General features: G+C 33.3%; 100 protein-coding genes, 2 tRNA genes and 2 pseudogenes. 61 read left to right on the plus strand and 43 right to left on the minus strand.

Annotated features, from left to right (window positions below; genetic code table 11):
• Both CL818_RS03770 and CL818_RS03775 read right to left on the minus strand, forming a co-directional pair.
• A pseudogene (locus CL818_RS03770) lies at window positions 1-209 on the minus strand (UDP-2,3-diacylglucosamine diphosphatase); the annotation flags it as partial.
• A gap of 2 nt (window positions 210-211) precedes the next feature.
• Entirely contained in the window at window positions 212-664 is a 453-nt protein-coding gene (locus CL818_RS03775) for a 6-pyruvoyl trahydropterin synthase family protein (RefSeq protein WP_013186334.1), read from the minus strand.
• A 96-nt stretch (window positions 665-760) separates the two neighbouring features.
• Between CL818_RS03775 and CL818_RS03780 the strand changes: the two genes are divergently transcribed.
• Window positions 761-1,399, plus strand: a complete 639-nt coding sequence (locus CL818_RS03780; RefSeq protein ID WP_272972915.1) for a 2OG-Fe(II) oxygenase — start codon at window positions 761-763, stop codon at window positions 1,397-1,399.
• 142 nt (window positions 1,400-1,541) lie between these two features.
• Here the strand turns inward: CL818_RS03780 and CL818_RS03785 are convergent, their stop codons facing one another.
• Window positions 1,542-2,879: an MATE family efflux transporter gene (locus CL818_RS03785; RefSeq protein ID WP_272972914.1), complete on the minus strand. Its 1,338-nt coding sequence runs from the start codon at window positions 2,877-2,879 to the stop codon at window positions 1,542-1,544.
• 24 nt (window positions 2,880-2,903) lie between these two features.
• Window positions 2,904-3,551 (minus strand): class I SAM-dependent methyltransferase, encoded by a 648-nt coding sequence (locus tag CL818_RS03790; protein ID WP_272972913.1) that lies wholly within the window; start codon window positions 3,549-3,551, stop codon window positions 2,904-2,906.
• A 145-nt stretch (window positions 3,552-3,696) separates the two neighbouring features.
• Between CL818_RS03790 and CL818_RS03795 the strand changes: the two genes are divergently transcribed.
• The 5 genes from CL818_RS03795 (at window position 3,697) to CL818_RS03815 (ending at window position 7,375) form a co-directional block, all read left to right on the plus strand.
• Entirely contained in the window at window positions 3,697-4,503 is an 807-nt protein-coding gene (locus CL818_RS03795; protein ID WP_013186339.1) for a glycosyltransferase family 2 protein, read from the plus strand.
• On the plus strand, window positions 4,504-5,433 hold the full coding sequence (locus CL818_RS03800; RefSeq protein ID WP_286971678.1) for a glycosyltransferase family 2 protein: 930 nt from the start codon (window positions 4,504-4,506) through the stop codon (window positions 5,431-5,433).
• A 4-nt stretch (window positions 5,434-5,437) separates the two neighbouring features.
• Window positions 5,438-6,424, plus strand: coding sequence for a glycosyltransferase (locus tag CL818_RS03805; RefSeq protein ID WP_272972911.1), 987 nt, complete (start codon window positions 5,438-5,440; stop codon window positions 6,422-6,424).
• Between the two features lie 67 nt (window positions 6,425-6,491).
• Window positions 6,492-7,286, plus strand: coding sequence for a universal stress protein (locus CL818_RS03810; protein ID WP_013186342.1), 795 nt, complete (start codon window positions 6,492-6,494; stop codon window positions 7,284-7,286).
• A gap of 15 nt (window positions 7,287-7,301) precedes the next feature.
• Window positions 7,302-7,375, plus strand: a tRNA-Ala gene (locus CL818_RS03815).
• 56 nt (window positions 7,376-7,431) lie between these two features.
• On the opposite strand, the gene tatA is transcribed toward CL818_RS03815, so the two are convergent.
• Window positions 7,432-7,620 carry a twin-arginine translocase TatA/TatE family subunit gene (gene tatA, locus CL818_RS03820; RefSeq protein WP_041240875.1) on the minus strand — a complete coding sequence of 63 codons (189 nt, stop codon included), beginning with the start codon at window positions 7,618-7,620 and terminating at the stop codon, window positions 7,432-7,434.
• 134 nt (window positions 7,621-7,754) lie between these two features.
• Between tatA and CL818_RS03825 the strand changes: the two genes are divergently transcribed.
• From CL818_RS03825 to CL818_RS03895, 15 genes are all read left to right on the plus strand, one after another.
• A complete protein-coding gene (locus CL818_RS03825) occupies window positions 7,755-8,621 on the plus strand; it encodes a M23 family metallopeptidase (RefSeq protein ID WP_041240876.1) in 867 nt (288 codons plus the stop codon).
• 3 nt (window positions 8,622-8,624) lie between these two features.
• Window positions 8,625-10,118 carry a GH3 auxin-responsive promoter family protein gene (locus CL818_RS03830; RefSeq protein ID WP_272972910.1) on the plus strand — a complete coding sequence of 498 codons (1,494 nt, stop codon included), beginning with the start codon at window positions 8,625-8,627 and terminating at the stop codon, window positions 10,116-10,118.
• A 23-nt stretch (window positions 10,119-10,141) separates the two neighbouring features.
• A complete protein-coding gene (locus tag CL818_RS03835; protein ID WP_013186346.1) occupies window positions 10,142-11,803 on the plus strand; it encodes a DUF6909 family protein in 1,662 nt (553 codons plus the stop codon).
• Between the two features lie 6 nt (window positions 11,804-11,809).
• The gene (locus CL818_RS03840) at window positions 11,810-12,877 is read left to right on the plus strand and encodes a hypothetical protein (protein ID WP_272972909.1); all 1,068 of its coding nucleotides are present in this window, start codon (window positions 11,810-11,812) and stop codon (window positions 12,875-12,877) included.
• A gap of 43 nt (window positions 12,878-12,920) precedes the next feature.
• A complete protein-coding gene (gene gmd / locus CL818_RS03845; protein WP_272972908.1) occupies window positions 12,921-14,039 on the plus strand; it encodes a GDP-mannose 4,6-dehydratase in 1,119 nt (372 codons plus the stop codon).
• Window positions 14,040-14,041: 2 nt separating this feature from the next.
• On the plus strand, window positions 14,042-15,130 hold the full coding sequence (locus tag CL818_RS03850) for a GDP-L-fucose synthase family protein (RefSeq protein WP_272972907.1): 1,089 nt from the start codon (window positions 14,042-14,044) through the stop codon (window positions 15,128-15,130).
• Window positions 15,131-15,145: 15 nt separating this feature from the next.
• A complete protein-coding gene (locus CL818_RS03855; RefSeq protein WP_272972906.1) occupies window positions 15,146-16,396 on the plus strand; it encodes an oligosaccharide flippase family protein in 1,251 nt (416 codons plus the stop codon).
• Entirely contained in the window at window positions 16,393-17,469 is a 1,077-nt protein-coding gene (locus CL818_RS03860; RefSeq protein WP_272972905.1) for a glycosyltransferase, read from the plus strand. The genes CL818_RS03855 and CL818_RS03860 overlap by 4 nt, the downstream gene beginning before the upstream one ends.
• Window positions 17,470-17,475: 6 nt before the next feature.
• Window positions 17,476-18,894 (plus strand): O-antigen polymerase, encoded by a 1,419-nt coding sequence (locus tag CL818_RS03865; protein WP_272972904.1) that lies wholly within the window; start codon window positions 17,476-17,478, stop codon window positions 18,892-18,894.
• Window positions 18,891-20,117, plus strand: coding sequence for an O-antigen ligase family protein (locus CL818_RS03870; RefSeq protein ID WP_272972903.1), 1,227 nt, complete (start codon window positions 18,891-18,893; stop codon window positions 20,115-20,117). The genes CL818_RS03865 and CL818_RS03870 overlap by 4 nt, the downstream gene beginning before the upstream one ends.
• A complete protein-coding gene (locus CL818_RS03875) occupies window positions 20,096-21,190 on the plus strand; it encodes a glycosyltransferase family 4 protein (RefSeq protein WP_272972902.1) in 1,095 nt (364 codons plus the stop codon). The genes CL818_RS03870 and CL818_RS03875 overlap by 22 nt, the downstream gene beginning before the upstream one ends.
• Window positions 21,183-21,743 carry a putative colanic acid biosynthesis acetyltransferase gene (locus CL818_RS03880; RefSeq protein WP_013186355.1) on the plus strand — a complete coding sequence of 187 codons (561 nt, stop codon included), beginning with the start codon at window positions 21,183-21,185 and terminating at the stop codon, window positions 21,741-21,743. Before CL818_RS03875 ends, CL818_RS03880 begins: the two co-directional genes overlap by 8 nt.
• Before the next feature lie 13 nt (window positions 21,744-21,756).
• Window positions 21,757-22,968 (plus strand): WcaI family glycosyltransferase, encoded by a 1,212-nt coding sequence (locus CL818_RS03885; RefSeq protein WP_272973103.1) that lies wholly within the window; start codon window positions 21,757-21,759, stop codon window positions 22,966-22,968.
• A 171-nt stretch (window positions 22,969-23,139) separates the two neighbouring features.
• Window positions 23,140-24,129, plus strand: coding sequence for a UDP-glucuronic acid decarboxylase family protein (locus CL818_RS03890; RefSeq protein ID WP_041241094.1), 990 nt, complete (start codon window positions 23,140-23,142; stop codon window positions 24,127-24,129).
• Window positions 24,129-25,484, plus strand: a complete 1,356-nt coding sequence (locus tag CL818_RS03895; protein ID WP_041240880.1) for an undecaprenyl-phosphate glucose phosphotransferase — start codon at window positions 24,129-24,131, stop codon at window positions 25,482-25,484. The genes CL818_RS03890 and CL818_RS03895 overlap by 1 nt, the downstream gene beginning before the upstream one ends.
• Here the strand turns inward: CL818_RS03895 and CL818_RS03900 are convergent.
• Both CL818_RS03900 and CL818_RS03905 read right to left on the minus strand, forming a co-directional pair.
• Window positions 25,481-26,647 (minus strand): glycosyltransferase family 4 protein, encoded by a 1,167-nt coding sequence (locus tag CL818_RS03900; RefSeq protein WP_286971702.1) that lies wholly within the window; start codon window positions 26,645-26,647, stop codon window positions 25,481-25,483. The genes CL818_RS03895 and CL818_RS03900 overlap by 4 nt on opposite strands.
• Window positions 26,644-27,951 carry a phenylacetate--CoA ligase family protein gene (locus tag CL818_RS03905; RefSeq protein WP_272972900.1) on the minus strand — a complete coding sequence of 436 codons (1,308 nt, stop codon included), beginning with the start codon at window positions 27,949-27,951 and terminating at the stop codon, window positions 26,644-26,646. The genes CL818_RS03900 and CL818_RS03905 overlap by 4 nt, the downstream gene beginning before the upstream one ends.
• Before the next feature lie 162 nt (window positions 27,952-28,113).
• Between CL818_RS03905 and purD the strand changes: the two genes are divergently transcribed.
• Window positions 28,114-29,397, plus strand: coding sequence for a phosphoribosylamine--glycine ligase (gene purD / locus CL818_RS03910; RefSeq protein ID WP_272972899.1), 1,284 nt, complete (start codon window positions 28,114-28,116; stop codon window positions 29,395-29,397).
• On the opposite strand, the gene CL818_RS03915 is transcribed toward purD, so the two are convergent.
• On the minus strand, window positions 29,392-29,619 hold the full coding sequence (locus CL818_RS03915) for a DUF6341 family protein (protein ID WP_013186362.1): 228 nt from the start codon (window positions 29,617-29,619) through the stop codon (window positions 29,392-29,394). The two genes, purD and CL818_RS03915, sit on opposite strands and share 6 nt — an antisense overlap.
• A 46-nt stretch (window positions 29,620-29,665) precedes the next feature.
• Here CL818_RS03915 and CL818_RS03920 point away from each other — a divergent pair, with 46 nt between their 5' ends.
• Genes CL818_RS03920 through CL818_RS03935 form a run of 4 tightly spaced genes read left to right on the plus strand, consistent with a single transcriptional unit; the run spans window position 29,666 to window position 32,939 of the window.
• Window positions 29,666-30,592, plus strand: coding sequence for a DUF6427 family protein (locus CL818_RS03920; protein WP_272972898.1), 927 nt, complete (start codon window positions 29,666-29,668; stop codon window positions 30,590-30,592).
• Window positions 30,592-31,233, plus strand: a complete 642-nt coding sequence (locus tag CL818_RS03925) for a hypothetical protein (RefSeq protein ID WP_272972897.1) — start codon at window positions 30,592-30,594, stop codon at window positions 31,231-31,233. The genes CL818_RS03920 and CL818_RS03925 overlap by 1 nt, the downstream gene beginning before the upstream one ends.
• Window positions 31,234-31,280: 47 nt before the next feature.
• Window positions 31,281-31,889: a DUF4254 domain-containing protein gene (locus tag CL818_RS03930; RefSeq protein WP_272972896.1), complete on the plus strand. Its 609-nt coding sequence runs from the start codon at window positions 31,281-31,283 to the stop codon at window positions 31,887-31,889.
• Between the two features lie 9 nt (window positions 31,890-31,898).
• Window positions 31,899-32,939 (plus strand): glycosyltransferase family 9 protein, encoded by a 1,041-nt coding sequence (locus tag CL818_RS03935; RefSeq protein ID WP_336380105.1) that lies wholly within the window; start codon window positions 31,899-31,901, stop codon window positions 32,937-32,939.
• Here the strand turns inward: CL818_RS03935 and CL818_RS03940 are convergent.
• A complete protein-coding gene (locus CL818_RS03940) occupies window positions 32,936-33,985 on the minus strand; it encodes a ferredoxin--NADP reductase (protein WP_272972895.1) in 1,050 nt (349 codons plus the stop codon). The two genes, CL818_RS03935 and CL818_RS03940, sit on opposite strands and share 4 nt — an antisense overlap.
• A gap of 86 nt (window positions 33,986-34,071) precedes the next feature.
• On the opposite strand from CL818_RS03940, the gene CL818_RS03945 reads away from it, so the two are divergent.
• From CL818_RS03945 to atpG, 11 genes and pseudogenes are all read left to right on the plus strand, one after another.
• Window positions 34,072-35,544 carry a DUF5687 family protein gene (locus CL818_RS03945; protein ID WP_272972894.1) on the plus strand — a complete coding sequence of 491 codons (1,473 nt, stop codon included), beginning with the start codon at window positions 34,072-34,074 and terminating at the stop codon, window positions 35,542-35,544.
• A gap of 20 nt (window positions 35,545-35,564) precedes the next feature.
• Window positions 35,565-36,260: an ABC transporter ATP-binding protein gene (locus tag CL818_RS03950; protein WP_013186369.1), complete on the plus strand. Its 696-nt coding sequence runs from the start codon at window positions 35,565-35,567 to the stop codon at window positions 36,258-36,260.
• A gap of 154 nt (window positions 36,261-36,414) precedes the next feature.
• Window positions 36,415-38,976 (plus strand): type IX secretion system periplasmic lipoprotein PorW/SprE, encoded by a 2,562-nt coding sequence (gene porW, locus CL818_RS03955; RefSeq protein ID WP_336380104.1) that lies wholly within the window; start codon window positions 36,415-36,417, stop codon window positions 38,974-38,976.
• A gap of 29 nt (window positions 38,977-39,005) precedes the next feature.
• On the plus strand, window positions 39,006-39,425 hold the full coding sequence (locus CL818_RS03960; RefSeq protein ID WP_013186371.1) for a bactofilin family protein: 420 nt from the start codon (window positions 39,006-39,008) through the stop codon (window positions 39,423-39,425).
• A complete protein-coding gene (locus tag CL818_RS03965) occupies window positions 39,397-39,633 on the plus strand; it encodes an AtpZ/AtpI family protein (RefSeq protein ID WP_286971716.1) in 237 nt (78 codons plus the stop codon). The genes CL818_RS03960 and CL818_RS03965 overlap by 29 nt, the downstream gene beginning before the upstream one ends.
• Before the next feature lie 656 nt (window positions 39,634-40,289).
• Window positions 40,290-41,252: a F0F1 ATP synthase subunit A gene (gene atpB, locus CL818_RS03975; protein ID WP_502692211.1), complete on the plus strand. Its 963-nt coding sequence runs from the start codon at window positions 40,290-40,292 to the stop codon at window positions 41,250-41,252.
• Between the two features lie 36 nt (window positions 41,253-41,288).
• Window positions 41,289-41,492, plus strand: a complete 204-nt coding sequence (atpE, locus tag CL818_RS03980; protein ID WP_286971725.1) for an ATP synthase F0 subunit C — start codon at window positions 41,289-41,291, stop codon at window positions 41,490-41,492.
• An 83-nt stretch (window positions 41,493-41,575) separates the two neighbouring features.
• Window positions 41,576-42,070 (plus strand): F0F1 ATP synthase subunit B, encoded by a 495-nt coding sequence (locus CL818_RS03985; protein ID WP_013186376.1) that lies wholly within the window; start codon window positions 41,576-41,578, stop codon window positions 42,068-42,070.
• A gap of 6 nt (window positions 42,071-42,076) precedes the next feature.
• Window positions 42,077-42,631 carry an ATP synthase F1 subunit delta gene (gene atpH / locus CL818_RS03990; protein ID WP_286971730.1) on the plus strand — a complete coding sequence of 185 codons (555 nt, stop codon included), beginning with the start codon at window positions 42,077-42,079 and terminating at the stop codon, window positions 42,629-42,631.
• Between the two features lie 21 nt (window positions 42,632-42,652).
• Window positions 42,653-44,228, plus strand: a pseudogene (gene atpA, locus CL818_RS03995) (F0F1 ATP synthase subunit alpha).
• Window positions 44,229-44,315: 87 nt separating this feature from the next.
• Window positions 44,316-45,185, plus strand: a complete 870-nt coding sequence (gene atpG / locus CL818_RS04000; RefSeq protein ID WP_272972891.1) for an ATP synthase F1 subunit gamma — start codon at window positions 44,316-44,318, stop codon at window positions 45,183-45,185.
• Window positions 45,186-45,234: 49 nt separating this feature from the next.
• Here the strand turns inward: atpG and CL818_RS04005 are convergent, their stop codons facing one another.
• The 4 genes from CL818_RS04005 to CL818_RS04020 all read right to left on the minus strand — a co-directional run bounded on the left by CL818_RS04005 (window position 45,235) and on the right by CL818_RS04020 (window position 50,586).
• The gene (locus CL818_RS04005; protein WP_272972890.1) at window positions 45,235-46,065 is read right to left on the minus strand and encodes a hypothetical protein; all 831 of its coding nucleotides are present in this window, start codon (window positions 46,063-46,065) and stop codon (window positions 45,235-45,237) included.
• Window positions 46,065-46,811 carry a hypothetical protein gene (locus CL818_RS04010; RefSeq protein ID WP_272972889.1) on the minus strand — a complete coding sequence of 249 codons (747 nt, stop codon included), beginning with the start codon at window positions 46,809-46,811 and terminating at the stop codon, window positions 46,065-46,067. Before CL818_RS04010 ends, CL818_RS04005 begins: the two co-directional genes overlap by 1 nt.
• 1 nt (window position 46,812) lies before the next feature.
• Complete coding sequence (locus CL818_RS04015) at window positions 46,813-47,538, minus strand: hypothetical protein (protein ID WP_272972888.1); 726 nt, start codon at window positions 47,536-47,538, stop codon at window positions 46,813-46,815.
• A 273-nt stretch (window positions 47,539-47,811) separates the two neighbouring features.
• A complete protein-coding gene (locus CL818_RS04020; protein WP_272972887.1) occupies window positions 47,812-50,586 on the minus strand; it encodes an outer membrane beta-barrel protein in 2,775 nt (924 codons plus the stop codon).
• Window positions 50,587-50,774: 188 nt separating this feature from the next.
• On the opposite strand from CL818_RS04020, the gene CL818_RS04025 reads away from it, so the two are divergent.
• Window positions 50,775-51,272, plus strand: coding sequence for a hypothetical protein (locus CL818_RS04025; RefSeq protein WP_272972886.1), 498 nt, complete (start codon window positions 50,775-50,777; stop codon window positions 51,270-51,272).
• Here CL818_RS04025 and CL818_RS04030 read toward each other — a convergent pair whose 3' ends face one another.
• From CL818_RS04030 to CL818_RS04080, 11 genes are all read right to left on the minus strand, one after another.
• Window positions 51,273-52,412: a pentapeptide repeat-containing protein gene (locus tag CL818_RS04030; RefSeq protein ID WP_272972885.1), complete on the minus strand. Its 1,140-nt coding sequence runs from the start codon at window positions 52,410-52,412 to the stop codon at window positions 51,273-51,275.
• A gap of 34 nt (window positions 52,413-52,446) precedes the next feature.
• The gene (locus tag CL818_RS04035) at window positions 52,447-53,100 is read right to left on the minus strand and encodes a 3-oxoacid CoA-transferase subunit B (RefSeq protein ID WP_272972884.1); all 654 of its coding nucleotides are present in this window, start codon (window positions 53,098-53,100) and stop codon (window positions 52,447-52,449) included.
• Window positions 53,101-53,129: 29 nt separating this feature from the next.
• Window positions 53,130-53,831, minus strand: coding sequence for a CoA transferase subunit A (locus tag CL818_RS04040; RefSeq protein WP_013186387.1), 702 nt, complete (start codon window positions 53,829-53,831; stop codon window positions 53,130-53,132).
• 77 nt (window positions 53,832-53,908) lie between these two features.
• The gene (locus CL818_RS04045) at window positions 53,909-55,531 is read right to left on the minus strand and encodes a S41 family peptidase (RefSeq protein WP_272972883.1); all 1,623 of its coding nucleotides are present in this window, start codon (window positions 55,529-55,531) and stop codon (window positions 53,909-53,911) included.
• On the minus strand, window positions 55,531-56,364 hold the full coding sequence (locus CL818_RS04050; protein ID WP_286971739.1) for a DUF4349 domain-containing protein: 834 nt from the start codon (window positions 56,362-56,364) through the stop codon (window positions 55,531-55,533). The genes CL818_RS04045 and CL818_RS04050 overlap by 1 nt, the downstream gene beginning before the upstream one ends.
• Window positions 56,336-56,707 (minus strand): ribonuclease P protein component, encoded by a 372-nt coding sequence (gene rnpA / locus CL818_RS04055; protein ID WP_013186390.1) that lies wholly within the window; start codon window positions 56,705-56,707, stop codon window positions 56,336-56,338. Before rnpA ends, CL818_RS04050 begins: the two co-directional genes overlap by 29 nt.
• A gap of 113 nt (window positions 56,708-56,820) precedes the next feature.
• A complete protein-coding gene (gene pyk, locus CL818_RS04060) occupies window positions 56,821-58,251 on the minus strand; it encodes a pyruvate kinase (protein ID WP_013186391.1) in 1,431 nt (476 codons plus the stop codon).
• 27 nt (window positions 58,252-58,278) lie between these two features.
• Window positions 58,279-58,764, minus strand: coding sequence for an IPExxxVDY family protein (locus CL818_RS04065; protein WP_272972881.1), 486 nt, complete (start codon window positions 58,762-58,764; stop codon window positions 58,279-58,281).
• Between the two features lie 107 nt (window positions 58,765-58,871).
• Window positions 58,872-59,615 (minus strand): ribonuclease III, encoded by a 744-nt coding sequence (gene rnc, locus CL818_RS04070; protein ID WP_272972880.1) that lies wholly within the window; start codon window positions 59,613-59,615, stop codon window positions 58,872-58,874.
• A 5-nt stretch (window positions 59,616-59,620) separates the two neighbouring features.
• The gene (gene fabF, locus CL818_RS04075) at window positions 59,621-60,874 is read right to left on the minus strand and encodes a beta-ketoacyl-ACP synthase II (protein WP_013186394.1); all 1,254 of its coding nucleotides are present in this window, start codon (window positions 60,872-60,874) and stop codon (window positions 59,621-59,623) included.
• 10 nt (window positions 60,875-60,884) lie between these two features.
• On the minus strand, window positions 60,885-61,118 hold the full coding sequence (locus CL818_RS04080) for an acyl carrier protein (RefSeq protein ID WP_013186395.1): 234 nt from the start codon (window positions 61,116-61,118) through the stop codon (window positions 60,885-60,887).
• Between the two features lie 150 nt (window positions 61,119-61,268).
• On the opposite strand from CL818_RS04080, the gene purN reads away from it, so the two are divergent.
• The 4 genes from purN to CL818_RS04100 all read left to right on the plus strand — a co-directional run bounded on the left by purN (window position 61,269) and on the right by CL818_RS04100 (window position 65,468).
• A complete protein-coding gene (purN, locus tag CL818_RS04085; protein WP_272972879.1) occupies window positions 61,269-61,877 on the plus strand; it encodes a phosphoribosylglycinamide formyltransferase in 609 nt (202 codons plus the stop codon).
• Window positions 61,867-62,505, plus strand: coding sequence for a ribonuclease H1 domain-containing protein (locus CL818_RS04090; RefSeq protein ID WP_272972878.1), 639 nt, complete (start codon window positions 61,867-61,869; stop codon window positions 62,503-62,505). Before purN ends, CL818_RS04090 begins: the two co-directional genes overlap by 11 nt.
• An 86-nt stretch (window positions 62,506-62,591) precedes the next feature.
• Window positions 62,592-63,515, plus strand: coding sequence for a PfkB family carbohydrate kinase (locus CL818_RS04095; RefSeq protein WP_013186398.1), 924 nt, complete (start codon window positions 62,592-62,594; stop codon window positions 63,513-63,515).
• Between the two features lie 54 nt (window positions 63,516-63,569).
• Complete coding sequence (locus tag CL818_RS04100; protein WP_013186399.1) at window positions 63,570-65,468, plus strand: amidophosphoribosyltransferase; 1,899 nt, start codon at window positions 63,570-63,572, stop codon at window positions 65,466-65,468.
• Between the two features lie 230 nt (window positions 65,469-65,698).
• On the opposite strand, the gene CL818_RS04105 is transcribed toward CL818_RS04100, so the two are convergent.
• The gene (locus tag CL818_RS04105) at window positions 65,699-66,307 is read right to left on the minus strand and encodes a superoxide dismutase (RefSeq protein WP_013186400.1); all 609 of its coding nucleotides are present in this window, start codon (window positions 66,305-66,307) and stop codon (window positions 65,699-65,701) included.
• A 111-nt stretch (window positions 66,308-66,418) separates the two neighbouring features.
• On the opposite strand from CL818_RS04105, the gene CL818_RS04110 reads away from it, so the two are divergent.
• The 5 genes from CL818_RS04110 to CL818_RS04130 all read left to right on the plus strand — a co-directional run bounded on the left by CL818_RS04110 (window position 66,419) and on the right by CL818_RS04130 (window position 76,007).
• A complete protein-coding gene (locus CL818_RS04110; RefSeq protein WP_272972877.1) occupies window positions 66,419-69,583 on the plus strand; it encodes a UvrD-helicase domain-containing protein in 3,165 nt (1,054 codons plus the stop codon).
• A gap of 27 nt (window positions 69,584-69,610) precedes the next feature.
• Window positions 69,611-70,804: a glycine C-acetyltransferase gene (gene kbl, locus CL818_RS04115; protein WP_013186402.1), complete on the plus strand. Its 1,194-nt coding sequence runs from the start codon at window positions 69,611-69,613 to the stop codon at window positions 70,802-70,804.
• Between the two features lie 124 nt (window positions 70,805-70,928).
• Window positions 70,929-72,365 (plus strand): OmpA family protein, encoded by a 1,437-nt coding sequence (locus tag CL818_RS04120; RefSeq protein WP_013186404.1) that lies wholly within the window; start codon window positions 70,929-70,931, stop codon window positions 72,363-72,365.
• Between the two features lie 178 nt (window positions 72,366-72,543).
• The gene (locus tag CL818_RS04125; protein ID WP_286971779.1) at window positions 72,544-75,165 is read left to right on the plus strand and encodes a PD-(D/E)XK nuclease family protein; all 2,622 of its coding nucleotides are present in this window, start codon (window positions 72,544-72,546) and stop codon (window positions 75,163-75,165) included.
• Window positions 75,162-76,007: an alpha/beta hydrolase family protein gene (locus CL818_RS04130; RefSeq protein WP_272972874.1), complete on the plus strand. Its 846-nt coding sequence runs from the start codon at window positions 75,162-75,164 to the stop codon at window positions 76,005-76,007. Before CL818_RS04125 ends, CL818_RS04130 begins: the two co-directional genes overlap by 4 nt.
• Here CL818_RS04130 and CL818_RS04135 read toward each other — a convergent pair.
• Together CL818_RS04135 and dusB are read right to left on the minus strand one after the other, a co-directional pair.
• Window positions 76,004-76,432: a copper resistance protein NlpE gene (locus tag CL818_RS04135; RefSeq protein ID WP_272972873.1), complete on the minus strand. Its 429-nt coding sequence runs from the start codon at window positions 76,430-76,432 to the stop codon at window positions 76,004-76,006. The two genes, CL818_RS04130 and CL818_RS04135, sit on opposite strands and share 4 nt — an antisense overlap.
• Before the next feature lie 9 nt (window positions 76,433-76,441).
• A complete protein-coding gene (gene dusB / locus CL818_RS04140) occupies window positions 76,442-77,434 on the minus strand; it encodes a tRNA dihydrouridine synthase DusB (RefSeq protein ID WP_283642690.1) in 993 nt (330 codons plus the stop codon).
• A 141-nt stretch (window positions 77,435-77,575) separates the two neighbouring features.
• Between dusB and lepA the strand changes: the two genes are divergently transcribed.
• Complete coding sequence (lepA, locus tag CL818_RS04145; RefSeq protein ID WP_041240890.1) at window positions 77,576-79,372, plus strand: translation elongation factor 4; 1,797 nt, start codon at window positions 77,576-77,578, stop codon at window positions 79,370-79,372.
• A gap of 122 nt (window positions 79,373-79,494) precedes the next feature.
• On the opposite strand, the gene CL818_RS04150 is transcribed toward lepA, so the two are convergent.
• Window positions 79,495-81,372: a cation:proton antiporter gene (locus tag CL818_RS04150; protein ID WP_013186410.1), complete on the minus strand. Its 1,878-nt coding sequence runs from the start codon at window positions 81,370-81,372 to the stop codon at window positions 79,495-79,497.
• Window positions 81,373-81,516: 144 nt separating this feature from the next.
• Here CL818_RS04150 and CL818_RS04155 point away from each other — a divergent pair, with 144 nt between their 5' ends.
• The 3 genes from CL818_RS04155 to CL818_RS04165 are packed head-to-tail and all read left to right on the plus strand — an operon-like array spanning window position 81,517 to window position 85,940.
• Entirely contained in the window at window positions 81,517-82,380 is an 864-nt protein-coding gene (locus tag CL818_RS04155; protein ID WP_272972870.1) for an MBL fold metallo-hydrolase, read from the plus strand.
• Window positions 82,381-82,389: 9 nt separating this feature from the next.
• On the plus strand, window positions 82,390-84,072 hold the full coding sequence (locus tag CL818_RS04160) for a S8 family peptidase (RefSeq protein ID WP_272972869.1): 1,683 nt from the start codon (window positions 82,390-82,392) through the stop codon (window positions 84,070-84,072).
• Window positions 84,073-84,128: 56 nt separating this feature from the next.
• Window positions 84,129-85,940, plus strand: coding sequence for a M1 family metallopeptidase (locus tag CL818_RS04165; protein ID WP_272972868.1), 1,812 nt, complete (start codon window positions 84,129-84,131; stop codon window positions 85,938-85,940).
• A 94-nt stretch (window positions 85,941-86,034) separates the two neighbouring features.
• On the opposite strand, the gene CL818_RS04170 is transcribed toward CL818_RS04165, so the two are convergent.
• Both CL818_RS04170 and CL818_RS04175 read right to left on the minus strand, forming a co-directional pair.
• Entirely contained in the window at window positions 86,035-87,255 is a 1,221-nt protein-coding gene (locus CL818_RS04170; protein WP_272972867.1) for an FIDD domain-containing protein, read from the minus strand.
• 40 nt (window positions 87,256-87,295) lie between these two features.
• Entirely contained in the window at window positions 87,296-87,862 is a 567-nt protein-coding gene (locus tag CL818_RS04175) for a uracil-DNA glycosylase family protein (protein ID WP_272972866.1), read from the minus strand.
• A gap of 79 nt (window positions 87,863-87,941) precedes the next feature.
• Here CL818_RS04175 and acs point away from each other — a divergent pair, with 79 nt between their 5' ends.
• A complete protein-coding gene (acs, locus tag CL818_RS04180; protein ID WP_272972865.1) occupies window positions 87,942-89,849 on the plus strand; it encodes an acetate--CoA ligase in 1,908 nt (635 codons plus the stop codon).
• A gap of 13 nt (window positions 89,850-89,862) precedes the next feature.
• Window positions 89,863-91,293, plus strand: coding sequence for a phytoene desaturase family protein (locus CL818_RS04185; RefSeq protein ID WP_272972864.1), 1,431 nt, complete (start codon window positions 89,863-89,865; stop codon window positions 91,291-91,293).
• A 35-nt stretch (window positions 91,294-91,328) separates the two neighbouring features.
• On the opposite strand, the gene CL818_RS04190 is transcribed toward CL818_RS04185, so the two are convergent.
• Window positions 91,329-92,915 carry a T9SS type A sorting domain-containing protein gene (locus CL818_RS04190; protein WP_272972863.1) on the minus strand — a complete coding sequence of 529 codons (1,587 nt, stop codon included), beginning with the start codon at window positions 92,913-92,915 and terminating at the stop codon, window positions 91,329-91,331.
• 165 nt (window positions 92,916-93,080) lie between these two features.
• Between CL818_RS04190 and CL818_RS04195 the strand changes: the two genes are divergently transcribed.
• Window positions 93,081-96,293: a T9SS-dependent choice-of-anchor J family protein gene (locus CL818_RS04195; protein WP_272972862.1), complete on the plus strand. Its 3,213-nt coding sequence runs from the start codon at window positions 93,081-93,083 to the stop codon at window positions 96,291-96,293.
• A gap of 55 nt (window positions 96,294-96,348) precedes the next feature.
• Here the strand turns inward: CL818_RS04195 and CL818_RS04200 are convergent, their stop codons facing one another.
• The 4 genes from CL818_RS04200 to mce all read right to left on the minus strand — a co-directional run bounded on the left by CL818_RS04200 (window position 96,349) and on the right by mce (window position 99,109).
• Entirely contained in the window at window positions 96,349-97,053 is a 705-nt protein-coding gene (locus CL818_RS04200; protein WP_272972861.1) for a response regulator transcription factor, read from the minus strand.
• On the minus strand, window positions 97,025-98,428 hold the full coding sequence (locus tag CL818_RS04205) for a sensor histidine kinase (protein ID WP_272972860.1): 1,404 nt from the start codon (window positions 98,426-98,428) through the stop codon (window positions 97,025-97,027). The genes CL818_RS04200 and CL818_RS04205 overlap by 29 nt, the downstream gene beginning before the upstream one ends.
• A gap of 129 nt (window positions 98,429-98,557) precedes the next feature.
• Window positions 98,558-98,631: transfer RNA gene (locus CL818_RS04210), tRNA-Ile, on the minus strand.
• 70 nt (window positions 98,632-98,701) lie between these two features.
• The gene (gene mce / locus CL818_RS04215) at window positions 98,702-99,109 is read right to left on the minus strand and encodes a methylmalonyl-CoA epimerase (RefSeq protein WP_013186422.1); all 408 of its coding nucleotides are present in this window, start codon (window positions 99,107-99,109) and stop codon (window positions 98,702-98,704) included.
• A gap of 74 nt (window positions 99,110-99,183) precedes the next feature.
• Between mce and CL818_RS04220 the strand changes: the two genes are divergently transcribed.
• Window positions 99,184-99,582 (plus strand): ribosome-binding factor A, encoded by a 399-nt coding sequence (locus CL818_RS04220; RefSeq protein ID WP_013186423.1) that lies wholly within the window; start codon window positions 99,184-99,186, stop codon window positions 99,580-99,582.
• Window positions 99,579-100,775, plus strand: a complete 1,197-nt coding sequence (locus CL818_RS04225) for an ABC transporter permease (protein ID WP_272972859.1) — start codon at window positions 99,579-99,581, stop codon at window positions 100,773-100,775. The genes CL818_RS04220 and CL818_RS04225 overlap by 4 nt, the downstream gene beginning before the upstream one ends.
• Here CL818_RS04225 and CL818_RS04230 read toward each other — a convergent pair.
• From CL818_RS04230 to CL818_RS04245, 4 genes are read right to left on the minus strand one after another with little or no spacing between them, the layout of a single operon-like run.
• A complete protein-coding gene (locus tag CL818_RS04230; protein WP_272972858.1) occupies window positions 100,772-101,146 on the minus strand; it encodes a lysozyme inhibitor LprI family protein in 375 nt (124 codons plus the stop codon). The genes CL818_RS04225 and CL818_RS04230 overlap by 4 nt on opposite strands.
• A gap of 15 nt (window positions 101,147-101,161) precedes the next feature.
• The gene (locus CL818_RS04235) at window positions 101,162-102,133 is read right to left on the minus strand and encodes a DUF4837 family protein (protein ID WP_219359818.1); all 972 of its coding nucleotides are present in this window, start codon (window positions 102,131-102,133) and stop codon (window positions 101,162-101,164) included.
• 22 nt (window positions 102,134-102,155) lie between these two features.
• Window positions 102,156-103,727: a LysM peptidoglycan-binding domain-containing protein gene (locus CL818_RS04240; RefSeq protein ID WP_013186427.1), complete on the minus strand. Its 1,572-nt coding sequence runs from the start codon at window positions 103,725-103,727 to the stop codon at window positions 102,156-102,158.
• Window positions 103,728-103,770: 43 nt separating this feature from the next.
• Window positions 103,771-104,955, minus strand: coding sequence for a phosphoglycerate kinase (locus tag CL818_RS04245; RefSeq protein WP_272973100.1), 1,185 nt, complete (start codon window positions 104,953-104,955; stop codon window positions 103,771-103,773).
• A 132-nt stretch (window positions 104,956-105,087) separates the two neighbouring features.
• On the opposite strand from CL818_RS04245, the gene CL818_RS04250 reads away from it, so the two are divergent.
• Genes CL818_RS04250 through CL818_RS04270 form a run of 5 tightly spaced genes read left to right on the plus strand, consistent with a single transcriptional unit; the run spans window position 105,088 to window position 109,739 of the window.
• Complete coding sequence (locus tag CL818_RS04250; RefSeq protein ID WP_272972857.1) at window positions 105,088-106,239, plus strand: DNA polymerase III subunit; 1,152 nt, start codon at window positions 105,088-105,090, stop codon at window positions 106,237-106,239.
• Window positions 106,240-106,255: 16 nt separating this feature from the next.
• A complete protein-coding gene (locus CL818_RS04255; protein ID WP_272972856.1) occupies window positions 106,256-107,122 on the plus strand; it encodes a decaprenyl-phosphate phosphoribosyltransferase in 867 nt (288 codons plus the stop codon).
• Window positions 107,123-108,433 (plus strand): FAD-binding oxidoreductase, encoded by a 1,311-nt coding sequence (locus CL818_RS04260; protein ID WP_272972855.1) that lies wholly within the window; start codon window positions 107,123-107,125, stop codon window positions 108,431-108,433.
• Window positions 108,430-109,152: an SDR family NAD(P)-dependent oxidoreductase gene (locus CL818_RS04265; RefSeq protein ID WP_286971797.1), complete on the plus strand. Its 723-nt coding sequence runs from the start codon at window positions 108,430-108,432 to the stop codon at window positions 109,150-109,152. The genes CL818_RS04260 and CL818_RS04265 overlap by 4 nt, the downstream gene beginning before the upstream one ends.
• Window positions 109,149-109,739, plus strand: a complete 591-nt coding sequence (locus CL818_RS04270) for an HAD family hydrolase (protein ID WP_272972853.1) — start codon at window positions 109,149-109,151, stop codon at window positions 109,737-109,739. Before CL818_RS04265 ends, CL818_RS04270 begins: the two co-directional genes overlap by 4 nt.
• 59 nt (window positions 109,740-109,798) lie before the next feature.
• Here CL818_RS04270 and CL818_RS04275 read toward each other — a convergent pair whose 3' ends face one another.
• The 4 genes from CL818_RS04275 to ybeY form a co-directional block, all read right to left on the minus strand.
• A complete protein-coding gene (locus CL818_RS04275) occupies window positions 109,799-110,308 on the minus strand; it encodes an OmpH/Skp family outer membrane protein (protein ID WP_219359814.1) in 510 nt (169 codons plus the stop codon).
• Window positions 110,309-110,529: 221 nt separating this feature from the next.
• Window positions 110,530-111,387 (minus strand): class I SAM-dependent methyltransferase, encoded by an 858-nt coding sequence (locus CL818_RS04280; RefSeq protein ID WP_286971802.1) that lies wholly within the window; start codon window positions 111,385-111,387, stop codon window positions 110,530-110,532.
• Between the two features lie 39 nt (window positions 111,388-111,426).
• Window positions 111,427-113,298 (minus strand): tRNA uridine-5-carboxymethylaminomethyl(34) synthesis enzyme MnmG, encoded by a 1,872-nt coding sequence (gene mnmG, locus CL818_RS04285; protein WP_272972851.1) that lies wholly within the window; start codon window positions 113,296-113,298, stop codon window positions 111,427-111,429.
• 2 nt (window positions 113,299-113,300) lie between these two features.
• Window positions 113,301-113,717 carry an rRNA maturation RNase YbeY gene (gene ybeY, locus CL818_RS04290; RefSeq protein WP_272972850.1) on the minus strand — a complete coding sequence of 139 codons (417 nt, stop codon included), beginning with the start codon at window positions 113,715-113,717 and terminating at the stop codon, window positions 113,301-113,303.
• Between the last annotated feature and the right edge of the window lie 1,626 nt (window positions 113,718-115,343).

Raw genomic sequence — 115,343 nt, forward strand, 5'->3', positions numbered from 1 at the left:
ACACGTACAAATCCCTTAGGCACGGCATGTTTATACTCAAACCAAAAATCGAATAAATCTCCTAATAGGAAAATAGCTTCGGCATCTTTCTTAACCTCATCTAACCACGCAACAAATTTTAACTCTCTAGGTTTAGAAAGCTCATCTGTAGGCGCACCCAAATGGTTATCGCTAGAAAAATAGATGTATTTATCTTTAGGAAGCTTCATTCTTACATATTATCGCTTGCATACCACTCTGCAAAACTCGTTTCGGTTTCCTGAAGCTTTAGGGAATGTAGAGAAATATGCTCTGGTAATCTGGTTTTAATTTTTTCAGCAAAATCTGTTACCATCATTTCACTAGTAGGTTGATAATCTACTAAAAGTACATTGTGTCCTCTGTTGCTAAGTTCTTTTGCAAGATCCACGTGTGGTGTATTTTTGTTAAATACAGTAGCGTGATCATAAACATCTACAATTTCTTCTTTTACAATCTTTTTAAGGTCTCCAAAATCTATCACCATACCAAATTTTACGTGTGAGGTATCGCTTATAGGTGTTCCGATAACTGTAACGCTTAACTTATAGCTATGGCCATGCACATTTTTGCATTTACCATCGTAACCATAAAGTGCGTGACCGGTTTCAAAAGAGAATTGTTTTGTTATTCTTATGTGACTCATGACATTATTATAGGCTTCAAAGATACATATTTTAGAGCTCGTCATTTTTTTCAAATCATATGAAATCAAAATTTATATTTGCGCAAATTTTAAAGCGTGAGCACAACACAACTTTTTGAAGATATTACGTTTACAGAAAACGAAAGTTACGAGCGTATTATAAGTGACCTCATCACTAAAAAATACAGCATAGTAGATGATTTCTTTACTCCTGAAGAGGTTTCGACCTTAAGAGAATCTTTATTAATAAAGTATGAAGAAGATTCTTTTAAAAAATCTGCTATTGGCAATTATACCAATCAAGAAATAGACAAAACCATTAGAGGTGATTTTATTTTATGGATCGATGAGAAAAAGGAAGAGCCAACAGAGCAGTTGTTTTTTGCTAAAGTGGATAGCTTGGTATCTTATTTAAACAAAACTTGCTTCTTAGGAATACTAACAAAGGAGTTTCATTACGCTGTTTACCCTACTGGAACATTTTATAAAAGGCATTTAGATACTTTTCAAAATGATGATAGGAGAAAACTTTCTATGGTGTTTTATTTAAATGAAGATGGTTGGTTGCCAGAATTTGGTGGAGAACTCACACTGTATTTAGATGGAGGCGACAAAACTATATTACCGTTACCAGGACGCGTGGTTATTTTTGAAAGCCAAGTCATAGAACATGAGGTAAAACGTGTCATGGCTAATGAACGTTTGAGCATAACAGGTTGGCTTAAAACAAGATAAAAGCTTATCTGTTTTTTATTTTTTTATAAATAAATACGCCTACTAAAACTAGTCCTAATATTAAAAATAAACCTGCGCCACTTAAGAACTGTAAAATTTCCATTGTTTCTTTTTTTAGCAAATATACATGATAAAGCTGTGATTATTGAACTGCTGCTTTTGGTGCATATTGTTTTCTAAAGGCTATTATTAAGGCTCCAGCTCTAAACAACATCCACACTACAAAAGCTACCCAAATACTGTAGAGCTTATAGTCAAAATAATCTAATATAAATAAGGTTGGCACAAACCCTACAAAGGTAGAAATGAGTAAGACATTTCTTAGATATTTCATTTTACCTAATCCCTTAAAAATTCCATCGAAAATAAATGCGACGGCATTTAAAGGCTGCATAAGTGCTACTATCCAAAAAACTTCTTTGTAACGTTGTATAACCATAGGTTCTTTACTAAACAACAAACCTAGTGGTGTGTATAAAAGAAAGCCTATAACCACTAAAAATAGACCTACGGCCATACCATATGAAGAAACTTTTTTAGCTAGTTTTAGTAAGCCTTCATAATCTTTTGCACCAAGTAACCTTCCAGATAATATATTTCCCGCTGCCGCGTAACCATCAATAAAAAAAGCAGAGAAGAGCCAGATGTTTATGAGAATTGTTTGAGCTGCAATATAGTTTTTACCATAATCTGTAGCAAAAGCATTGGCTAAATATAAGGCAACGTTTAGCGCAATAGTTCTTACAAATAAGTTTAAAGCCATTCCTATTAGAGTATACAACTCTTTATGAATAGGGAATTTTAATCTAAGACTAATATTTGTTTTCTTTAGTAAAAGAAGTAATGCTAAAATGGCCATTACCGCTTGAGCTATAAGACTCGCATAAGCAGCTCCTTTTAAACCAAATTCTGCTATATAGCCATCAATACCATACACTAATATAAAATCTAAGCCTATGTTTAATACTGCTCCTATAATAGCAACTACCATTGGCCAGAAGGTGTTTTGTAATCCTCTAAAAATGCCAAACACAGCAAACGTAAAAAGTGTTAGGGGAAATCCCCAAACACGTATCTCATAATAGTCTACACAATACTTTAAAATAAGACCGTCTGCATTATAAAGACTAAATATATCTTGGATAAAGAAAACTGTGCTCCCTAATATAACAATGCTTAATAAGACATTAAAATATATAGCTTGTGCTGGTAACGTTGAAACCTCATCAAGTTTATTAGCGCCATAATATTGGGATATAATGGCTTGCAGAGCACTTCGTGTTTGCCCTAAAATCCATATTAAAGCGGATAAAAAAGAACCTACAATCCCAACTGCAGCTAAGGCTTCTGTAGCGTTAACATCAATATTTCCTACTACTGCCGCATCTGTTGCAGAAAGAATTGGTTCTGCAATACCTGTTAGCAATGCTGGTATTGCCAACTTGTTTATGTGCTTAAAAGAAATATTGAGTTTAGACATGGTTAAAAACTCTTACCAAATTTATTATCTATCAAATTTGGCAACTGTTGCGTACTGTAAATTTAGCATATCCATTTGTGTAAACAATAATGGAATGTTAAACAGCAATGGTCTTATAGATTTTGTTTTGTTTATACCTTCATGTGTGGTGATTGTATAACCAGCATCTTTATACATGGTTTTAATGCTCTTATTAGTAAAGAACCTTAAATGTGTTTTATCCATAATACCATGACCTTCGTACTGCCAATCTTTTTTTACAAGTAGTTTTATAAAAGCATTGTAATACCTCATATTGGGAATTGAGCTTATAACAACACCATTTGGTGCTAACTTGTGTTTTATTTGGTCTAAAACATCATAAGGATCTACAAGATGCTCAAGAACATCATTAAAATATATTACATCAAAGAAATTGTCTGGTAAATCTTTTATAAAAGATTCACAAGGTCCTGAAAATACGTTGTCTAAAACCTGTTCTGCTTGTTTAGCTTCTTCATCCATGTATTCAATACCCCAAACTTCAGCAGAATTTTTAGTTTTTATTGTTGCTGCAAAAGCACCGTTACCACAACCAACGTCTAATACTTTTTTAGCATTAGCTGGAAGATAGACCAGCATTTCTTGTCTCACATTATTATAATAGCCGTCTGGTTTATTGTTGTAATCCATATTTGTTTTTAGAGATGTTATTTTGAAGGGCACGAATTTAGACAAAAAAAGAGCATTACCACTAAAAGTATAGGAATGTACAAGTGAAAGGCAATAACTAAAGATGTTTTTTAGAAAATGTGTTACTTTGTACTAAATCCTAACAATGGTCTCTAATCTTAAATGTTCACTTATAACACCAACCTATAATTGGCCTGAAGCCTTAGAGCTTCTGTTGTTAAGTATTAAAAATCAAACACATTTACCTAATGAAGTAATCATAGGAGATGATGGCTCTACTCAAGACACCAAAAATCTTATAGAACGCATGCAGGCAGATTTTCCTGTGCCATTACACCATATTTGGCATGAGGATCTTAAAAACAGAAAGCCTGCAATTATGAACAAAGCTATTGCTAGCGCTAAATATGATTATATTATAGAAATAGATGGCGATATTATTATGCATAAAGATTTTGTGAAAGACCACTTATCTCTAGCTGAAAAAGGTCAGTTTTTATATGGCAGTAGAGTTAATATACAAGAAGACTATTTGCAGACTCTTTTCAAAGAGAAAAAAATAACATTTAATTATTTTTCGAAAGGCATAAAAAAAAGAGGCAGAACTTTAAGAATTCCTTTTTTAGCAAATTCTTATAAAAAAGAAGACTCGCGTTCTTCTAAATTAAGAGGTTGTAACATGTCTTTTTGGAGAGATGATTTTATTAAGGTTAATGGGTTTAATGAAGGTTTAACCGGTTGGGGAATAGATGATAGTGAAATGATACAACGCCTTATTAATATAGGTGTAAAAGGCAAGCGTCTTAAGTTTAAAGGTATTGTGTATCATATTTATCATAAGGAACAAGACAAAAGCCATATTGAGATTAATGAAATTATAGAACGCGAAACCACAGAAAAAAACCTAACCTATATTGAAAAAGGTGTAGACCAGTATCTTAAAAACGAATAAATGGTCGATATATCTATCATCATCATAAACTACAATTCTGAAGATTATACGGTTAACTGTATAAAATCATTGTTTGAGCATACCTCAACTACTTTAAAATGCCAATACATAATTGTAGATAACGGCTCTACTAAAAAAAGTTACCTACACGTTAAAAATTATATTGACTCTATTGCTAAAGAGCACCCTATAACATTAGTAAGAAGTAACATAAATACAGGTTTTGGTGGCGGAAATATGCTAGGTGTACAACACGCTAAAGGGCAATATTTAGCATTTGTAAATAATGATACTGTCTTAGAGAGTGATTGTCTAGTTGTGTTAAAGAAATTTATGGACATGCGTCCAGATGTTGGTGTTTGTGGTCCACAAGCTTTTACAGATGACAAAAAAATATTGCCTACTATAGATCATTTTGCATCTCCAGTAAGAGAAATATTTGGAAGAAGTTTCTTGGAAACCATACAGCCTAAAAAGTTCCCTAAACGAAAGCGTTTGTACAGCACTCCGCAACAAGGACAGTTTATAGCTGGAAGTTTTATGTTTTTTAGGGCGTCAGACTTTAATACAATTGGTGGTTTCGACACTAATATTTTCCTTTATTATGAAGAAACAGACACTTGTAGAAGACTAGCTAAATTAAATAAAAGCGCATACTTAGTTCCGGAAGCTTCTTTTATACATTATCACGGTGCAAGCACCGAAAAATCTGTGGCCATTAAAACCGAATTAAAGATTTCCCTATTATATGTGGTAAGAAAGCATCAAGGCTTAATTCCTTTTTATATTCTACTTACGTTTCTTCAAGTAAGGTACTTTATAAGTAGCCTTGTAAAACCTAAATATTGGAGTTTATTTTATACGTTGTTTTTACAAGCACCATTAACAAGGTCTCTTAAGCACAAACAACAAATTACACCTATCTATTAAACCTATGAATATTTTAATAGAATGCAGGTACGCAATTATCCCAACCAAAACTTATGGTGGCATAGAGCGTGTTATTTGGTGTTTAGGAAAAGAGTTGAGTAATTTAGGGCACCAAGTCTATTTCTTGGTTGATAAAACGTCTGCCTGTAACTTTGCTACAGTAATACCTTATGATGCATCTAAATCCATAGAAAGTCATATCCCAGAATTCATAGATGTTATTCACTTTAATAGAACACCAACATTTAAAGTTAAGAAACCCTATGTGGTCACTATACACACAAATCCTCCAGAAAGTGAGAATCTAAGTAAAAACACCATTTTTATATCTAAAAACCATGCGAAACGTTATGGCTCTGAAGCATTTGTATACAATGGGATAGACTGGAGTGACTATCCTAAGCCTAACTTAGAGAGTACTAGAAACGGATTTCATTTCTTAGGCAAAGCAGCTTGGAAGTTAAAAAATGTCTTTGGTGCTGCAAAGATTGCACTAGCAGCTAATGAAAAATTACATGTGCTTGGCGGAAAACGATTTACATTTAGAAACTTTAAAAGAGGTTTGGTATATATGTTAAGCCCTAAAGTGATATTTCACGGCATGGTTAATAACCAAAAGAAAATTGAAGTTGCAGAACGCTCTAAAGCCCTAGTTTTTCCTGTTATATGGAATGAACCTTTTGGCTTGGCAATTATTGAAAGCCTTTATGCTGGCTGTGCTGTGTTTGGTACTAAAGTAGGTGCATTAGAGGAATTAATCTCACCAGAAGTAGGTGTAACAAGCAACTCATATGAAGATTTAATTGCTGCTGCAAAATCCTTTAATTACAATCCTAAAGCTTGTCATGACTATGCTGTAAAAAACTTTAATGCCAAGGTAATGGCTCTTGGTTATATCGCTTATTACAATACAGTTTTAGCTGGAGACACTGTTAATCCTGAGCCACCAAAATTTGTTTCAGAATATAATACTGTTCCAAAAATTGTATAAAGACAAGTTTAAAACACTTAAAAAATACTCGTACTTTTACTTATATTTCTTTCAATAAAACATAATTATGAAAAACATACTCGTACCTATTGGCTCTTCAAAAAATGCAATTAGTAATTTACAATATGCTATAGATTTGGCGTCATTTATAGGTGATGTAAATGTGTATGTTATTTCTGTTTTTAAAGAATTTTCTAAAGCTGGAACAGGAACAAGGCTTAATAGGGTTATAGAAGACGACACCAAGAATAATCTTGAAGATGTTATAAATGCTGTGGACAAAAAAGACATTTCTGTTGTAGCGCATCCTTTAAAGGGCAATGTCGTTGAAGGTGTAGAGCGTTTTAACAAGCATATTCCTGTAGATTTAATGGTTATTGGCCCAAGAAGTAATTCTGTTAAAGAAGAAGTTTATTTAGGAAACACTTCTGGTAAACTTGTAAAACAAACCAACATACCAATTTTAGTAGTACCAGAAGGTTACACGTTTAAAAATGTAGACAGTATCTTAATGGCCTTTAAAAGCGGTACAATTAGTAAGAAAAAGGTCTTAAACCCATTAATGGAGCTTATTGAAGGTTTTGATGCTGAATTAAACTTATTACGAGTAATTACACCAGACGCTACAGAGGAAGATGCGAAGATTAATGACCGTCTTACAAAAATTAAGAACAGTATAGTTGAGACAGAAAATGCCACTACATTTCAAGGAGTACTAGAACACTTTCAAAGTCATAATCCAGATATGCTTTGTGTAGTGAGACGTAAACGCGGATTTTTCAAAAAGCTTTGGGAAAAGAACATTATCCTTAAAAAAGAGTTTTACTGCAATATCCCATTGTTAGTATTAAGCGGAAAATAAAATTTCAACATTTTTGGGGGATTAGCTCAGTTGGCTAGAGCGCTACGCTGGCAGCGTAGAGGCCATCGGTTCGAATCCGATATTCTCCACAAAAAAAAGCCGAAACTAATAATTTCGGCTTTTTTTGTATTCTTAAAGTAACTAACTATTTGTTATCTACTTTTTTTGTGTCTTCATCGTCGTCTTTGCTGGCATCTTTAAATTCTTTAATACCACTTCCTAAACCACGCATTAATTCTGGAATTTTACGACCTCCAAATAATAAAAGTACAACCACTACGATTAGTATAATCTGTGGTGCTCCAATTGCTAAAGATATAGATGCTAAAATCATTGTCATTATATTTATAGACTGCAAATTTACTAAGAAATTTGTTATCTCTTCTATTAATAGAATATAATTCAATAACCAAACGTTTTCTTAGTGGTAATATCGAAAATAGTATCTTTGTGAACCAGCAAAACGCTATGGCCAAGAAAGAAAAAAAACAACTTAAGAAAAGACTGCTTCATAAATACCGAATGGTTATTTTAAATGAAGACACTTTTGAAGAGCGCGTCTCTTTAAAGTTAACGCGTTTAAACGTGTTTATATTAGTTACACTAACATCTTTATTGCTTATTGCAGGTACAACAGTACTTATTGCTTTTACTCCTTTAAAAGAATATATTCCTGGTTATTCTTCTACAAGTTTAAAGCTAAAAGCTACAGAGCTTACTTATAAAACAGACTCGCTAGAAACAGCACTTGCCATTAATAATCAATATTACGAAAGCATTAAAAAGGTGCTTAGTGGCGATGTTAAGTCTACAGATATTGATAAAGATTCAATTTTAGAAGCAGCAAGAATAAGTATAGACTCTATTAACCTATCACCTTCTGAAGAAGATTTAAAGCTAAGAGAAAAGGTAGCTTTAGAAGACAAGTATAATGTCTTTGAAGAAACAAACCCTTCAAATTTAAATGTTACACTGTTTCCTCCAGTAAACGGTAGCATTTCCGAAGGTTATAATTTTAAAGAAAAACATTACGCTGTAGATGTTGTTGTTGCTAAAGATGCACCAATTAAAGCTGCAGCAGACGGTACCGTGATATTTGCAGAATGGACAGCAGAAACCGGCTATGTTATTATAATTGAACACGGCAATAGTTTAATAACCGTATACAAACACAACTCTGCATTACAAAAAGAACAAGGCTCTTTAGTAAGTACTGGCGAAGTTATAGCCACAGCAGGATCTACTGGAGAGTACACTACAGGACCACATTTACATTTTGAGATTTGGAGTAATGGATACCCATTAAATCCTTCAGATCTTATAGATTTCGAATAACCTATGTCATTAAAATCTTTTGCAGCAAAAGTCTTTGCTCATTATCACAGGAGAAAAATAGATCGTTGGGCAGCTAATCCTATTAAAACACAAGAGCGTGTTTTAAGGGAATTAATTAATGGTGCCAAAGACACCAAATTTGGTAAGGATCATAATTTTGTAATTATTAAAGACCATACAGATTTTGCTAAATATGTACCCGTAAGAGATTATGAAGATCTTAAGCCTTATGTAGAAGAAGCTGTAGCTGGAAAAGAGGATATCTTATGGAAAGGTAAACCTCTTTATTTTGCAAAAACCTCTGGTACCACAAGTGGATCAAAATATATTCCTTTAACCAAGGAGTCTATGCCTGGTCATATAAACGCTGCAAGAAATGCCATACTTTGTTATATAGCTGAAACAAACAATGCAGATTTTGTCGATGGAAAAATGATTTTTCTGCAAGGAAGTCCCGAGCTAAATGAGCAAAACGGTATTAAGTTGGGACGCCTATCTGGTATTGTAGCCCATTTTGTACCAAACTACCTTCAAAAAAACAGAATGCCAAGTTGGGAAACCAACTGTATAGAAGATTGGGAAACAAAGGTAGATGCTGTTGTAGAGGAAACCATTAATGAAGACATGACTGTTATTAGTGGTATTCCGCCTTGGGTGCAAATGTATTTTGAACGTTTAAAGGAAAAAAGCGGTAAGGATATAAAAGACCTTTTTAAAAACTTTAATCTTTTTATTTATGGCGGCGTTAACTATGAGCCATATAAACCCATTTTTGAAAAGTTAATTGGGAAGAAAGTAGATAGTATTGAACTTTATCCAGCATCTGAAGGCTTTTTTGCATTTCAGGACAAACAAGATGATAATGGCATGTTGCTTCAGCTAGATTCTGGCATATTCTATGAATTTATTGAAGCAGATAAATTTTTCGACAAAAACCCTAAACGCCTTACATTAAAAGACATTAAGTTAAATGTAAACTATGTTATGCTAATCTCTAGCAATGCAGGATTATGGGCTTATAATGTTGGAGATACTGTTCAGTTTACTTCACTTAAACCATTTAAAGTAATAGTCTCCGGACGCATAAAACATTTTATTTCTGCGTTTGGCGAACATGTGATTGCCAAAGAGGTTGAGGAAGCAATGAAAGACGCTTGTAGTTCTTACCAAGTCTCTATAAGTGAGTTTACTGTAGCACCTCAAATAGAACCAAAACAAGGACTACCCTATCACGAATGGTTTGTAGAGTTTGAAACAGAGCCAAAAGATATAGCTGCATTTTCAAGCAGAATAGACCAGGCTTTACAACAGCAAAATTCTTATTACAAAGATTTAATAGATGGAAAAATTCTTAAACCACTAGAGGTTTTTAAAGTAAAAAAGAATGGCTTTAAGGAATATATGAAAACTCAGGGCAAACTAGGCGGTCAAAACAAACTGCCAAGACTGTCTAACGACCGTAAAATAGCAAATAGCCTTTACGAATTGCAATCTTAAAAAAACTATCTTAGCATTATATAATGAGTAAGGAAACACAAAATAACAGAAGCAGAGCACAAGAAAGTACAAATGCTATAGAGCGAATGTATATAACGATGAGACATTTGTTTAATCGTGGATTTTATAAGCCTATGGGCGTTTCTGGAGAAACACTAAGAGAATCTCTACTAACATTACGACCAGAAATATATGGTACAATAGCAGAAGAAAAAGTGGAGCTCCAAGGTTTGCTTTATGTTATAGACAGGCTTCCTTTTGGTATTGAAGAATGTAGTTTTATAAACTTAACGAGTGATGAGGGTTACGGTGACTCTCACTTTAAGCCTATTATTCCTCCTAAAAGAAGACGTAACTGCTATCGTATAGATGATGAGCAGATGAATATTGAAATTACTAGAGGTCGCTCAGAAATTTACGATATCCTAACGCATCTTACTTTTTTATTTATGGAGTCTCATAAAATTATGCGTCGTGTTATAATAAATGAGAATGGTGATGTAACTAGAGATTGGAAAAAATTAGAAAAGGCTGTCCTTCAAAAAGAAGATCTTTCACAAGCAGAACGCGAGATAGCATTAACTCACACTGCTAATATTATAGGTAGGACATTTAAGGAGGTTTCAACAGTATATCCACAGTTTAACACTTCAGACTCTAACGACCGTTTTTTACATGTTATTTATTGGTTAGGAAAACTGGCTATTGAAGAGGTTATACACAATAACAAACGCCTAGTAACCTTTACACCAGTACTAAGAGAGCGTTTAGGACACCATATTCATGGAGAAATTTGGGCTACAAAAATAAAGGAAACGCTTTTAGAGCTAGGTTTACTTGAAAGACCACTACATATTATTAGCGCCAATATGCATAGTGTTATGAATACACTATACGCACCCACATCTTTAACTACAGAGCTTAAAAAAAAGAACATAGATGCTATTTATGAAGACTTAAGTAACTCTGCAAGTGGCAAGTTGCGTACTAAAGTTATGAAAACAGCGTTAGCAAATGGCATGACTTATTTAGAGGATAAAAGTGGTGCCAATATAAATGTTCAAATTTTTGATATTGCTAAATTAGATAAAAGTCTTGAGGCTAAAACAGCACCTGTAATTATGGTTATGGATTATGCCTTTGGTGAGCAAGCCTATGAGACTATGGATGAGCTTTTAAAACCCTACACTACAGAAAGTGGCACAACACTTATGAATGTGAAAAGTGTTTCAATAATGGGTAAAGCTGGGATTTTGCAAGGTGGCAAAGGAGACATTATGATTCCTAATGCACACTTGTTTGAAGGAACAGCAGATAATTATCCATTTGTAAACGAATTAAAAGTAGAAGATTTAGAAAATCAAGGCTTAGATGTATATGATGGTAGTATGATTACCGTTATGGGTACTTCATTGCAGAACAAGGATATTTTACGTTTCTTTCACCATTCTACCTGGAATGTTATAGGACTAGAAATGGAAGGTGCGCACTATCAAAAAGCAATACAAGCAGCATCAAGAATAAGAGGTAGCATTAAAGACGATGTAAAAGTAAGATACGCTTATTACGCAAGTGACAATCCTTTAGAAACAGGAAGCACGCTTGCTTCTGGAGGTTTAGGAACCACTGGTGTTAAACCAACATACCTGATAACTAAAAAAATATTAGAACAAATACTTAATTAAAGCACTATGAGTGAAGAGACTACTCAAAAAAAAGATAGCCAAGAAGAAATAAATATTATTGAGCTTTTTAAAGTTATCGGAAACGGATTTGGCAACCTTTTTAGATGGATAGGACGGTTAATTCATAACGTTTTTGTTCTATTTATTCTTATTCTAAGCTTTTTAAAAAAATATTTGATTTTTATAATTATTGCAGCCATCCTTGGATTTGTTGCAGAGCGTATTGCATCAAAGTATAAGTCTGAGGTTTATGAAGCTACTGCAGTTGTACAAACTAATTATGAAATCGAATTTCAATTAAGAGCAAGAATACAAGAATTTAATGAGCTAATAATCAATCAAGACTCCATTAAATTAGGCCGACTTTTAGAAATAGAACCATCTAAAGCTGCTAAATTAATTTCTTTTGAAATAGAGCCAATATATAGTATTAATAAATTAAGATTTGATTATTACGATTATATCTATGAGCAAGATTCTACTCTTCAAAAAAACTTCAGCTTCAATATGTATGAAGAAGAAATGCGATTTGAAGATTATGATAATTTTGAAATAAAAGCGCACTCTTCGGAAAACGAAAGTTTTAGCTTATTAAATAGTAAGCTTTGGGATTTTTCAGACTCACCTAACATAACAGATCGTAGAGATAGAGAGATGGATGTTCTTTTAAATAAAAAGAAACTATTAGAAAATTCTTTAAAGAGTATTGATTCAACTAGATCTGTATTAAGGCAAGTCTTAATTACAGAAGCAAATAAACCGCAAAATGGCGCCGGCACCAATATAGACCTAGGAGCTAAAGAAGCTTATAAAGAAACTCCTGAATTGTATTCATATGAAAAGGATTTAAGCTTAGAATTGGTGAGTACAATTCAAGATATTAATAAATCTAAAAATTTTGTAAATGTCATTAAGCGATTTCCGGAGTATGGTAGTCCATTTAGGATAATTAAAAGTTATTACCTCAGCATAGCTTTTATCCTATTAGCCATTCTTATAATATTAGGTATAAAATTATTTAAATATTTAGGAAGTGTAGAACAGAATGAAACTTGGAAATTCAAAAAGCTTTAATAGATAGTTATTTGAACAAGATGTTAATTTAAAATTTGAAATTTTGAGCCAAAAAATTGCTTTAATAACTGGAGTTACCGGACAAGATGGTGCCTATTTAAGTGAATTTCTTTTAAAAAAAGGTTATATAGTACACGGCATAAAACGAAGATCTTCATTATTTAATACAGATAGAATAGATCACTTATATCAAGATCCACACGTAGAAAATCAAAATTTCTTTTTACACTATGGTGATTTAACAGACAGCACAAATCTCATTAGGATTATACAAGAAGTAAAGCCGGATGAAATATACAATTTGGCGGCTATGAGCCATGTGCAGGTGTCTTTTGAGATGCCAGAATATACAGCTAATACAGACGGTTTAGGTGCGTTACGTCTCTTAGAAGCTATACGCATATTAGGAATGGAAAATAACGTTAAACTTTATCAAGCCTCAACATCTGAGCTTTATGGTAAAGTTCAAGAAGTTCCTCAATCCGAAAACACTCCTTTTTATCCTAGAAGTCCTTATGCTGTTGCAAAACTCTATGCATATTGGGCAACAGTAAATTATCGTGAAGCTTATAACATGTTTGCTTGTAATGGTATTTTATTTAATCACGAATCCCCTATAAGAGGCGAAACATTTGTTACAAGAAAAATAACTAGAGCTGCGTCTAAAATTGCACTTGGATTACAAGATAAAATGTATTTAGGAAATTTAGATGCTAAAAGAGATTGGGGGCACGCTAAGGATTATGTAAAAATGATGTGGATGATTTTACAAGCTGAAGAGCCCGAAGATTGGGTGATTGCTACTGGTAAAACTACATCTGTTCGTGATTTTGTTACAATGGCTTTTGATTATCTTGGAGTTACATTAAAGTTTGAAGGAAAAGGCATTAATGAAAAAGGTATTGTAACAGCTGTTTCAAAATCAGAATACAACATTTCTTTAGGACAAGAAGTAATTGGAATAGATGAAAAATATTTTAGGCCAACTGAAGTTGAGCTACTTATAGGCGATGCTTCTAAAGCATTTAAAAAACTAGGTTGGAAACCCGATCATAAATTAGAAGACCTTGTGTATGATATGATGAAAAGTGACCTAAACCTTATGAAAAAGGAAAGCTATCTTAAGAAAGGCGGTTATACAATTATGAATTATTTTGAATAAATATGTTGAAAGATGCTTTAATATTTGTTGCAGGACATAGAGGTTTAGTTGGCTCAGCTATTGTTAACGAGCTTAAGTCTAAAGGCTATCATAATATTATAACCAGAACACATAAAGAGTTAGACCTTACCAATCAAGTTGAAACAGAACATTTTTTTTCAGAGCATAAACCCGATTATGTTTTTTTAGCAGCAGCTAAAGTTGGTGGTATAGTAGCTAACAATACGTATAGAGGATCATTTATTTATGAAAACTTAATGATTCAAAATAATGTTATTCACCATAGTTATTTAAATAACGTTAAGAAGCTTCTATTTTTAGGAAGTACTTGCATTTACCCAAAAGAAAGCCAACAACCTATTAAAGAAAATTATCTTTTAAACTCACCTTTAGAGTACACAAATGAACCATATGCTATAGCTAAGATTGCAGGAATTAAGCTTTGTGAGAGTTATAATATTCAATATAATACAAACTATATATCTGTAATGCCTACAAATCTTTATGGGTATAACGATAATTTTGATTTAGAAAAATCTCACGTACTACCAGCATTACTTAGAAAAATACATTTAGGTAAAGCCTTAGAATTAGATGATTGGGAAATTATTAAAGAAGATTTAAATAAATTGCCTATTGGTGCTATTTCTGGCAAATCACCAAAGGAGGACATTCTTAAAGTATTAACCAGCTTTGGAATTACAAAAAAAGATAATGTTGTCTCTGTTGAAATTTGGGGAAGTGGTACACCTAGGAGAGAGTTTTTATGGAGTGAGGATATGGCTAAAGCTTGTGTCTTTATTATGCAGCAAGTTAATTTTAATGATTTAATAAAAGACAAAGGCTCTTTTATTAGAAATACCCACATTAATATTGGTACAGGAAAAGACATTTCTATTAAAGAATTAGCGTTTAGCATAAAAAAGCATTTAGGATTTAGAGGAGAATTTACCTTTAATACATCAAAACCAGACGGAACATTAAAAAAATTAACAGATGTTTCTAAACTTAATAAATTAGGTTGGTCTCACGACATTGAAACAGAAGAGGGTATTCAAAAATTATACAATTGGTATAAAGCTTCAAAGTAATTTAACTAATTGTATATGTTTAAAAACTACCTAAAAGCCAAGGAGAATAGAACAATAGCTTCTAATTACGTTTCGCTTTTAGTGCTTCAAGCCGCTAATTATATTTTACCGCTTCTTGTTTTACCTTATTTGGTAAGGGTACTAGGTACAGATAAGTTTGGTTTAATAATGTTAGCACAATCTTTAACTATCTTCTTTAATGTGTTTGTAGATTATGGTTTTAATTTAAGTGGTACTAGAGAAGTATCTTTAGCAAGAGATGACAAGAAAAAGCTTTCGGAGATCTTCTCTGCTATTTTCGTTATAAAGGCTTTCCTTTTATTAATTGCCTTTTCAATCTTTTATTTTATAATTAGTGTATTTACAAGGTTTAGCGTAGATATTAGTGTTTACCTTTATAGCTTTGGTTTAGTTATAGGGCAAGCTTTGTTTCCTGTTTGGTTTTTTCAGGGAATCGAAAAAATGAAATTTGTAACGCTAATAAATATTTTAGCTAAATCAATTTTTACTGCACTTGTTTTTATTCTAATTACAAAAGAACAGGATTATATTTATGTCCCTATATATAATTCTTTAGGCTTTATAATTGCTGGGTTACTTGGTGTGGGTTTATGTTTTAAGTACGTACATATTACGCGTCCAAAAATTGACTTAATTAAACAATTGCTATCAGATAGTACAAGTTTATTTGTATCTAACTTTGCAATAAGCCTTTATACAAGTAGTAATGTATTTATTCTTGGTATGTTTACTTCAAATACAACTGCTGGGATTTACTCTAGTATTGAAAAATTAATTTTAGCTATTAAAAATGTATATACGCCTCTTTATCAAGCATTTTATCCTTGGCTTTCTAAGCAAGGTGATTTAAAGAAAATCAATACTATTAAAAAGTTATTGCCTTATATACTTTTAGTAAGTACTATCATTTCGATCATTATTATAGTACTCGGTAAAACATTATTAGATATAATTTATGACGACAATTTAATTTCTAATTATGCAATTGTTTTTAAAGCATTAAGTTTAATCTCTATATTTTCAGGTTTAAACATGCTTTTTAACGCATTGTTTTTGCCTGCAATAAAGAAGTACAAGACACGAATGAATATTATGATTTGTGCTGGCCTGTTTAATTTAACCGTAAGTCTTGTCCTTGTAAACTATTATGGTATTTATGGGACAACAATTAGTGTTGTATTGACTGAATTTTTATTATTAATTCTCGGATATATTTATTTTAAAAAATATGCTACAGTTTCATGAGTAAACTTATTATCATACAAACTGTCATTCCAGATTATAGGGTAAAATTCTTTACCTACTTAAAAATAAAATTAGAAGATAATTTTATTTTATTTGGAGGCGAAAGATTTTTTAAAGAAACTATTACAACAGACAAAACCATTAGCTTCCACAGAGCTGTTAAAAACATCTTTTTCTTTAATAGAAACTTTTTATTCCAGACAGGGCCTTTTTGGAAATATGTTTTAAAACCAAATACCACATTTGTAATTAGCCTGAATCCTAGAAATATATCTAATTGGCTAATATTAATTTTAAGGAAAATTCTAAATAGAAAAACTATTGTTTGGGGACACGCTTGGCCAAGGTCTGGTCCTAATAGCAAAAGTGATTTGCTTAGACATTTTATGAGGTTATTAGCAAATGAAATAATTGTATATACAAAAACTCAAGAGGAAGAGTTATCATTAAAGATGCCGTCTAAACCTATCTATACAGCTAGTAATGCTTTAATTTTCAAAAAAGAAATGGTGGCTTCTACTCAAGACCTTAATGACAAGAATAATATTTTATATGTAGGCAGGTTAACAAAAGGCAAAAAACCACTTTTTTTAATAAAAGCATTTCTTACTTTACACTTATCTTTGCCAAAAAATAGCCAATTAATAATTATTGGCGATGGAGAAGAAAAAAAGGCTCTTGAGAACTACATTATAAAAAACAACATTGCTCATAAAGTTAAATTATTAGGTCATATCTCAAATTATTCTGAGCTAAAAACTCAATACGACAATGCATTGTTTAGTGTTTCTCCTGGATACGTAGGGCTTTCAGTAACTCAAAGTTTTGGGTTTGGGGTACCTATGCTTGTTTCTGAAAATGAAAATCACTCTCCAGAGATTGAAGCTGTACATCCAAATGAGAATGCGTTGTATTTTAAAACTGATGACATTGAAGACTTTAAAAATAAAAGCCTTTTATTTTTTGATAATAAAGACTTCTGGATTAATAAACGTTCGGTAATTTGTAACTTTTGCCAAAACAAGTACTCTATTGAAGCTATGGCAGAACCCTTTTTAATGAACTTAGATTAAAGTTACATGAATTTAAGGACCTTTTTAATATTTGTGTATTTAGTAACTAGTATTCCGCTATTTCTGTTTTTTTATACAGATATAAGTGTATGGTTATCCTTCTTTGTTAATTATTTATTTATTACAGCTATTACATACTATCATTTAGAGGTTGAAAAAACATATTCTCCATTTTTATCTGCATATATAGTTTTTAATTTTTTGTTTTTTATTGTAGCTCCTATCATTCAGATTAATGCAATTGACCCAGAAGTAAATACTTTTATAAATTTTTTCCCTTACAGTTCTAATGTTGTTATTTATACTAATGCAATAATATTATTCTTTAATATAATATTCTTTCTTAGTTATGTTCATTTTAAGAGTAAAAGAGTATTTATAAAAGCCCTCCCAAAATCTCCATCTCCATTTACACCTATTATTGCAATAACTTTAGTAATAATATGTGCAGTTATTTTGATTACAAATTTTGGCTTTCTAATAAATGAAATAGAGCGAGCCAACTGGATGAAACCAGACACTTCTGTAGGGAGTTTACTTATACGTAAAAAAGTACTTTTCTTGGTCCCATTGGGTGGTGTAGCTATTTGCTTTAGCTATTTAAGAAGTAAAGTTAAATTAAGCAGAAATAGTATTATAATTTTTGGTGTAATGCTAATAATGCTATTTATACTGTTAGTGCTTAAAAATCCATTGACCGAAAAAAGAAATGCATTAGGACCTATTTACATTTCCCTAATCTATCTTTTCTTTCCGAAGATTATAAATAAAAATGCAAAGTCATTTCTGTTTTTATTTATCTCGATGATTATAGCATTTCCTCTAATCTCAGCACTTACACACTTAAGGATTACATTTCAGGAAATGATTGAACATCCTGAAGAAATTGTAGAATATCTGCAAAAAGAAGGAATATTAAGAGCTTTTAGCACCTTGCATTATGATGCTTACGCTAATATTATAGCAACTGTAGACTATGTTAAATTAAATGGTCTAGAATATGGACATCAACTTTTAAGTTCCTTATTGTTTTTTATACCTAGAGGTATTTGGGAAGGAAAACCTTACTCAACTGGCCAGGTTGTTGGCGATCATTTAATTGAAGAATATGGGTTTAGATTTAATAACATATCTAACCCTATTGTTTCAGAAGGATATATAAATTTTGGTTGGGTTGGTGTTTTTTTAATGGCCATTGCGCTATCCTTTGCTATCATAAAACTTATGCAATGGTTAAACTCAGGCGATGCACTAAAAGAAATTATTTCATTTTATTTTGCAATACACCTATTATTCTTGCTTAGAGGAGATTTCACAAATGGTTATGCATACTTTATAGGAACACTTATAGGCGTTGTTGTTATACCTAAAATAATTGAGAAGTGTATAACATTTAGTTTTTCTAAAAGTAAAACAAGCTCATGATGCAATTTTCTTCTAAAAACTGGTTTTATTTGGGTTGTCTAGTTATGATGTGCTCTATTTTATTGCCTTTTGACAAAAAGCCATTAGCCATTGGTGTTTTTGCTCTTTTTGCTCTCATTACTATAATAAAGAATAAATTAAAATTTAATCTCAAGTTTTTTTTAATAAATGCTTGTGTCTCAATACTTTTTTTAATTAGCCTCTTATATACTGAAAACCTTGACACCGGATTTAAAAAAATTGAGCAAACAGCATCACTATTAGTCTTTCCTTGGTATTTTGCTTTTTTAGTAAACTCTAAATACAAACTTTACGGTAACTCTAAAGTCCTTTATAAGTTATTATACGCATTTATCCTAAGTGCTATTTTACTTAACCTGTATTATTTCTTATACTTTTATTTTACAGAGTTTACGTTTGCTGACGTTTTATATCATTATTCTCATTTAATAGATGATAAGATTGAGGGTTATATGATTCATCCCATATACCTATCTATGCACTTGTGTCTTTCGCTTATATTTTTAATGTTTATACCTCTTAAACGAAATATTTTAAACTTTACAATAAGAGGTTTACTTGTGTTTCTTATAGTATTTTTTATGTTTTTAATGAGCAAGAAAGGACCAATGATAGCCATAGGTCTAATAGCTCTCTTTTATTTTTTTAAACACAACAAATCCTCATTAATTAGAGGTTTAGGAGTATCTATAATATGCCTTTGCGTATGCTTTCTTTTTATTAATGATAGAGCTAACAGAAACTTTAAAGAACTTTTCTCTATAGATACTATTGAGAACAATGTGACCTCAACTAACATTAGGTACTCTATCTATAAAAATGCTATAGAAATTTTTAAAGAAGAGCCATTAATTGGTTATGGTATTGGAGACTCTAAGAATACACTATTCGAAAAGAACAAAGAAACATCAGACCTATTATTTGCTGGGCAATATAATACTCACAATCAATATTTAAGTTTTCTACTAGCATTAGGTATAATAGGCACGACAATTATTATTATCTGTTACATAATAGTATTCAAAAATCAAAAATTAAAAAATAATTATTTGGCTATATATACTATTGCATTTTATGCTTTAGTAATGCTAACTGAAAATATTTTAGAACGCCAAGATGGTGTTATCTATTTCAGTTATTTTAGTTGTTTCTTACAAACAATATCAACACAAGAGTTACCTTGGAGAAAAAACAACGTATAATAATTATTGGGCCATTTCCTAACCCTATTACCGGCCTTTCTGTTGCCAACCTTACCTTATATGAGGGTTTGCTAAACAAGAAATATATGGTTTCTAAATTAGATACATCCTACTCTAAATTTGAAGATAAAACAGGTAGTTTTAGTTTTGATAAATTATTCTTTTTCATTACAAAAAGTTTCAATATAAAATGTGTTTTAAACAATGATGTTATATATATAACCATTGGTCAAAGTTTCTTCGGAGTATTAAAGTATAGCTTTTATATTTTAATAGGTAAATTATTGTCTAAAGAAGTAATTATTCACTTACACGGTAACTACCTGGGTGATATGTACCACAACCTTGGTGGTTTAAAAAAACAATTAGTAAAATTTATCTTATCTAAGATAGACAAAGCTATTGTGCTTTCTAAGTCTTTAAAAAGTAATTTCACTCCTTTTATTGATGTTTCAAATATATATGTATTAACTAATTTTGTATCTAAAGATATTCTACTCACTAATACTGAAAAGGAGAAACTAGAAACAATAAACGAACCTCGAATAGTTTTTTTAGGTAACTTGATGACAGGTAAGGGAATTCAGTATTTTTTTGAATCTCTAGAGAGTTTAGAGTTAGAAGGTTTTAAGTTTACCGCTAAGTGTGCTGGTACAATGGACTCAAAGAAAATTGTAGAATACAACAAAAAAATAGATAGCATTAATAGCCTTGAGTATCTTGGTATTGTTAGAGGAGAAAAGAAAAAACAGCTTTTAAAATGGAGTAATATATTAATATGTCCATCTGTAATGGTTGAAGGCTTACCATTATCTATTTTAGAAGCAATGGCTACTGGCAACAAAATAATTGCAACAAAGCAACCAGCGCTACAAGATATGTTTAATAACACTCAAATTACATTTATTAAAAAAGAATCGTCGTTTGAAATTTCAGAAGCTATAAAAAAAGTTTCTAAGCATTCTAGAGCACAAGAGGATATTATTAAATTTAATATGAATTATATAGAAAAACTTACAACTCTAAAGTTTATTGAGGGTTTTATAAGTATTATGAATATTGAAAATGAATGAATTTCAAAAATTAGATGATTATAGTACTCCAAATGGTTTTAGAGGTAAATCAAAAGTTTACGTCCAGTTTTGGTGGATAGCACAATCGTTATTATTTAAACCATCTCCTCAATTATTTTATGGTTGGAGAAGATTTATTTTAAGATGCTTTGGCGCAAAAATTGGTAAAGGCGTTTTAATAAGATCAAGCGTTAGTATTGTATACCCATGGAAAGTTAAAATTGGCGATTACAGCTGGATAGGAGATGATGTTGTTTTATACTCTTTAGGAAAAATCAATATTGGAAAACACGCTGTCATTTCTCAAAGATCATATCTTTGCACAGGTTCTCATGACTATTTAAAAAGAGACTTTGCTATTTTTGCAAAACCTATACACATTAAAGATGAATGCTGGCTCGCAACAGATGTATATGTCGCACCAAATGTTACAATTGGAAAGGGTACCGTTGTTGGAGCAAGAAGCTCAGTATTTAAGGATTTGCCAAAAGGAAAAGTATGTTTAGGCAGTCCTGCAAAAGTTATAAAAAATAGAAGCACAGCAACATCATAAAACAATAACTCTCATTGGGATAAATTTTTATCCTGAAGACACTGCTATAGGTCTTTACTCTACACAACTCATAAATTACCTAGTTAACAAAGGGTATGCGGTAAATGTAATTACAGGTTTTCCATATTATCCACAATGGGAAGTTTGGAAATCTTATAAAAACAACCCTAATTTCATAAAAGAAGATATAAATAACATTACTGTATATCGTTATAAACAGTATGTGCCTAATTCTCCGTCATTTATTAAACGTATCTTACATATATTAGATTTTAGCTTCGGCAGTTTAATCAATTCATTTAAAATAAAATCGACAGACCTTGTAATTTCAATAATACCTGTAACGCCATCAGCAGGTATAGGTTGGTTATTAAAAAAGAGATTAAATGCTAAATTATGGGTTCACATTCAAGATTTTGAATTTGATGCTGCTTTACAGTCTGGTTTAACTACAAAAAAGAAATTTAGCTTAAAAACGCCACTCTTTGGTTTGCTTTTTAAAGTTGAATCTTGGTTGCTTAACAAAGCAGATATTACCAGCACTATTAGCAATACGATGTTAGAAAAACTAAGTGCTAAAACAAAATCACCAACATATTTCTTACCTAATTGGGTAGACAATGAAAAGATAGACAAGACTTATAAAAAGCCTCATAAATATTTTTCATCTAATAAGTTTAAAATTTTATATTCTGGCAATATAGGAGACAAACAAGATTGGGATACTTTTGTACAATATGCTTCAAAGTTAGATAAGCAAAGGTATGAACTCATTGTCATTGGAGACGGCTCAAAAAAAGCATGGCTAAAAGAAAACACGAAAACATTACCACAGGTTTCTCACTATGAACCTGTTCCCTATGAGGATTTAGGACATGTTCTTTCAAGTGCTCAATTGCATATTTTGTTTCAAAAAACAGAAATTGTTGATACAGTAATGCCCTCTAAAATATTAGGGATGATGGGTAGCTCTGTTCCATCTTTAGTAACTGGTAGCAGTTTATCTGAAGTTAAAAAAACAATTCAAGAGAGTGAAGGTGGTAAATACGTTGATGAAGCTGAGTTCAGTATTAATGCTCTTTTAACTTATACAGAATGTCTTTTTAATGATGAAACCTATTCACAAAAGATTGGTGAAAATGCAAAGTGCTATATCATTAGTAAATTCTCAAAAAATGTTATTTTAAAAGAAATGGAAAGTAGGATAGCAACTCTTTTAAAATAGTATACCTTAAAAAGAGTTTTGGAGTACTATATTTAATATCTTAACTTTAGTAAGACAAACATCAGCTAAACTCTTACCTATAAAAAAACATTACTTTACATTTGCTACGATTTAAAAACTACCAGGTTTAGTACTGCAAATATGCTATGCCTTAATGTAAAACAAGTTTCTATGCCAAAAAGAGTATTAATAACTGGTGCTGCCGGTTTTGTAGGATCACATCTTTGCGATAAATTTATAAACGAAGGTTGTCACGTTATTGGTATGGATAATCTCATAACTGGAGATTTAAAAAACATAGAACATCTATTTGCCTTAGAAAATTTTGAATTTTACCACCACGATGTTTCAAAATTTGTACACGTTGCAGGAAGTTTAGATTACATCATGCACTTTGCTTCTCCTGCAAGCCCTATAGATTATCTTAAAATTCCTATTCAAACATTAAAAGTAGGCTCTTTAGGAACCCACAATTTACTTGGCTTAGCTAAAGAAAAAGGTGCTCGCATATTAATTGCCTCAACTTCTGAGGTTTATGGAGACCCTAAAGTTCATCCTCAGGCAGAAACGTATTACGGTAACGTTAATACTATTGGACCAAGAGGCGTTTATGACGAAGCAAAACGCTTTCAAGAATCTATAACTATGGCCTATCACAGGTTTCATGGCTTAGAAACAAGAATTGCAAGGATTTTTAATACCTATGGCCCAAGAATGCGACTTAATGATGGTCGAGTAATACCTGCATTTATAGGACAGGCGTTAAGAGGTGAAAACCTCACAGTATTTGGCGATGGTTTACAAACACGTTCATTTTGTTACATAGATGATCAAGTTGAAGGCTTGTATAGTTTATTAATGAGTGATTATACAGATCCTGTAAATATTGGTAATCCAGAAGAAATTACAATCTTAGATTTTGCTGAAGAAATTATTAAGCTAACAAACAGCGACCAGAAAATCATATTTAAGCCTTTACCAACAGACGATCCCTTACAAAGAAAACCAGATATTACCGTTGCTAAACGAGAGTTGTCTTGGTCTCCTAAAGTGTCTAGAGAAGATGGTATGCAAAAAACCTATGCGTATTTTAAAGGGTTAAGTGAAGAAGAGCTTTATAGAAGCGAACACAAAGACTTCTCTAAGCATATTGTAAAATAATGATTTACAGAAGAGGACGATATTCAGGATATATAAGACCATTTAATTATTTGGTCGACTTGTGTATTGTAAATTTCTTGGCTTCTCAATTTATATTGATGCCTTTAGAGTACCTCAACTACATTATTTTTGTAACTATTGGCTGGTTAATTTTATCTTTAAAACTTAGGTTTTATGATGTGTATAGGTTTACTAGAGCCACTAAAATTGCAGCTTTAGTTTTACAGCAAGCCTTTTTCTTTACCCTTATTGTTTTTTCCTTCTTTGGGTTTTATAATGAACTTAATAGGAGCGCTACAGAAATTGTAATCTATATAGCAGAAGTCATTGGGCTTATAACCCTAATTAAGTTCACCATTTTTTATTTTCTTAAGAAATATAGAGTAATTCTTGGAGGAAATTATAGGCAAACCGTAATTGTAGGTGTAAATGAAAAAACCCTTAAGCTTAAAGAGTTTTTTACCAGCAACCCAGAATACGGCTACCATTTAAAGCATATGTTCGAGGTAAATGATACCAACGAGCTAGCATTACAAGACTGTTATGAATTTATTTTAACTAACTCCATAGATGAAATTTACTGTTCTATCTCTGAGCTAAATGATGAGCAGATGAAAAGCCTTATAGATTTTGCAGACAACAATCTTAAGGTCCTCAAATTCTTGCCGGACAACAAGGAGATTTATACTAAAAAAATGAATTATGACTATTATGGGTACTTACCCATTTTATCATTACGAAGTATTCCTATAGATGATCCTATAAATCAAATAATAAAACGTGTTTTTGATATTGCATTATCCATATTTGTACTTGTCTTTATTCTTACTTGGCTCACACCTATTCTTGCCATCTTAATACAATTAGAATCTAAAGGACCTGTATTCTTTAAACAAAAACGAAACGGTTTAGACTATAAAGAATTTAGTTGCTATAAATTTAGGTCTATGAAACCTAATCCTACGGCACATATACATCAAGTTACTCGTGGTGATACACGCATTACAAAAGTTGGAAAGTTTATAAGGAAAACAAGTATAGATGAGCTTCCGCAGTTTATAAATGTATTGTTTGGAGACATGTCTGTAGTAGGTCCTAGACCTCATATGGTTAGTCATACAGAAATGTATGCAGAGCGTATAGACAAGTTTATGGTACGCCACTTTGTAAAACCTGGCATTACAGGATTAGCTCAAGTAAGTGGCTTTAGAGGTGAAGTTGAAACAGACGACGATATTATTAACCGCGTAAAATATGATATTTTTTATGTTGAAAATTGGTCGCTTCTGTTAGATATTAAAATCCTACTGCTCACAATTAAAAACACTGCTAAAGGTGAAGATAAGGCCTACTAAGCTTCAATAGCATTTAATAGCTGCTGTAACTGTTTTTCAATCACAAAATGCTTTTTAGCTATAGCTTTTATTTCATTTCTATTATCTAATAAATCTTTAACTTTTAAAGTGCAGAGAGTTTCATTAAGCTCCTTATAATCCTGTGTATTAATAACATAACCCAAAGCATGTTCTTTTACAATATGCTCTCCTTCGCCACCGGCCATATAAAGTACTGGTAGCCCAAAATGAGCTATTTCAAATATTTTTGATGGTACTGAACCTAAAATAGGTCTTACTAAAGGAACTAATGCAATATGATGATTTTCATATAATGTTTGTAACTCAGACTTTGAAACTTCGCCATGACATATAATATTATTCTTGTTAGCACTATCTAAATATTGAAGTAGCGCTTGCTTTTCAGGTCCGTCACCATATATATGAAGCTCAACATTTTCCGGAAGCTTAATATGTTTACATAACTCCAAAATACCTTGTGCAACTCCTAATAAGCCAGCATATATGATTTTTACAGTAGCATTTATTGAAATTGTAGAGTCAGTATTAAATTTAATATCTGGAAAATTCCTGTATAACACCATTTCCTTTTGTGGATGTATGCTACGCACGTGATCTAATATTTCTTGAGATTGCCCCATAACCATATCAGCTTTTGTATAATTATAGGCTTCAATAGTTTTTAGATAGTTGTAAAATTTTCCTTTTTTTAATGCACCAAGATCCAATCCTGCTTGTGGCCATAAATCTGAAACATTTAAAATAACTTTTCTCTTGTTTGAGGCATAAAGGCTTATTGCAGAATATGCAATTAGTAAAGGTGGCGATTGTATTATTACTACTTCTGCAGGCTTTTTAAAACATCTATAAAACAATAAACTCACAGAAAATGATAGCATAGAAAATAACCGTTTCCATTTATTTTTTGAGTTTGTAGCATAAAGCCATAATCTATGAACGCTAATATTAGCTTGTGCTTCTTTCCTAAAAAATGAACGCCTATAACCCTTGAAAATTTGTCCTTTTGGGTAGTTTGGCAAAGGACAAAGAACCGTTACCTTATATCCTTTTTTAGATAGCAATGTAGCTAAGAAGCTAATTCTATTTGAAGCTGCTCCTGTTTCCGGAGGAAAATAATTAGTTACAATACAGATCTCTTTCATAATAAAGATTCAAACTGTTTTAATTTTCCGCTTTTGCTTCGTTTTAATTGCTCTACTCTAATAAGTTCTAAATGTAAACCTGGTTCTAAATAATTGCTCAAAGCTTCCTTTACCCTAGTTTTAAATGCTTGAGTTAGCTCTTCTTTAGAGACATATTCAATTTTAAACGAATCCAGCTTTGTTTGTTTTACAACAAATTCCTTTACACTGCCTTGATCCTCTATGACATTTTTAGTCACGTAATAAAAGGTTAAGCCTGGAACAATTTTACCGCTTGGTGTTTTAGCAATATCATTTGATCTACCAATAAGAGATTTTAAAAATGTATGTTTTGCAGTACTATCTTCTCTCAAGATGCCTAAATCACCAATTTCATAACGTATAAACGGGTGTGCAGTATTGTAAAGACTCGTTATAACCAGTTTTCCAGGTTCACCAAGAGATACTGGTTTGTTTTGTTCATTTAACACCTCAACAAACAACGTTTCTGTGTTAATACGCCAATTGCCATTTACATCCTGAAATGCAATAATATCTAGCTCACTAGCGCCGTATTCATTTACTATAGGAATTCCTAAATATTGCTCTAAAAGTAATTTGTCTTCCTCAAAAAGCATTTCACTTGTAACAATGCAAACTTTAAGGCTAGGGCAAATATCTTTAAGTATGATGTTTTTTTGCTTTAAATATTTAGCAAATAATACAATTACGCTCGTATAACCATTTATGTAATCAAATTGTTTAGCTGTAAATGTTTTAATATAAAACTCATGTGTTTCTTCATTTATATTAAATATTGGAAACCTATACCGTTTAGCAAAAGTGTCTTTTACACGTTCCTTATAATACCCTAATTTATCTAAAGGAATACCATAAAACCTGGCTTGGTAGGATGTATTGAAGTCTAAGCCTAAGCCACCAAAATTCTTAATAATATTAGCCCAAGTTAAAGCATGACAAGCTTTGTCTTTAGCAAAAATGAATGGGTGACCACTTGATCCAGATGTTTTGTTTACATATGTGTTTTTAGCTGTAAAGCCTGCACTCAAACGATCCTGAAGCGGAACCTGGAAATTACCTTTGGTTACTATTGGCACATCTACCCAATGCTTAGGCAGTTTGCCATTACATAAAGATTTATAATACACGTTGGTATTAAAGTGATGTTCTACGATGTAAAGCTTTCTCTCATCTATATAGCTTTGGTAGTCTTTCTCAGGTATATTAACAATTTCACTTAATCTACGTTTTGCAGAATTAAGTGGATAACTATTAAGTTTTAATGAGAGGTTAAACCAGTTCACGTATAGTATTTCAGAAAAATCGAAATTACAAACATAATTTTACTTGGTATATAAATACTCTAGTAATTCAGTATTAAAAATATGTATACAATTAATCTAAATTGCATAGCATTAGCTTTCTCCCTACATCATTAATTCTCTATTTTTGCAAAAAACAACAGTATGAATATTCTTTTATTAGGCTCTGGAGGAAGAGAGCACGCTTTTGCTCATAAACTTATTCAAAGTCCGCAGTGCGATAACCTTTTTGTTGCTCCAGGAAATGCAGGAACAGCAGCTATCGCTAAAAATTTAGACATAAGTGTTACTAATTTTCAGGCTATAAAAGATACTGTGTTAACACACCAAATTAATATGGTTGTTGTTGGTCCAGAAGATCCTTTAGTAAATGGTATTTATGATTATTTTTTAAAAGATGACTTACTTAAAGATATTCCTGTTATAGGACCATCTAAAGAAGGTGCCCAATTAGAAGGTAGTAAAGATTATGCAAAACAATTTATGTTTAGACATAACATACCTACTGCAGCTTATGAGAGTTTTACCGCAGCTACTGTTGAAAAAGGACACGAGTTTTTAGAAACATTAAATCCTCCATACGTATTAAAAGCAGATGGTTTGGCTGCAGGAAAAGGTGTTTTAATTATAAACGACCTAACGGAAGCAAAAGAAGAGCTTACCAATATGCTTACCAACAAAAAGTTTGGTGAGGCAAGTACAACTGTTGTTATTGAAGAATTTTTAGATGGTATTGAGCTAAGTGTTTTTGTGCTTACAGATGGTAAAAATTACATTACATTACCTACAGCTAAAGATTACAAACGTATAGGTGAAGGAGATACTGGTTTAAATACTGGTGGTATGGGTGCTGTTTCTCCTGTTCCCTTTGCAGATGAAGCATTTATGCTAAAAATTGAAAATGAAATTGTTAAGCCAACTGTTAACGGTCTTCATAAAGAAGATATTGATTATAAAGGTTTCATTTTTATAGGATTAATTAATGTAGATGGCCAACCTAAAGTTATAGAGTATAATGTAAGAATGGGAGATCCTGAAACAGAAGTTGTACTTCCTAGAATTGAGTCTGATTTGCTTGAAGCTTTTGTGAAACTTTCTCAAGGCAAATTAAACGACATTACACTTACTATTAACCCAGATACAGCTGCAACTGTTATGGCTGTTTCTGGAGGATATCCAGAAGCTTACAATAAAGGCTTAGCAATTTCTGGCCTTGCAGATATTAAAGATAGTATTGTATTTCAAGCTGGAACTGCACAAGACAGTAACGGAATTGTTACAAGTGGTGGTCGTGTTCTTGCTGTTACTTCTTTTGGTAAAAACCACAAAGAGGCATTAAAAAAATCCTACCAAAACATTGAAAATATCAAGTTTGATAGGATGTATTATCGTAAAGATTTAGGTTTAGACCTAGATAAGTATTTATAAGAATGAATGAGCAGAAACATCTGTTCTGTCTTCATTGTTGTCTTTAAAGATACGTAGTTGCTTTAACCAGTAAAAGAAAGCCACAAAAGTAATTAAGATAAAAATCCAAGACATAAAGTTTGCTAACCACCAGCTTTCTAGCTCTAGGTTTGCTAATGCGTTATAAGGAGCTAAAAGAATAGTTTCAAAAAACCATTGTATGCCTGTAAAAAAATCTTCCATGATATCAATGTATTATATTTACAATGCAAAAATAGCAAAATAACGTATGCTCACAAGGTTTTTTGGGCAATCTAAGCCTATAAATTTTTTATTTGTAGCCATCTATATGATGGTCTTCTATATCGTTGCTAACCGATTAGTGTTTTTTGGAGGGTCATCTTTTATAACAATCCTTAAAGAAGTTGCCTTACTTCTACTCTACGTTGTTGGTATGGTCATTTTAAATTTTATTGCAAAGAAAAACGACCTAAACAAGGTAAATACCTATAAAATAATACTTTACGCTTGCTTTACTGTGTTGTTTATTAATTTATTACAAAACAATAGTGTCATTAGCGCCAATATTTTTGTCATCTTAGCCTTGCGAAGAATTATAAGCTTAAGGACAAATAAAGATATTAAGAAAAAGATTTTTGATGCAGCTTTCTGGATTTGCATTGCTTCTTTATTTCAATTCTGGACAATCTTATTTTTAATCATTGTGTATTTTGGAATACTATTTCATTCTAACAGAAGTTGGAAAAACTTTGCAATCCCTATTACCTCTGTAAGTTGTGTCGCTATTTTAGCTACAACGTATATGTTACTAACTCAAGACAGGTTTTTCTTGTTTTCAGATTGGTTTCAGTTTTCAAACTTCGACTTTACCAAACTTAATACAATTACTATTTTACTACCTATTAGTGTAGTGCTTGCTATGGTTGTGTGGGTGTCTGGTTCTTATTTAAAGGCAATTCAAAATGCTTCTATTTCACAAAAACCATCTATGTATTTAATACTCATGACATTATTTGCATCTATGGCAATTGCTATCTTTTCTCCTTTTAAAAATGGAAGTGAGCTTTTATTTATGTTTGCGCCACTTTCTGTAATGACTGCAAAATATTTTGAAAGAGAAAAAGAATTTTGGTTTAAAGAGGTTCTTCTTTGGCTACTTATTTTAATGCCTATACTTATTCCCATAATCTTTTAATGGCGTATAACATAAACCATATAGAAGCTGAGCTAAAACACCGTTGGAACTACAAATATCAATGGTTTAGAAAACAGGAAGACATATGGGACAAACGGTCAAGATTTATTTACAACACTAAATCTTGGGAGGCGCTAGTTCTTAAAATGAAACATGCTGTTGAAACCTATGGCTTCGAAAAAAGACCTTTCTTTTATTATACCATAAACAGGTGGTATAATTTCTGGAGTGCCAAAGCTATTGAACAATTATTTTGTAATCATACCGCTGTAACACCAGAAGCAAACAAAAAGCACAAACACATAGATTTTTATATAAATAAAACGCCTTTTGATCATAAAACGACAGTGTTTCCAAAGGGTTTTGGGCACACGTTAGATTATGCTATAAATCACGAAGAGGAACTAATTTCTTGGCTATACGAACACCAATCTAGAGAAGGTAGGCTGCACTATAAAAATAGATTATTTGTTATAATGTATGCTAAGGATAATGCACATTGGAAATTAAAAGCAAATTTAAATTGGCTTAAGCCTAAAATTACTGAGTTTTTAAATCAAATAAGTGAATCAAGCCTTTATGAGTTTCAATTTGAGGACAATTATAAAACCAAATCTAGAATACTTTGGGCTATAGAATAAGACATAAATAGATTTATAATACCTTTACAAAAATTAATACCAGTTCTATGTTTTCAGAAAAAGCAAATAAAATATTTAAGCAAGTTATAGATAAATACCACGTTGTAAATACGGTTGACCAACCTTTTGAAAACCCATACAGCAACGAAGATGAACTTTTAGAGCATTTGCTATATAGAAAATGTTGGATAGACACTGTACAATGGCATTACGAAGACATAATTCGTGACCCACAAATAGATCCAGTAGCTGCACTTAAACTTAAAAGACAGATTGATGCTTCTAACCAAGATCGTACAGATATGGTAGAGTACATAGATAGCTATTTTTTAGAAAAGTATAAAGATGTAACTCCTAAAAAAGATGCTACCATTAATACAGAAAGTCCTGCTTGGGGTGTAGATAGATTATCTATCCTTGCCTTAAAGGTGTATCATATGAATGAAGAAAGCGTTCGTGAAGATGCTACTGAAAAGCACCGCATGCAATGTCAACAAAAATTAAATGTTCTTTTAGAGCAACGCACAGATTTATCTTCTGCTATCGATCAATTACTTACAGACATTGAAAATGGAGATAAGTACATGAAAGTGTATAAGCAAATGAAGATGTATAACGATGATGATCTTAATCCTGTATTAAGAAACCAAAAGTAAAATCCTTTTTTGGAGCCTTTACCAAAACATATACTAGTCATTAGGTTTTCTGCAATGGGAGATGTGGCTATGACAGTTCCTGTATTAAAACAATTTGTAAATACATATCCTAACGTAAAGGTAACAGTTGTAACAAAGCCTTTTTTTGCAACTCTTTTTAAGGACATTCCAAATACAGAAGTTTTTAAAGCAGATGTTAATCAAAAGTATAAAGGTGTTTTTGGGCTTTTTAAATTATACAAGCAATTAAAATCTCTACAAATAGATGCAGTCGCAGATTTGCACAATGTTTTACGCAGTAAAATATTAAGAGCTTTTTTTAAGCTTGGAGGTATTTCCACATTTAAAATTGACAAAGGTAGAGCCGATAAAAAAGCACTTACTCAAGATAAAAACAAAGTCTTTAAACCACTTAAGTCTACTCACGAAAGGTATGCTGATGTGTTAAGGGCAATTGGCTTTCAGATAAATTTGAAACCGACACCAAAGAACACCACAATGCTTAATCCTGAGTTAGTACATCTTTTGCAGCCTTCTCTACATAAGCTTATTGGTATTGCTCCCTTTGCTGCACACCAAGGTAAACAATACCCTTTAGATAAGATGGTTGCTGTAATTGAAACCCTTTCGAAAAAAGACCACACTAAAGTTTTGTTATTTGGAGGTGGTTTGGCAGAAGTTGAAGTTCTTACAAAGATTGCCTCTCAATATGACGATGTAATCTGTTTAGCAGGAACACTTGAGTTTAAAGAAGAGCTACAAGTAATCTCTAACCTAAACCTAATGATAGGAATGGATAGTGGTAATGGGCATTTAGCAGCAATGTTTGGAGTGCCCGTACTAACAATTTGGGGTGTTACACATCCTTATGCTGGTTTTGTGCCATTTGGACAACCTGAAGCAAATCAACTTATTCCAGACTTAGAGAAATTTCCTAAAATACCAACTTCCATTTATGGTAACAAAGTCCCTAATGGTTATGAGGATGCCATGTTAAGTATTCCTGTAGAAAAAATAACAAAAAGGGCTATTCAAATTATTGAAGCCTAAACCTCATCAAAGTCTACAACTACTTTTGAGGTAGTTGGATGCGCTTGACAGGTTAAGATTAAACCTTCTGCAACCTCATCATCTGTAAGAATTTGGTTTTTGCGCATTTCCGCTTTCCCTTCGGTTAAACGAGCAATACAAGAACTACAAATACCTCCTTGACAAGAATAAGGCGGATCTAAGTCTTGATTTAGAACAGCATCTAATATAGATTCGCTCTTTTTCATAGTAAATATTGTTTCCTCATCATCTAACATTACTACAACTTCTGTATTTCCTTCTAAATCTGCTTCAATAGAACCTTCTGTGTTAGAGGTAAACAATTCAAAATGAATGTTTTCTTCAGAAATATTATTTTCTTTTAAAACATCTGTTACATTTTCAATCATTTTTTCAGGACCACATAAGAACACATCTTTAAATGTATAATCCTTGTATCTGTTTTTTACTATAAAGTTAACAGTGCTTTTTTCTATTCTTCCAAAGTGGGAAGCATCCTCTTGAGACTGGCTGTATACAAACTCTATAAAAAGTCTGCTTGCATAATTGGCTTGTAACTCTAACAACTCTTTATAAAAAATTGTTTCTTGAGGTGTCCTGTTTCCATATACCAAAACAAACTTAGATGTTGGTTCTTCCTCTAAAGCAGTTTTTAATATAGATAGTATAGGCGTAATACCACTACCAGCAGCAAAAGCCGCATAGTTATGCTGAGATGTGTTATTTGGCTCGTAAATAAATTTACCTTCTGGAGTGTGCACCTCTAAACTATCTCCAACTTTTAGTTTATTATTCGCATAGGTAGAAAATGTACCATCTTCAACTTCCTTTACTGTTACCTTTAACTCGCCACTCTTAGGTGTAGAGCAAAGCGAATAAGACCTTCTAATCTCTTCGCCATTAAGCATCATTTTAAATGTAAGATATTGTCCTGCCTTAAACTTATAATTGTCTTTTAGTACACTAGGAACTTCAAAAACTAAACTTACCGCTTGTGGTGTTTCTCGAATGATATCTTTAATTCTAAGAAATTGAAATGCGTCCATATTAAAAAATTAGAGTGCAAAAATACAAAGTCATTGTAACATATTTGATAAATTCGACACTTGTATAGTGAAAAAACTCTCAAAACATGATCAAACGGTTCATCTCATTAGAATGGAAACAGTTTAAAAGATCCTCTTATTTTCAAAAAGGATTAGCAATAAAAATCCTTTTAATTTTTGGAGCACTCTATTTTATGACTGCTGCCTTTTTTCTTGGTATTGGCGCCTTTTTTATGGCAGAAGAGTTTGTAAAGGATGTTGATCCTTTTGTGACCATAAACAACTATGTTATTTATTGGTTTTTATTCGACTTGGTGTTTCGATTTTTTATGCATCAACTTCCTGTAATGAATATAAAGCCTTATATGATTATCCCTATTAAACGAGAAACTGTTATACACTACCTTTTAGGGAAAACTACAATTTCGTTTTTTAATCTTTTACCGTTATTCTTATTTGTACCAATAACTGGTGTGTTACTGTTTAAAGGTTATGCTGCGCTTTCTGCATTAGCTTGGTTGGTAAGCATGTTAGGAATAACATTATGCAATAACTTCTTAAACTTTTTAATTAATAAGAACAACGTTTTCTTTTACAGTCTACTATCGGCATTGGCTATTTTTATAGGGTTGGAATTTTATGATATTTATAAAGTATCCAAGCCATTAGGTGTTGCATTTTATAGTCTTTACACGCAACCTTATTTAGTTATCATTCCTTTAATCGCTGCATTTGGACTTTACAAGGCTAATTATAGTCTTGTAAGAAGTGGTTTTTACCTAGATGGTGCAATTTCTAAAAAAACAAAAGCAGTAACCACCGAAAACTTATCATGGTTAGACCGTTTTGGAAGCATAGCTGTCTTTCTTAAAAATGATATTAAACTTATTAAGAGAAACGCAAGGCCTAAGCAAGTCCTAATGATGTCTTTTATCTTTTTATTTTATGGGCTTATATTTTATACTCAAGAAACTTATAGAGAGATGCCAGTATTCTTAGCGTTTGCTTCAATATTTGTCACAGGTGGTTTCCTTCTTTCTTTCGGGCAATTAGTACCATCTTGGGATAGCGAATATTATAAGTTGCTTATGAGCCAAAACATACCTTACAGAAAGTACTTAGAATCTAAATGGTATTTAATGGTTGTAGCTGTTGCAATTTCTTTCATTTTAAGCACACCATATATTTATTTTGGTTGGGATATTTATGGAATGATAGCTGCAGGCGCACTTTTTAATATTGGATTAAACAGCTTTATAACCTTATTTGGTGGCGCCTTAAATAGAGTTCCTGTGGAGTTAAATGTTAAGGCAAAAGCATTTAGCAATACACAAGGATTTAACCCTACACAATTATTAATAGCCTTACCAAAAATGATTGGTCCTATGCTTATTTTTTATGTGCCCTACAAGCTTATAGATTTTAATGCAGGCATAATAGCACTAGCCATTAGTGGTATTTTAGGCATAGCGCTAAAAGGCATTTTTCTTAATAAGATAGAAGCCGTTTACCAAAAAGGAAAGTATAAAACTATTGCAGCTTTCAACGAAAAAAAATAACCTAACAAGAATTGGATATTATGATCACCACAACAAACTTATCAAAATCATATAACGGCGCAACTGTTTTAAATGTTGAGCATTTAGAGATTCCTAAAGGCGAAAGCTTTGGTCTTGTAGGTAATAATGGCGCAGGAAAAACCACATATTTCAGTTTACTTTTAGACTTAATAAGACCTACTACAGGACATATAGAAAACAATGCTATAATAGTAAATGAAAGCGAAGACTGGAAACCGTTTACATCATCATTTATAGATGAAAGTTTTTTAATAGGTTATCTAACTGCTGAAGAATACTTTTATTTTATTGGCGATTTAAGGGGCCAAAACAAAGCCACAGTTGATGCCTTTTTAGCAGATTTTGAAGATTTTTTTAATGGAGAAATTTTAGGGCAGAAAAAATACTTGAGAGACCTTTCTAAAGGAAATCAGAAAAAAGCAGGCATAATTGCAGCACTTATAGGTAACCCACAAGTTATTATTTTAGATGAACCTTTTGCCAATTTAGATCCTACAACTCAAATTAGACTAAAAAGGTTAATGAAAGAGCTTACTGAAAACAGAGAAGTAACGTTATTGGTTTCCTCTCATGACTTGCTTCATGTTACAGAAGTGTGTGAACGTATTGTGGTGTTAGAAAAAGGAGAAGTTGTTAAAGACTTAGCTAAATCTCCCGAAACACTAAAAGAATTAGAAGAGCATTTTAACAGATAGCATCTTAAAACACACTCTATAATTCAGTACAATTCTATGTTTTAAATTGTAAAATCTGCTTATTTCAAAAAAAGTACCTTATTTTTACGACCCGTGATACTAAAGTAGGCGGTTTTCAGTTAGTTATAGTACACAAAATAAGCGCTTTTTGATTTTGAAATCTACGCATAAATACATCATACTTTCCTTAACACTTTTACTTCTTGTAGGGTGTTCTAGAAAAAAGGACAAATTTATAAACCGTGGTTGGCACGCTATGACAGCCTACTACAACACTATGTTTAATGGCAAACAAGCTATTATACAAGGTGAAGCAGAGCTTGAGGCCTCTTTTAGAGATAACTATTGGGCAATACTGCCTGTAGAGCGGTTACAAATAGAAGAGCAAGCCTTATTACAAGGAGAAACCAAGAATGCAAATTTTGAACGTGCTGAAGAAAAAGCAACTAAAGCCATTCAAAAACACAGCATGTACATTGATGGCGAGGAAAATAACCCTCAAATGGATGAAGCTTTTATAATGCTAGGTAAAGCGCGTTATTTTGATGGTCGTTTTATACCGGCACAAGAAGCCTTTAACTATGTGCTTAGACGCTATCCTACTAGTAACACAATTACAGAAGCTCGTGTTTGGAAAGAAAAAGTAAATATTAGACTAGACAACAACGAGCTAGCTATTGAAAATTTAAAAGAAATTCTTGAAGAAGCTGAAGAAGAAGATCTAAACAAACAAGCTGTTGCAGAAGCAGCTGCAATGCTTTCTCAAGCCTATATAAACCTTCAACAATTAGATAGTGCTATAATGCCAATTAAATTGGCTTCAGAAACTATAGATGATAAAGAAAAACAAGCACGATATACGTTTATAAAGGGACAACTTTATAATAATATTGGTAAAATAGACAGTGCCAATATTGCATTTGATGAAGTTATAAAGCTTAACCGAAGCATTCCTCGCAGATATCTAATTAATGCTTATGTTGAAAAAGCAAAGAACTTTGATTTAGATAAAGGCGATAAAGCTGAATTTGAAGAATTACTTACACGCCTTGAAACATATTATGAAAACAGACCATATCTAGATAGAATATATTTGGTGATGGCAGACTACTATCAAAAACTAGACTCTACAGATCTTGCTGTTACTTATTACAATAAATCTCTAAGAACACAATCTGCAGATAATTATTTAGTTTCAAGAAACTATTTAAGGCTGGCCGAAATAAATTTTGACAATGCAGAATATAAAGAAGCTGGTAATTATTTTGACAGTACACTAACCAACCTAGATAATACCACAAGAGAATTTAGGACCATTACAAAACGTCGTGTTAATCTAGACGATGTGATTCTTTATGAAGGCATTGCAAGAGCAAACGATAGTATATTAAATGTTGCTAATTTATCTGCAGAAGATCAATATTCATATTACCAAACCTATGCAGATGGTCTTAAAGCTACTGCCATAGCACAAGCAAGAGCAGAAGAGTTACCAGTTACTGGTGCAACAAACTCCTTTTACAATAAGCAAACCAACTCTCGAGAGTTAAAAGGAATAGGTGGCCCTAAAGTAAAAGGCGATTTTTACTTTTACAACCCTACAACAGTAGCTTACGGAAAACAGGAGTTTGAAAAAGTTTGGGGCAATCGTAAACTAGAAGACAATTGGAGAACTGGCGGTTCTGTTTTTTCTAATACAGAAACAGAAGAAGAAGATATAGATCCTATTGCAGCTTTAGAGGAAGATCCGAGATTTGACCCTCAAACCTATGTAGATTTAATACCTAAAGACCAAAAAGTACTTGATAGTTTATCTACAGAGCGTAATTTTGCCTATTACCAATTAGGTCTTATTTATAAAGAAAAGTTTAAGGAATACGGTTTAGCTTCAGAAAAGCTTGAAGGCTTATTAAACAACAATCCAGAAGAACGCTTAATATTACCTTCTAAGTACAATCTGTATAAAGTTTACGAAACCACTGGAGATACTGCCAATGCAGATCGTGTAAAGAACGATATTTTAAATAATCATCCAGAGTCCAGGTATGCTTCAATTTTAAGAAACCCAGAATCCTTAAAGAATGATGAAAATAGTCCAGAAGCTATTTACGCCTCGTTATACAAACAGTTTCAAGAGCAAAATTATGCTTTAGTATTAGAAAAATCTGAAGAGTATATTCAACAATTTACAGGAGATGATATTGTTCCTAAATTTGAGTTATTAAAAGCATATGCTGAAGGCCGTTATTTAGGATTTGAAGCTTACAAAGAAGGTTTAAACTTTGTAGCCCTTAACTATCCACAAAGTGATGAAGGTAAACAGGCTGCCAAAATTTACAAACAATCTATTCCATCGTTAGAATTTAAGGAATTTGAAAAAGATGGTGAAGAAGGTGAGTTTAAATTAATTTATCCAATAGACAAAAACGACACTACAGTTGATGCAAAAGCACTTAGGGAAAAAGTAGATAAAGCTATTGAAGATTTAGGATACACTAACCTGTATACATCTTATGATGTTTATAATCCTTTCCAAAACTTCCTAGTAATACATGGTTTAAACAGCAGCCTTGGTGCAGAAGGATTTGGCGAGCTTTTAAAAGACAACAAGAACTATAAAATTACAAATGAGTTTTTTGGTATTTCTTCAGAAAACTATACTATTGTACAGATTCATAAAAATATTGATGCTTACAGAGAGTTTTCAACTCAATAAATAGGCCTTAACTCTAAAACAATCACACTATGTTTTCAGACAATAATTCAGGTAAAAAATCTCGAAATAATGAACAGGTTTCGAGAGAACAAAATAAAATTTCACAAGGCACAAAAATAGTAGGTGATATTGTTGCCAAAGGAGCTTTTAGGATAGAGGGCACTGTAGAAGGTACTGTTACAACTCCTGGAAAAGTAGTTGTGGGCAAAAGTGGCTTTATTAGTGGTACACTTACTTGTGAAAATGCAGATTTTGAAGGAAAATTTTCTGGGAAATTAGATATTGCAGATACATTAACACTTAGGTCTTCTTCTCACATAGAAGGTGAAGTTTTAGTAGGTAAGCTTGCTGTTGAACCAGGTGCGACGTTTAACGCGTCATGTGCAATGAAAGGCAATGTAAAATCGTTAAAAAACGACGATGACAAACGAAAAGAAAAGTCCGCTTAATTCTTCTTACGCTAAATATTCAGGCATAGCCTTTCAAATGTTTGCCATAATTGCAATTGGTGCTTTTGGAGGTGTAAAGCTAGATGANTATCTAAATAACCAAAACAACCTTTACACTATAATTTTTAGCTTAGTNGCTGTACTTGCAGCTATATTTTTTGTCATTAGGCAAATTTTAAAAATGAGCAAAGATGATAATGCGTCTTAAAACGCACTGTTCTTAAAACCAACTTTATGAATTCTATTCAAGAAAAAGAATTTAGAAGACGCCAAATAAGTTTTGTAGGCCTTCTTAGCGCCATTACTGTTATTTTACTTGGGCTTCATTATTATATATACTACTACTTTGCAGCTTCTGTTGATCTCAAGATACCACTATGGACAGTTTATGCATTTCACTTTATAGTTGTATTNCTTATTTATAGCTTTATAAACTACAGGCATACTTCNGGNAAGACAGATGTGTTTAATGTTTTTATGATACTTACATTTTTAAAGATGATCNTGGCTGTGGTATTTTTATTACCCGTATTACTTTCATCCTTAGAAAACAAGGTGCCAGACGTGCTTAACTTCTTCTTTCCGTATTTCATTTATTTAGGGTTAGAAGTGTGGACCGTCACCAATTTTTTAAAGGAAAAAACAAACTAAAAACTTTGACTAATTTTTTTGTTTGCCAATTCATTTAATGTGCGTACTTTTGCACCAAATTTAAACAGGTTATTTTAACGCAATTTTGCAATGAATATTACTCTTAGACAATTTATTTTAGGCCTTGCATTAGTAACTACCGTACTTAGCGGTTTTGCAAAAGACGCAAATACAGAAGAACCTGAGGAAGGCTTTAACGTGAAAGAAATGATAATGCACCACGTTAAAGATGCGTACGGTATGCATATTATAGACTATAACGGTCACGCAATCTCCATTCCTCTTCCTGTTATTTTATGGACAGACAATGGTCTTACTACATTTATGTCTTCAGAGTTTCATCACGATTATCACGGTGAAGTTGTTGTAGAAAAAAATGGAGGGAAGTTTATTAACCTTCATGAAAAAGTGTATCAGTTAGACGCTGGTGCAGATTCTGTACAGTTAGACGAAGAAGGTCATGCTACAAATGCACAAATACCAATTGATATTTCTATAACACGAAATGTGTTTATGATGTTTATTTCGGTTATTGTTCTTCTCCTTATATTTATTACAGCAGCAAGAAAATACAGAAANTCTGATACTAATGTNCCNAGTGGTATTGCAAGTTTTGTAGAGCCATTAATCATTTTTGTACGNGATGAGATTGGTATCCCAATGATTGGTGAGCACAAGTACAAAAAATACATGCCTTTCTTATTAACGGTATTCTTCTTTATATGGATTAACAACATTTTTGGATTAATCCCTATTGCAAATGGAGCAAACCTTTCCGGTAACATTGCATTTACAGCTGTATTAGCAGGATTTACATTTATTATTACAACATTTAGTGGTAACAAAAATTACTGGCAACACATTTTCTGGATGCCAGGTGTACCAGTACCAATTAAAATATTCTTAATCCCTATTGAATTAATCGGGATGATTGTTAAGCCAGTTTCATTAGCTATACGTTTGTTTGCTAACATTACTGCAGGACACATTATTATCTTAAGTTTAATTTCTTTAATATTTATTTTCAACTCATTAGCTGTGGCACCAGTATCTGTAGCATTTGCATTGTTTATTAGTATTATCGAGATAATTGTAACAGCAATACAAGCTTACATATTTACAGTATTATCTGCGCTTTACTTTGGTATGGCTGTAGAGGATCACGATCACCATTAANAACGGAGTAACTTAATTAATTTTAAACTATATATTATGACTATTACAGGAATTGCAGCAATTGGAGCTGGTTTAGCAGCTATCGCAGCGGGAATCGGTATTGGTAAAATCGGTTCTTCAGCAATGGAGGCAATGGCTCGTCAGCCAGAGATGCACGGTAAGATTCAGTCTTCTGCACTTATCTTAGCAGCATTCGTTGAGGCGGTAGCACTATTNGGTGTTGTTGCATCACTTATCTAATTAAGGATTACAAAACTTCAACAGTAACGGTTGGTTGCTGTTGAAGTTAATTTTAGTTGAATTAATTATCTAATTATTATAAAATGGAATTATTAACACCTGGATTTGGACTTGTGGTTTGGACGGTTATTACCTTCCTTATCTTATTTTTCCTTTTAAAGAAATTTGCTTGGAAACCTATTTTAGGAGCAGTTCACGATAGAGAAACTTCTATTAAAAGTGCTTTAGACTCTGCAGAGGCTGCACGTCGTGAAATGGAAAACCTACAAGCAGACAATGAGCGTATTCTTCAAGAAGCACGTACAGAGCGTGACTCAATTATTAAAGAAGCACGTTCTATGAAAGATAAAATGATTGCAGACGCCTCTGATGAAGCTCAAGCTAAAGCAGATCAAATTATCAAGCAAGCACAAGCTGCTATCCTTTCAGAAAAACAAGCTGCTATTGCAGATATTAAAAACCAAGTTGCTAACTTGTCTATTGATATTGCAGAAAAAGTAGTTCGTGAAGAATTATCTAACAAAGAAAAACAAGCTAAGCTTGTTGAAGATATGTTAGGTGACGTTACTTTAAACTAATATAACATGGCAGCACCAAGAGCAGCACAACGTTACGCAAAAGCCATCTTAGATTTGGCTATTGACCAAAACAACGCAAAGGAAACTAACGAGAACATGAAGCTTGTTAGCAANACCATTGCTGCAAGTGATGACTTACAGCTTATGCTTACAAGTCCTGTAGTAAAATCTGCAGATAAGAAAGCAGTTTTAAGACAGGTTTTTAAAGACGGNAACGCTATCACTATTGGTCTTTTCGATATTCTTATTGAAAACAAGCGCGTAGACATATTACAAGATGTTGCAAAAAAATATACGTTTTTGTTCGACCAAATGAACAAAACAGAAGTTGCAACCGTTACTACTGCAGTACCTTTAACNAAAGAGCTAGAAGCAAAAGTTTTAGCAAAAGTTAAAGAGCTTACAGGAAATGACGTTTCTTTAGAAAATAAAATTGATGAAAGCATAATTGGTGGTTTCATCCTTCGTGTTGGAGATTTACAGTACAACGCGAGTATTGCAAACAAATTGAATACACTTAAACGTGAGTTTACAAACAACACTTACGTTTCAAAACTATAATTGATTTAAAGATTAAACAAAATGGCAGAAGTTAATCCAGCTGAAGTATCAGCAATACTTAAACAACAGCTTTCAGGTTTTGAAAACAAAGCCTCATTAGACGAAGTTGGTACCGTTTTAACCGTAGGTGATGGTATTGCTCGTGTATATGGTCTAAGCAACGCACAATATGGTGAATTGGTAGAGTTTGAAACTGGCCTTGAAGCTATCGTTTTAAACTTGGAGGAAGACAACGTTGGTGTGGTACTTTTAGGACCATCTGTTGGTATTTCTGAAGGNTCTACAGTAAAACGTACACAACGTATTGCATCTATTAAAGTAGGTGAAGGTATTGTTGGTCGTGTTGTAGATACTCTTGGTAATCCTATAGACGGTAAAGGCCCTATNGAAGGTGAAACTTTCGAAATGCCATTAGAGCGTAAAGCGCCAGGTGTTATTTATCGTGAGCCTGTAACAGAGCCATTACAAACTGGTATCAAATCTATTGATGCTATGGTGCCAATTGGCCGTGGACAACGTGAGCTTGTTATTGGTGACCGTCAAACAGGTAAAACTACCGTTTGTATNGANACGATTCTTAAANCAAAAAGAATTTTANGATNNNGGTGAGCCNGTATANTGTATTTATGTNGCNNTTGGTCAAAAAGCNTCTACNGTTGCAGGTATNGCNAANACNNTAGAAGANANAGGTGCNNTNGCTTATACNACTATTGTAGCNGCNAANGCATCAGATCCTGCNCCAATGCAGGTNTANGCACCATTTNCNGGAGCTGCNATNGGAGAGTACTTTAGAGATACNGGTCGTCCNGNNTTAATTATTTATGANGATTTATCTAAGCAAGCNGTNGCTTACCGTGAGGTNTCTTTATTATTACGTCGTCCACCNGGACGTGAGGCGTATCCNGGNGACGTTTTCTNCNTNCACTCAAGATTATTAGANCGTGCNGCAAAAGTNATNAANGATGACGGTATTGCAAGAGATATGAACGACTTACCAGACAGCTTAAAAGATAAGGTAAAAGGTGGTGGTTCTTTAACTGCTCTTCCTGTTATTGAAACTCAAGCAGGTGACGTTTCTGCATATATCCCAACAAACGTAATTTCTATTACAGATGGGCAGATATTCTTAACTTCAGATTTATTTAACTCTGGTGTACGTCCAGCAATTAACGTAGGTATTTCTGTATCTCGTGTTGGTGGTTCTGCACAGATTAAATCTATGAAGAAAGTTGCGGGTACATTAAAGCTTGACCAAGCACAGTTCCGTGAACTTGAAGCATTTGCTAAGTTTGGATCAGACCTAGATGCTGCAACCTTAAATGTAATTGAAAAAGGTAAACGTAACGTTGAGATTCTTAAGCAAGGTCAAAATGATCCTTACACTGTAGAAAATCAAATTGCAATCGTTTATGCTGGATCTAAGAACTTACTACGTAAGGTTCCTGTAAACAAAGTAAAAGAATTTGAAGTAGATTACTTAGAATACTTAAATGCTAAGCACAGAGATGTTTTAGATACACTTAAAGCTGGAAAACTAACAGAAGAAGTGACTAACACATTAGAAAAAGTTGCTGCAGAGCTTTCTAGTAAATACTAAATAGAACAAAGACATAGACTTTAGAGTATAGGTGCTCTAATAAGATCACCTATATTCTTTACTCTTTAATCTATACTCTTAATACGAATGGCAAACTTAAAAGAACTTAGAAATAGAATTACATCGGTAAGCTCAACGATGCAGATTACTAGTGCCATGAAAATGGTATCTGCTGCTAAGTTGAACAAAGCTCAGGACGCTATTACAAAAATGCGCCCTTACTCTAATAAGCTTACTGAATTATTACAAAGTCTAAGCGCTACTTTAGATGCAGATAGCGGAAGCGATTATGCAGAAGAGCGCCAGATAAATAAAGTGCTTATTGTTGCTATTTCATCTAACAGAGGATTAGCAGGAGCTTTTAATACCAACATTATTAAGAAAGTTAAATCTCTTACAGAAACTACATATAAAGGAATTTCTACAGAGGTTATAACTATTGGTAAGAAGGCTAATGATATCCTAAAGAAAACGCATACAGTTACAACAAACAACAACAGCCTTTTTGATGATTTATCATTTGAAAATGTTGCTGAAGTTGCTGAGGATTTAATGGCTAAATTTAAAAACCGTGAATACGATAAAATAGTTATCGTTTACAATAGTTTTAAAAATGCAGCTACGCAAATTGTAATGAATGAACAGTTTCTTCCATTAGTAGCAAAACAAAACGATGATGTTGATACGTCTAGCGTATCAGATTATATTTTTGAGCCTTCTAAAGAGGAAATAGTAAACGACTTAATTCCTAAGTCTTTAAAAATGCAATTGTATAAAGCTATGCGTGATTCTTTTGCTTCTGAGCACGGTGCACGTATGACTGCAATGCATAAGGCTACAGATAACGCTACAGAGCTTAGAGATAGCCTTAAATTGTCTTACAACAAAGCAAGACAAGCAAGTATTACAAATGAAATATTAGAAATTGTTGGTGGTGCAGAAGCATTGAATAACTAATAATTTTTATTCCTAATTAAAAAAGCTCCAAATAAAATTTGGAGCTTTTTTAATTATAATAATATGCTATTATTTGAATATCGTCATTAGCTGTGCCTAATTTAAACTGGATATTACCAGAACCACTTGCATTACCAACACTAACTTGAACTGCAAATAATGCTTTGTAAGTTCCTGCTGGCAAACGTACATAATCTGAACCTGTATTATGGAAACCATTTGCTTCACCTACTGTTCTGCTAGAGTTATTATAAAATTGTCCACTAAGACCAAGTAATGCTTCTGTACCAAGACAGTTTAGTAAATCTCCAAAAAGATTACAATTTACAGTAGCTGGGTTTATTGCATTACCATCTAAATCTTGAGTTACAAAACTGTTGTCAGAATCATCCACAAGATAAATTCCAGTTTGAATTATTCTAGCTCTTTGGTCACTAATTTTAAAGTTATTATTCTTTCGAATACTCCAAGATACAGAATAATTAATTTGGATGATTGCATCTCTTACTAAGGTAAATGTTGTGTTTAATGGCCTATTGGTTCTGGTAAAAGCAGAGCCTCCACCAGTTTGGTTAACTGTTACACCATTATCGTCTAAATAATTAGAGAAATCTAAAACAATTTCAACGCTAGGAGGTGACGTTGCTAAAGTTAAATCACCATTTCCATTAGCATAAACTCTAGTGCTATTTCCTATACCGAGGTTATTTACATTATTAGCAGCGCTCAATCCTTCAACTTTAATATTTGTAGTATCATCACCAGCGATATGTAAAGTCTCTTGCGGCGAAGTAGTATTAATACCAACTTGTGCACTCGAGAGCGTCGTTACTAATATAAATAGTAATAAAACTTTAAGTATGTGACTAGTGTTAAACATTAATTATAAAGTCTAATTTTGAGATAATCCTTTGAGCCTCCAAAACCAATACTAGTATAGGATGAGTTGCCGTCTTTGACAACACCGTAAAAGTAAATAGTATGATTTCCTGTTGGTAATGTAACATAGCCTTGACTATTAACATAAGCGTATCCAGCAACTCCACCAGAACTGGATGTATAATATATTCCTTTGATTCCATATTTCTTAGAGATTTCAGTAGCATTAAGACCATCACTATTGAGGTCTATTCTAAAAAATATTTCACCTGTTCTAGATTTAGCATCGGTAATTGGTGAAAGTGTATTTGATTTTAAATCATCTCCGGCAAACAACATTGTAACCGCATAGTTAACTTCTATTATTGATGGTTGTGGGATTGTAATTGCTTTAGTAATAATAATAGCTTCGTTTGAGGTAGATGCGAGGTCACTATTTATAACAGTACCTGTATTAAAATCTAAATTACTGGGATTATCAGGAATGAAATTATTTTCTTCTAACAAAAACACCAAAGGTGTATTGTATTGCGGGACCAATGTGAAATTTCCAAAACCATCAATAGATACTGGAGCAAGGTCAATTCCGTTATTAAAAGGGTTATTTATTGCATTTAAGCTTTCTATTCTAATTGTAGAAGTATCTCCTGCAATATGTAAATCTTGTTGAGGTTGAGTTGTACCTATTCCTACTTGAGCAAAACTTAACATTGGTAAAAATAAAAATGGAAGTAAGTATACATTCATTCTAATACATTCTAAATAGGAGTGAATCAATTCCAGAACCAAAAACAACACTCGTTGCTAAATAGCTATCGCCAGAAGAAACTTCGCCAAAAAAACGAATTGTATATGTTTGTGCTGCAGGTAATGAAACATAACCTCTACCTACATTATAATAAGTTTCATTTGACCCTGTATTACCAAAAGAAAATGAGGGTGTTCGATTTGTAAAATTCTTGGAGGCAATACCATATGTGGCACCACCTACAGTAAAGTAATTTGTAATTCGTCTTGAAAGATAATCTTCAATCTCATCACCTGCGGCATTAGAGTTTACTTCAAAGCTTATGTTATATTTTATTTCTAGAATAGTTGGCCTTGTAGTAGTGACGTTAAAAGAAAACACCTCTTCTGCTCCATTACCATCTGAGTTTGTGAATGGATTTAATGTAATAGTCGTTGTAGTTTGGATGGCATCTTCATCCTCACTAATGTAGAGTGTATTAAAATCTAATAAAAAGTCTCCATCTTCATTTATATAAAGTGGAAATGTATTATCACTTAAATTTCCGTTACCATCAAAATCACCTGAATTACTTGCATTATTAACTGCATTTAAACCGTCTAGTCTAATTGTGCTTGTTGTTCCTGCAATGTGAAGTGCTTGTTGGGGGTCGTTGGTGTTAATTCCTACGCCTTGTTGAGCAAAAAACATATAAGGAAACATAATTATAAAATACAAGTGTCTCATTACAAGACAAATATAACCTATCTTTATGTCCCTTTATGGCATTTCTTAATTAAATATCATTTATCGTTTAAGCACAATTAAAATCGACGAAAGGTAAAATTACGTTCTGTAAAATGATTTGAGAAGTTGACTAGTTAATCTTTTTAATAATATTTTAGAATATTATAATATTTAACCGCTTGTTTGAGTGTAAAAAAGTTAAATGGTAAAGTAATTATACTTTTTAATCTTCATTAAATAACAGCTTAATTATAAAATACATTTCATTTTATATTAATGTCTTCTCCAGTTAAACTCTCTCGTTTCGCCTTTTTTTCCTAGAGTATTAAATTTATAACTAAGTCCAAACATAACATAACGTTGTAATACTGTACTTTGTGTATCTTGAATATAATCTTGAGTAGCTGTTCGTCTTGTATTATTGTTTTGCTTTAAGATATCATACGCCTTAACAGAAGCAGTAAAAGCGTCGTTATAAAATGAGTATAAAAGTGAACTATTCCAGAACAGGATGCTTTTCTCAAATCCTTCAGCAACATCTGCATTGTAATTATAATCTACATCATTTACCCATTCAAGCTTTTTGAAGAACGTAGCTGTAGTAAAAAGGTTTATGGTATGTCTTACGTACTCTCTACCTTCAAACAGGTCTAAATTAAAGCTATTCTCTGTATAGTTAATTGTGTAAGATGGTCTAAACTCAAATTTATCTTTTAGTATATAGGCAATATTTACAGATGGCGAATACGTTACAGTTCTACTAGCATATTGTACTGCATTATTAAAGTTTACGTTTCTGTTGGCGTTTATGCTTCCTCTAAGCCCGTAACGTATGCTTTGTAATGAATCTACCTTCTTTTGTTTATTAACTCCTATGCTAAAATTTAAATTGTAATTACCATTTACATTGGTATACGTAGTGTTTCTTACAAAATTTTCATCAACAGTAGTTTGAGCTACCACACGATCATTAGTAAATGTGGCATTACCATAGCTGTAAACTCCAGATTGGGTTTTAAAATCGTAGGAGTTATATCCTAAATAAATATTATGATTGTTAGAAGGGCTTAGGTTTGGATTACCCTGTATAGTGTTTAGTGGATTAGACACATCTACAAAAGGAGATAGTTGATTTACGCTTGGAGCATCATTACGGAGCCTATAACTAATATAGGCTCTAGATTGTTTAGTAAAGTTATATCTAAAATTACTTGAAAGTGTTAGTGCATCAAAATTGTTTTCAAAATTAATGTCTCTTAATGCATCGTCACTTTCTAAAGTCCTATGTATATAACCAGCACTAAAACCGGCTCTTAGTTTATCGGTTTGGTATTGTAACCCTAACTCTGGTTCAGAACTGCTATTCTTATTTTCAAAATCTGTACTCTGTTCAAGATTAAAATCTGAATAGTTTTGGTTAGTGTCATTAAAGTCAAATACAGACTGGTTATCTTCTCTTGTATTTTGTTCGTAGGTATATTCAGCATTTAAGAATAGTTTTTTCTCTATTAAAGGAATTCTCCAATCTGCTGAGACCTGAAAACCATTGTCTGTATTTTCACCGTCTGTAAATTGATTTCTTGTAATTGTTTCTGGTGTGTCTCCAAAAACTTCGGTATTAGAAAACAAGAATCTTTCGTTTACATCCTTATTAATATTGTTTTCTACTCCTAACCTTACAAATCCACCTTTTTTACCATACTTCTTTGTAAAGTCTAACTCTCCTTGAAAGTTGGTGCCTGTTCTATCAGATTGTGTAGAGGCTTCAGATTGGTTTGTAAGTTCACCATCTATCGTTCTGCTTTCTTCATTAGAATCAAAGTTTGAAAGTCCTGTATTGTATGAAAATTCAGGTCTAAATAATATTACAAATGTTGAGTCTACTTCAGACCTAAATCTAGCATTAACTGTATGAGAATCTATATTACTGTCTGAACTTGATATAGAATTTGTAATAAACCTATTGTCTGGCAAAATGTTTTCACGCTGAGTAACTTCGTCATTATAAGAGTTAGATGCAGAGTAAAAATAATCTGTAGTAATGTCTGTTTTTTTCCATAATTCATTAGCAAAATTAACGCCTGCTGTTCTTGAGTTAGTAATACCTTGGCCACCACCAAAAGAACGCCCACCAACATTAAAACTGCCATTGCCGTTAAAGCTTACAGAACGCGTATTAGAAAAGAGCCTTTGTATTTCTCCAAAACTAAAACCTGGTGAGTTAATATTATTACCACCACCTAATACGCTAACTCGCAAATCGTTATCAAAATAATTTAAAAGTCCGGCATATTCAAAACGTTCATCGGTGCCTGCACCTGCAGCTACCCTACCAAAAATTCCTTTATTTTTATCTTCATCTATAGTAAGATTTATGGTTTTGTTGGTTTGCTCTCCATCTTCGCCGGTAAAAGCCTCAGAATCTGTTTTAGTATCTGTTACTTGTATTTTCTTGATAATATCCTTGGTTAGGTTTCTTGTTGCAATTGTAGGATCATTACCAAAAAAAGGTTTTCCATTAACTAATATCTTGTTTACTGGTTTCCCATTAACTTTTATGGTGCCATCTGGATCTACCTCAACACCTGGCAATTGTTTTAAAAGATCTTCAACGTTGGCATCTTTCTTAGTTTTAAACGACTTTACGTTAAACTCTAATGTGTCCTTTTTAATAGTAATTGGTGCGCGTGTAGCAGTAATTACAACGTCTGACAAAGATTCTGCCTGCAAACCAAGTGGAATGGTTCCTAGATCTATTTCTGATGAGTTTATCTTTACAACTTTAGAATAGCCAGCGTAGCCAGTAAAACTAATATTTACTCGCATTTCTGGTAAACTAGATTCTGTTTCTAATAAGAAAAGACCTGCTCTGTCTGAAATGGAATAGGTTATTAATGTACTATCTGAAACTTTTTCTGCAAAAACAGTTGCTGCTTCTAAAGGTGTTTTCGTAGTCTCATCTACTATTGTTCCTTTTATAGTAACACTTTGAGCAATAGATGTTATCGAAATGAAGAAGACTGCTAAAAATAAGTAAACGTTTTTCAAGAGTGTTGATTTTTAATTGATTGATGAATTGTCGACGAAAATAACCAAACAGACTATGTAAAACATAGTCTTAAATTATTTTTAAGTTTTTATTAACACAAATGCTCTTTTAGTTAGGTCTTATCATTGTTTTACAACGCTTTGGCACTTAATTTGTTTTGTACCTTTAAACTGAAAATCTCAATATTATGAAATTAGCTACTTTACTTTATGGTATTATTCCCTTAGTGTTTTTTTCCAGTTGTTCTTCAAGCCAGCAGTTACAAAACTTTGTGCTACAAGAACAGGTGCCTTTTGAAATAGTTGAATATTATTATCAAGATTGGCCTCAACATACAAGAACATCTCCTGCAGGAATACACGTTACCATAGTTTTAAAAGAGAATTTAAACTCTATTGAATTAAAAGAGGTTTTCTTTAGGGATAAACAAGTTGAATTAAAGCCTGAACTACGTGCGCCTACGGTATATGTAGGGAAGTTTCCTAAACAAACTGACCGTATCTTAAATGCCGATCCTGTAAAAGAATATGGAAATAAACCACCTCAATTTTCTAAAAATGGTTCTTTCAAATTGTCCTCTAATGACGCTATAATTTCCTACACAGAACGTGGTAAACTACTCTATTACAAACTAACAGACATTGAAGAACGCGGCACAAGGCAAGCTCCTAGAAATCTTAGGTAATTATTTTTTAAGAATTTGGAAGTTATCATCATCTACCTCAACAACCTCATAGGTCTCTGAAAACCACGCATAGTCTGTTTTATTTAGTTGCTTACTCATTGTTACACTAAAATTTTCTGAAACCCTTGCATTTGTAAGTGTTGCTCCTTTAAGCGATTTAACAGAGAATTCTGAGCCTCTAAGGTCTGTTAAACTTAAGTCTGCCTTTGTTAGATCTGCACGCTTGAAACTTGTGTTTTTAAGAATAGCTCCTTTAAAGTTAGTAGATTCCAGGTTTGCTAAATCTAAAACTGTATTTGTTAAATCTGCATATTTAAAATCTGCATTTTCAAAATCGTTCCCACTAAAATTTGAATTACTTAGGTCTGCATAAGACAGATTAATATTTAATAAATCCTCATTAATGATGGAAACGCCCACCATTTCTGCATAACTAAAATCTAATCGTTCTAATAAAGATCCGTTTAGTGACGTGTTAGAACTTAGCTTTAAACTTAAATCACTTTCAATTAAAGACAACAACAAATAGCCTCGTTCTGGACTTAGAACGCGTTCTGTAAGACTATCATTCTTTAAGTAACGATATGGCTTTAGCATTTTACTTAAAGCAATTAAACGACCTGTAGTTGGTTTAGAAATTCTGTTTGAAGGTGTTCTGTCTATTTCATCATTAACATCCTTAATCATGTTATCTAATAAAATAATGACATTGCCACGACGTTCTGCCTCTTGCAAATAGGTTTGTTGATCTAAACGAATATTCTGATTTTGAAATAATGTTTTCTGATCATCTATCAACGTGGTTTGCTTGGCAAGGTAATAGGTTTGAAAAATAAGTAAAACTGAAGGTAAAATTGCCGTAAGCACCAATAGGAAACCAACTCTAGTAAGCCTTAATACAACTGCAGAAAGTAAATTGGACAATGTTTCACGAGAAACACGACGGTCATCTCCTAATTCATTTAAAAAATCTTCGATTGAAGTTTTGAGCTTTACACCCAAAACCATACCTGAAGAACGTTTTAAAAAGCTCCACCCTAATTTTCTTCGTTTTCGCTTAGATTCTTTTTGAGACGCAAAGGTGTCTCTTAGCTTTTTGTTTTCAGCCTCTAACTGTTTAATCTTCTCTTCTTGAGTCATTATTAAATTTGCATTAAAGGCTTATTTTATACAATTAAAGCTTCATTTCTGGAACATCTCCATCTATAATGAGTGTACCTTCTGTTGCCTTTTGTATTTCATCTACACTAACGCCTGGCGCTCGTTCTAAAAGCTTGAAGCCTTCTTTAGTAACCTCTAACACTGCAAGGTTTGTAACCACCTTAGTTACACAACCAACTCCAGTTAACGGTAAGCTACAGCGTTTTAATAATTTAGAATCTCCAGCACGGTTAGTGTGCATCATTGCCACTATAATATTGTCTGCACTTGCCACAAGATCCATAGCTCCGCCCATTCCTTTTACCATTTTACCTGGTATTTTCCAGTTGGCAATATCTCCATTTTCTGCTACTTCCATAGCACCCAGAATTGTAAGGTCTACGTGTTGGCCTCTTATCATACTAAAGCTTGTAGCAGAGTCGAAAAAACTAGCGCCTGGCAAGGCTGTAATAGTTTGCTTACCAGCATTAATGACATCTGCATCTTCTTCACCATCAAAAGGGAATGGCCCCATTCCTAAAACACCATTCTCACTTTGAAACTCTACATCGATATCATCTCTAACAAAGTTTGCGACCAATGTTGGTATCCCAATGCCTAAGTTTACATAGTAACCATCCTTAACTTCTTTAGCTATGCGTTGTGCTATTCCATTTTTATCTAACATATACTCAATTTGAAAATTTTGATGATTGCTTAATCTCTTTGTCTTACTGTTCTTTGTTCAATTCGCTTTTCATAGCGTTCGCCTTGAAAAATTCGTTGTACAAATATGCCCGGAATATGTATTTGGTTAGGGTCTAATTCTCCTGGCTTAACTAACTCTTCTACCTCTACCACAGTAACCTTTGCAGCACCACACATATTTGGATTAAAGTTTCGTGCTGTACCCTTAAAGATTAAATTTCCTGCTTCATCTCCTTTCCAAGCTTTTATAAATGCAAAATCTGCTTTAAATGCTTCTTCCAACACATACATCTTCCCGTTAAACTCTCGTACTTCTTTACCTTCGGCTACTTCTGTACCATAACCTGCTGGTGTGAAAAATGCAGGAAATCCTCCTTGTGCAGCGCGGCATCGTTCTGCCAAGGTACCTTGTGGAATAAGCTCCACTTCTAACTCTCCACTTAGCATTTGACGTTCAAACTCATCGTTCTCTCCAACGTAAGACGATACCATTTTTCGTATTTGCTTTTTTTGAAGCAACAACCCTAAACCGAAATCATCTACACCTGCATTATTAGAAATACACGTAATGTCTTTTACGTTTAATTTTACTAAATGTGCAATTGCATTTTCTGGTATGCCGCTTAATCCAAAACCGCCTAACATAAATGTCATGCCATCTTGTACGCCTTGCAATGCTGCTTCTACGTCTTTTACTGTCTTTTTAATCATTATCTAGATTTAATGATGGGAATTTACAAAAAATGAGAGGACATTAATAATCCTATACCCTCATTTATGATTGTGATTTATTTTAAAATTTTAGAGTACCTGTTTGTACTGTTTAGTATGTTCTTTGCCTCTTCTATCTCTGGATTATTAATAACATAATAATCATAAAGACCTTCTTTGTAGAAATAGCGCTTTATAATCTCATCTGTTATAAGACGCTCTATTTCTGGCTTCTTATCATCTATAGCTTTTGTCTTGGCTTGTTGTATTGATGCTAGAAAGTTATTGTAGTTATTCTGCACATCATCATCAAACTCTTCTTTAACTGCAATTTCAAGCGTTTCTTTTAATTCTTTTTCAGTTTGTGTAGTATACTTAAAGTTAGTTGTTTTTAAAAATTCTTTGAAGTCTGAAAAATCTGAGCTAGTGAATTTAAAATCTTCTGGCGACTCTAACTTATGAGTGTAGTAATAGTTTGTGGCAAAGTTAAAAATGGCTTCATCTTGAACTAACGCTGATGTTACGCCACTAAATTTAGAAGTTTCTAACTGTACATCTGGAAGTACGCCACCGCCATCAAAAACACTTCGGCCTGCTTTAGTTTTAAACTCATTATATTCTGCAGATTTTGTTCGCACTGCATTACCATCTTCGTCTCTATTCCAATAATCTAATGCTTGTATACAACGACCACTTGGTGTGTAGTATCTTGAAATAGTTACTTTAAGTTGTGTACCATAAGTAAGCTGTTTTGGTCTTTGCACTAAGCCTTTCCCAAAACTTCTTGCGCCAACAATTACAGCTCTGTCATAATCCTGCAAGCCTCCAGAAACAATTTCACTGGCAGATGCACTACGTCCATCAATTAAAACCACTAATGGAATTTCAGTGTCGATAGGTTCATTTTTAGTAACATACGTTCTATTATACTTCTTTATAACAGACTTTGTAGTAGTAACTAACTCTCCTTTTGGTATAAAAATATTTGTCACATTTATAGCTTCACTTAATAAGCCTCCAGGATTTCCTCTTAGGTCTAAGATAATTTTATCAGCACCATCTGCTTTTAATGTTTTTAAAGCATCAATAACTTGGGTAGACGCTTTAGCATTAAATTTAGATAACACTATATAACCAGTTTTGTCTTCTAGTAGCTTATAATATGGCACTGCTTCAACATCTATCTTTCCTCTTTTTAACGTGGTTGTTTCTTGTTTTCCTTGTCGTAAATAGGTGACCTGTACTTCACTACCTGGTGATCCTTTTAATAACTCTCCAGCATCACTATCAAAATCTGACAGTACGATATCTCCTATCTTTATAATTTCATCTCCTGCTTTAAGGCCTGCATTATCTGCCGGATAGCCTTTATGAGGCTCTATGATTGTAATTTTATCGTCTCGTGTTTTTACAGATGCTCCGATACCAGTATACTCTCCAGAGTTTCGAATACGTGCTGTTTCTACATCTTGTTCATTATAAAATTTAGTATAAGGATCTAATTCTGTTAACATAGATTTTATGGCAGTATCCATAAGTTCTGCAGGGTTTGTTTCATCTACATAATTCATGTTTAATTCCTTAAACAGCGTAGTAAAAATCTCTATCTGCTTAGCAATTTCGAAGAAATCATTTTTAAAACTTACTGTTGTAAAAAAAATACCGACAGCTACTACCGAAAGTATAATGCGCTTTTTCATTATTTTGAAGTATTTTTATTTGAAGACTTAAGCCAACGTCTTATTATAATAGCAACTACAAGTCCTATTATAAGTAATGGCCATAGTGTTAAGATGCCTAAAAATACAGAAGAAATACCGAACCAACCTGACTTTAGAGCATTCACAATTTTTGTTCCGTAGGAAACTGTAATCCCAGTATTAGAAATTTCCTTATAAAAATTTATGTTTAGTGTGCTATAAGATACTTGACTTTGCAAATACTCTAGTCTTCCTTGTTTAGCTTCTATATCTTCTCTAATTGTAGAAAGTTCTCTCTCGATTTCTAAAATTTCTTTTACAGTATTTGCTTTAGATAAAAGCTGTATATATCTTGATTCTAATTCTCGTTTAGCCTTTAAGCGTGCTGTAAGGTCTATAAATTCTTCTGTTACATCTTGTCTGGAAATAGATTTTGTATCAAAGTAGTTTACGCTCTGAGAAATGCTATCAATAATGACTTGAAAGTTTTTAGATGGTATTCTTACCTGTAAATTTTGGTATTGCCTGTTGTAATTTTTGCCAGAATTATCGGTTTGAATATAACCCTCATAGGTGTTAAGCAAAGCCTTAATTTGAGAATATGTTTTAGAAAGATTTTGTGTTTGAAACTCTAATACACCTGTTTTTATAATTTTTTGCTCTTGGGATGTATTTAAATTTGAGTTTGTTGTGGTTTCTATTATAGTTTCCTCTAAATAATCTTCAGAATTTTCAATTGTAAATTCTTTTGAGAAAGACTCTGTAGAATTTTCTCCGCAAGCTAAAACCAACAACACACAAAAACTAAGACACGGCTTTGAGAAATGCCCCAACAAGCTTTTTAAATTTAGTTTCAACAAATTCATATTCAGGTGTTTCTTTGCCAATATAAACGATGAGAAGCGCAAAGTGTTGCGTTGTCCCATTATAGACAAGGTACTTATTTTTTCTGAATGATTCTCTGAGTAAGCGTTTTATTCTATTTCTATGAACCGCTAGTTTAAAGTTTCTCTTAGGCACAGATACACCAACTTTAAAACCTTTTACATCATTATCTTTTAAAGGTATATAGTACATTCTTAATGGGTATGCAGTTACAGATTTTCCATTTAAGAACAACTCGTTTATAAGTGTTTTTCCTTTTAAATGTTCTGTATTTGGAAAGCTTTGGTCCATAGGTTTCAAAGATACTGCTTATAATAAAATTCCCTCTTTTTAAAAATAACAAACCCTAAAGTGTGCTTAATAAAAGCTTCGCTTTAGGGTGTGTAAAATTATATTTTTTAGAATTATTTAATCTCTGAAACTCTTAATGTGTTTACCATACCTTTATCTGAAATTGGCATTGCTGCTAGGTTTATAACGAATTCAGATTTTTTAACATACTTCATTTGTTTTGCAATACCGTTAACATCTTCTACAGTATCGTCTGTACTAGTAAACTTGTCATAGTAGTACGCATGCACACCCCAAAGTAAGCTTAATTGTGTAAGTATGCGTTTGTTTGATGTAAATGCTAATATATGTGCACTAGGTCTCCAAGCAGAAATTTGAAATGCTGTATAACCACTATTTGTTAGTGTACAAATAGCTTTAGCCTTAATTTCATTAGCCATATGTGCTGCATGATAACAAATTGATTTTGTTATGTATCGCTTAGTACGAATATGTGGTGGCTCTTCTGGTACGTGAATTAATGGAGAGTCTTCCACAGTTTTAAGAATCTGACACATTTTTTGAATTACCTGAACTGGATATTGTCCTACAGAGGTTTCTCCACTTAACATTACTGCATCTGCACCATCCATCACAGAGTTTGCTACATCATTAACCTCTGCACGTGTTGGCGTAAGGCTAGTAATCATTGTTTCCATCATCTGTGTAGCAATAATTACAGGTATTCTTGCTTGCTTTGCTTTTAGTACTAATTGCTTTTGTATTAAAGGTACTTCTTGTGCTGGAATTTCAACACCTAAATCTCCACGCGCAACCATTAAACCATCACAGTAAGCAACTATCTTATCTATGTTCTCAACGCCTTCTGGCTTTTCTATCTTGGCTATTATTGGAATTTTGTGCTCGCTATGTTTTTTAATGAGTTCTTGTAATTCTTGCAGATCTTCTGCGTGACGTACAAAAGATAATGCCATCCAATCTACTCCTTGTTCACAAGCAAAAATGGCATCTTTAACATCTTTTTCTGTTAATGCAGGTAAAGAAATGTTGGTATTAGGTAGGTTTACTCCTTTTCTAGAACGTAAAGGACCACCTTGTATAACTTTGGCTTTTACTTCATCTTTTTTATTTGTTTCTAAAACTTCAAAGATTAGTTTACCATCATCAAGAAGAATACGCTCGCCTGCCTTTACATCTCTTGGGAAGGTGTCGTAGTTCATATAAACACGATCTGCTGTTCCTTCAAATTCTTCGCCGGTACAAAAGGATAATTTATCGCCTTTACTTACAATAACTTCACCTTTCATTACACCTACACGTAATTTAGGGCCTTGTAAATCTCCAAGAATAGATGCGTTAAATCCATACTTTTCATTAAGCTCTCTAATCATTGAGATGCGTTTCTTTACATCATCATAATTAGCATGAGAAAAATTAATTCTAAATACATTGGCACCTGCTTCAAGCATTTGTTTTAAGACCGTTTTAGTAGACGTTGATGGTCCTAAGGTTGCTACAATTTTGGTTTTCTTTCTATTAGGCATAAAATGGGCTAAAGTTATTATTAACTATTATTTAAATACGAGCCTTTCTTTCTGTTTTAAATCTTCAGTGTTTATAAGATAGGCTGTAACTATGTGTTTTATTTGATTAAGTTCAAACAATATCCGCTTTATAGGAATTGCATTAACATCTTCATCTTCAATTTTTAAAAAATAATCTGCGTTCTTGTATTCTTTAAGTAATGAAATTATAGAATATCTGTTTTGTTTGCTTCCAAAAAGATCGTCTCCTGTTATGTTTTTATTTGATGTTTTAAACTTATTTGCTGTCAAGTAATAATCTGTTTCTCTTATAGCATCTTCAAACTGAAATAAAGGTGCGTTAATTACAGTATCTCCTTGATAAATTTCTATGTCACTTACTCTTTCAAGTTTTAGTTTTAGTTGCTTGTTTACAAAGTATGCTATTCTATAAGGCTCCAAAGAGCAATGAATTGCAATGAGTTTAAACTCGTCTTCAAAAACAGTGTCTAAAATGAGTTTATTACCTTTCATATTTTACAAGCTAACAGCTAAAGATAAAATATGAGGTATAAAAATAAGAGGGAAAAAGATTAAATCTTAATTAAATATATTACGAAAACGTTTGCGACTCATAAGATTTAGTCGAAAACCTTTTTAATCTTAGACTGAAATGCGAAAAATGCTCTTTTAGATGCTTTTTCCTCGGCTTTTTTCTTTGAGGTTGCTCGTGCTTTTGCTACCACTTTTTTATCTATCCGTAATTTAACAGCAAAGTGTTTCATTTCACCAACTCCTGTGTCTTCATATACATCGTAGTGAAATTCTTTTTTTGTTTTTTGACAATATTCAATTAGTAAGCTTTTGTAACTAATAACTTTGTTCTCTAATTGTTCTATGTCTACATAAGGCTCTATTACACGCTCATGTATAAATCTTTTACAACATTTGTAACCTTTATCTAGGTAAATAGCGCCTATTAACGCTTCAAATAAATTGCCGTGAATGTTTGCTCCAAATTGAGTTTTTGGAATATTTGTTTTTACAAGACTTACTAAATCTAAATCTTTACCTAACTCGTTAAGGTGTTTTCTGGAAACTACTTTGGCCCTCATTTTGGTTAAATACCCTTCATTACCTCCAGGTACAGCAGAAAATAAATGTGCAGCGATAATAGCACTTAGCATTGCGTCTCCTAAAAACTCTAAGCGTTCATAGTTTTGCGCATTCCCTAATTCATCTACTTCATTTAAAGATCTGTGTGTAAATGCCTTTTTATAAGGTTTTAGGTTTGTTGGTTTAAACCCAACAAGGTTTTGTATAGCACTAAAAAAATTCCCGTCCTTTTTTGAACGGGAATTTAATATGTTACGAATGATACTCATTCGTATTACTCATTAAGTTTTCTAAACAATACACAAGCATTGTGTCCTCCGAAACCAAATGTATTGCTCATAGCAACATTTACTTCTCTTTCCTGTGCTTTGTTTAATGTTAAGTTCAAATTTGGGTCTATATTCTCGTCAACCGTTTCGTGGTTAATTGTTGGTGGCACGACACTATGTTCCATCGATAAGATAGACGCAATAGCCTCAATTGCACCAGCAGCACCTAAAAGGTGACCAGTCATAGACTTTGTTGAATTAATATTAATCTTCCCGGCATGCTGTCCAAATACTTGACTGATTGCTTTTAATTCGGCAACATCTCCTAAAGGAGTTGATGTACCGTGTGTGTTTATAGCATCAACTTCAGAGGCATCTATACCTGCATCTCTTAAACAGTTTTCCATAACGCGTTTTACGCCTATGCCATCTGGATGAGGTGCTGTCATGTGATAAGCATCACTAGACATACCGCCACCTATAACTTCTGCATAAATTCTTGCGCCACGTGCTTTTGCGTGTTCAAGTTCTTCGAGAACCAAAGCTCCAGCACCTTCTCCTAATACAAAACCATCTCGGTTAGCATCAAAAGGTCTGGAAGCAGATTGTGGGTTATCATTTCTGGTAGATAGTGCATGCATAGCATTAAAACCACCCATACCAGCCTCAGTCACTGCTGCTTCGCTTCCTCCTGTGATAATAACATCACAATGGCCTAGTCGAATATAATTTAAGGCATCTATCATTGCGTTAGCAGATGATGCACAAGCAGAAACTGTGGTATAATTAGGACCCATAAACCCATGTTTAATAGAAATGTTTCCTGGCGCTATATCTGCAATCATCTTAGGAATAAAAAACGGATTAAAACGTGGTGTACCATTGCCTTGAGCAAAATTTACAACCTCATCTTGAAATGTTTGTATTCCTCCAATACCAGCTCCCCATATTACTCCTACACGAAACTTGTCTACTGCATCTAGGTCTATACCTGCATCTGCAATAGCTTCGTCTGAAGAAACAAGGGCGTACTGTGCAAACTTATCTAACTTACGGGCTTCTTTTCTATCAAAATGCTTTAAAGGATCGAAATCTTTGATTTCGCAAGCAAATTGCGTTTTAAAGTTAGCAGGATCAAAGGAAGTAATTCCGGCACAGCCGCTCTTCCCTTCTACCAACCCGTTCCAATATTCGTTAATATTGTTACCAATTGGGGTTAATGCCCCTAAACCTGTTACTACAACTCGCTTTAACTCCATAATGCAGTTATTATTTAGCCTCTTCTATATAAGAAATTGCTTGACCAACTGTTGCAATGTTTTCAGCTTGGTCGTCTGGAATCTGAATATCGAATTCTTTTTCGAATTCCATAATTAATTCCACTGTGTCCAATGAATCTGCTCCTAAATCGTTTGTGAAGCTTGCGTCGTTAACTACTTCGTTTTCGTCAACACCTAATTTGTCTACGATTATTGCTTTTACTCTTGATGCAATGTCTGACATAATCTCTAGTTTTTAAAATGATTAGACGGCAAAAATAAAAAACTTTACCTTAATAAATGTTTAATGTCTTAAAATGTGGCAGGATTTTCTGTAAATTTATCCTACATCACCTAATTTTGGGGTCTAACCGATATTCATAAATAATTTAATTTGGTCACTTCTCTACATCATAAGCGTATTGTCATATTTGGTTCCGGCAACGGATCCAACGCCGAAAACATTATTAAATACTTCAAAAAAAACAATCAAGCTGAAGTGACTCACGTCTTCAGTAACAACAAGCGCGCCAAGATCTTAAAACGCGCCTATAATCTGGATGTCAACGCTATACATTTTGACAGGTCTTCATTTTATGGAACTAATGAAATGCTTAACCTCTTAAAAGACATACAACCAGACCTTATTGTGTTAGCTGGTTTTTTATGGTTATTTCCAGAAAAGATTGTAGAAGCCTTCCCAGATAAAGTTATAAACCTTCATCCAGCTCTTCTTCCAAAATTTGGCGGAAAAGGCATGTATGGAGCAAATGTTCATAAAGCTGTTGTTGAGCAAAAAGAAGAAAAAACAGGAATTACCATTCATTTTGTTAATGAAGTTTATGACGACGGAAAGATTATTGCTCAATTTGAAACAGAGTTAAAGCCAACTGACACTGTAGAGGATGTTGCTTCTAAAATAAATAAGTTAGAGATGGAGCACTTTCCTAAAGTTATAAACGAATTATTATTCCCAGAACGCTACGACACAAATGGCAACTAAGTCTCCCAAATTTTATGTTGTATGGAAAGGAAAAAAACCAGGTATTTATAAAACTTGGGCGTCTTGCAAAGCTAGCATAGATGGCTATAAAGGTGCATTGTATAAATCTTTTCCAACCTTTGCAGCAGCACAAAAAGCCTATAATGGTAATTACGAAGATTTTAAAGGCAAAAGCGCAAAGCCTAGAGTCCTTTCTGAAGCAGACAAATTAAAATATGGAACCCCTAACTTTAACTCAATTTCTGTAGATGCTGCATCTAGTGGAAATCCTGGGAAAATGGAATATCGCGGCGTAGACACTAAAACTAAAAAACAACTTTTTCATCAAGGGCCGTTTTTACAAGGCACAAATAATATAGGAGAGTTCTTAGCGTTGGTTCATGGCTTGGCCTTTTTAAAAAAACACAACAGTGATAGGATAATATATACAGACTCGAGAATAGCTATGGGTTGGGTTCGTAAGAAGAAATGCAACACCAAACTATCATTAAATGCCAAAAATAAAAATGTGTTTGAGTTGGTAAAGCGTGCTGAGCATTGGTTAAAAACCAATTCTTATAATACACCTGTTGTAAAATGGGAAACAAAAGCTTGGGGAGAAATTCCCGCAGATTTTGGGAGAAAGTAACCGTCAAAATTGTTCTTGATATAATATATAATTCGGAAATCCATTTTTGATATTGTACCTTTGCAAATTCAAATTAAAAACTCAACATGGGCAAATTATTGATCGTAGGAACCGTAGCTTTTGATGCTATAGAAACACCTTTTGGAAAAACAGATAAAATATTAGGTGGCGCTGCTACTTATATAGGATTGTCTGCTTCAAATTTTGGAATTGATAGCGGTGTAGTTTCAGTAGTTGGGGAAGACTTTCCACAAGAACACTTAGACCTCTTAACAGAACACAATGTAAATATAGATGGTATTGAGATTGTAAAAGGTGGTAAAACATTTTTCTGGAGCGGTAAGTATCATAATGACATGAACTCTAGAGATACTTTAGTGACAGAATTAAATGTTCTTGCAGATTTTGATCCTGTTGTTCCAGCTGCTTATCAAAATGCAGATGTAGTCATGTTAGGAAATTTGCATCCATTTGTACAAATGCGCGTGATAGAACAAGTGAAAAATCCTAAGCTAATTGTATTAGATACAATGAATTTTTGGATGGACAGCGCCCTAGAAGAACTTAAACAAGTTATTGCCAAAGTAGATGTAATTACTATAAACGATGAAGAAGCTAGACAATTGTCTGGAGAGTATTCTTTAGTAAAAGCAGCAAGAGAAATAGAAAAAATGGGGCCTAAATATGTTGTTATTAAAAAAGGAGAGCACGGCGCATTACTTTTTCATGATGACAAAATGTTCTTTGCTCCTGCACTACCGTTAGAAGAAGTGTTTGACCCTACTGGAGCTGGAGATACGTTTGCAGGAGGCTTTAGTGGATATTTAGCAAAAACTGAGGATTACAGCTTTAAGAATATGAAAAATGCCATAATTTACGGCTCTAACCTAGCGTCTTTCTGTGTGGAGAAATTTGGCACAGAGCGAATGGAAAGTTTAGACAAGAAAGAAGTTGAAGAACGCTTAGAGCAGTTTAAGAAATTAACACAATTCAAAATAGAATTATCATAACTAAAAAACGCCCTAAATTATTTGGGGCGTTTTTTTGTACAACACCAAACGATTATGAGTGATGTTTTAAAACACGAGTGTGGTATAGCCCTAATACGCTTGCTTAAACCTTTAGAATACTATAAGGAAAAATATGGCACAGCATTTTATGGTGTTAACAAAATGTACTTAATGATGGAGAAGCAGCATAACCGTGGCCAAGATGGTGCCGGTTTTGCTAGTATTAAGTTAGATGTTAAGCCTGGAGAGCGATATATTAGTAGAGTAAGAAGTAATCAAGCTCAACCTATACAAGATATCTTTGCTCAAATTAATGAACGCGTTAATCAAGAGCTTACAGACAATCCAGAATATGCAAATAATGTCGAGCTACAAAAGCAGCACATTCCTTATATAGGAGAATTACTTTTAGGCCATGTGCGTTATGGTACATTTGGTAAGAATAGTATAGAAAGTGTACACCCATTCTTAAGGCAAAATAACTGGATGCACCGCAACCTTATTATGGCTGGTAACTTTAACATGACCAATGTGTTTAAGTTATTTGATAATTTAGTGAAGTTAGGACAGCACCCTAAAGACAAGGCAGATACCGTTACGGTAATGGAGAAGATAGGCCATTTTGTAGATTCTGAAGTAAGGAAACTTTACAAAAAACTTAAAAAAGAAGGGTTTAGTAAGATTGAGGCTTCTCCAGAAATTGCTAAGCGTTTAAATATTGAAAAAATCCTAAAAAAATCTTCTAAAGATTGGGATGGCGGTTATGCTATGGTTGGTCTTTTAGGACATGGTGATTCATTTGTATTAAGAGATCCTGCAGGTATACGACCAGCATATTATTATAAAGATGATGAAATTGTTGTAGTAGCATCAGAGCGACCAGTTATACAAACCGTTTTCGATGTAAAGTTTGATGATGTTAAAGAACTAGCGCCAGGACACGCAATTATCACCAAAAAAGATGGATCTGTAAGTATTCCTGAAATATTAAAGCCTTTAGAGCGTAAAGCCTGTTCGTTTGAACGTATTTACTTTTCAAGAGGAAGTGATGCAGAAATTTATAAAGAACGAAAAGAGCTAGGTGCACTACTTTATCCTGAAGTTTTAAAAGCAATTGATAACGATACCACAAATTCTGTATTTTCTTTTATACCAAACACAGCAGAAGTTTCTTTTTACGGTTTAGTTGAGGCTGCTCAAGAAGACCTTAATAAACGCAAGAACGAAACAATTTTAAATGAAAAGGAAACACTAACAGATAAACGTTTAGAGCAAATACTCTCGCACAGACTTCGCACCGAGAAAATTGCAATAAAAGATGCTAAGTTAAGAACGTTTATTACCGAGGATAGCAGCAGAGATGATCTTGTAGCACACGTATATGATGTTACTTATGGTGTTGTAAAGCCAGAAGACAACCTAGTTATTATAGATGATAGTATTGTACGCGGAACCACACTTAAAAAGAGTATTATTAAGATGATGGACCGTCTTAAACCTAAACGTATAGTAGTTGTATCATCTGCACCACAAATACGTTTTCCAGACTGCTATGGTATAGATATGGCTCGTATTGAAGATTTTGTAGCTTTTAAAGCGGCATTGGAGCTATTAAAAGAAACCAACCAATATCATGTTATTGATGATGTTTATAAGAAATGTAAGTCTCAAGAACACCTAGAAGACAAGGACGTAAAGAACTTTGTTAAAGAAGTATATGCGCCGTTTAGCTATGAGGCTGTTTCTCAAAAAATAGCAGAACTTTTAAGTGATGAGACTGTAAATGCTGAAGTTAAAGTAATTTATCAACCTATTGATAATTTGCATAAAGCCTGCCCTAAGAATTTAGGAGATTGGTATTTTACAGGAGATTATCCTACTGTAGGTGGCAATAGAGTCGTAAATAGAGCATTTATAAATTTTGTTGAAGGTAATAAAGAGCGCGCCTACTAAACGCGTCGTTAGTCCGAGTAATATGTATTTTATCTAATTTACTGAAAAACACATATTTATTTAAGTTGACTATATTACATTTGACGATACCATAACTAAGTAGGTTAAGTTTATGGTAGATTTGGGGCAAAAAAGGGTGGATAAACCACCCTTTTTTATTTGCATATAATGCATAAAAAAAAGGAGGCTTTTAAAAAGCCTCCTTTTTTAAGTCTGATTAAATATTCAGATTATTTATTCTCTGCATAACGCTTAGAAACCTCTGTCCAATCAATCACATTAAAAAATGCATTTACGTAATCTGGACGACGGTTTTGATAGTTTAAGTAATATGCATGTTCCCAAACATCTAACCCTAAGATAGGGTAACCACCACAACCAATTCCTGGCATAAGTGGGTTATCTTGATTAGCTGTAGAACACACTTCTACTTTACCACCTTCTTGTACACAAAGCCAAGCCCAACCAGAACCAAACTGGCCTCCAGCTTGACTTGAAAATTCGTCTTTAAAAGCTTCAAAAGAACCAAACTTAGCATCAATGGCTTCAGCAAGTTCTCCGGTAGGCTTTCCGCCACCATCTGGAGACATCACTTCCCAAAATAGTCTGTGATTAAAGAAACCACCACCATTATTTCTAACGGCTGTATTGCTCATCTCTAAATTTGTCAAGATATTTTCAATAGTCTTGCCTTCAAGATCTGTTCCCTCAATTGCAGCGTTTAATTTATTTGTATAACCTTGGTGATGCTTTCCATGGTGTATAGTCATGGTCTTTTCATCAATATGTGGCTCTAGTGCGTCATGCGCGTATTTTAGTTTCGGTAATTCGAAAGACATATTATAGATTTTTTATTAGTTATTATAAGTTTCCATCAAATTTAATGATTATAGAAAGCTTTAAAAACTTTTCCATGTTATAAAAAGCTTAAAGATTGTACCTTTAATCCTATGCAAGATGCTCCCTTCAAAATTTATAACGCTTCAGCAGGATCTGGTAAAACCTTTTCCTTGGTTAGAGATTACCTCTCTTTATTGTTTTCAGCTAAAAAAACAGATGCTTTCAGGTCCATTTTAGCAATAACCTTTACAAACAAGGCCGTTGCTGAAATGAAATCTAGAATTGTTGAAAACCTTATAGCGTTTTCAAAAGATAACACGCAAGAGGATTATTTGGCCATGTTAAATGCCGTTGCCAATAGTACTAATATTAGTCAGGATCTTATAAAAACAAGATCTGTAATCCTACTAAAAAAACTAATTCATAATTACGCAGCTTTCGAGATTTCAACAATTGATGGCTTTACGCATAGAGTATTAAGAACATTTGCCAAAGACTTAGGGTTACCTTCTAATTTTGAGGTCACTATGCAGGTAGATGATATCTTGCACGAAGCTGTAGATAAGCTAATAGCAAAAGCTGGAGAAGATAAAGAGCTCACTAAAGTTTTAATAGATTTTGCATTAAGTAAAGCAGATGATGACAAAAGTTGGGACATTTCAAGGGAACTATACAGCATTGCAAAGCTGTTAACTAAGGAAAATAACCTTGATCATTTAAAGGCTTTTGAGAATAAAGACTTAAAAGATTTTAAAACTTACACTAAAACTTTAAATGACAAAAAACAAGATATTACAAGCGCTATTAAGCAAATTGCAGAAAATGTCTTTAATCTTTTAAATGAGAATGGCATTTTACCTGAATATGCATTTACTGGTAAGTATGCATATAAATATTTTAATAACCTTAAAGAAGGAAACTTAGGGAAACTAACATTTACTGCAGGCTGGCAAAATGATTTAATAAACGGCACAAAGCCAATTTATTCAAAATCCAGCAAAGACTTAAGTAAAGAACAAAAAAGTATTTTAGATGGCCTTAAACAACGCATTGGGTCATATTTTGAAGACTCGAAAAACAAGGTTCTTTTACTTAATTTTATAGAGCACATTTCCAAAAACATTATTCCACTTTCTTTACTAAACAGCATTAAAAAAGAGGTTGAAGCAATTAAGAAAGAACGTGGTTTATTACTCATTTCAGAATTTAACAACACAATTGCAAATGCTATAAAAGGACAACCAGCACCATTTATATACGAACGTTTAGGCGAACGGTATAGACATTTTTTTATAGATGAATTTCAAGACACCTCAGAATTGCAATGGCAAAATATTATTCCATTAGCAGAGAATCCTCTAATTAGTTTAGATGAAGATGAAAATCAAGGAAGTTTATTGTTGGTAGGAGATGCCAAGCAAAGTATATATAGGTGGCGTGGTGGCAAAGCAGAACAGTTTATAAATTTATGTAATAAGATATCGCCGTTTTCTATAAATCCAGAAGTCACTAATCTTCCAAATAATTTCAGGAGTTTACCTCAAGTTGTAAATTTTAATAATGCATTATTTAAGCATATTGCTCAATATTTTAAGGTTGAAGATTATGAATCACTTTATGAAAAATCACCACAGGAAATAATAAAAAAAGACAAAGGTTATGTTAATCTTAAATTCTTCGATCTAAAAAACAAAGAAGAAGAGAATGAGGTTTTCCCTGAAGAAGTTTTAAAGATTATTAAAGAATGTGAAGCTCTTGGTTATAAAAAATCTGATATCTGCATACTAAGTAGAAAGCGAAAAGAAGGCGTAATTATAGCAGATTATCTTAGCGAAAAAGGCATTTCTTTAATTTCTTCTGAAACCTTACTGGTAAAAAACTCTAAAGAGGTTCTATTTATAATTGATGTTCTTAAGCTAATAAAAAACCCTAAAGATGCACTTACCAAAGTTAACTTGCTCCACTATTTGATTGCTTCAGAAAAGATTCAAAAAGATGAAACGCAGTTTATTTTAGAAAGCCTTCAAAAAGATCACGAAGATTTTTACAGTTCTTTAGAAGAATACAATATAAATTTTGATGATAATTTATTGACAAGTTTAGCTCTCTATGATGCCTTAGAGTATATTATTTCAAGCTTTAACCTTTTACAATCTTCAAACGCTTATTTACAATACTTTTTAGATTTCGCTTTCGATTACGGTAATCAAAATGTTGGAGGTATTCATGGATTTTTAGAGCATTGGTCTCAACACGAAGATAAATTAAGTATTGTTGTTCCTAAAGGAGAAGATGCAGTACAATTGCTTACTATACATAGAGCTAAAGGACTTGAGTTTCCAGTTGTTATATATCCATACGCTTCAGAAAATATTCTTGATACTAAAATGGATGATATCTGGGTTAATTTAAAAGATCCCTATAATGATATTCCAAAGGCTTACATTTCTGCTAGCTCTAAGCTAGAAACGCTGGATGAAAGCATGGCAGTACCTTATGAGCATCTATTAAATGAAAAGCAGATGGATGGTGTTAACGTTCTATATGTTGCACTAACCAGAGCTAAAGAGCAACTTTATGTTTTAAGTAAAAAAGATATTAACGCAAAGGGAGTTGTAAATACAAAAACGGTTTCAGGTTTATTAATAGATTTTTTAATTAATGAAAACATTTGGGACAACACTCAGACAAGTTTTCATTTTGGAGAACCTCATTTTAAAGTATCTACAGAATCTTCATCTTCACAAGCAACACAAACTCAGTCTAAAGTAGAAACACTACCATTTAAGGAACGTTCAATAACACTATCTACCAATTCAGGAAGGTTATGGGGCACTACACAACAAGAAGCTATTGATGAAGGTATATTAATTCATGATATTATGGCAAATATAAATTCCGTTTCAGATTTGGAATCTGCCATAAACTTATTTGTAGACAAAGGTATTTTGCCAAATGATGATGTTTTGAGGGTAAGAAAAAAGGTAGAGACTATTATTATGCATCCAGAATTAAATACATACTTTAAGGAAGCAAACAAGAATTATAACGAAAGAGATTTGGTTTCAAGAGAAGGTAAAATCTTAAGACCAGACAGAATTAATGTGGTAGAAAATAACACTGCAGTAATTATTGATTACAAAACCGGAGTGTTTAATGAGCAGAATGAGCGTCAAGTTAAAGAATACAAGAAAGCACTTGAAGACATAGGTTATACTGTTACAAAAACTATTTTGGTTTACACTAATGAAAGCCTTACCATTAAGAATGTGTAATTTTACAAGAAAAATCAACCCTATATTATGTACGGAAAAATAAAAGAACATTTACAGAACGAAATTCAAGAAATAAAAGATAATGGGCTATTTAAAAAAGAGCGTATTATTACGTCACCACAAGGTGCAGAAATAAAAATATCAACAGGTGAAACAGTTATAAATTTTTGTGCCAACAATTATTTAGGGTTGTCCTCTCATCCAGATGTAATACAAGCTGCAAAAGATACTATGGATACTCATGGGTTTGGAATGTCCAGCGTAAGATTTATATGTGGTACTCAAGATATACACAAAGAGTTAGAGCAAAAGATTTCAGATTTTTTTGAAACTGAAGACACCATTCTTTATGCTGCAGCCTTTGATGCAAATGGTGGTGTTTTTGAACCACTTCTTACTAAAGAAGATGCTATTATTTCAGACTCTCTTAATCATGCATCTATAATCGACGGCGTAAGACTTTGTAAAGCAGCAAGGTATAGGTATGCAAACGGAGATATGCAAGACCTAGAAAAACAACTTCAGGATGCAAACGCAAATGGAGCTCGCTTTAAGATAATTGTAACAGATGGCGTATTCTCTATGGATGGTCTTGTAGCGCCTTTAGATAAAATTTGTGATTTAGCAGATAAGTATGATGCAATGGTTATGATTGATGAATGTCATGCATCTGGATTTATTGGTGAAACAGGAATAGGAACATTAGAAGCTAAAGGTGTTTTAGGACGCATAGATATTATTACAGGAACACTCGGTAAGGCTCTTGGTGGTGCTATGGGTGGTTTTACAACAGGTAAGAAAGAAATAATAGAGTTGTTAAGACAACGTTCTAGACCCTACTTATTTTCAAACTCTTTAGCTCCAGCAATTGTAGGAGCATCCATAAAAGTGTTTGATATGTTAAAAAATGATACTACGTTACGTGATAAGCTAGAAAAAAATGCTGCTTACTTTAAAAAGGAAATGCAAGATGCTGGTTTTGATATTGTTGACGGAGACTCTGCAATAGTACCAGTAATGCTATACGATGCTAAGCTTTCCCAAGAGATGGCAGACAGATTATTAGAAGAAGGAATCTATGTAATTGGGTTCTTTTACCCTGTTGTTCCTAAAGATAAAGCAAGAATAAGAGTGCAACTATCTGCTGCTCACGAAACTCACCATATCGACAAAGCCGTTAAAGCATTTATAAAAGTTGGAAAGGATTTAAACGTTATTTAAGGTAAATCAAGGCCTCTGATGTTAAAGGCATTAAGAAAATTTTATTACAAATGTCTTTGATGATTAGTTGTAAGCGCTTACTTTTGTTAGCAATTAACACTTTAAAAATTAAATTAATTAGAATATGAAACATCTTAGCAAAGTTTTATTCGCTACGTTATTTGTTCTTGGATTTTCTGTTGCTCAGGCACAGGACGAAAATAATCCTTGGGCTATTGGCGTTGGTGTAAACGCAGTTGATTATTTTTCAGCTGGTGAAGACCAAGGTCCTCTTGGTTCTTATTTTCAAGAATTTTTTAACGTAGAAGATCACTGGAATATCCTTCCATCTATCTCAAGAATATCTGTAGGTCGTTACATTGGTAACGGTTTCTCTGCAACTGCAGTAGGTACAATTAACCAAATCGACAGAATTGGTGATGTAGAAGTTGGTGACCTTGCTTACTACGGTATCGATGGTATGTTAAGCTATAGCTTAAGAAACGTACTTAACGGTCCTGGCGGATGGGCAGATCCATACGTTGGTATTGGTGGTGGTTACACTTGGTTAGAAGAATCTAACAACGCTGCTTTACCAGATAACTTTAGTAACGATGATGGTGACTTAGGTACTGTTGGTGTTGGTACTGGTAACGTTACTGCAGGTTTAAACTTCTGGATTTCAGAAAACCTTGCAATTAACGCTGCTTCTACTTACAAGCACGTATTTGAAGATGCTTACGGTGCACAGCACTTCCAGCACTCTTTAGGTGTTGTTTTCACATTTGGTGGAAAAGACACAGATGGTGATGGTATCTATGATGATCAAGACGAATGTCCAGAAACTCCAGGTTTAGCTGAGTTTAACGGATGTCCTGATACAGATAGCGATGGTATTGAAGACCGTAAGGATGACTGTCCTAACGTAGCTGGTACAGCTGAGTTTAACGGTTGCCCTGATACAGATGGTGATGGTATCCCAGATCCTAAAGATGACTGTCCTACAGTTGCAGGTATCCAAGCATTAAACGGATGCCCAGATGCAGACGGTGATGGTATAAAAGATAGCGAAGATAACTGTCCTAACGAAGCAGGTCCTGCATCTAACAACGGTTGCCCATTCGAAGATAAAGATGGTGACGGTGTATTAGACAAAGATGACCAATGTCCAGATGTTGCTGGTACTGTTGCTAACAACGGTTGTCCAGAAGTTACTGTTGAAGTAATGAACGAATTAAATGAGTATTCAAGAACTATCTTATTTGACCTTAACAAGTCAACTATCCGTTCTGAGTCTTTCGAAACTTTACAGAACATTGCAGATATAATGAGCGAATATCCAACAGCTAAGTTCCATATTGAAGGTCACACAGACAGTCAAGGTAGTGAAGCTTACAACGAGAAGCTATCACGTGAGCGTGCTGCTTCTGTAAGAACTTACTTAACTACTAAAGGAGTTGCTGCTAACAAGCTTACATCTGAAGGTTATGGTGAATTAAGACCAATTGCTACAAATAAAACTGCAGCAGGTCGTCAACAAAACCGTCGTGTTGAAATTAAATTAGAGAAAGACAGAAAGTAGTCTTTAACTAAATAAATATTAGGAAACGCCTCGAAATATTCGAGGCGTTTTTTATTTTTAGAAGATGATATCATTCTTAAAGCAAACCTTAAATTCTATTGAAAACACTTACCAGGATTTAAGTAAACCTATATTTATTCTTCCCAGCCAAAGAGCAGTTAGTTTTTTAAAACAGCTCATGGCAAAACGTACCAATAAAGCCACATTTCTCCCAGAAATTTATAGTATTGAAAGTTTTATTGAAAAGGTCGCTGGCTTACAGCAAATAGATAATACCACTACACTTTTCAAGCTATACGAAGTTTACATAAGTCTAATTAACAAAGAAGACCAAGAAACCTTCGAAACATTTAGTGGTTGGGCGCAAACTATAATAGGAGATTTTAATGAAATAGATAGATACCTTATTCCTTCCGATGAGTTCTTTAATTATCTATCTGAAATTAAAGATAAAGACCACTGGTACTTAGCAGATGAAAAAACAACACTCATTGAAAACTATTTAAAATTCTGGAAGCAACTACCTCAACTCTATAACGCGTTATATTCCAGTCTTATTTCTTCTAAAAAAGGGTATCAAGGATTAATATACAGAGAAGCTGCCAACAACATAGACACCTATATGTCTACAAATAACAAAACACATATTTTTATAGGGTTTAATGCATTAAATAATGCTGAGCAACATATCATACAACAATCAATTAAAAAGGACTGTGCAGAGGTGTTTTGGGACTTAGATGAGGTGTTTTACAATGATACATTTCACGACGCCTCACATTTTATAAGATCATATTATAAGAATTGGAAAGTTTTTGAGAAAAAACAGTTTAATGGTGGCCAAAATTTTTCTAATAAGAAAGAAATTTCAATCATTGGAACACCAAAAAAAATAGGGCAGGCAAAAGCAGTAGGTCAAATTTTAAATGACATACCAGCAAATAAACTATCTAGTACAGCTGTAATCTTAGGAGATGAAACTTTGTTACTACCATTGTTAAATGCAATCCCTAAGCATATTAAAGATGTAAATATTACAATGGGGTTACCGTTACAAAAAGTACCGTTAGCTTCTTTTTTTGAACTTCTGTTTACATTGCAACTTAACAATACATCAGAGTTATATTATAAACACGTTTTAGAAATATTTAATCATCCCTCATTACAATATGTATTAGAGGCCTCAAAGCTTAATGTTGTATCTTATATAAATACAGGAAATATTGTTTCAATAAAATTTGATAGCCTTATTGCGCAAAGTAGCGCTGAAGAAAGTGAAATAGTAAAATTGCTTTTCTCAAGTTCAGAGAACAATCCAGAGCACTTCATTTCCCGTATTTTAAAAATAATTCAATACCTAAAGCAAAATTTATCTGTAGAGCAGTCTGTATTAAGAGAGTATCTATACCGTTTTAATGTGCTATTTAATAAATTAGAACATTTACTGTCTACCTTTTCTCATATATCTAATATTTCTGTATTACACACTATTTACAAGGATATGCTATCTAATGAAACCTTAGATTTTATAGGGAAAAAACACGATGGCTTACAGATAATGGGAGTTTTAGAAACTCGTGTTCTAGATTTTGAAAACATCATTTTAACCTCTGTAAATGAAGGTATCTTACCATCTGGAAAAAGTGATAATTCTTATTTGCCATATGATTTAAAAAAAGAATACGGCTTACCTACCTACAAAGAAAAAGATGCCATATATACCTATCACTTTTACCATATGTTACAGCGTTGTAACCAAGCACATATTATATTTAACACAGAAGCCGACGACTTAAATAGTGGTGAAAAAAGTAGATTTATTACACAATTACAGGTAGAGGCTCAAAATTACCCAAAGCATTCGTATAACAATTTAATTACACTTCCTAAAGTTCCAAAAATCACCTCGCAATTAAGAACTGTACAAAAAACAGCTCAGGTAATGGATCAAATAAAATACAGAGCTAAATCTGGGTTTTCTCCATCTGCACTAACATTATATATGCGAAACCCTATAGATTTTTATACGCGCTATGTATTGGGTGTAGGAGATACTGAAGAGGTTGAAGAAACAGTGGCGTATAACACCTTAGGAACAGTTGTGCATGACACCTTAGAGCAATTATATACACCATACATTGGTGAGCTGCTTAATGCTGATATTATTAAAGTTATGACGACTAAAGCAGATAAGCAAGTAGCCCTAGAGTTTAACAACACCTATTCTAAATCTTCTTTAGACAAAGGTATGAACCTCTTAATCTTTGAAGTTGCAAAGCGTTACGTTCATAATTTTCTGAAATTAGAAAAAAAACGCCTCGATAATGGTGAAGATATTCAAATATTAAAATTAGAAGAAGATAATAATGTTCCTATAACAATAACTGGGATAGACTTTCCTGTTAATTTAAGAGGAAAAGTAGATCGTGTAGAGAAAACAAATGACATAACGCGTATTATAGATTATAAAACAGGTAATGTAGATCTCGCTAAAGTAACCGTTAAAAGCTGGGACGATCTAAATACAGATTATGATAAGTATTCAAAATCCTTTCAAATTCTTCAATATGCATATATGATGCATTTAAAAACACCCTTTTTAAATCCTATTGAAGCTGGAATAATTTCATTTAAAAATTTGAAATCTGGATTTCTACCATTCAATTATAATAAAAACACAGAAATAACTACCGAAACATTTAAGGCATTTTCTAAGCAATTAGAGCAACTAATTAAAGACATTTGCAATCCTAATATTCCGTTTGTAGAAAAAGAACTTAAAGACCCAATTAAAGGATGACCATAACACAAAATATAGCCGTTAAAGGACAGCACAACAAACCAATTGTAACAGATTTGTTTTTTAAACAAAATACAGACAAAAAACCTGTAGTTATTTTTTGCCATGGCTATAAAGGCTTTAAAGATTGGGGTGCGTGGAATATTATGGCTGAAGCGTTTGCCAATGCAGGTTTGTTTTTCGTGAAATTTAACTTTTCACATAATGGAGGTACGTTGGAGCAACCTATAGATTTTCCAGATCTTGAGGCCTTTGGAAACAACACGTATACTAAAGAATTAGATGACTTAGAGTCTGTTTTAAATTGGCTTACCGCAGAAGATTTTGAACATGCATCACAGATAGATACCACAGATATTACTCTTGTTGGTCATTCTCGTGGTGGTGGTATTGTCTTAATTAAAGCTGAAGAAGACTCAAGAGTAACTAAAGTGATAACCTTAGCATCTGTAAGCGATTACAAAGCGCGTTTTCCTCGCGGAAAAGACTTTGAAGCTTGGAAAAAAGATGGCGTAATGCACGTTGTTAACGGAAGAACAAAGCAAAAGATGCCTCATTATTTCTCATTTTTTGAAGATTTTAAGGCTAATGAAGAACGCCTAAATATTCAAAAAGTGGCAAAGCGTTTAGAAAAGCCACTTCTTATTTTTCATGGCACGAATGACACGTCTGTAAAAAACTATAATGCTGAGAATTTGAAAAATTGGAATGAAAACGCCACGTTGCGATGGATTGCCAATGCAGATCACGTGTTTAACACCAAACATCCTTGGGAAAGTGATACCTTATCTAAACAGTTAAATTTAGTTGTATTGAAGAGTATCTCATTTATTAAAGACTAAAAGTTTTTTTTAGGTAACTTATACTTTTGTGACAACATCCCTTTAATTCGTTCACCTTTTAAATTAAGCTTAATCAATGTATCTTTTAAATACAAATATTGATGAGCTTCTGGGGTAATAGTATTTCCATAAAGTTTTATGGTATCTTGCTTTATTGTATAATTTCCTACTACAGTAAATTCTGAACCTGAAGTTTCTAAATATACTTGATTGAGCGTAAAGTTATAATCTTCTTTTAGGTGTAATTCTGTTTTAATTCCTAGACAGTCTGCACAAGGTAGGGTTCCTATGTAGAGTCCTTTTATAGAGTCATTATAAAATCCTTTTGAAACTACTTTTTCGTGAGAACTTTGTTTTGAGGAGTCAGTATTCTTGCAAGAAGACAAACCTAGCACAACTAAGACTATGCCTATAAAAACCCTCATTGTCAACTTTTAAACAAATTGATAATCGCCAAACTCCTTCTCAACCTCATCGAATACAGCAAACACATCTTTACTGTCATCACTCGTTACCATTTTCATACGGTATTCTTTAAAATGTGGGATGCCTTTAAAGTAGTTGGTGTAATGTCTTCGGGTTTCAAAAACGCCTAGTTTTTCGCCTTTCCAATCGATGCTCATCTGTAGGTGACGGCGTGCGGCATCTAAACGTTCTATCATATTTGGTGGTGGCAAATGTTCTCCGGTTTCAAAAAAGTGTTTTACCTCTCTAAAAAACCAAGGATACCCAATACTTGCACGACCAATCATAGCACCATCTAAACCGTATTTATCGCGCATTTCTACAGCGCGTTCTGGTGTGTTTACATCACCATTACCAAAAACAGGAATGTGCATTCTAGGATTATTCTTTACATCGGCTATTTGCTCCCATTTTGCATCACCCTTATACATTTGCTTACGCGTACGACCGTGAATGGCTATTGCAGCACAACCTACATCCTGTAAGCGTTCTGCAACCTCAACAATTTTTATAGACTCTTCATCCCAACCCAATCTGGTTTTTACAGTAACAGGTAGTTTGGTGTGTTTTACCATAGCTTCAGTTAAGGAAACCATAAGGTCTATATCCTTTAAGATTCCAGCACCAGCACCTTTAGAAACGACTTTTTTCACGGGACAACCAAAATTAATATCTATGATATCTGGTCCAGAAGCTTCAACAATCTCCACACTTTTTAGCATAGACTCTAAGTTGGCACCAAAAATCTGAATCCCAACAGGTCTTTCCTTCTCATAAATATCAAGCTTCATCACACTTTTTGCCGCATCTCGAATTAAACCTTCCGAAGAAATAAATTCAGTATACACAACATCTGCACCTTGTTCCTTACAGAGTGCACGAAATGGTGGATCACTAACATCTTCCATTGGTGCTAACAACAATGGGAAATTACCTACGTCTATATCGCCTATCTTAGCCAAATACTTAAATTTTAATGCAAAAATAAGAGTTTAAGCAAGAACTATCTAAACAGAAGTGATTAAAGCACCTTTAAAATTGATTTCATTTTAAAATAGCGATTTGAAAACCACTATATTTGCAGCCTTATTTAGACGTAGACTATGAAGCATATTCGCAATTTTTGTATCATCGCCCATATTGATCACGGTAAATCTACCTTGGCAGATCGCCTTTTAGACTTTACAGGATCTGTAACTGCTCGAGAAGCACAGGCACAACTGTTAGACAGTATGGATTTGGAGCGAGAACGTGGTATTACCATAAAATCTCACGCCATACAGATGAATTACACACACAAAGGCGAAGAATATACCCTTAACCTTATTGACACGCCAGGCCACGTAGATTTCTCTTACGAGGTATCACGAAGTATTGCAGCTTGTGAAGGTGCCTTATTGGTGGTAGATGCTGCTCAAAGTATACAAGCACAAACAATTTCTAACCTATACCTAGCATTAGAAAATGATTTAGAGATTATTCCTGTATTAAATAAGGTTGATTTACCTTCTGCTAGCCCAGAAGAAGTGACAGATGACATTGTAGATTTATTAGGATGTGACCCTTCTGAAGTTATTCCTGCAAGTGCAAAAACAGGAATTGGTATAGAAGAAATTCTTACTGCAATTATAGAGCGAGTACCTGCTCCAAAAGGAAACCCAGATGAATCTTTACAAGCATTAATATTTGACTCTGTTTATAACCCTTTTAGAGGTGTTGAAACTTACTTTAGAGTCATTAATGGTAGCATTAAAAAGAATCAGGAGATTATGTTTATGGCCACCAAGAAAACCTATGGTGCAGATGAAGTGGGTACACTTAGGCTTAAACAGTTTCCTAGACAAGAAATTAAAACTGGTGATGTTGGTTACTTAATTACCGGAATAAAAGATGCACGAGAAGTAAAAGTTGGAGATACTATTACAGATGCTAAAAACCCTACCAAAAATATGATTGGTGGTTTTGAGGATGTAAAACCAATGGTTTTTGCTGGTATTTATCCTGTTGATACTGAAGATTTTGAAGAACTACGTTCAAGTATGGAAAAACTTCAGCTTAATGATGCGTCTTTAGTGTTTCAACCAGAAAGCTCTGCAGCATTAGGTTTTGGATTTAGATGTGGTTTCTTGGGAATGCTTCACCTAGAAATTATACAAGAGCGTTTAGAACGTGAGTTTGATATGACTGTAATTACTACAGTACCTAACGTATCTTACCACGCATTTACCAATAAGAATCCAGATGAAATATTATTGGTAAACAACCCTTCAGACCTTCCAGAACCATCTAAACTTAACCGCGTAGAAGAACCTTTTATTAAGGCAACAATAATTACAAAGTCAGACTTTGTAGGAAATGTTATGTCTCTTTGTATTGAAAAGCGTGGTATTATAACTAACCAAACTTATTTAACAACAGAGCGCGTTGAGTTAACGTTTGATATGCCATTAGCCGAAATTGTATTCGATTTTTATGATCGTCTTAAAACAGTTTCTAAAGGCTATGCATCTTTTGATTATTCACCAATAGGTATGAAAGAATCTAAGCTTGTAAAAGTAGATGTTCTTTTAAATGGAAATACGGTTGATGCCCTTTCTGCCCTATTACACCAAGACAATGCTTATGATATTGGTAAAAAGATGTGTGAGAAGCTAAAGGAGCTAATTCCTAGGCAGCAATTTGACATTCCTATACAAGCTGCCATTGGTGCTAAAATTATTGCTAGGGAGACCGTAAAAGCGCTTAGAAAAGATGTTACCGCAAAATGTTATGGTGGAGATATTTCCCGTAAGCGTAAACTTCTTGAAAAGCAGAAAAAAGGTAAAAAACGTATGCGCCAGGTTGGTAATGTAGAAATACCACAAGAAGCATTTATGGCTGTATTAAAGCTAAACGACTAAGTTTACTTGCAACAGTAACCTAACAAAAAAGGAAAGTCTTTTATTAAGACTTTCCTTTTTTAAAATAGTAATGCTTTAAAAGATATACTAAACTATATTTTTTAAAGCATTTTTTATAAGCATTACATAGAGTTATCTTCATCTTCCATAGCAGTTGTAGAGTCTGCTAATTGCTCAACGTCTATTGGTTTTCCTAGGTAAACTAATTTATGTCCTTCAAAATTTTCAACGTTTACGTCTTTGCTAAATGAGCTAAGTATATCTATTTGTCCATCTGCCTTTTTTATAAATAGAGGTACCATATCTTTTTCAGATTTGGTCATTTCTATAAGGCCTTCAAATTGTTCTTTAGTATCTATATCTATTTCTTGTATTGCTGGATATTTTCTAGCAACATCTGTAAGTTTTATATAATCATCTGTATGTGAGAATAAACCTTGTCTTGGGTTTTTTTGAGGGTTATTCATTTCTTCTGGGCTAATGAGCCTAAATGATCCATTTTCACCAAATTGAGCTTCAAATTTATCTAACGCATAGTTATTAATTTCTGCATTTCCTGTTAGAGCCATTAAGTACCCTACATCATTCAACTCAATATTACTTATTAAATCATCTGCATAAACACTAGCTTCCATTGCCTCTAAGCCTAGTTCTTTTGCTTTTTTGATATTTAAGTTGTTACTATCTACCAAAACAACGTGACGCCCATTTTTATGAAGATAGCTAGCTATTAAGCGGCTAACCTTTGAAGCGCCAATGATTAAAATGCCTTCTGAGTTTTTCAAAAATACACCCACTAGTTTGGCAAACATCCTTGCAGTTGTTGCATTTAATAATACCGTTCCTAACACTATCATAAATACCAATGGCGTAATGTACTCTGCGCCTTCAATTCCTTCTTGTGTTAGTTGTAAACCAAATAAGGAAGCAATACCTGCAGCAACAATACCACGTGGTCCTACCCAACTTATAAATAGTTTTTCATTAAGCTGTAATCCTGAGTTTATACTGCTTAAAAAGACGCCAAGAGGCCTAATTAGTAATACTACAATTGCAAATAGCACTACTGCATTCCAATTAAAGACTAATAGTAAATCATCTATATTAATATTAGCTGCAAGCAGAATAAATAGTATTGAAATTAATAATACAGAAAGAGATTCTTTAAAGTATAAAAGTTCCTTTATATTAGGAAGGTTAATATTACCCATAACCATACCCATAACAACTACAGAAAGTAATCCGCTTTCGTGTGCAAACAAATCTGAAAGTACAAACACTGCTAATACCATAGCAAGTGTAAATACGTTTAGTAGGTAATGAGGAATCACATTTTTCTTTATTGCAAATGCTAAAGCATGAGCAAATGTAAAACCAAACGTAAAGCCAAAAAGTACAATTTTACCAAACTCTTCTAAAGCGGTAATAGTAAACTCGCTACCTGCTCCAACGCTTATAAATTCAAATACCAAAACGGCAAATAAAGCACCTATTGGATCTATTAAAATACCTTCCCATTTTAAAATAGCAGAAACATCTTTTTTTAGTGGCACGTTTCTAAGTATAGGTGAAATTACTGTAGGTCCAGTTACTATTATTAAAGCTGAAAACAAGAATGATATTGGCCAGCTTAAAAAGAAGATAAAATGTGCGGCTAACGCTGCTCCAAAAAACGTTACAATAACCCCAATTGAAATAAGCTTAGTGATTACAGAACCCGTAGTTTTTATCTCACTTAACTTTAAAGTAAGACCACCTTCAAATAAAATAATTCCAATGGCAAGACTTACAAAATAAAATAAGCTCTTTCCTGGAAATAAGCCTTTTTCACCATTCCATATAGGTTGTATTAATTTAACACCGCCATCTGTGTATAACGTTGCTAAAGGACCAACTAAAAGCCCAATTAAAATAAGCGGCAAAATTGCTGGAATTTTAAACTTCCAAGCAACCCATTGTGCCAATATTCCTAAAATGATGATACCTGCTAATTCTAACATTTACGTATTTTTTCGGGAAAATAACACCTTTTGAGCTCAAAACATAATGAGGACACGAAAAAAGGATATAATATTCTGTTAAATGCAAGGCACAATCCTCTAAACTTCGTTTTAATTTGAATAGCATTTAGTAATTTGCAAGCTATGACATTACACCCTATTGAATCTGGAAATTTTAAACTAGATGGTGGCGCTATGTTTGGCGTTGTTCCTAAAAGTTTATGGACAAGGACTAACCCTGCAGACGCTAATAATATGATTGATATGGCGGCTCGCTGCCTTTTAATTGAAGATGGCGACAGGCTTATTCTAATTGACACAGGTATGGGTGACAAACAAAGTGAAAAGTTCTTTGGATATTACTATATGTGGGGAGACCATTCTTTAGATGCGTCTCTGGCCAAAGCTGGATTTCATAGAGATGATATAACAGATGTTTTCTTAACACATTTACATTTTGACCACTGTGGTGGTTGTATAATAAACAACCCTAACGGTAACGGTTATCTGCCTGCTTTTAAAAACGCTAAATTTTGGACCAATGAAAACCATTGGAACTGGGCTGTAAACCCTAATGCAAGAGAAAAAGCATCTTTCTTAAAAGAGAACATCTTGCCTATGCAAGATAGCGGACAACTTAACTTTATCAAGAAAACGACTAAAGATTCTTTCCAAACATCATCTGAGTTAGATTTTGGAATCTTTTTTGCAGATGGTCACACAGAAAAACAAATGATTCCGAGGATAGACTACAAAGAAAAAACACTTGTATTTGCAGCAGATTTATTGCCAACTGCCGGCCACATACCGCTACCTTATGTAATGGGTTATGATACAAGGCCGCTATTAACCTTAGATGAAAAAGCACAGTTTTTAAACGAAGCTGCAGACCATAATCATTACATATTTTTAGAACACGATGCTCATAATGAAATTATAACCGTGCAACATACAGACAAAGGCGTTCGTCTTAAAGATACTTACACATTTAATCAATTATTTAAATAACTAAAACACATGACTATAAAATTTCCTGCGGTAGCAACTGCCGCTATTACAGCTAGTATTATACTTTCAGGTTGTGGAAGTGCAGTACCTACTATTGTTTCTACACCATTAGAAAACATAGATAAGCAACCTCTAAAGACAACAAGCCTAAATGAGGTACAATTAAAAGGTTGGGGTGGCGCAGATATTGTAAGCGATACTATTCCAGGAATGAGTGTTGAAAAAGCCTACACAGAAATCATTAAAGACAAACAAGGACAAAGCGTTATTGTTGCTGTAATAGATAGTGGTGTAGATATAGAACATGAAGACCTTAAAAATGTAATCTGGACCAATACAGATGAAATTCCAAATAATGGAATTGATGATGATAAAAATGGTTACATAGATGATATTCACGGATGGAATTTCCTAGGTGATATTGTTGAAGAAAACATGGAATATGTGAGAATTCTTCGTGATGGCTACTCAAAGTTTGAAAACGCATCTGCTTCAGATTTTTCTGGAGAAGACCTAGAAGCTTACAACCAGTATGTTGAAGCTAAAGCAGAATATGATAAAGAATACGGAGAAGCTATTCAAAACAAACAACAGTACGAAGGTATTTACCAACAGCTTAAAGCTGCACATTCCGCAGTAAGCAAAGAAATAGGTAAAGAAGATTATACCAAGAAAGAATTGTCTGAAATGACAACAACATCTGAGCAATTAGGGCAATACAAAGGTTTTCTTACGCAAATGTATACATATGCAGAAGGTCAAACTATTCCAGAATTTATGGAAGGTATAAAAGAAGGCGTAGATTATTTTGCAGGTCGATTAAACTCACATTTTAATCAAAAATTAAATGCTAGAGCAACTATATTAAAAGACAATCCAGACGATTGGTCAACGCGTTATTACGGTAATAATGATGTAGATGGTCCAGACCCTAAAAAAGTAGATGCAAAACACGGTACACACGTTGCTGGTATTATTGCAGCATCTAGAAATAATGGTGTTGGTATGAACGGTGTTGCACAAAATGTTGAGATTATGGTTATACGTGCAGTGCCAGATGGTGATGAGTATGACAAGGATATAGCAAATGCAATACGCTATGCTGTAGATAATGGTGCTAAGGTTATTAATACAAGTTTCGGAAAGTATTTCTCTACACATCCAGAATGGGTAAATGATGCTATAGAATATGCAGCTAAAAAAGATGTTCTAATCGTAAATGCCGCTGGAAATGAAGGTTTAAACCTAGATGAAAAAAGAGTGTATCCAAACGATCAAACACCTACAGAACCAAAGGAAATATCTGATACATTTTTAACAGTAGGTTCATTAACATACACATATGGAGCAGAAATGGTATCGTCTTTTTCAAATTACGGAAAAAGCAATGTAGATGTATTTGCACCAGGTTCTAAAATTTGGTCCACAACACCATTAAACGAGTATGAGTACTTACAAGGAACATCTATGGCCGCGCCTGCAGCTGCTGGTGTTGCTGCTATGGTTCGTTCTTACTTTCCTAACTTAAAAGCATCAGAAGTAAAACAAGTTTTAATGGAAAGTGGTTTAAGCACAACACAAACTGTTGTAGTTGGTGGTGAATCCAGCAATACAAAACCGTTTACAAGCTTATCTACTTCAGGTAAAATGGTAAACCTTTACAATGCTTTAATTTTAGCAAGTAAGAAATAAGAGAGACTATTCTTATTGTTTACAGTAAGAGCCTTTAAACACTAAACTTTATAACTATGACAAAATACTTATCAGTACTGATTTGCTTTTTAAGCCTTTCAGCTATCGCTCAAAACAACACCTCATATTGGCAACAACACGTTGATTACAATATGGATATTGATATGGATGTTGAAACCTTTCAATATAAAGGAACCCAAAAATTAGAATACACTAATAATTCACCAGATGATTTAAACCGTGTATTTTACCACTTATATTTTAATGCATTTCAACCAGGAAGTGAAATGGATGTTCGTTTACAAAACATTCAAGATCCAGATGGTCGTATGACTACTGAAGATAAGAAGAGTAGAATTATGTCTCTTTCTGAATCTGAAATGGGTTACATTAAAGTAAAATCTCTTACACAGGATGGTAAAGAAGTTACTTACAAAACTGTAGGTACTGTTTTAGAAGTTGAATTAGCAACACCTATAAAATCTGGTGACAAAGCTACTTTTGAAATGGAATTTGACGGTCAAGTACCTCAGCAAATTAGAAGAAGTGGTCGTAACAATGCAGAAGGAGTATCTCTATCTATGACACAATGGTACCCAAAGATGGCAGAATATGATTTTGAAGGTTGGCACGCAGATCCTTATATAGGACGTGAGTTTCATGGTGTTTGGGGAGACTTTAATGTAAACATTACTATTGATAAAGATTACATTATTGGAGGAACAGGTTACCTTCAAAACCCAGAAGATATAGGATATAACTATGGCGATGAAGGCCCTAAAGGAAAGAAAGGTAAAAAAGGAAAGCTTACCTGGAAATTTAAAGCACCTATGGTTCATGATTTTACGTGGGCAGCAGATCCAGACTATATTCATGATAAAGTAACTGCTAATGATGGTACTGTTTTACATTTCTTATATCAAGACAACGACAGAATTAAAGAAAACTGGAAGAACCTTCAGCCAAAAACAGAGCAGATTCTAGAATTTTTCAATGAAAATATAGGACCTTACCCTTATGAACAATACTCGGTAATACAAGGTGGTGATGGCGGTATGGAGTATGGTATGAGTACTTTAATTACTGGAGAGCGTAAGTTTGGAAGCCTAGTAGGTGTAACAGCACATGAGATGGCACATAGCTGGTTTCAGTTTATACTAGCAACTAATGAAGCGCAACACGAGTGGATGGATGAAGGTTTTACTAGCTTTATTAGTTCTGAAGCTATGAATGTAGTTATGGGCGAAAATAAAGAAAACCCACATTCTGGTTCTTACAGAGGCTATACCTATTTAGCAAACTCTGGTGTAGAGCAACCAATGACTACACACGCAGACAGATATAATGTAAACCAAGCTTACAGCATTACAGCGTATGCTAAAGGCGCTGTATTTTTAGCACAGTTAGAGTATTTATTAGGAAATGATCTTCAAGATGAAATTATAAAAGAATATTATAACCAATGGAAGTTTAAGCATCCTACACCAAACGATTTTATACGCGTTGCTGAAAAAGTATCTGGAGCAGAATTAGGTTGGTATTTGATAGACTTTGGTCAAACTACAAATACAATAGATTATGCAGTAAAAACCATTGAAGGGAACACTGCTACATTAGAGCGTATAGGTTTAATGCCAATGCCAATAGATGCTAAAGTAACATTTGCAGATGGCACAACCAAAATGGTTCACATTCCATTACGTATGATGCGTTGGGTAAAACCAAATGCAGAAAATGTTCAAGAAGATTGGCCTTGGGCTATGCCTACATATGAGCTAAAAATGGATAAAGAAATTTCTAAAGTAGAAATAGATCCAAGTCAACTTATGGCAGATGTTAAGCGTGATAACAACACGATGCAGAAATAATATAAGATTTAGGAGCCTTACCTAAATGACTATTTCAATTACAAAAAACCCTGTTAGAGTCTTTATTATCTAACAGGGTATTTTATTTAAGATGTTATTTTATAACAATCTTTTGAACACGTTTATATCCATTAACTTCTAATTGCAAAAAATATAAAGCACTTGGTAAATTGCTTAGATTAATAGAAGGACTATGTTTATTAAACGTAAAGCTTTTAAGGGTTTTACCATAAATGGTTATAACTTTTACATTAATAGTATCAACGGTAATGCCGTTTAAGTTAAAAATACCTGTCGATGGGTTTGGGAAAACTGAAACTTCGCTAAGTTTATTATCTTCTATTGAAAGGCTAATGTTCGATTCTAAAAAATCTGGAACACCACTATTATCTGTATCATCATCTAAAGGCGATCCATTGTTATTATAATCTTCGTCTATAGTTAAAACACCATCACCATCATCGTCATCATCTAAGTAGTTTTCAATTAAATCTTCATCTGTATCAATAAACGCAAACGATTGTAAACCTGCGCCAATACCTGTTATTTCTGTTAATGTATCTACACCATCGCCATCATCGTCATCATCTAAATAATTAGGAATATCATCTTCATCTGTATCGTCATCATTTAAATCTCCATTAGTATTTAAGTCTTCATCAGAATCGCTTATCCCATCATTATCACTATCTGGCAGGGTTAAAACCAAATCAAAATTTTCAATAGTAAAACATCCAAATTCAAAATTAGTTACTCTAATATATATTGTTTGTGGGGAAAATAAGTTATTGTAAGCATTTGGTGTTACTATGGCATTGTTATCTGCTAAGGCATCACTTTCTGTTTCAAAATATACTACATCATAGTTTGAGGGCGACAAGCCATTTAAAACAATAGGAGTGTTTTCAGAAAGGTCAAAACTTTCTGTACCGTCTTCATTAATATCTTCTAATATAAGATCTATGGGCTCTGCAGTTGCAGGATTAAGTCCAACACTAATTATAAAGTTTGTAGTGTCATAAGTACTATCCGTAGTATCCTCTGCACGCGCATAAATTGTCTGCGGATTAGTAGTATTTGTAAAAGGACTAATTAATGGATTTATATTATTATCTGCATCGGTTTGTGAGGTATGATACGATACAGTTACATTATTTTGATTTCCTATTATTTGGGCATCATTTACACTAAGGTCAAACTGAGAAAAATCTGTGTCGCTACAAGCAGTTAAATCTGATGCTGGATTAGCAACGGCTTGTGCTTGTGACAAAGAAGTTATAGTTAATAAGATAAAGCAAAGTAGTAGTGTTCTCATAGTTAGTTTTTTATAAATGTAACTAAAAAAACTTTTAGCCTCAAAGAATAGAGTTTACATGCTCCTGCAACTTGGTTACAACTGTATTTTCAAACCAAGGATTTTTCATTCTCCAAAAACGATTAACTGGTGAAGGATGCGGGATTACAAAATACTCCGGTAAATAGTCATTATAGTTTTTAACCTTCTCTGTTAAGTTGCGTTTATCATCTGGTAAATAATAATTTTGAGCATAAGCACCAATTAATAATTTAAGCTTAACGTGTTTTAGCTCATTCCACACTTGGTCGTGCCACGTAGGTGCACATATTTTCATTGGTGGTAAATCTCCTGTTTTAGCTTTACCAGGATAGCAGAATCCCATTGGTAAAATTGCAAAATTGTCTGTATTGTAAAAAGTCTCTTCCGTAACCCCAAGCCATTCTCTAAGCTTCTTTCCGCTTTGGTCTTTCCACGCTACACCACTTTCATGAACTTTACGGCCTGGAGCTTGGCTTATCAAAACTATTTTAGAGTGTTTTGCAGCTTCAATAATTGGTCTAGGGCCAAGAGGAAGCTTATCTGCACAAAGGCTACAGCCTCTAATAGTTGAAAGTAAATTCTTCATAATATTTAAAGTTAGGACTTCTTTTTTCCTCAAACACAGCTTTAAACAATTTTGTATCTTAGAATGAAAATAGCTAACAATGAGCCATTACAGCATAAAGCATATTGAAGAGTATTATCAAGTATATAGAAAATCTGTTAGAGATCCCGAGCTGTTTTGGGGTGAAATAGCCGAAGAGCATTTTTTATGGCGAAAAAAATGGGATCGCGTTTTAAGTTATGATTTTAGCAAGCCTGAGTTTAAATGGTTTGAGGGTGCCCAATTAAATATTACAGAAAACTGCTTAGACAGGCACTTAACCACAAGAGCAAATAAAACGGCACTTCTTTTTGAGCCAAACAATCCCGAAGAAAAGGTACAACATATAACTTACAAAGAGTTGTATGAGCGTGTTTGTAAGCTTGCAAATGTCTTAAAACAAAAAGGGGTTAAAAAAGGAGATCGCGTTTGTATTTATTTACCCATGATACCTGAGCTCACCGTATCTGTATTGGCTTGTGCAAGAATTGGCGCCATACACTCTGTTGTTTTTGCAGGGTTTTCATCTAAAGCTTTAGCAACTCGAATAAACGACTGTGACTGTGAAATGGTCATTACCTCAGATGGATCTTATAGAGGCCACAAAACAATAGATTTAAAAGCAATTGTAGATGAAGCATTAGAGCAATGTAGTGGCGTTAAAAACGTATTGGTGGTTAAGCGTATTAATTCTGAGGTCTCAATAACACCTAACAGAGATTTCTGGATACAACCATTGTTGAAAGAGGCTAGTGCAAATTGTCCTGCAGAAATAATGGATGCTGAAGATCCATTATTTGTTTTGTATACATCTGGATCTACAGGTACGCCAAAAGGAATGGTACATACTTGTGGAGGTTATATGGTATATAGCGCCTATACATTTAAAAATGTGTTTAGATATGAAGAAAATGATGTGTATTGGTGTACAGCAGATATTGGCTGGATTACAGGGCACAGTTATATAATTTACGGTCCTTTAGCCAATGGTGCCACTTCCTTAATGTTTGAAGGTGTCCCTAGCTACCCAGATTTTGGAAGGTTTTGGGAAATTGTAGAAAAGCATAGAGTAAATCAGTTTTATACTGCGCCAACAGCAATTCGTGCTTTGGCAAAAGAAAACCTTAAATTTATTGAAAGTCACGACCTGTCTTCCTTAAAAGTATTAGGTACCGTTGGAGAACCTATCAATGAAGAGGCTTGGCATTGGTATAATGTTAATGTAGGAAAAAAACGAAGCCCTATTGCAGATTCGTGGTTTCAAACAGAAACTGGTGGTATAATGATATCTCCTATTCCGTATGTAACAGCAACAAAACCTACATATGCAACATTACCTTTGCCTGGAGTACAGTTAGCATTAATGGACGAAAATGGAGAGGAAATTAAAGGCAACCAAGTAGATGGCCGTTTGTGCATAAAATATCCTTGGCCTGGTATAGCTCGAACTATATATGGAAACCATAAACGGTATAAAGACACCTATTTTTCAGCATTTAAAGGTATGTATTTTACAGGTGACGGTGCATTAAGAGATGAAACTGGATATTATAGAATTACAGGGCGCGTTGATGATGTTGTAATTGTTTCTGGGCATAATATGGGTACTGCACCTATTGAAGATGCTATTAATGAACATCCAGCTGTGGCAGAAAGTGCTATAGTGGGTTTCCCTCATGATATTAAAGGAAATGCACTATATGGGTTTATTACTCTAAAGGAAACGGGAGAAGGAAGAGATCACAATAATCTTAGGTCAGAAATAAATCAATTAATCACCGAATATATAGGTCCAATAGCCAAGTTAGATAAGATTCAATTTACAAAAGGGCTTCCTAAAACCCGTTCAGGTAAAATTATGCGCCGTATTTTAAGAAAAATTGCTAGTAAAGATTCTGAAAACCTTGGAGACATTAGTACCTTGCTAAATCCTGAAGTTGTTCAGGATATAATAGACACATCTCTATAACACATTAAAAACTATGAGCGCATATGACGCTGTAATTATAGGATCTGGACCAAATGGACTGGCTGCCGGAATTGCACTATCTCAAGAAGGTAAACGCGTACTTATTTTAGAAGCTCATAAAGAGGTTGGTGGTGGCACAAGAACTGAAGAGCTTACCTTACCTGGTTTTCATCACGATGTTTGTTCTGCCGTGCACCCTTCAGGGTTTATATCACCGTTTTTTAAAACATTACCTTTAGAGAAGTTTGGTTTAGAATGGATACATCCGGAGGTTTCTGTTGCACATCCATTAGACAATGCTCCTGCTATTCTTTTAAAAAAATCTATTAAAGACACTGCTACACAATTGGGACAGGACTCTAATCGCTGGATGTCTTTATTTGAGGAGTTTGTAGGTGCATCAGACGCTCTGTTTAAAGATACAATGGCACCATTACAAATTCCCAATAATCCTATTTTACTTTCTAAATTTGGTTTAAAAGGTGCACGCTCTGCAGTATCTTTTGTAAACTCTTATTTTAAAGATGAACAAGCTAAGGCATTGTTTGCGGGATGTGCTGGTCATAGTATTTTACCATTTGACAAAATGTTAACCTCAGCTTTTGCTATGATGTTTGTAATACAAGGCCACGTTACCAATTGGCCAATAGTAAAAGGAGGCTCACAAAATTTAGCAAAGGCACTTTCAGGTTATTTTGTAAGCTTAGGAGGTAATATTACAACCAATACTAGTATTACTAATTTTGATCAACTACCAAAAGCTAAAGCTTATTTGTTTGACACAGACCCTAAGCAGCTTGCTGCTATTTGTAAAGATGAGTTGCCAAAATCTTACCTAAACCGTCTTCATAACTATAAATACGGCCCTGGAATTTTTAAAGTAGACTGGGCTTTGTCTGAATCTATTCCTTGGAAAGATCCTAATTGCTTAAAAGCATCAACAGTTCATGTTGGTGGTACTTTTAATGAGATTGCAAAAAGTGAAAAAGACATGTGGGAAGGCAGACATTCTGAAAAACCATTTCTAATTCTTTGTCAACAAAGTGAATTTGATGCAACTAGAGCACCAAAGGGGCAACATACAGGATATGCTTATTGTCACGTACCAAATGGATCTACAAAAGATATGACAGCTGCTATAGAAAGTCAAATAGAGCGTTTTGCGCCAGGGTTTAAGAATATTATACTAAGTAGACATAAAACCTCAACAAAAGGATTTCAAGATTACAATCCTAACTATTTAGGAGGTGCAATTACTGGCGGAGTTTCAGATATTTCTCAATTATTTACGAGACCAGTTGCAAGGTTAAACCCTTATTCCACTCCTAATCCTTCAATTTATATTTGCTCTGCATCTTCGCCACCTGGTGGTGGTGTTCATGGTATGTGTGGTTATTATGCTGCTAAGAGTGTCCTAAATAAAAAAGCCACTATCAAAAAATAGTGGCTTTTTAAAGGTTTAATTTTAAACACTATAAACTAGTTCTTAACAATTTTATAAGTGTGTACGTTGTCTTCCGATTTAACTTTTATAATATATAAACCAGATTCTAAGCTGTTAGTATTTAGGTTAATATAATTATTGTTTACCTTATTCTTTAAGACTTCCTTACCTCTAATATCATAAATTACAACTTCATCAATTATATTACTATAGGAGATGTTAACTTCATTTTTAATAGGATTTGGGTAAACTTCTAATTCATTTGATTCAACTTCATCTGTACTTAGCGTAGAAGAATCATAAGCAGCGATTCTAAATTTACCAAATTGTTGAGACCATCCCCAAACTCTTACTATTACCGTTTCACCTGGTGTTTTATCTGTAAATAAAATTCCTGCAAATTGGTTACCTCCTATTACAAATTGATCATTACAATAAGCTGTTGTGGTATTTGGTGGTGGTAAATTATAATAATAAGGCTCTAAAGTGTCTGTACCGCAAGATCCTGTATAGGTTTCGATTGCAGTATCATAAAGGTTTGTTTCGTCAGGCTCAACCCTAGTTTCTATAGTAAAGCTACCAGATTCTGGTACTACCACTGTAAACCAAATATCTCTTCCTCGTGTAGAAAAATCTAAAGTACCACAACTAGGAAAGTTTGAGTTGCCTGGATTTATTGTTGCTGAAGTGTTTGTAGCTACTATAAAGCTATCTTCAAAACTTTGTCCAACATTTAATGCTATTGGGTTAGTACAATCATCATTAGATGGTGGTACAGGAGATTTGTAAACACACAAATCAAAATAAATTGCTTGTGAAGATAATGCAGATGTCACATTTATATAATAGGTTTCATTTGCTTCTAAATCTCCCAATACAATATCTTCACATTGGTTGGTCTGTGAAGGAAATTCTTCTGACAGCGGATTTAAAAATCCTGGAGTTCCGTTATAAAGACTAATAGATAAAGGCGCTGCACCATTTACTAAAGATGCAGAAAATGTATACTCTGCGCTTTCTGTTGGTGTAAAAGTATACCAAACATCCGGATTAGAGTTTGTACAATAAGACTCTCCAGAGGTGCTTGCGTTTGCAGTGTACCCAACGACACTGTTCTCACACATATCTATGGTAGATTCTAATATCTCTTCTGCATTTGCTGTATCATTATTATCTGGTGAGTCTGGAAATGGATAAACACACATACGGTATTGTGTTGTTTCAGATGCACCACGTGCGTTAATGTAGTATGTTTGGCCACTATTTAAGACTGCACTGTAATATCTTGTAGCGCATCCTGTTTGGCTTGTAAGATTTCCTGGTGTGCCTGTAAAAATACCAATGCGCACATTTTGATTGTTAGAGTTTAAAGACTCTATTTCAATAGCATACATCTTAGTTTCAGTTGGTGTAAATGTGTACCAAGAATCTACCCAAAAATCATAATCTACACAGTTAAACTCTGCAGACTTTGTAAAGCCTTGAAAGTTTGAGATTTCTGAATTTTCGCATTCATAAGTTGCAGATAGCTCTGTAGCAACTGCTCCATTTGCTTCGTCAGATTGTGCACTTAGGTTGCAAGCCAATACTAGCGAAGCAATTAAAAGTATATATCTAGTCATAATAAGTGGTTTTTAAGTGTAACAAAAATCAAAAAAAACAAGTTATAAAGTAGGTGTTTTTTAACCGTTAACTTATCGTTAACCGAAGTGAACTTTTTTAAAATCAAATAAGTAGATAAGTTTACATCACTAAAAATTAATATTCAGATTAAACATTTAGATATCATGAAAAACATTTACATCATTTTAATTCTTGTTGCTGCAACCTTAAAGATAAATGCTCAAGTAGTTTCAATTAATGACATTACATTAGGTGGAATCTCTACTAGTACTTTTCAAGAAACCCCTATAGATGCAGATGATAATTACTCGTACTCACAAAGTATATATTTGCAATCTGAAATTAATGTTGCTGGGACAATTTCCAAAATTACATATTATACAGATGGTGTCTTAGAAAATTCAAATGACATTACCGTTTATATGGCAGAAAAAACTGAAGATGTCTTTTCATCCAATGATGATTGGCTTCCGTTTAGTAGTCTTACTGAAGTTTTTTCTGGAACATATGAGGTTTATGGCAATGAGGTTTCAATAATACTAGATACACCTTTTAACTACAGTAACACTTCTAACCTTGTTATAATTGTAGATGAGAATCAAGACGATAGTGATAGCAATGATTTTATTACACATAACCTAGGATTCTCTGAAGCAAATGGTAGAGTTTTACACTATGGAAATAACTTTACAAACCCAGACCCAATGTCTCCTCCAAGTGGTACAAGAGATTACTATAGACCAAATATAGAAATAGATTTTAATGAGATAACTTGTTTTCCTCCAAGTAACATTGCCATTGGTACCATAGAGCCTACAGCAGTTACTATAAGCTGGGAATCTCCTGTAACTAACTGGGACTATGTTATCCAATTTGCAGACTTAGGAAACCCAGATGCTGCAACACCAGTTGAAGCTTCTTCTTCCACAATTAACCCACAAGGTTTAAATAGCAATACAGCCTATGAGTTTTTTGTAAGATCAAGTTGTGATACAGATGATACAAGTGATTGGATTGGCCCAATAAATTTTAGAACTGGTTGTGAAACTGTAAACGATTTTTCTGAATCTTTTGAAAGTTTACCAGATGAATTAACTATCCCATATTGTTGGTCTGTAATTTCAACATCTACAGGGACAGAGGCATCTTACAAAGTAAATTCAAGCGCGTCTCAATCCTATTCTCCAGATAATTATTATGAAATTCAAATTAATGAAGATGATGAGTTATTTGTTATTTCACCACAAAGTCTAACTATAGCAGATGGTACGAAAAGAATTGAGTTTGCTGCAAAAGTTAATTCTACCACAAGTGGTGAAACTACTTTAAATGTAGGTCTTATGACAGACCCCAATAGCGAAACAACATTTGAAGCGCTGTCTTCATTTACACTAAACAGCTCATCAAACAATAATAATAATTATACTTTATACTATGTAAACATACCTGAAAATATTAACGCAGATCATTTAGCATTTAACATAGAAACAACATCTACGTTTAATAAGATTGTTAGTATAGATGATATTGTGATTACATCGCAACCAAGCTGTTTTGAGGTATTAAACTTGGAAGCTAGTGAAATTACAGACACTTCATTTAACCTTACACTGGAGGCAGATATACAACCACAAACTCAATGGGAATTGGTTGTTGTACAAACAGACTTAAATTTTAATCCAGACCTAGAGACGCCAATTGTAGTGAACACACTTACAACTCCTATTACAACAGATTCTGATGGAGGCTCTATTTTACCAAACAGTCCTTACAGAGTGTTTATAAGAGCTAATTGTGATGCTGCGGGAAGTGATGGCTCAGGATATAGTAGTTGGTTTGGTCCATATGATTTGAGAACAGATTGCGCTCCGTTAAACAATGGTTTTACAGAAATGTTTGAAAGCTATAGTAATGCAGATTTTCCTTTTTGTTGGTCTAAGAACGTAACTTCAACAGGTTCTCCGTTAGTGCAAGTAAGCAGTTTTGCCAGTTATGCAAACTCAGGTAGTAATTCTTTAATAATGAATACTGGTAATGATCCTAATGCCAATATCCTATTAATACTGCCACAAAGCACAATTGCTAATGATGGTAATCATAGATTGGAATATTATGCAAGAAAAACAAATGTTAATACAGATATTAACTTGATTGTTGGTACAATGAGTGATCCATTAGACGCTAATACCTTTGAGGAAATTACAGCGGTACCTGTATTAACTGGAGGTACTTCTGGAGAAAATGTACAGTATTTTGTAAACTTACCTTTTAATGATAATGACTATGTTGTATTAAAGCATGAAGCTGGAGATGCTGCTAGTGTTGCTCTATATTTAGATGATGTTACAATTACAGAGCAACCAGATTGTACAGAAGTGTTTAATGTTACAGCGAATAATGTTACAGCTTCTTCTGTAAGCGTAAGTTGGGAGTTTATTGGAGACCAAACACAATGGGAGTATATTGTACAACCATTAAATACTGGAATTCCTGTTTCTGGACAAAGCACGATGAGTAATACTTCAAATTCAGATTTTAGTATGTTAGACGCTAATACTAGCTATGAAATATATGTTAGGGCAAATTGTGATACAGATGGTTATAGTGATTGGTCTGCTCCCATAACATTTACAACACTTTGTGTAGGTGAGTCTGATAACTTTACACACAGTTTTGAGGGCTTTGAGAGCAATACACCTATTGAGCCTTGTTGGTCTAGTTTAATTACTCCTTTTTCTACAAGTCCTACAATAACGTATAGTAGTACACAAGCACAAGATGGTAGCTTAAGCGCAAGACTTTATAGCGGAAATTCCACAGATATTGATTTATTATTAATTAGTCCTCAACTATTAGATTTAGATGCCACAAAACAAATTAGTTTTTATGTTTATGATAATGATATGGGTGCTTTAGAAGTTGGTACAATGGCTAATAAAAATGATGCTACAACCTTTACACCATATCAGGTTTTTACAGATGCAGATTTAACTGATGATGCTTGGGAACAGAAGATTGTAACCTTTGAAGACTATACTGGTACAGATCAATATATTGCTTTTAGGTATGTTGCTGCTTCTACTTTTGACAATTTATTTATTGATAACTTTAGCTACGACACAAATCCAGTGTTAAGCACTTCAGAAAATAGTTTAAGTGACGTTAGCATATACCCTAACCCTGTAAAAGACGCGTTACATATAACTGGAGAGCATATATCCTCTATTACCATTTATACTATTAATGGTAAAAAAGTATTTTCTAAACGTGAATCGCTTGAAACTATTAATGTTACAAACCTAAATGCAGGTATATACTTTGTAGAGTTAAAAGACCAAGACGGAAAACGTATTATGAAGAAAGTAATAAAGCAGTAGTAAGATAGATTAACAACTATAATTAAAAAAGGGCTCTCAATTATGAGAGCTTTTTTTATTGATCTTTAATCACAAACTCTAAACCAACACCTCTTACACTGTTAATACTAATATTCTTATCATCTTTAAAGTGTTTTCTAACTCTTGAAATAAAGACATCCATACTTCGGCCAGAAAAGAAGTTACTTTGCCCCCAAACATTGTCTAAAATATCATCTCGTGGTATAAGGTTATTTTTATTTTTATAGAGATAAACAATTAACTGTGCTTCTTTTTCGGTAATCTTAAAAGTATGGTTTTCAATAGTTAACGAAAGGTTTTTTACATCTAGCAAGTATTTTCCAATTTGTAAGGTTTCAAAGACCTCTTCTTCGATATTAATTGTTTGCTGCTGCTTTGTTCTTTTAATAATATTATTTATTCTTAAGATAAGCTCCTCTACCTCAAAGGGTTTAGAAATATAATCGTCTGCACCAATACTTAACCCTTTAATACGGTCTGGTTTGTTTTTTCGTGCTGTTAAGAATAAAAAAGGTGTTGCTGGAAATTTCTTGGAAATTTTCTTGGAAAGACTAAAGCCATCAAGCTTTGGCATCATTACATCTACAATACAAATGTCAAAAGATTGCATTTTTAACAAATCGAAAGCTTCAACACCATCTTTAGCCCAAAATACTTCAAACTTATTAAGTTCTAAATACTGTTTTAGAGTCGTGCCAAAATCTATATCATCATCTGCTAATAAGATTCTTTTTTCCATTGCTTAAAGGAAGTTTTATAAAGAATGTAGAGCCTTCATTTTTCCGACTTTTAACATCCAACGTTCCTTTATGAGCATTTATAATTTGTTTGCAATAATAAAGGCCTAAACCTAGACCCTTAAAATTGTGTGTGTTTTTCTCACTTACCCTAAAGAACTTACCAAAGATAAGTGTTTTATTTTTTTTAGAAATTCCTATTCCATTGTCTGAAATAGAAATAATATGTTCAAAATTTTCAATTTGATACGTTATTTTTATAACGCTTCCTTCAAATTTTACTGCATTGTTTAATATGTTGACAATTGCTGTGCTAAAGTAAAATTGATCTACACTTACCTCTTCTGAAACATCTGAAATAGATTTTATAAATTGAATATGCTTTGGCAGTGTTAATGCATAGTCTTCACTTAAATCTTTAAGAAAGCTTGAGAGGTTTACCTGCTCTTTATTAAGGTTTATATCATTATAACCAACGCTATTGTCTACTACTTGGTCTATAAGGTTTTGGAGTCTTTTATTTTGCCTATTAATGGTATCTATAGAGTCTTTTGCTATCTCTTTATTGTCTTTTGCAAACTTGTTAGTTAGCGTTTTTGTAGCAATAGATAGCGTTGCTAAAGGTGTTTTAAGCTCATGAGTAATATTATTTATAAAGTCTGTTTTTATGTCTGATATACGCTTTAACTTTAAGAGGTTTCTTATAGAATATGTTACTAAAAGAATGATAAAGAGAAAGAGCAAAAAGGCAACAAAAAACAGTAATAATAATCTCTTAAATATGATAGTATCCCAATTTAGGATCTTCATATAAATTGTTGCTCTATACTTTATATCTACAGTAGATTCTTGATTAAGCGTATTAGTATAATCTTTATCAAAAGTCCAGTTCCAGGCATTAATAATTAAGCCTTCATCTGTGGGGAAATTTGTGCCTAATAAGAAAATAGGTTCATCTTTTCCATCTATTAAAAGATCTTCTGTTTCACCATTTTCGGACAGCTGAATAGATGTAGCAATTTTTTTAAACTGAATATTATCATCTAAGTTGTAATACTCTGCTCCTTTTTTAAAGTAGTCTAAAAACGTATCGTTTTTTAAGCTGGAAAACTTTTCCAAACTGTTTAGTAAGGAGTCTTTAGTTATTATTCCGTTTTTATATTCTGGAATTTTTTCTACAAATTCCATTCTATAATTCCAGGAAAGTGAATCTACATATGGTGTTTTTACTATACTGCCTATTTTAGTTCTAGACTCCACAGCATAGCTTTTCTTTCTTAAGTCATACGTATTGAAAATTAAATAGCCTTGCATTGTTGTTAAGGCTATTAGCGCAAGTATTGCACCTACTATTAGTAGTTTAGATTTAATTTTCATGAAGTTAAAACTAAGACAAAAATGTAAAACGAAAACTTTTTATATCTCTTGTTAACTTTACATTAACCGATTGGTATACATTAGAAACAAAAAAAAGCCGCTATCAAATGATAACGGCTTTAGTTTCTGTGGTCCCACTTGGGCTCGAACCAAGGACCACCTGATTATGAGTCAGGTGCTCTAACCAACTGAGCTATGGGACCTTTTGACAAGTGTTTGCCAAAATAGAGCGCAAAAATAACACTTTGATAAATTTCAGGCAAGCTAAATGTATCATTTCTTAATATCTTGACATAATTCTACTAAAACACCGTTAGAAGATTTAGGGTGCAGAAATGCAATAAGCTTATTATCTGCGCCTTTTTTAGGAGTTTCATTTAATAATTTAAACCCTTCATTTTTTAGTCGCTTCATTTCTTTTTCAATATCCTCGACAGCATATGCTATATGATGAATGCCTTCACCACGCTTTGCTATAAACTTAGCAATGGCACTATCCTCATGCGTTGCGCCCAAAAGTTCTATCTTACTGTCTCCAACTTTAAAGAAGCTAGTAGTTACACCTTCACTTTCAACATCTTCTGCTTTGTAAGGAGCAACACCTAATAATGTTTCATATGTTTTATTAGCTTCTTCTAGGTTGCTTACAGCTATGCCAATATGTTCTATTTTAGTTAACATAATTCAATTTTAATTGTGATTGGTTTACACGTTGTAAATCTAACTTAATGCGCTAAATATCGTATTTTTGCACTATGGAAACAAACAGACAAAAGAAAATAGCAGGCGTATTGCAGCGTGATTTGGCAGATGTTTTGCAAAGTGCTTTACGCGAAGCTGGCACTCAAGGAATCATTATTTCTGTGACTCAAGCAAAGGTAACTACAGACTTGTCTCAGGCAAAAGCCTATTTAAGTATATTTCCTTCAGATAAAGCAGAAACAGTAATTGCTGAAATAAATAAGTTGAAATATCAAATTAAGCATCAAATAGCGCTTAAAACAAAGAACCAATTACGCAGAATGCCTAACCTAGAGTTTTTTAACGATGATTCTTTAGATTATATCGCAGGAATAGAAGATGCTGTAAAAGGTAAAGAAAACCCAATTGAAAACAGAGATTTATTAGATAAACGCAAGAAAGCAGGTAATTGAATTTTTCCTATTACATCGCTAAGCGGTATTTATTTACAAAAAGTAAAAACAATGCTATAAATATTATCTCATTAATAGCTACTATTGGTGTTTTTGCCGGTGCTTTAGCGTTATTTATTGTGCTATCAGGGTTTTCTGGTCTTAAAGATTTTAGTCTTTCATTTACTAATGAGTTTGATCCAGATTTAAAACTACTTCCAGAACAAGGCAAAACAATAGTTGTAGATAGCCTTTTGCAAGAAAAAATTTCTGAAATTGAAGGAATAGTAGCATACTCTAAAGTTATAGAAGAACGCGTCTTTTTAGATTTTAGAGAAAAAAACCAGATGGCTTTTATTAAAGGTGTCGATGAGCGTTTTAAAAGTGTAAATGCTATTGATAGTTCTTTATTTTATGGCACTTGGTTAAGTGATAAACCTAGCCATGTTGTACTTGGTAATGGTATTTCGCAATCACTATCTCTTGGAACATATGATTATGGTAGCACATTAAGATTAATGGTGCCAAAGCCAGGAAAAGGTCAAATTACAAATCCCACAGATGCTTTTAATGCTAAGCAAAGTGTGGTTTCTGACATTTATAGCATTAATGAGGAACTAGATAATAAGTATGTTTTTTCAAGCTTGGCATTTGCTCAAGAACTTCTGGAATTAGATGCAAATGAATTTTCTGCTCTCGAAATAAAACTAAGTCCCACAGCTAAAGAAGATGATGTAAGAGCATCTCTAAATAATTTATTTGATAAGCCTATAAATATTAAAAATAGAATACAGCTTAATGATAAGCTTTATAAAATGCTTAATACAGAAAATCTTGCTGTATACCTCATTTTTACATTAGTGTTAATTATCGCCTTGTTTAATGTGATAGGCTCTATTATTATGGTTATTCTTGATAAGCAGGATAACATTAAAACTCTATATAATGTAGGTGCAAGCGTTTCTCAGATAAAGAAGGTCTTCTTGTTACAAGGAACGTTAATGACGCTTTTAGGAGGCGTTTTAGGGCTCTTTGTAGGTGTAGTAATTATTTATGCCCAACTACAGTTTAATATGGTCATGATTACTCCTAGCTTACCATATCCCGTAAGTCTTACCATAAAAAACATATTGATTGTTTTTGTGACAATTATGTCTCTTGGAATCATAGCGAGCTATATAGCTTCAAGTAGAATACATAGAGCTTTAGCTTAATTACAAGGCTCTGTTGTTGTGTCTTTAAACCAGGTATTAAAATACTTAATCCTATCTAATGTAAATTCAGTTAAAAACATGGATTCACAGATCCCATAGTTGTTATTTGAAGATCGGTTTACTTCAGAATTTGGAAATCTTGATTCTAACTCAAAATTTCTAAACCCTAACCACAGTTCCTGAGATTGCTTTAAGCGTTTTGAAAATTCAGGATTTTCATTGTGACCCTTTAAAATAGAATTAAAGAGACTTTTAAGTTCTTTATCTGATTGTAGGTATTCAGAATAAGCTACTTTTTCTAACTCTGCTTGGTTTTGGGAGTATGTAAGAGAGAAGAAACAAATAGATACTACTAGTAATATATGTTTCATAATCTTTGGTGGTTTTTAAAATCCTATTTTGGCTGATTTTAGTATGGCCTCTAACTCAAACATATGATCTCGTTTAGGAGCCGATGGAGCAAAGGTAAAACCTTCTAGGACAATATACCTGTTATTTGCCTTATCTTCAATTGTATAGTTAAGAAAAGGTCCTGCCATAAATGCATTTTTAACTTCCCATGTTCCTTTTGTTTCATAAGCAAACCTACCATCTATTTCACTTTCGAAAAGGTATGGTGCGTATGCAGCCTCAGTAATCATATAACTACCGTCTACAGGTCCAGGAATATGTGCTTGACCAATACTGTCTCTCATTTTAATTATACTTGAGATAACATTTGTATCTGCATCTATCTTTTGCATAGGTATTTCATATATCATAATATTCATACCTCCATTTTTAAGATCTTTACGAAGCCAGAAAAACTTATCGTCTTCTTTAGCATACCTGTATGCTGTTGGAAATTTTAAAGAAACACCTAATTTCTTCTTAATAACATCATCTGCCTTTAAGGATTTGTTAATCCTGCGTTGCTTCTCTTTTATTTCTGTTTGTTTAAACACTGCAACTATATCTGCTCCTCTTTCATTAATTAATTTAGCAATTGAAGCCGCATCTGGCCCTTTAGCAATGACACCCGTTTGTGGCCTAGCAAATTGATTTCTTACAATTTTTAAAGCTATGGAATCAGATTTTTCAACTTTTAGGTAGGTTCTGTTTTTTGTCACAAAACCGCTAAATGCCTTTGGTGGAATTTGATTCATGTTAAATAAAGGCTCTTCTTGTGGTAAACCTTCAACGGTTGCTGCAAGGTTTGTTCTTATGGCATCTCCAACTTCACCTTTCCACAAATCATTTTCTACAATAACAGAAAGGTTATTAATGTTTCCTGAAGAGGTTGTGAGTATAACCTTTTCGTCTTCACAAGAGGTAAACACTGTTGCTAGAACACTTAACAGTAGTACAAATTTTTTCATGATGTTGGTTTTGCGAACGCGCCTAACCTTTAGATAGTTTTAGTCGCATTCCTGGTTTCAAGGAATTACTGCTAATATCGTTCCAATTTTTAAGATTTGAAACTGAAACACCAGGAATTTTATTCGCAATGCTCCAAAGTGAGTCGCCAGACTTAACTGTATATACTTTTCCTGTTATAGGTTTTGAGCTACTAGCACTATTTCTGGTTGCTGCCACAGGCTTTCTTGGATAAATGGTTAGGCGTTGTCCTATTCTTATATTATTACTACGTAACCTGTTCCAGCGTTTTATACTGCTTACACTAACGCCGTAGCGTTCTGCAATTTTTCCTAAAACATCTCCAGATCTTACACGATACCTAACCTTATCATTAGCTTCAACTAAATTAGGTAGCGGCTTCTCTCTTTTTTCTAACTCTGTTTTAGCATATGCATATACTGCATTTTCATGAGTTACAAATATTCCTGCTTGCTCTGTTGGCAATCTTAAATAGTAAGCTTCGTCTTCTATCTTAGGTATTATCCCTAGTTTATAGCTTGGGTTTAAAAACTCTAACATTCCAGAGTCTAATTGCGTTACTTCTGAAATTTGATCAAAAGTGATCATATCTTTTATATGAATTGTATCTGTTTTAAAGTATGGAATCTCAGGCCTTTTAGGTTGAAAGCCGTGTTCTTCAGCATATTCAAAAATATACATGGAAGCTAGGAATGCAGGCACATAACCTGCTGTTTCTCGTGGAAGAAATGGTCTTAAATTCCAATAATTTTTATAACCGCCACTACGTCTTACTGCTTTATTTACATTACCTGGACCTGAGTTGTAGGCTGCTAGTGCCAAATCCCAATCTTCAAAAATATCATAAAGCTTAGAAAGGTATTTACAAGCTGCTTCTGTAGCCATGATAGGATCCATACGTTCATCTACATAAGAACTCACATCTAAGTCATACATTTTACCGGTAGAGAACATAAATTGCCATAAGCCAGTTGCTCCTACGCGAGATTTAGCTCGTGGATTAAGAGCAGACTCCACAATAGCCAAATATTTCATTTCCAGAGGTATGTCATACTTGTCTAACATTTGTTCGAACATAGGAAAGTAATATTCACTAATAGCCATAAGGCGTTCGTAACTTTCTTTATTTCGTTTTAAGTACGATTTTATGACGTTCTCTAAAGATGGATTATATTCAATATTAAAAGGCGTTTTAGCGTTAAGTTTTGCTAAACGTGCTTTAAGAGTGTCTGTTGGTAAATCAAAAATTACTGTCTCGTTATATGGTAAACTGTCTAATTTTGCGTGAAGCTCTTCGAAAATATCTTCGTTGGAAAGCTCTGCCATCCACAATGAATCTACACGTATGGCTTCTTTAATATCCTGTAAAGGTTCTTTATTTTCAAGTCTTACTAATGCAGCAGGAATGGTACGTTTAAACTCTGGGTTTTTTGTGTCTACAACTGTAGTATCAATGCTTTTATACATTGTTATTCCTGTTGAATCCTGAATAATCTTACGTGGTTTTTTAATACTGTCTTGAGCACTAACACTTGTTGCTCCTATTAGGAGCGTAATAAAGATATATCTAAACATAAATGGGCTTTGTGAGCAAACGATAAAATAGGAAAATTATTCTTTAATCTTCCAACGCTGCAATTCCTGGTAATTTTTTTCCTTCTAGCATTTCCAACATTGCACCACCACCAGTAGATACATAACTTACTTTGTTCTCAAAACCAAATTGCTTAACGGCAGCAACACTATCACCACCACCAACTAAAGAGAACGCTCCTTTTTCTGTGGCTTCTTCTATATAATTACCTAACTCTATAGTTCCTTTTGCAAAAGGCTCCATTTCAAAAACACCTAATGGACCATTCCATAAAATAGTTTTAGATTGTAATACTACGCCTTTAAACTCCTCAAGAGTTTTTGGGCCAACATCTAAGCCCATCCAACCATCACTTATGTTATCTACAGCTTCAATATTTGTATTTGCAAATTCAGAAAAACTGTCTGCAACAATCGCATCAGAAGGAAGATGAATTTGCACGTTTTTTTCTTCAGCTTTTTCAATAATTTCTAGAGCAAGGTCTAGTTTGTCTTCTTCAACTAAAGAACTTCCTATTTTACCACCTTTGGCTTTAATGAAAGTAAATGTCATTCCGCCACCTATAATAAGATGATCTATCTTGTCTAAAATATTTTCTATAACAGTAATCTTAGTGGATACTTTTGCACCTCCAAGGATAGCTGTAACTGGTTTGGTAGAGTTATTAAGAACTTTGTTTAAGCTCTCTATTTCTTTTTGTAAAAGGTAACCTACACATTTGTCTTCAAAATACTTTGCTACCTCTGTTGTTGAGGCGTGAGCTCGATGTGCTGTACCAAAAGCATCATTTATATAAACATCACCTAATTTAGACAGCTGCTTTGCAAATTTTTGATCGCCTTTCTTTTCTTCTTCATGATACCTAAGGTTTTCTAGTAGTAATACTTCACCGTTTTCTAACCTAGATACTGCATCTTCTGCAACTGGTCCTACACAATTAGAAGCAAATTTTGTTTGCACACCTAAAATTTCAGAAACTTTAGAACAGATGTGTTTTAAAGAATATTCTTCTTGCTCTCCTTTAGGACGCCCTAAATGTGACATTAAAACAGCAGAACCACCATCTTCTAAGACTTTAATAATTGTGTCTTTTGCAGCTTCTATTCTAGTTGTGTCTGTAACTTCAAAATCATCATTTAAAGGCACATTAAAATCTACTCTAATTAATGCTTTTTTATTTTTGAAATTATAGTCGTTAAGGGTTTTCATAGTTACAAAGTTTAAAGGCAAAAGTAATGAAATATCTCTTTTAACCATTGTTAAGTAAAAGAGGTTAATATTACTCATTTCTATAAATTTTAATTTTCAATATGCTTTGCTTTGGGAATGCTATATTTGCGTATGCTTTTTAAGGATATTATCGGGTTGCCCCACATTAAAAATCACCTTACAACAACTGCCGACAGGCGCAGGATTCCTCATGCACAATTGTTTGTTGGTAAAAGCGGAAGCGGTACTTTACCAATGGCAATTGCTTATGCACAATATATTCTCTGTAATAATAGCAACGGTGATAATTTAGAAGACAATTCTTGTAATATGAGGTTTAATAACCTGTCTCATCCTGATTTGCATTTTGCGTTTCCTGTTGCCAATACAAAAGAAGTGTCTAAACATGCTGTTTCTAATCATTTTATGGCCCAATGGCGAGATTTTGTTGAAGACTCACCTTATGCAGATGTTTTTGATTGGTATAAGCGTTTAGAAATAGAAAATAAACAAGGAAGAATTGGCGTAGATGAAGCTCAAGATGTTGTAAAAAAACTGTCTTTAAAAGCTTATGAAGGTGGTTTTAAGTGTATGATTATTTGGGGTGCAGATAAAATGAATACAGAAGCATCTAACAAGCTACTAAAGCTAATAGAAGAGCCACCTGAAAAAACTGTATTCCTATTAATTACAGATGATGAGGATAGCATTATTCAAACTATATTAAGCAGATGCCAAGTATTGCATTTTCCACCTTTAGGAGAAGGCGACATAGCAAAACATCTAATTGATTATGAAGGATTAGATACCGTAAATGCTCAAAAAATAGCGCATCAGTCTGATGGTGATTATAATATTGCCATGCATTTATTACACAAGAATGAAGACGATGCACTTTTTGAAGAATGGTTTATTACTTGGGTACGTACCGCATTTAGAGCAAAAGGAAATAAAAAGGCAATAAATCCATTATTAACTTGGAGTGAAACAATAGCTAAATCTGGTAGAGAAACCCAAAAACGATTTTTAGAATACTGTCAAAACTTTTTTAGACAAGCTTTGCTTATAAATTACAACACACCAGAGTTAGTTTACCTACAGCCACAAACCTCTGGCTTTGATATAAATAAGTTTGCACCATTTGTACACGAAAATAATATCTTGCAAATAAATGAAGCGCTACAAGATGCAATGTATCATATTGAGCGAAATGGAAATCCTAAAATTATTCTTAGTGATTTAAGTATTAAGTTAACTAGGTTCTTACACACAAAAAGCGCCTAGACAATTTTAAATTAACATGGTAAAACAGATTTTTTCTTTACTTAGAATTAAAGATTGGATTAAAAATCTGTTTGTTTTTTTACCTGCATTTTTCTCTGGTTTAATTTTAGAGCCAAATGTTTTTAAAGCTTCATTTATAGCATTTCTCTTATTCTCACTTTCAGCTAGTTTAATCTATATTATAAATGATTATGTGGATAGAGCACAAGATAAATTACATCCTTTAAAAAAAGATAGACCAATTGCAAGTGGTAAGATTACACCAAAAGGTGCTTTAATTATTGCTGGCATATTAGCATTAGTAATTACAATATTAGGATTATATTCTTTTTCTCTTTTACTATTGCTGCCATTACTTCTCTATATAATTTTAAATCTTGGTTACAGTTTTGGTCTTAAGCATATTCCTATTTTAGACGTAAGTATAATTGCTATAGGGTTTATTTTAAGAGTGGTGTTTGGTGGCTTAGCCACAGGAATCTTTGTCTCTAAGTGGGCTTTTTTACTCACATTTTTTCTAGCGTTAGTATTAGCTTTGGGTAAACGTCGTGGCGAGCTTATTTCAATAAGCTCTACATCTCGAAAAGTTTTAGATGGTTACAATAAGGAGTTTTTAAATACTGCGTTAATTATTTGTGTGACTATTACTTTAGTATGCTATGTGATGTACACAATTTCAGACGATGTAATTGTTGCATTTGGATCAGACTACATATACTTTACTACTCTGTTTGTTATTATAGCATTACTTAGGTATTTGCAACTTACGTTTGTTTACAATAAAACAGAATCTCCTACAAAAGTGGTTTATAGTGATCATTTTATGCAGGTTATGATTGCGCTTTGGCTTATCTCATTTGCACTAATCATTTACTTCAAGTAAATGCCAAAACTAAAACACATAACCAATTGGGGTAACTTCCCTAAAATTAAAGCTCAAGAATTTAAGCTTAGAAATACAGACAATTCTCAGGAGTTTTTTAATTGCAAGACTATAATTCCACGTGGAAACGCGAGGTGTTATGGCGATGCATCCTTAAATAGTAGTGTTGTTTCTACACTACCTTTAAAACACTTTATAAATTTTAATAGCAAGAAAGGCTATATAACTTGTGAAAGTGGTGTCTTATTTTCTGATATATTAGAGTTTATAATTCCTAAAGGATTTTTTCTTCCTGTAACACCTGGCACAAAATTTATTAGCGTTGGAGGTGCAATTGCAGCAGATATACACGGCAAAAACCATCATAATGAGGGTTGTTTTTCAGAGTTTGTTATTGAGTTTAAGTTGTTAACTGCACAACACACAATAATAACGTGTTCAAGAACTGAAAATGAGAAGTTGTTTTGGGAAACTATAGGTGGCATGGGTTTAACGGGTGTTATCTTAAGTGCTACATTTCAGCTTAAACCCATAAAAACATCATACATAAAACAAGAAAGCATTAAGGCTAAAAACCTTGATGAAGTATTTCAGCTTTTTGAAACCCATGAAGATTCTACTTATACCGTTGCTTGGATAGATTGTCTTAAGAAAGGTAATGATCTTGGCAGGTCTATACTTATAAGAGGAGACCATGCAGCACCTTCCGATTTAAGTAAAAAACAATTAGAAAAGCCTCTTAAAATACACAGTTCCGGTAAACTTAAGATTCCATTCTTTTTTCCAAGTTTTGCTCTAAATACTTTCACAGTTAAAGTATTTAATCTCCTATATTACTTTAAGCAGTTTCACAAAACATCAGCAAGTGTTGTACATTATGATTCATTTTTTTATCCCTTAGACGCCATACACCAATGGAATAATATTTATGGGAAAAATGGATTTATACAATATCAATTTGTGGTAGATAAAGCCCGAAGTAAAGCTGCAATGAAAGAAGTTTTAGAAGCTATCTCTAAAAGTGGACAAGGATCTTTTTTAGCTGTATTGAAGCTTTTTGGCAAACAAAATATTAAAGCATTTAATTCATTTCCTATTGAAGGGTATACGTTGGCATTAGATTTTAAATTGAATAAAAAAGTTTTGCAATTGATTCCTATTTTAGATGCTATTATTTTAAAATATGAAGGACGCATTTATAGAGCAAAAGATTCTTGCTCTAACCCGAAATTAACCAACTATGTAACCGCACATAACCCTAAATTTGATTCTATCCAGAATAAACGAATTAAATCCCACAAGACCATATGATAGTATTAGGAGCAAACTCTGATGTAGCAAAAGCTTTTGTTGAAAAGATACTCAAAGAACAACACTTAAAGCGTGTATATCTTTGCTTATCTAATCCTAATGAATTAGCACCTTTTAAAGCTCACTTGGAGGTTAAGTATTCTGTTGATATTGAAGTTTTAGAATTTAACTTATTAGCTAACACTGTTAATATAGATTATTCAGCGCTTGATTATAAACTTGTATTTTGTGCTTCTGGTTACTTAGGGAAACCTGCAAAAAAAGGCATTTTAGATGAACACGATAGTTTAAAAATTGTCACAATAAACTATGCAAAGTTAGTTGTAGAGCTTAATAAAATAGCAACCGATTTAGTTTCAAAAGGCTCCGGTACTATTATAGGATTAAGTTCTGTTGCTGGAGAACGTGGCAGGCAGAGTAATTTCTTATATGGTAGTGCAAAAGCAGGTTTTACAGCTTATTTAAGTGGTTTGAGAAACTATTTGGTTTCAAAAAATTGTCACGTTCTCACCGTAAAACCTGGTTTTATGGATACTAAAATGATTGAAGACATAGATACGCCTAAGCCTTTAACGATAACTGCCGAGAAAGCTGCACATCTTATTTATAAAGGCTATAAGTCTAAAAAAAATACGATATATATAGCTGGAATTTGGAGGTATATTATGGCTATAATAAAAATGATTCCAGAATTTATATTTAAGAAATTGTCTCTTTGAAAACACTTTATCTATATGACTTTGATGGAACCATCACCACTCGTGATTCACTTTTCGATGTCCTAAAACTAAGCACAAGTACGTTTAATTATTGTTTGAAAATTTTACAGTTTGCTCCAAAATTAATACTCACCAAACTAGGTATTTTAAAAAGAGGGCAAACCAAGGAATCTTTGGTTTCATTATTTTTAAAGGGACATTCTAAGGAAGAATTAGAAGAGCTTGCAAAGCGCTATTTAGAATTAGCAAACAAGGAATCCTTATTTAGAAAAAAAGCCTTAAAACAACTTGAAACCGATCTTAAAGGCGGAGATGTATATATTGTTTCTGCATCTTTAGAATTTTGGCTTAAACCAATAGCAGCTGCATTGGGTGTACAATTAATTTGTACTGAGGTTGCTTATAATGACTCAGTCTTTACAGGTAAATTTTCTACACCTAATTGCAATTATGCTGAAAAAGCTAGACGCGTAAAAGCAGAGATAGACCTTTCAAATTATGATAGCATTGTTTATTATGGAGATTCAAAAGGAGATTTAAACATGAAGCCCATAGTTACCAAGTTTCATCTCAATTATTTTAAATAAAAAAACGCTTATCCTAAGACAAGCGTTCTGCTAAATTAAAAAGTTGGTTAGTTAGAAAGTTACTCTTTAACTTCAGCATTAATTTCTTCAAGAACATCTTGAGTAATATCCTTACCTTCTTTAGCATACATAATGTTTGCTGTTTCATTAGATCCAAAAATGTAAGTGTAACCGTTATCCTTACCGTAATCCTTTACATAAGTTTTAACTTTTGTAATTATTGAATCTATTTCCTTATCACTCTCTGCTCTCAACTGCTGCGAACGCATTTGCTGTTGTTGTTGCAGTTGTTGTTGTTTTTGCATTAGCTTTCCTTCTGCTTCTTGACGTTGGGCATTAGACATAGAGTTAGCGTTGCTTTGGTATTCTTGTACTTCTGCTTGAAATTGTTTTGCTACAGAATCCATTTCTTTCTTCATAGCTTCTGCCATAGTATTATACTTGGCTTCTGTATCTTTCATTTCTTTGTATTCCTTTAATAAAACAGTATTGTCTACATAAGCTGTTTTATCTTGGTTGCAAGACGCTAAAACTAAAAGCGCACCTAAAGCAATTACAATAGTTTTCATAATGTTTGTTTTTCTAAATTAAGCGGCAAAAATAGGAAAGTGTTTATGAAATATTGCATTTTACATCGGTATAATTAAAATATATAGAATTTACAATTATCATAATTTATATTTATCAAAATATATTCAAATAAATCAACTCTAAGCTATTTTCTCAGGTGTGGCTTATAAATTATATTACTCAGCTTAAAGAAGGCTTAAAAAGCACTTTAAACAGCGAATTATATAGTTTTAAAACAATAAATGAGCGAAGAATACTCTCCAGAGTGCTTGGCTTTTAAATTAGAGAGGTATCCTGTTTTAAGCGCTTTCAATTTTTGAAAAGAGGAGTTTTTATATTTCTCAGAAAGTAGGCTTACATAATATGCATCATATGTCATAGGAAGTGTATTCTCTAATTTAAAATTAAATTGAGCAAATAACTTTTTTATGCCTTTAGAGGAAAAATGCCAAAGGTGTCTTGGCACATCATAAGCAGCCCAAAACTCTTTATAGTATGTTGCATCATAAGACTTGTCATTTGGGACTGCAATAATTAAGATTCCATTCTCTTTTAATAAAGATTTTAAGGTCTCGATATATTCAAAAAGATTCGGCACATGTTCTAAAACATGCCAAAGTGTAATGACGTCATACTTTTGAGTTGGTAACTGATTAATGTCTTCAACTAAAAATATATTTTTTTGATTAGCTAGATTTCTCGCTTTTGAATTTGGCTCTACTCCACTTATGGACCAACCATCATTTTTTGCTGCATTTAAAAAATCACCTGTTCCTGCTCCTACATCTAAAAGTGATCCTTTGTTTTGATTAAAGCTCGAAACTATTTCTAATTTCTTGTTAAGCATGATTCGCTTCACACTTTGATATATTTTATCAACAAGAGTGGCTTTAGAATCTGTGTGAGAAATATAATCTTCACTTTCATAATAACTATCTAACTCATCTAATTTAGGTTGAGCATATGTAACTAACATATCATATTCATCCCAATATTTAAGCTGAAAGTACTCTTCGCTTACAGTATAATCCTTACAGGTAAGTTTGGTGTTTAAGGAAGAGAAATCCGGGTAATTCATATAAATTAAAAAAGATGTTCCACGTGGAACGTAAATTGTTTATCTTCCCAAATACACTAATAAAACAGAAATATCGGCTGGATTTACTCCACTTACTCTACTAGCTTGAGAAACTGTTCGAGGTTGAATTTCTTGAAGTTTTTCTCTTGCCTCATAGCTCATTGATTTAAGTTGAGAATAGTCGAAATCTGCAGGTATTTTTACATATTCTAAACGCTGTAATTTATCTGCATTATTTTTTTCTTTTTCTATATAGCCAGCATATTTAACTTGTACTTCTGTTTGCTCTAAAACTTCAGTATCTAGATTGTGTTCTTGAATATAATTTTCAACGTCGTTAAATTGCCTAACATCATCCATAGTAATTTGAGGACGAGAAAACAGTTTAAATAACTTATCGTTTTGTTTAACTGTAGCTGAATTATTGTCTTTTAAAATTTCATTTGCCTCTTTCCAATCATAGCTAGTATTCTTAAAAAAGTCAACAAAGCTTTCAGACTTATCTTTCTTATCTAGCATTTTATTATACCGTTCTTCAGAAGCTAATCCTATTTCAAAAGATTTTCCAGTTAGCCTAAAGTCTGCATTATCTTGTCTTAATAGCGTCCTATATTCTGCTCTACTTGTAAACATTCTATATGGCTCTTCTGTACCTTTAGTAATAAGATCATCTATTAAAACACCTATATAAGCTTCGTCTCTTTTAAGAATAAACTCGTCTTGTTCTTTTACTTTTAAAGCTGCATTTACACCAGCTATTAAACCCTGGGAAGCTGCTTCCTCATAACCTGTGGTTCCATTAATTTGACCTGCAAAAAACAAACCATCAACAAGTTTAGTTTCTAATGTATGTTTTAATTGAGTAGGCGGAAAATAATCATATTCGATTGCATAACCAGGTCTGAAAAATTTAACCTTTTCAAAACCAACTACAGATCGTAAAGCTTTAAATTGAACATCTTCTGGTAGTGACGTAGAGAATCCATTTACATAAACCTCGACGGTATTCCAGCCTTCAGGTTCAATAAACATTTGATGTCTATCCTTATCTGCAAATCTATTAATCTTATCTTCTATACTTGGACAATATCTTGGTCCTATACTTTGTATTCTACCATTAAACATTGGTGACCTATCAAACCCTTCTCGAAGTAAATCATGTACTTCTGGACTTGTATAAGTCATATAACAAGAACGTTGTTTTTCTAAAGGTTTAGTAATGTCTGAATATGAAAATTTCCAAGGAATATCATCACCTGGTTGTTCTGTCATTTTAGAATAATCTAAAGAACGGCCATCAACTCTTGGTGGTGTACCAGTTTTCATTCTACCAGATTCAAATCCTAAATTTAATAAGTCTGCTGTAATTCCTGTAGCGGCTCTTTCTCCTGCTCTACCACCACCAAATTGTTTTTCACCTATATGAATTAGACCATTTAGGAATGTCCCATTTGTTAAAACAACTGTTTTTCCTCTTACCTCTAAACCTAAAGATGTTCTTACGCCAACAAGTTTGTCTTTTTCGACAATTAGGCCAGCAACCATTTCTTGATAAAAATCTAAGTTTGGGGTTTGTTCTAACTTAAGTCTCCAATCTTCTGCAAAGCGCATGCGATCACTTTGTACTCTTGGACTCCACATTGCGGGTCCTTTAGATTTATTAAGCATCTTAAACTGTATTGCACTTGTATCACTTACAATACCACTATAACCACCTAAAGCATCAATCTCTCTTACAATTTGCCCTTTAGCAATACCTCCCATAGCAGGATTGCAAGACATTTGTGCAATATTTTGAAGATTCATTGTAATTAACAATGTACTACAACCCATATTTGCTGCTGCCGCTGCTGCTTCACTTCCTGCGTGGCCTGCGCCGACCACTATAACATCATATTCACTTTCAAACATACCTATTGTTCCACGTGGAACATTTTAAGTTTTTCATCTTCTTTTTCTCTCATTAGCTTAGCTTCATCGTCAGTTTTGTCTTTATAACCACAAAAATGTAGAATACCATGAGCTAAAACACGCTTTAATTCATCGTCAACACTAACGTTAAACTGTTGAGCATTTTCTTTAATTCTTTCAACAGAAATAAATATATCTCCAGACAAATCATTGCCTTCAGACGTATCAAAACTTATAATATCGGTATAAGTATCATGATCTAAATACTGTTGATTTATAGATAACAAATACGCGTCATCACAAAAGATATAATTAATTTCTCCTAAATTTTTATCTTCTGAAGCAATGACAGATAACAGCCATGAGTTAATCTCATCTTCATTAATAGTAAATTCAGTTTCTGTAAAAAAATTAATCATTTTCTTTAAAATAGTCTTGTACTTTCTGCTTGTAATCTTGGCGCAAAGGTAAGGTTTGTCTATTTAAAATTTCAGTAGTATTAAAGTATTCCTTGGCTTTTAAAATTTGAGAATTTGTGGGGTTTGAAAACGATTTTAAATTAGATTTAGATTCGCGCTTATCGTCTTGACCTTGTTCTAAAGTAGCACTATCTAACTTTAGAAGTTGATGTTTTAAATTGGTCATTTGTTGCAAAACATTATTATCAAATCCTTTGTCTAATAAGCTTTGTTCTACTTGCTCCATTTGTTTAGCTAATCGTTCTGCGTCTGCTCCTAAACCTTCTTCTCTTATTTTATCTTCTAACTGATTTCTTAATTGTTGTTGCTTTTGATAAATTTCAAAAAGTTCACCACTCATTTGTTCATCAAGTTGATTACCATCTTTTCCTTCACCTTCTTTGTTTCCATTTTTACCATCTGTACCGGATTTGCCATTCTCTCCAGAAGAACCTCCTTCACCACCTTCACCACTCTTACCGTTTTTACCTTGAGAACCTTCACCTGGTTTTTGTCCAGGTTTCATTCCATTCTTTAACTGTTCACCTAACTCCTCTTGCTTTTTGATAATATCTGGTAATTGAAAACCTTTACCTTGCCCTTCACCTTTTCCTTTGCCCTTACCTTTTCCAGATTTTCCTTTTCCCGAAGAACCCATAGATGCATTCATATTATCTAAACTATTGGCAAGTAAAAATGCAAGTTCATTTGCAGCGGTAACTGTGTATTGTTGGTTAGAAATACCTTGAGGTAAATAATTATCAGAAAGGCGCTCTAAGGATTTATCTATATTAAATTCTATGTCTGTTAGCTTCTCATTTACAATTTCACCTAGTTCTGCATTACGTAAAGAAAGAGCGTAAAGACTATCATCTATGTGAGTAAAATTCTCCCTTAAAACAGATTGTCGTTTTAATTTTTTAGCAAAGGCAGGATTATTACGTTCCATAGCTTTAAAGTCGTCCATAAGACCTTCTTGTTCAAAAGAAAATGTAACAAGGTTATCTAAAATTTGACGTAACATTTCTGCATCTTCACTTTCACCCGATTCACCAGACTCTTGCATTCGAGAAGCCATTTTTTGACCCATTTCCTTCATCTTATCTGCAGCAGATTTTTGCTTTTTCTGAGCGTCTTGTTTATCTGAATTTTTTTGTTCACTTGATTCTTCCTCTTGATTTTCTTTAGATTCACTATCTAATTTTTCTGAAGCGTCTTCTTGATCTTTTTTTATAGATTCTTCTTTTTCTTCATCACGAGATATATCCATTGGTTCCTTAAGATCTTTATTTTCCTCTTCTAGATCTTTTAAATCCTCTTGTAACTTTTTAAATTCTTTATTTAATACTTCTTGGGCTTCTTTAGTATTTTCATCGCCATCCTTCTTACTTAGTTCTTCTTGTTTTTGTGCAAGTTTCTCAAGGTCTTCAGCAACTTTTAAAGCTTTTTTCTCTACATAGTAACGTTTTGTAAGTTCTAAGAGTTGTTCTAAATTTTTCTCTTCATTTTGGTTTTGTTTAGCAAGCTTTTCAAGTTTTTCAGATAATTCTTCTTTATTTATTTTATCCTGTACTTTTTGTAACTCTT

The sequence above is a fragment of the Croceibacter sp. genome, from assembly GCF_002716225.1.
In the GTDB taxonomy this organism is placed as follows: Bacteria; Bacteroidota; Bacteroidia; order Flavobacteriales; family Flavobacteriaceae; genus Croceibacter; species Croceibacter atlanticus.

What these genes read in the sequence shown, in the direction of transcription:
- CL818_RS03775 (WP_013186334.1), bottom strand. Translation starts at nt 664, where the DNA reads ATGAGTCACATAAGAATAACAAAACAATTCTCTTTTGAAACCGGTCAC.
- CL818_RS03785 (WP_272972914.1), bottom strand. Translation starts at nt 2,879, where the DNA reads ATGTCTAAACTCAATATTTCTTTTAAGCACATAAACAAGTTGGCAATA.
- CL818_RS03790 (WP_272972913.1), bottom strand. Translation starts at nt 3,551, where the DNA reads ATGGATTACAACAATAAACCAGACGGCTATTATAATAATGTGAGACAA.
- CL818_RS03795 (WP_013186339.1), top strand. Translation starts at nt 3,697, where the DNA reads ATGGTCTCTAATCTTAAATGTTCACTTATAACACCAACCTATAATTGG.
- CL818_RS03800 (WP_286971678.1), top strand. Translation starts at nt 4,504, where the DNA reads ATGGTCGATATATCTATCATCATCATAAACTACAATTCTGAAGATTAT.
- CL818_RS03805 (WP_272972911.1), top strand. Translation starts at nt 5,438, where the DNA reads ATGAATATTTTAATAGAATGCAGGTACGCAATTATCCCAACCAAAACT.
- CL818_RS03810 (WP_013186342.1), top strand. Translation starts at nt 6,492, where the DNA reads ATGAAAAACATACTCGTACCTATTGGCTCTTCAAAAAATGCAATTAGT.
- tatA (WP_041240875.1), bottom strand. Translation starts at nt 7,620, where the DNA reads ATGATTTTAGCATCTATATCTTTAGCAATTGGAGCACCACAGATTATA.
- CL818_RS03825 (WP_041240876.1), top strand. Translation starts at nt 7,755, where the DNA reads ATGGCCAAGAAAGAAAAAAAACAACTTAAGAAAAGACTGCTTCATAAA.
- CL818_RS03830 (WP_272972910.1), top strand. Translation starts at nt 8,625, where the DNA reads ATGTCATTAAAATCTTTTGCAGCAAAAGTCTTTGCTCATTATCACAGG.
- CL818_RS03835 (WP_013186346.1), top strand. Translation starts at nt 10,142, where the DNA reads ATGAGTAAGGAAACACAAAATAACAGAAGCAGAGCACAAGAAAGTACA.
- CL818_RS03840 (WP_272972909.1), top strand. Translation starts at nt 11,810, where the DNA reads ATGAGTGAAGAGACTACTCAAAAAAAAGATAGCCAAGAAGAAATAAAT.
- CL818_RS03850 (WP_272972907.1), top strand. Translation starts at nt 14,042, where the DNA reads ATGTTGAAAGATGCTTTAATATTTGTTGCAGGACATAGAGGTTTAGTT.
- CL818_RS03855 (WP_272972906.1), top strand. Translation starts at nt 15,146, where the DNA reads ATGTTTAAAAACTACCTAAAAGCCAAGGAGAATAGAACAATAGCTTCT.
- CL818_RS03860 (WP_272972905.1), top strand. Translation starts at nt 16,393, where the DNA reads ATGAGTAAACTTATTATCATACAAACTGTCATTCCAGATTATAGGGTA.
- CL818_RS03865 (WP_272972904.1), top strand. Translation starts at nt 17,476, where the DNA reads ATGAATTTAAGGACCTTTTTAATATTTGTGTATTTAGTAACTAGTATT.
- CL818_RS03870 (WP_272972903.1), top strand. Translation starts at nt 18,891, where the DNA reads ATGATGCAATTTTCTTCTAAAAACTGGTTTTATTTGGGTTGTCTAGTT.
- CL818_RS03880 (WP_013186355.1), top strand. Translation starts at nt 21,183, where the DNA reads ATGAATGAATTTCAAAAATTAGATGATTATAGTACTCCAAATGGTTTT.
- CL818_RS03890 (WP_041241094.1), top strand. Translation starts at nt 23,140, where the DNA reads ATGCCAAAAAGAGTATTAATAACTGGTGCTGCCGGTTTTGTAGGATCA.
- CL818_RS03895 (WP_041240880.1), top strand. Translation starts at nt 24,129, where the DNA reads ATGATTTACAGAAGAGGACGATATTCAGGATATATAAGACCATTTAAT.
- CL818_RS03900 (WP_286971702.1), bottom strand. Translation starts at nt 26,647, where the DNA reads ATGAAAGAGATCTGTATTGTAACTAATTATTTTCCTCCGGAAACAGGA.
- purD (WP_272972899.1), top strand. Translation starts at nt 28,114, where the DNA reads ATGAATATTCTTTTATTAGGCTCTGGAGGAAGAGAGCACGCTTTTGCT.
- CL818_RS03915 (WP_013186362.1), bottom strand. Translation starts at nt 29,619, where the DNA reads ATGGAAGATTTTTTTACAGGCATACAATGGTTTTTTGAAACTATTCTT.
- CL818_RS03920 (WP_272972898.1), top strand. Translation starts at nt 29,666, where the DNA reads ATGCTCACAAGGTTTTTTGGGCAATCTAAGCCTATAAATTTTTTATTT.
- CL818_RS03925 (WP_272972897.1), top strand. Translation starts at nt 30,592, where the DNA reads ATGGCGTATAACATAAACCATATAGAAGCTGAGCTAAAACACCGTTGG.
- CL818_RS03930 (WP_272972896.1), top strand. Translation starts at nt 31,281, where the DNA reads ATGTTTTCAGAAAAAGCAAATAAAATATTTAAGCAAGTTATAGATAAA.
- CL818_RS03940 (WP_272972895.1), bottom strand. Translation starts at nt 33,985, where the DNA reads ATGGACGCATTTCAATTTCTTAGAATTAAAGATATCATTCGAGAAACA.
- CL818_RS03945 (WP_272972894.1), top strand. Translation starts at nt 34,072, where the DNA reads ATGATCAAACGGTTCATCTCATTAGAATGGAAACAGTTTAAAAGATCC.
- CL818_RS03950 (WP_013186369.1), top strand. Translation starts at nt 35,565, where the DNA reads ATGATCACCACAACAAACTTATCAAAATCATATAACGGCGCAACTGTT.
- CL818_RS03960 (WP_013186371.1), top strand. Translation starts at nt 39,006, where the DNA reads ATGTTTTCAGACAATAATTCAGGTAAAAAATCTCGAAATAATGAACAG.
- CL818_RS03985 (WP_013186376.1), top strand. Translation starts at nt 41,576, where the DNA reads ATGGAATTATTAACACCTGGATTTGGACTTGTGGTTTGGACGGTTATT.
- atpG (WP_272972891.1), top strand. Translation starts at nt 44,316, where the DNA reads ATGGCAAACTTAAAAGAACTTAGAAATAGAATTACATCGGTAAGCTCA.
- CL818_RS04005 (WP_272972890.1), bottom strand. Translation starts at nt 46,065, where the DNA reads ATGTTTAACACTAGTCACATACTTAAAGTTTTATTACTATTTATATTA.
- CL818_RS04010 (WP_272972889.1), bottom strand. Translation starts at nt 46,811, where the DNA reads ATGAATGTATACTTACTTCCATTTTTATTTTTACCAATGTTAAGTTTT.
- CL818_RS04015 (WP_272972888.1), bottom strand. Translation starts at nt 47,538, where the DNA reads ATGAGACACTTGTATTTTATAATTATGTTTCCTTATATGTTTTTTGCT.
- CL818_RS04025 (WP_272972886.1), top strand. Translation starts at nt 50,775, where the DNA reads ATGAAATTAGCTACTTTACTTTATGGTATTATTCCCTTAGTGTTTTTT.
- CL818_RS04030 (WP_272972885.1), bottom strand. Translation starts at nt 52,412, where the DNA reads ATGACTCAAGAAGAGAAGATTAAACAGTTAGAGGCTGAAAACAAAAAG.
- CL818_RS04035 (WP_272972884.1), bottom strand. Translation starts at nt 53,100, where the DNA reads ATGTTAGATAAAAATGGAATAGCACAACGCATAGCTAAAGAAGTTAAG.
- CL818_RS04040 (WP_013186387.1), bottom strand. Translation starts at nt 53,831, where the DNA reads ATGATTAAAAAGACAGTAAAAGACGTAGAAGCAGCATTGCAAGGCGTA.
- CL818_RS04045 (WP_272972883.1), bottom strand. Translation starts at nt 55,531, where the DNA reads ATGAAAAAGCGCATTATACTTTCGGTAGTAGCTGTCGGTATTTTTTTT.
- rnpA (WP_013186390.1), bottom strand. Translation starts at nt 56,707, where the DNA reads ATGGACCAAAGCTTTCCAAATACAGAACATTTAAAAGGAAAAACACTT.
- pyk (WP_013186391.1), bottom strand. Translation starts at nt 58,251, where the DNA reads ATGCCTAATAGAAAGAAAACCAAAATTGTAGCAACCTTAGGACCATCA.
- CL818_RS04065 (WP_272972881.1), bottom strand. Translation starts at nt 58,764, where the DNA reads ATGAAAGGTAATAAACTCATTTTAGACACTGTTTTTGAAGACGAGTTT.
- rnc (WP_272972880.1), bottom strand. Translation starts at nt 59,615, where the DNA reads ATGAGTATCATTCGTAACATATTAAATTCCCGTTCAAAAAAGGACGGG.
- fabF (WP_013186394.1), bottom strand. Translation starts at nt 60,874, where the DNA reads ATGGAGTTAAAGCGAGTTGTAGTAACAGGTTTAGGGGCATTAACCCCA.
- CL818_RS04080 (WP_013186395.1), bottom strand. Translation starts at nt 61,118, where the DNA reads ATGTCAGACATTGCATCAAGAGTAAAAGCAATAATCGTAGACAAATTA.
- CL818_RS04090 (WP_272972878.1), top strand. Translation starts at nt 61,867, where the DNA reads ATGGCAACTAAGTCTCCCAAATTTTATGTTGTATGGAAAGGAAAAAAA.
- CL818_RS04095 (WP_013186398.1), top strand. Translation starts at nt 62,592, where the DNA reads ATGGGCAAATTATTGATCGTAGGAACCGTAGCTTTTGATGCTATAGAA.
- CL818_RS04100 (WP_013186399.1), top strand. Translation starts at nt 63,570, where the DNA reads ATGAGTGATGTTTTAAAACACGAGTGTGGTATAGCCCTAATACGCTTG.
- CL818_RS04105 (WP_013186400.1), bottom strand. Translation starts at nt 66,307, where the DNA reads ATGTCTTTCGAATTACCGAAACTAAAATACGCGCATGACGCACTAGAG.
- CL818_RS04110 (WP_272972877.1), top strand. Translation starts at nt 66,419, where the DNA reads ATGCAAGATGCTCCCTTCAAAATTTATAACGCTTCAGCAGGATCTGGT.
- kbl (WP_013186402.1), top strand. Translation starts at nt 69,611, where the DNA reads ATGTACGGAAAAATAAAAGAACATTTACAGAACGAAATTCAAGAAATA.
- CL818_RS04120 (WP_013186404.1), top strand. Translation starts at nt 70,929, where the DNA reads ATGAAACATCTTAGCAAAGTTTTATTCGCTACGTTATTTGTTCTTGGA.
- CL818_RS04125 (WP_286971779.1), top strand. Translation starts at nt 72,544, where the DNA reads ATGGCAAAACGTACCAATAAAGCCACATTTCTCCCAGAAATTTATAGT.
- CL818_RS04130 (WP_272972874.1), top strand. Translation starts at nt 75,162, where the DNA reads ATGACCATAACACAAAATATAGCCGTTAAAGGACAGCACAACAAACCA.
- CL818_RS04135 (WP_272972873.1), bottom strand. Translation starts at nt 76,432, where the DNA reads ATGAGGGTTTTTATAGGCATAGTCTTAGTTGTGCTAGGTTTGTCTTCT.
- lepA (WP_041240890.1), top strand. Translation starts at nt 77,576, where the DNA reads ATGAAGCATATTCGCAATTTTTGTATCATCGCCCATATTGATCACGGT.
- CL818_RS04150 (WP_013186410.1), bottom strand. Translation starts at nt 81,372, where the DNA reads ATGTTAGAATTAGCAGGTATCATCATTTTAGGAATATTGGCACAATGG.
- CL818_RS04155 (WP_272972870.1), top strand. Translation starts at nt 81,517, where the DNA reads ATGACATTACACCCTATTGAATCTGGAAATTTTAAACTAGATGGTGGC.
- CL818_RS04160 (WP_272972869.1), top strand. Translation starts at nt 82,390, where the DNA reads ATGACTATAAAATTTCCTGCGGTAGCAACTGCCGCTATTACAGCTAGT.
- CL818_RS04165 (WP_272972868.1), top strand. Translation starts at nt 84,129, where the DNA reads ATGACAAAATACTTATCAGTACTGATTTGCTTTTTAAGCCTTTCAGCT.
- CL818_RS04170 (WP_272972867.1), bottom strand. Translation starts at nt 87,255, where the DNA reads ATGAGAACACTACTACTTTGCTTTATCTTATTAACTATAACTTCTTTG.
- CL818_RS04175 (WP_272972866.1), bottom strand. Translation starts at nt 87,862, where the DNA reads ATGAAGAATTTACTTTCAACTATTAGAGGCTGTAGCCTTTGTGCAGAT.
- acs (WP_272972865.1), top strand. Translation starts at nt 87,942, where the DNA reads ATGAGCCATTACAGCATAAAGCATATTGAAGAGTATTATCAAGTATAT.
- CL818_RS04185 (WP_272972864.1), top strand. Translation starts at nt 89,863, where the DNA reads ATGAGCGCATATGACGCTGTAATTATAGGATCTGGACCAAATGGACTG.
- CL818_RS04190 (WP_272972863.1), bottom strand. Translation starts at nt 92,915, where the DNA reads ATGACTAGATATATACTTTTAATTGCTTCGCTAGTATTGGCTTGCAAC.
- CL818_RS04195 (WP_272972862.1), top strand. Translation starts at nt 93,081, where the DNA reads ATGAAAAACATTTACATCATTTTAATTCTTGTTGCTGCAACCTTAAAG.
- CL818_RS04200 (WP_272972861.1), bottom strand. Translation starts at nt 97,053, where the DNA reads ATGGAAAAAAGAATCTTATTAGCAGATGATGATATAGATTTTGGCACG.
- CL818_RS04205 (WP_272972860.1), bottom strand. Translation starts at nt 98,428, where the DNA reads ATGAAAATTAAATCTAAACTACTAATAGTAGGTGCAATACTTGCGCTA.
- mce (WP_013186422.1), bottom strand. Translation starts at nt 99,109, where the DNA reads ATGTTAACTAAAATAGAACATATTGGCATAGCTGTAAGCAACCTAGAA.
- CL818_RS04220 (WP_013186423.1), top strand. Translation starts at nt 99,184, where the DNA reads ATGGAAACAAACAGACAAAAGAAAATAGCAGGCGTATTGCAGCGTGAT.
- CL818_RS04230 (WP_272972858.1), bottom strand. Translation starts at nt 101,146, where the DNA reads ATGAAACATATATTACTAGTAGTATCTATTTGTTTCTTCTCTCTTACA.
- CL818_RS04235 (WP_219359818.1), bottom strand. Translation starts at nt 102,133, where the DNA reads ATGAAAAAATTTGTACTACTGTTAAGTGTTCTAGCAACAGTGTTTACC.
- CL818_RS04240 (WP_013186427.1), bottom strand. Translation starts at nt 103,727, where the DNA reads ATGTTTAGATATATCTTTATTACGCTCCTAATAGGAGCAACAAGTGTT.
- CL818_RS04245 (WP_272973100.1), bottom strand. Translation starts at nt 104,955, where the DNA reads ATGAAAACCCTTAACGACTATAATTTCAAAAATAAAAAAGCATTAATT.
- CL818_RS04250 (WP_272972857.1), top strand. Translation starts at nt 105,088, where the DNA reads ATGCTTTTTAAGGATATTATCGGGTTGCCCCACATTAAAAATCACCTT.
- CL818_RS04255 (WP_272972856.1), top strand. Translation starts at nt 106,256, where the DNA reads ATGGTAAAACAGATTTTTTCTTTACTTAGAATTAAAGATTGGATTAAA.
- CL818_RS04260 (WP_272972855.1), top strand. Translation starts at nt 107,123, where the DNA reads ATGCCAAAACTAAAACACATAACCAATTGGGGTAACTTCCCTAAAATT.
- CL818_RS04265 (WP_286971797.1), top strand. Translation starts at nt 108,430, where the DNA reads ATGATAGTATTAGGAGCAAACTCTGATGTAGCAAAAGCTTTTGTTGAA.
- CL818_RS04275 (WP_219359814.1), bottom strand. Translation starts at nt 110,308, where the DNA reads ATGAAAACTATTGTAATTGCTTTAGGTGCGCTTTTAGTTTTAGCGTCT.
- CL818_RS04280 (WP_286971802.1), bottom strand. Translation starts at nt 111,387, where the DNA reads ATGAATTACCCGGATTTCTCTTCCTTAAACACCAAACTTACCTGTAAG.
- mnmG (WP_272972851.1), bottom strand. Translation starts at nt 113,298, where the DNA reads ATGTTTGAAAGTGAATATGATGTTATAGTGGTCGGCGCAGGCCACGCA.
- ybeY (WP_272972850.1), bottom strand. Translation starts at nt 113,717, where the DNA reads ATGATTAATTTTTTTACAGAAACTGAATTTACTATTAATGAAGATGAG.